The 115,343-nt window shown below is 47.6% G+C and carries 102 protein-coding genes, 2 tRNA genes and 2 pseudogenes (1 of these 106 running past the window's edge); 63 read left to right on the top strand and 43 right to left on the bottom strand.

Annotation, left to right across the window (positions count from 1 at the left end; translation table 11 throughout):
* Together JSU04_15985 and JSU04_15990 are read left to right on the top strand one after the other, a co-directional pair.
* The coding region (locus JSU04_15985; protein MBS1971813.1) for a hypothetical protein at positions 1–5,321 on the top strand (5,321 nt) is incomplete at its 5' end.
* A gap of 7 nt (positions 5,322–5,328) precedes the next feature.
* A complete protein-coding gene (locus JSU04_15990; protein ID MBS1971814.1) occupies positions 5,329–7,290 on the top strand; it encodes a hypothetical protein in 1,962 nt (653 codons plus the stop codon).
* Between the two features lie 88 nt (positions 7,291–7,378).
* On the opposite strand, the gene JSU04_15995 is transcribed toward JSU04_15990, so the two are convergent.
* Positions 7,379–9,322, bottom strand: coding sequence for a class I tRNA ligase family protein (locus JSU04_15995; protein ID MBS1971815.1), 1,944 nt, complete (start codon positions 9,320–9,322; stop codon positions 7,379–7,381).
* Between the two features lie 253 nt (positions 9,323–9,575).
* On the opposite strand from JSU04_15995, the gene JSU04_16000 reads away from it, so the two are divergent.
* Both JSU04_16000 and JSU04_16005 read left to right on the top strand, forming a co-directional pair.
* Positions 9,576–10,847, top strand: a complete 1,272-nt coding sequence (locus JSU04_16000; GenBank protein MBS1971816.1) for a hypothetical protein — start codon at positions 9,576–9,578, stop codon at positions 10,845–10,847.
* Between the two features lie 12 nt (positions 10,848–10,859).
* Complete coding sequence (locus JSU04_16005; protein ID MBS1971817.1) at positions 10,860–11,726, top strand: DMT family transporter; 867 nt, start codon at positions 10,860–10,862, stop codon at positions 11,724–11,726.
* A 1-nt stretch (position 11,727) separates the two neighbouring features.
* Here JSU04_16005 and JSU04_16010 read toward each other — a convergent pair whose 3' ends face one another.
* Both JSU04_16010 and JSU04_16015 read right to left on the bottom strand, forming a co-directional pair.
* A complete protein-coding gene (locus tag JSU04_16010) occupies positions 11,728–12,642 on the bottom strand; it encodes an NADP-dependent oxidoreductase (GenBank protein ID MBS1971818.1) in 915 nt (304 codons plus the stop codon).
* Positions 12,643–12,859: 217 nt separating this feature from the next.
* Positions 12,860–12,936: transfer RNA gene (locus JSU04_16015), tRNA-Met, on the bottom strand.
* Between the two features lie 160 nt (positions 12,937–13,096).
* On the opposite strand from JSU04_16015, the gene JSU04_16020 reads away from it, so the two are divergent.
* On the top strand, positions 13,097–14,074 hold the full coding sequence (locus JSU04_16020; GenBank protein MBS1971819.1) for a hypothetical protein: 978 nt from the start codon (positions 13,097–13,099) through the stop codon (positions 14,072–14,074).
* Here the strand turns inward: JSU04_16020 and JSU04_16025 are convergent.
* From JSU04_16025 to JSU04_16045, 5 genes are all read right to left on the bottom strand, one after another.
* A complete protein-coding gene (locus JSU04_16025; GenBank protein ID MBS1971820.1) occupies positions 14,037–16,049 on the bottom strand; it encodes a hypothetical protein in 2,013 nt (670 codons plus the stop codon). The genes JSU04_16020 and JSU04_16025 overlap by 38 nt on opposite strands.
* A 208-nt stretch (positions 16,050–16,257) precedes the next feature.
* A complete protein-coding gene (locus tag JSU04_16030; GenBank protein ID MBS1971821.1) occupies positions 16,258–18,477 on the bottom strand; it encodes a hypothetical protein in 2,220 nt (739 codons plus the stop codon).
* Positions 18,478–18,678: 201 nt separating this feature from the next.
* Complete coding sequence (locus JSU04_16035; protein ID MBS1971822.1) at positions 18,679–19,722, bottom strand: hypothetical protein; 1,044 nt, start codon at positions 19,720–19,722, stop codon at positions 18,679–18,681.
* A gap of 98 nt (positions 19,723–19,820) precedes the next feature.
* Positions 19,821–20,999 carry a hypothetical protein gene (locus tag JSU04_16040; GenBank protein ID MBS1971823.1) on the bottom strand — a complete coding sequence of 393 codons (1,179 nt, stop codon included), beginning with the start codon at positions 20,997–20,999 and terminating at the stop codon, positions 19,821–19,823.
* Between the two features lie 208 nt (positions 21,000–21,207).
* Entirely contained in the window at positions 21,208–21,696 is a 489-nt protein-coding gene (locus JSU04_16045; GenBank protein MBS1971824.1) for a hypothetical protein, read from the bottom strand.
* Between the two features lie 201 nt (positions 21,697–21,897).
* On the opposite strand from JSU04_16045, the gene JSU04_16050 reads away from it, so the two are divergent.
* From JSU04_16050 to JSU04_16105, 12 genes are all read left to right on the top strand, one after another.
* Entirely contained in the window at positions 21,898–23,502 is a 1,605-nt protein-coding gene (locus JSU04_16050) for a peptide chain release factor 3 (protein ID MBS1971825.1), read from the top strand.
* 2 nt (positions 23,503–23,504) lie between these two features.
* Positions 23,505–24,443: an ABC transporter ATP-binding protein gene (locus JSU04_16055; protein MBS1971826.1), complete on the top strand. Its 939-nt coding sequence runs from the start codon at positions 23,505–23,507 to the stop codon at positions 24,441–24,443.
* Entirely contained in the window at positions 24,443–25,219 is a 777-nt protein-coding gene (locus tag JSU04_16060; protein MBS1971827.1) for an ABC transporter permease, read from the top strand. The genes JSU04_16055 and JSU04_16060 overlap by 1 nt, the downstream gene beginning before the upstream one ends.
* A 43-nt stretch (positions 25,220–25,262) precedes the next feature.
* Positions 25,263–26,597, top strand: coding sequence for a signal recognition particle protein (gene ffh, locus JSU04_16065; GenBank protein MBS1971828.1), 1,335 nt, complete (start codon positions 25,263–25,265; stop codon positions 26,595–26,597).
* A 111-nt stretch (positions 26,598–26,708) separates the two neighbouring features.
* Positions 26,709–26,960: a 30S ribosomal protein S16 gene (gene rpsP, locus JSU04_16070; GenBank protein MBS1971829.1), complete on the top strand. Its 252-nt coding sequence runs from the start codon at positions 26,709–26,711 to the stop codon at positions 26,958–26,960.
* A 71-nt stretch (positions 26,961–27,031) separates the two neighbouring features.
* Positions 27,032–27,271, top strand: a complete 240-nt coding sequence (locus JSU04_16075; GenBank protein MBS1971830.1) for a KH domain-containing protein — start codon at positions 27,032–27,034, stop codon at positions 27,269–27,271.
* A gap of 149 nt (positions 27,272–27,420) precedes the next feature.
* The gene (gene rimM, locus JSU04_16080) at positions 27,421–27,936 is read left to right on the top strand and encodes a 16S rRNA processing protein RimM (GenBank protein ID MBS1971831.1); all 516 of its coding nucleotides are present in this window, start codon (positions 27,421–27,423) and stop codon (positions 27,934–27,936) included.
* Complete coding sequence (trmD, locus tag JSU04_16085; GenBank protein MBS1971832.1) at positions 27,936–28,730, top strand: tRNA (guanosine(37)-N1)-methyltransferase TrmD; 795 nt, start codon at positions 27,936–27,938, stop codon at positions 28,728–28,730. The genes rimM and trmD overlap by 1 nt, the downstream gene beginning before the upstream one ends.
* Positions 28,723–29,304: an RNA methyltransferase gene (locus JSU04_16090; protein ID MBS1971833.1), complete on the top strand. Its 582-nt coding sequence runs from the start codon at positions 28,723–28,725 to the stop codon at positions 29,302–29,304. The genes trmD and JSU04_16090 overlap by 8 nt, the downstream gene beginning before the upstream one ends.
* 35 nt (positions 29,305–29,339) lie before the next feature.
* Positions 29,340–29,756, top strand: coding sequence for a 50S ribosomal protein L19 (rplS, locus tag JSU04_16095; GenBank protein ID MBS1971834.1), 417 nt, complete (start codon positions 29,340–29,342; stop codon positions 29,754–29,756).
* Between the two features lie 3 nt (positions 29,757–29,759).
* The gene (locus JSU04_16100) at positions 29,760–30,383 is read left to right on the top strand and encodes a ribonuclease HII (protein MBS1971835.1); all 624 of its coding nucleotides are present in this window, start codon (positions 29,760–29,762) and stop codon (positions 30,381–30,383) included.
* Positions 30,384–30,417: 34 nt separating this feature from the next.
* On the top strand, positions 30,418–30,705 hold the full coding sequence (locus tag JSU04_16105; protein MBS1971836.1) for a YraN family protein: 288 nt from the start codon (positions 30,418–30,420) through the stop codon (positions 30,703–30,705).
* Here the strand turns inward: JSU04_16105 and JSU04_16110 are convergent.
* Positions 30,702–33,161: an LPS-assembly protein LptD gene (locus tag JSU04_16110; protein MBS1971837.1), complete on the bottom strand. Its 2,460-nt coding sequence runs from the start codon at positions 33,159–33,161 to the stop codon at positions 30,702–30,704. The two genes, JSU04_16105 and JSU04_16110, sit on opposite strands and share 4 nt — an antisense overlap.
* A gap of 197 nt (positions 33,162–33,358) precedes the next feature.
* On the opposite strand from JSU04_16110, the gene JSU04_16115 reads away from it, so the two are divergent.
* Positions 33,359–33,712: an STAS domain-containing protein gene (locus JSU04_16115; GenBank protein ID MBS1971838.1), complete on the top strand. Its 354-nt coding sequence runs from the start codon at positions 33,359–33,361 to the stop codon at positions 33,710–33,712.
* On the opposite strand, the gene JSU04_16120 is transcribed toward JSU04_16115, so the two are convergent.
* Positions 33,709–34,860 (bottom strand): hypothetical protein, encoded by a 1,152-nt coding sequence (locus tag JSU04_16120; GenBank protein MBS1971839.1) that lies wholly within the window; start codon positions 34,858–34,860, stop codon positions 33,709–33,711. The two genes, JSU04_16115 and JSU04_16120, sit on opposite strands and share 4 nt — an antisense overlap.
* Before the next feature lie 242 nt (positions 34,861–35,102).
* Here JSU04_16120 and JSU04_16125 point away from each other — a divergent pair.
* A pseudogene (locus tag JSU04_16125) lies at positions 35,103–35,600 on the top strand (hypothetical protein).
* A 43-nt stretch (positions 35,601–35,643) separates the two neighbouring features.
* Here JSU04_16125 and JSU04_16130 read toward each other — a convergent pair.
* A complete protein-coding gene (locus tag JSU04_16130) occupies positions 35,644–36,840 on the bottom strand; it encodes a thioredoxin domain-containing protein (protein MBS1971840.1) in 1,197 nt (398 codons plus the stop codon).
* Between the two features lie 160 nt (positions 36,841–37,000).
* Here JSU04_16130 and JSU04_16135 point away from each other — a divergent pair, with 160 nt between their 5' ends.
* Together JSU04_16135 and JSU04_16140 are read left to right on the top strand one after the other, a co-directional pair.
* Positions 37,001–38,566, top strand: a complete 1,566-nt coding sequence (locus tag JSU04_16135; protein ID MBS1971841.1) for a ChaN family lipoprotein — start codon at positions 37,001–37,003, stop codon at positions 38,564–38,566.
* Positions 38,563–38,985, top strand: coding sequence for a DUF4339 domain-containing protein (locus JSU04_16140; GenBank protein ID MBS1971842.1), 423 nt, complete (start codon positions 38,563–38,565; stop codon positions 38,983–38,985). The genes JSU04_16135 and JSU04_16140 overlap by 4 nt, the downstream gene beginning before the upstream one ends.
* Here the strand turns inward: JSU04_16140 and JSU04_16145 are convergent.
* Entirely contained in the window at positions 38,966–39,238 is a 273-nt protein-coding gene (locus JSU04_16145; protein MBS1971843.1) for an HU family DNA-binding protein, read from the bottom strand. The genes JSU04_16140 and JSU04_16145 overlap by 20 nt on opposite strands.
* Positions 39,239–39,321: 83 nt before the next feature.
* Here JSU04_16145 and argS point away from each other — a divergent pair, with 83 nt between their 5' ends.
* The 7 genes from argS (at position 39,322) to pyk (ending at position 47,770) form a co-directional block, all read left to right on the top strand.
* Positions 39,322–41,034: an arginine--tRNA ligase gene (gene argS, locus JSU04_16150; protein ID MBS1971844.1), complete on the top strand. Its 1,713-nt coding sequence runs from the start codon at positions 39,322–39,324 to the stop codon at positions 41,032–41,034.
* On the top strand, positions 41,034–41,738 hold the full coding sequence (locus JSU04_16155; GenBank protein MBS1971845.1) for a hypothetical protein: 705 nt from the start codon (positions 41,034–41,036) through the stop codon (positions 41,736–41,738). The genes argS and JSU04_16155 overlap by 1 nt, the downstream gene beginning before the upstream one ends.
* Positions 41,739–41,927: 189 nt before the next feature.
* On the top strand, positions 41,928–42,905 hold the full coding sequence (locus JSU04_16160; protein ID MBS1971846.1) for a hypothetical protein: 978 nt from the start codon (positions 41,928–41,930) through the stop codon (positions 42,903–42,905).
* A gap of 129 nt (positions 42,906–43,034) precedes the next feature.
* The gene (gene bamD / locus JSU04_16165; GenBank protein ID MBS1971847.1) at positions 43,035–43,727 is read left to right on the top strand and encodes an outer membrane protein assembly factor BamD; all 693 of its coding nucleotides are present in this window, start codon (positions 43,035–43,037) and stop codon (positions 43,725–43,727) included.
* Positions 43,727–44,473 carry a hypothetical protein gene (locus JSU04_16170; GenBank protein ID MBS1971848.1) on the top strand — a complete coding sequence of 249 codons (747 nt, stop codon included), beginning with the start codon at positions 43,727–43,729 and terminating at the stop codon, positions 44,471–44,473. Before bamD ends, JSU04_16170 begins: the two co-directional genes overlap by 1 nt.
* Before the next feature lie 127 nt (positions 44,474–44,600).
* Positions 44,601–46,277 carry a hypothetical protein gene (locus tag JSU04_16175; GenBank protein ID MBS1971849.1) on the top strand — a complete coding sequence of 559 codons (1,677 nt, stop codon included), beginning with the start codon at positions 44,601–44,603 and terminating at the stop codon, positions 46,275–46,277.
* 5 nt (positions 46,278–46,282) lie between these two features.
* Positions 46,283–47,770: a pyruvate kinase gene (gene pyk, locus JSU04_16180; protein ID MBS1971850.1), complete on the top strand. Its 1,488-nt coding sequence runs from the start codon at positions 46,283–46,285 to the stop codon at positions 47,768–47,770.
* Positions 47,771–47,823: 53 nt separating this feature from the next.
* On the opposite strand, the gene JSU04_16185 is transcribed toward pyk, so the two are convergent.
* Positions 47,824–48,804 (bottom strand): cyclic nucleotide-binding domain-containing protein, encoded by a 981-nt coding sequence (locus JSU04_16185; GenBank protein MBS1971851.1) that lies wholly within the window; start codon positions 48,802–48,804, stop codon positions 47,824–47,826.
* 199 nt (positions 48,805–49,003) lie between these two features.
* Here JSU04_16185 and JSU04_16190 point away from each other — a divergent pair, with 199 nt between their 5' ends.
* Both JSU04_16190 and JSU04_16195 read left to right on the top strand, forming a co-directional pair.
* A complete protein-coding gene (locus JSU04_16190) occupies positions 49,004–49,234 on the top strand; it encodes a hypothetical protein (GenBank protein MBS1971852.1) in 231 nt (76 codons plus the stop codon).
* Between the two features lie 54 nt (positions 49,235–49,288).
* Positions 49,289–49,852, top strand: coding sequence for a hypothetical protein (locus tag JSU04_16195; protein ID MBS1971853.1), 564 nt, complete (start codon positions 49,289–49,291; stop codon positions 49,850–49,852).
* Positions 49,853–49,993: 141 nt separating this feature from the next.
* On the opposite strand, the gene JSU04_16200 is transcribed toward JSU04_16195, so the two are convergent.
* Genes JSU04_16200 through JSU04_16210 form a run of 3 tightly spaced genes read right to left on the bottom strand, consistent with a single transcriptional unit; the run spans position 49,994 to position 52,534 of the window.
* A complete protein-coding gene (locus tag JSU04_16200) occupies positions 49,994–50,650 on the bottom strand; it encodes a CoA transferase subunit B (GenBank protein MBS1971854.1) in 657 nt (218 codons plus the stop codon).
* A gap of 3 nt (positions 50,651–50,653) precedes the next feature.
* Positions 50,654–51,355, bottom strand: coding sequence for a CoA transferase subunit A (locus JSU04_16205; GenBank protein MBS1971855.1), 702 nt, complete (start codon positions 51,353–51,355; stop codon positions 50,654–50,656).
* Between the two features lie 3 nt (positions 51,356–51,358).
* The gene (locus tag JSU04_16210; GenBank protein ID MBS1971856.1) at positions 51,359–52,534 is read right to left on the bottom strand and encodes a thiolase family protein; all 1,176 of its coding nucleotides are present in this window, start codon (positions 52,532–52,534) and stop codon (positions 51,359–51,361) included.
* Positions 52,535–52,638: 104 nt separating this feature from the next.
* On the opposite strand from JSU04_16210, the gene JSU04_16215 reads away from it, so the two are divergent.
* The 6 genes from JSU04_16215 (at position 52,639) to JSU04_16240 (ending at position 59,700) form a co-directional block, all read left to right on the top strand.
* The gene (locus tag JSU04_16215; protein MBS1971857.1) at positions 52,639–53,679 is read left to right on the top strand and encodes a hypothetical protein; all 1,041 of its coding nucleotides are present in this window, start codon (positions 52,639–52,641) and stop codon (positions 53,677–53,679) included.
* Between the two features lie 41 nt (positions 53,680–53,720).
* Positions 53,721–54,671 carry a hypothetical protein gene (locus JSU04_16220; GenBank protein MBS1971858.1) on the top strand — a complete coding sequence of 317 codons (951 nt, stop codon included), beginning with the start codon at positions 53,721–53,723 and terminating at the stop codon, positions 54,669–54,671.
* Between the two features lie 140 nt (positions 54,672–54,811).
* The gene (locus JSU04_16225) at positions 54,812–56,053 is read left to right on the top strand and encodes a TolC family protein (GenBank protein MBS1971859.1); all 1,242 of its coding nucleotides are present in this window, start codon (positions 54,812–54,814) and stop codon (positions 56,051–56,053) included.
* A complete protein-coding gene (locus JSU04_16230) occupies positions 56,050–57,048 on the top strand; it encodes an efflux RND transporter periplasmic adaptor subunit (protein MBS1971860.1) in 999 nt (332 codons plus the stop codon). The genes JSU04_16225 and JSU04_16230 overlap by 4 nt, the downstream gene beginning before the upstream one ends.
* A gap of 9 nt (positions 57,049–57,057) precedes the next feature.
* A complete protein-coding gene (locus tag JSU04_16235) occupies positions 57,058–59,007 on the top strand; it encodes an ABC transporter permease (GenBank protein ID MBS1971861.1) in 1,950 nt (649 codons plus the stop codon).
* Between the two features lie 183 nt (positions 59,008–59,190).
* Positions 59,191–59,700, top strand: coding sequence for a hypothetical protein (locus JSU04_16240; protein MBS1971862.1), 510 nt, complete (start codon positions 59,191–59,193; stop codon positions 59,698–59,700).
* 83 nt (positions 59,701–59,783) lie between these two features.
* Here JSU04_16240 and JSU04_16245 read toward each other — a convergent pair whose 3' ends face one another.
* The 3 genes from JSU04_16245 to JSU04_16255 form a co-directional block, all read right to left on the bottom strand.
* On the bottom strand, positions 59,784–60,059 hold the full coding sequence (locus JSU04_16245; GenBank protein ID MBS1971863.1) for a hypothetical protein: 276 nt from the start codon (positions 60,057–60,059) through the stop codon (positions 59,784–59,786).
* A gap of 102 nt (positions 60,060–60,161) precedes the next feature.
* Complete coding sequence (locus JSU04_16250; GenBank protein MBS1971864.1) at positions 60,162–60,662, bottom strand: hypothetical protein; 501 nt, start codon at positions 60,660–60,662, stop codon at positions 60,162–60,164.
* Between the two features lie 121 nt (positions 60,663–60,783).
* A complete protein-coding gene (locus JSU04_16255) occupies positions 60,784–61,359 on the bottom strand; it encodes a transposase (protein MBS1971865.1) in 576 nt (191 codons plus the stop codon).
* Between the two features lie 466 nt (positions 61,360–61,825).
* On the opposite strand from JSU04_16255, the gene map reads away from it, so the two are divergent.
* Positions 61,826–62,575 (top strand): type I methionyl aminopeptidase, encoded by a 750-nt coding sequence (map, locus tag JSU04_16260; GenBank protein ID MBS1971866.1) that lies wholly within the window; start codon positions 61,826–61,828, stop codon positions 62,573–62,575.
* A 24-nt stretch (positions 62,576–62,599) separates the two neighbouring features.
* Here map and JSU04_16265 read toward each other — a convergent pair whose 3' ends face one another.
* Both JSU04_16265 and JSU04_16270 read right to left on the bottom strand, forming a co-directional pair.
* The gene (locus tag JSU04_16265) at positions 62,600–63,076 is read right to left on the bottom strand and encodes a GNAT family N-acetyltransferase (protein ID MBS1971867.1); all 477 of its coding nucleotides are present in this window, start codon (positions 63,074–63,076) and stop codon (positions 62,600–62,602) included.
* Positions 63,077–63,108: 32 nt separating this feature from the next.
* Positions 63,109–63,735 (bottom strand): hypothetical protein, encoded by a 627-nt coding sequence (locus JSU04_16270; GenBank protein ID MBS1971868.1) that lies wholly within the window; start codon positions 63,733–63,735, stop codon positions 63,109–63,111.
* A gap of 82 nt (positions 63,736–63,817) precedes the next feature.
* Between JSU04_16270 and miaB the strand changes: the two genes are divergently transcribed.
* From miaB to JSU04_16325, 11 genes are all read left to right on the top strand, one after another.
* A complete protein-coding gene (miaB, locus tag JSU04_16275; GenBank protein ID MBS1971869.1) occupies positions 63,818–65,230 on the top strand; it encodes a tRNA (N6-isopentenyl adenosine(37)-C2)-methylthiotransferase MiaB in 1,413 nt (470 codons plus the stop codon).
* Positions 65,231–65,247: 17 nt separating this feature from the next.
* Positions 65,248–65,814, top strand: a complete 567-nt coding sequence (locus JSU04_16280; protein MBS1971870.1) for a bifunctional nuclease family protein — start codon at positions 65,248–65,250, stop codon at positions 65,812–65,814.
* A gap of 87 nt (positions 65,815–65,901) precedes the next feature.
* Positions 65,902–66,423, top strand: coding sequence for a gamma carbonic anhydrase family protein (locus JSU04_16285; GenBank protein ID MBS1971871.1), 522 nt, complete (start codon positions 65,902–65,904; stop codon positions 66,421–66,423).
* Between the two features lie 80 nt (positions 66,424–66,503).
* Positions 66,504–67,970, top strand: a complete 1,467-nt coding sequence (gene guaB, locus JSU04_16290; GenBank protein ID MBS1971872.1) for an IMP dehydrogenase — start codon at positions 66,504–66,506, stop codon at positions 67,968–67,970.
* A gap of 1 nt (position 67,971) precedes the next feature.
* Positions 67,972–69,498 (top strand): glutamine-hydrolyzing GMP synthase, encoded by a 1,527-nt coding sequence (gene guaA, locus JSU04_16295; protein ID MBS1971873.1) that lies wholly within the window; start codon positions 67,972–67,974, stop codon positions 69,496–69,498.
* 182 nt (positions 69,499–69,680) lie between these two features.
* Complete coding sequence (locus JSU04_16300) at positions 69,681–70,307, top strand: hypothetical protein (GenBank protein MBS1971874.1); 627 nt, start codon at positions 69,681–69,683, stop codon at positions 70,305–70,307.
* Between the two features lie 164 nt (positions 70,308–70,471).
* The gene (locus JSU04_16305; protein MBS1971875.1) at positions 70,472–71,926 is read left to right on the top strand and encodes a phospholipase D family protein; all 1,455 of its coding nucleotides are present in this window, start codon (positions 70,472–70,474) and stop codon (positions 71,924–71,926) included.
* A gap of 96 nt (positions 71,927–72,022) precedes the next feature.
* Positions 72,023–75,562: a DNA polymerase III subunit alpha gene (gene dnaE, locus JSU04_16310; protein ID MBS1971876.1), complete on the top strand. Its 3,540-nt coding sequence runs from the start codon at positions 72,023–72,025 to the stop codon at positions 75,560–75,562.
* A gap of 14 nt (positions 75,563–75,576) precedes the next feature.
* Positions 75,577–76,752, top strand: coding sequence for a hypothetical protein (locus JSU04_16315; protein ID MBS1971877.1), 1,176 nt, complete (start codon positions 75,577–75,579; stop codon positions 76,750–76,752).
* Positions 76,753–76,765: 13 nt separating this feature from the next.
* Complete coding sequence (locus tag JSU04_16320; GenBank protein ID MBS1971878.1) at positions 76,766–77,689, top strand: hypothetical protein; 924 nt, start codon at positions 76,766–76,768, stop codon at positions 77,687–77,689.
* A gap of 73 nt (positions 77,690–77,762) precedes the next feature.
* Positions 77,763–77,838, top strand: a tRNA-Val gene (locus JSU04_16325).
* Between the two features lie 136 nt (positions 77,839–77,974).
* Here JSU04_16325 and JSU04_16330 read toward each other — a convergent pair.
* The 3 genes from JSU04_16330 to JSU04_16340 all read right to left on the bottom strand — a co-directional run bounded on the left by JSU04_16330 (position 77,975) and on the right by JSU04_16340 (position 80,259).
* Positions 77,975–78,436 (bottom strand): hypothetical protein, encoded by a 462-nt coding sequence (locus JSU04_16330; GenBank protein MBS1971879.1) that lies wholly within the window; start codon positions 78,434–78,436, stop codon positions 77,975–77,977.
* Between the two features lie 163 nt (positions 78,437–78,599).
* Positions 78,600–79,316 carry a hypothetical protein gene (locus JSU04_16335; protein ID MBS1971880.1) on the bottom strand — a complete coding sequence of 239 codons (717 nt, stop codon included), beginning with the start codon at positions 79,314–79,316 and terminating at the stop codon, positions 78,600–78,602.
* Between the two features lie 124 nt (positions 79,317–79,440).
* Positions 79,441–80,259 (bottom strand): trypsin-like serine protease, encoded by an 819-nt coding sequence (locus JSU04_16340; GenBank protein MBS1971881.1) that lies wholly within the window; start codon positions 80,257–80,259, stop codon positions 79,441–79,443.
* Between the two features lie 227 nt (positions 80,260–80,486).
* Between JSU04_16340 and JSU04_16345 the strand changes: the two genes are divergently transcribed.
* Entirely contained in the window at positions 80,487–80,657 is a 171-nt protein-coding gene (locus tag JSU04_16345; protein MBS1971882.1) for a hypothetical protein, read from the top strand.
* Here JSU04_16345 and JSU04_16350 read toward each other — a convergent pair.
* Entirely contained in the window at positions 80,602–81,621 is a 1,020-nt protein-coding gene (locus JSU04_16350) for a gamma-glutamyl-gamma-aminobutyrate hydrolase family protein (GenBank protein ID MBS1971883.1), read from the bottom strand. The genes JSU04_16345 and JSU04_16350 overlap by 56 nt on opposite strands.
* Before the next feature lie 124 nt (positions 81,622–81,745).
* On the opposite strand from JSU04_16350, the gene JSU04_16355 reads away from it, so the two are divergent.
* Positions 81,746–82,351 (top strand): glutathione S-transferase N-terminal domain-containing protein, encoded by a 606-nt coding sequence (locus JSU04_16355; GenBank protein ID MBS1971884.1) that lies wholly within the window; start codon positions 81,746–81,748, stop codon positions 82,349–82,351.
* On the opposite strand, the gene JSU04_16360 is transcribed toward JSU04_16355, so the two are convergent.
* The gene (locus JSU04_16360; protein MBS1971885.1) at positions 82,348–83,043 is read right to left on the bottom strand and encodes a hypothetical protein; all 696 of its coding nucleotides are present in this window, start codon (positions 83,041–83,043) and stop codon (positions 82,348–82,350) included. The genes JSU04_16355 and JSU04_16360 overlap by 4 nt on opposite strands.
* A complete protein-coding gene (locus JSU04_16365) occupies positions 83,027–83,734 on the bottom strand; it encodes a 1-acyl-sn-glycerol-3-phosphate acyltransferase (protein MBS1971886.1) in 708 nt (235 codons plus the stop codon). The genes JSU04_16360 and JSU04_16365 overlap by 17 nt, the downstream gene beginning before the upstream one ends.
* A 122-nt stretch (positions 83,735–83,856) precedes the next feature.
* Between JSU04_16365 and JSU04_16370 the strand changes: the two genes are divergently transcribed.
* Together JSU04_16370 and JSU04_16375 are read left to right on the top strand one after the other, a co-directional pair.
* The gene (locus tag JSU04_16370) at positions 83,857–84,798 is read left to right on the top strand and encodes an arginase family protein (protein MBS1971887.1); all 942 of its coding nucleotides are present in this window, start codon (positions 83,857–83,859) and stop codon (positions 84,796–84,798) included.
* Positions 84,737–85,573 (top strand): GNAT family N-acetyltransferase, encoded by an 837-nt coding sequence (locus tag JSU04_16375; GenBank protein MBS1971888.1) that lies wholly within the window; start codon positions 84,737–84,739, stop codon positions 85,571–85,573. Before JSU04_16370 ends, JSU04_16375 begins: the two co-directional genes overlap by 62 nt.
* A gap of 295 nt (positions 85,574–85,868) precedes the next feature.
* Here the strand turns inward: JSU04_16375 and ttcA are convergent, their stop codons facing one another.
* Positions 85,869–86,645 carry a tRNA 2-thiocytidine(32) synthetase TtcA gene (gene ttcA / locus JSU04_16380; protein MBS1971889.1) on the bottom strand — a complete coding sequence of 259 codons (777 nt, stop codon included), beginning with the start codon at positions 86,643–86,645 and terminating at the stop codon, positions 85,869–85,871.
* Complete coding sequence (locus JSU04_16385) at positions 86,629–87,687, bottom strand: mechanosensitive ion channel family protein (protein MBS1971890.1); 1,059 nt, start codon at positions 87,685–87,687, stop codon at positions 86,629–86,631. The genes ttcA and JSU04_16385 overlap by 17 nt, the downstream gene beginning before the upstream one ends.
* A 104-nt stretch (positions 87,688–87,791) precedes the next feature.
* Between JSU04_16385 and JSU04_16390 the strand changes: the two genes are divergently transcribed.
* From JSU04_16390 to JSU04_16400, 3 genes are all read left to right on the top strand, one after another.
* On the top strand, positions 87,792–89,297 hold the full coding sequence (locus tag JSU04_16390; protein ID MBS1971891.1) for a hypothetical protein: 1,506 nt from the start codon (positions 87,792–87,794) through the stop codon (positions 89,295–89,297).
* A gap of 76 nt (positions 89,298–89,373) precedes the next feature.
* Entirely contained in the window at positions 89,374–90,111 is a 738-nt protein-coding gene (locus tag JSU04_16395; GenBank protein ID MBS1971892.1) for a hypothetical protein, read from the top strand.
* Positions 90,112–90,206: 95 nt separating this feature from the next.
* Positions 90,207–92,141 carry a hypothetical protein gene (locus JSU04_16400; protein MBS1971893.1) on the top strand — a complete coding sequence of 645 codons (1,935 nt, stop codon included), beginning with the start codon at positions 90,207–90,209 and terminating at the stop codon, positions 92,139–92,141.
* 78 nt (positions 92,142–92,219) lie between these two features.
* On the opposite strand, the gene JSU04_16405 is transcribed toward JSU04_16400, so the two are convergent.
* Positions 92,220–92,498, bottom strand: coding sequence for a hypothetical protein (locus tag JSU04_16405; protein MBS1971894.1), 279 nt, complete (start codon positions 92,496–92,498; stop codon positions 92,220–92,222).
* 233 nt (positions 92,499–92,731) lie between these two features.
* On the opposite strand from JSU04_16405, the gene JSU04_16410 reads away from it, so the two are divergent.
* Genes JSU04_16410 through JSU04_16420 form a run of 3 tightly spaced genes read left to right on the top strand, consistent with a single transcriptional unit; the run spans position 92,732 to position 95,098 of the window.
* The gene (locus JSU04_16410; GenBank protein MBS1971895.1) at positions 92,732–93,214 is read left to right on the top strand and encodes a hypothetical protein; all 483 of its coding nucleotides are present in this window, start codon (positions 92,732–92,734) and stop codon (positions 93,212–93,214) included.
* 49 nt (positions 93,215–93,263) lie between these two features.
* Positions 93,264–94,607 (top strand): polysaccharide deacetylase family protein, encoded by a 1,344-nt coding sequence (locus tag JSU04_16415; protein MBS1971896.1) that lies wholly within the window; start codon positions 93,264–93,266, stop codon positions 94,605–94,607.
* A gap of 2 nt (positions 94,608–94,609) precedes the next feature.
* Entirely contained in the window at positions 94,610–95,098 is a 489-nt protein-coding gene (locus JSU04_16420; protein ID MBS1971897.1) for a hypothetical protein, read from the top strand.
* Here the strand turns inward: JSU04_16420 and JSU04_16425 are convergent.
* Both JSU04_16425 and JSU04_16430 read right to left on the bottom strand, forming a co-directional pair.
* Complete coding sequence (locus tag JSU04_16425) at positions 95,095–96,711, bottom strand: DUF2339 domain-containing protein (protein ID MBS1971898.1); 1,617 nt, start codon at positions 96,709–96,711, stop codon at positions 95,095–95,097. The genes JSU04_16420 and JSU04_16425 overlap by 4 nt on opposite strands.
* A gap of 81 nt (positions 96,712–96,792) precedes the next feature.
* Entirely contained in the window at positions 96,793–97,947 is a 1,155-nt protein-coding gene (locus JSU04_16430) for a class I SAM-dependent RNA methyltransferase (protein ID MBS1971899.1), read from the bottom strand.
* Between the two features lie 29 nt (positions 97,948–97,976).
* On the opposite strand from JSU04_16430, the gene JSU04_16435 reads away from it, so the two are divergent.
* On the top strand, positions 97,977–98,402 hold the full coding sequence (locus JSU04_16435; protein ID MBS1971900.1) for a hypothetical protein: 426 nt from the start codon (positions 97,977–97,979) through the stop codon (positions 98,400–98,402).
* A gap of 1 nt (position 98,403) precedes the next feature.
* Here the strand turns inward: JSU04_16435 and JSU04_16440 are convergent, their stop codons facing one another.
* Positions 98,404–99,054, bottom strand: coding sequence for a 2'-5' RNA ligase family protein (locus tag JSU04_16440; GenBank protein ID MBS1971901.1), 651 nt, complete (start codon positions 99,052–99,054; stop codon positions 98,404–98,406).
* A gap of 58 nt (positions 99,055–99,112) precedes the next feature.
* Here JSU04_16440 and JSU04_16445 point away from each other — a divergent pair, with 58 nt between their 5' ends.
* Entirely contained in the window at positions 99,113–102,031 is a 2,919-nt protein-coding gene (locus JSU04_16445) for a M28 family peptidase (protein ID MBS1971902.1), read from the top strand.
* Positions 102,032–102,045: 14 nt separating this feature from the next.
* On the opposite strand, the gene JSU04_16450 is transcribed toward JSU04_16445, so the two are convergent.
* From JSU04_16450 to JSU04_16480, 7 genes are all read right to left on the bottom strand, one after another.
* Entirely contained in the window at positions 102,046–102,705 is a 660-nt protein-coding gene (locus JSU04_16450) for a DUF2259 domain-containing protein (GenBank protein MBS1971903.1), read from the bottom strand.
* On the bottom strand, positions 102,706–103,095 hold the full coding sequence (locus JSU04_16455; protein MBS1971904.1) for a hypothetical protein: 390 nt from the start codon (positions 103,093–103,095) through the stop codon (positions 102,706–102,708). It abuts the gene before it with no gap.
* A gap of 145 nt (positions 103,096–103,240) precedes the next feature.
* On the bottom strand, positions 103,241–103,906 hold the full coding sequence (locus tag JSU04_16460) for a DUF2259 domain-containing protein (GenBank protein MBS1971905.1): 666 nt from the start codon (positions 103,904–103,906) through the stop codon (positions 103,241–103,243).
* Positions 103,907–104,027: 121 nt separating this feature from the next.
* Positions 104,028–104,495, bottom strand: coding sequence for a hypothetical protein (locus JSU04_16465; protein ID MBS1971906.1), 468 nt, complete (start codon positions 104,493–104,495; stop codon positions 104,028–104,030).
* Between the two features lie 25 nt (positions 104,496–104,520).
* Positions 104,521–105,360, bottom strand: coding sequence for a hypothetical protein (locus JSU04_16470; protein MBS1971907.1), 840 nt, complete (start codon positions 105,358–105,360; stop codon positions 104,521–104,523).
* Positions 105,357–106,109: a TIGR02147 family protein gene (locus JSU04_16475; protein MBS1971908.1), complete on the bottom strand. Its 753-nt coding sequence runs from the start codon at positions 106,107–106,109 to the stop codon at positions 105,357–105,359. Before JSU04_16475 ends, JSU04_16470 begins: the two co-directional genes overlap by 4 nt.
* 117 nt (positions 106,110–106,226) lie before the next feature.
* On the bottom strand, positions 106,227–106,910 hold the full coding sequence (locus JSU04_16480) for a hypothetical protein (GenBank protein MBS1971909.1): 684 nt from the start codon (positions 106,908–106,910) through the stop codon (positions 106,227–106,229).
* Between the two features lie 148 nt (positions 106,911–107,058).
* Between JSU04_16480 and JSU04_16485 the strand changes: the two genes are divergently transcribed.
* The 3 genes from JSU04_16485 (at position 107,059) to JSU04_16495 (ending at position 113,122) form a co-directional block, all read left to right on the top strand.
* Positions 107,059–107,325 (top strand): hypothetical protein, encoded by a 267-nt coding sequence (locus tag JSU04_16485; GenBank protein MBS1971910.1) that lies wholly within the window; start codon positions 107,059–107,061, stop codon positions 107,323–107,325.
* A 13-nt stretch (positions 107,326–107,338) separates the two neighbouring features.
* Positions 107,339–111,820, top strand: a complete 4,482-nt coding sequence (locus JSU04_16490; GenBank protein MBS1971911.1) for a hypothetical protein — start codon at positions 107,339–107,341, stop codon at positions 111,818–111,820.
* Positions 111,821–112,105: 285 nt separating this feature from the next.
* Positions 112,106–113,122, top strand: coding sequence for a hypothetical protein (locus JSU04_16495; GenBank protein MBS1971912.1), 1,017 nt, complete (start codon positions 112,106–112,108; stop codon positions 113,120–113,122).
* Here the strand turns inward: JSU04_16495 and JSU04_16500 are convergent.
* From JSU04_16500 to JSU04_16510, 3 genes and pseudogenes are all read right to left on the bottom strand, one after another.
* Positions 113,123–113,371: pseudogene (locus JSU04_16500) on the bottom strand (hypothetical protein).
* Positions 113,372–113,557: 186 nt separating this feature from the next.
* Positions 113,558–114,688, bottom strand: coding sequence for a PQQ-binding-like beta-propeller repeat protein (locus JSU04_16505; protein MBS1971913.1), 1,131 nt, complete (start codon positions 114,686–114,688; stop codon positions 113,558–113,560).
* Between the two features lie 63 nt (positions 114,689–114,751).
* A protein-coding gene (locus JSU04_16510) for a tetratricopeptide repeat protein (GenBank protein ID MBS1971914.1) crosses the window boundary here: on the bottom strand, positions 114,752–115,343 show its 3' portion. 215 nt of this gene lie beyond the right edge of the window; only the last 592 of its 807 coding nucleotides appear in the window; the start codon falls outside the window, past its right edge — the gene reads right to left on this strand; its stop codon occupies positions 114,752–114,754.

The following is a 115,343-nucleotide window of genomic DNA, read 5'->3' on the forward strand; positions in this document are numbered from 1 at the left end:
AATCAGCAATGCTTCCAACTATTAGTGCTGGCCAAGTTTGGGTTGGTAATGCAACAAATGGTGCTCAAGCATTTACGTTATCTGATGACGTAGCATCTGTTTCTAACACAGGTGTTGTGACTTTAAGTTCTTCTGCGACGGGTTCTAATAAGTTACCACTTGCTGGTGGCACAATGAGTGGTGCTATCAATATGGGTGGAAATAATATTTCTAACGCAGGGGATGTGAGCCTTGCTGCTGGTAAGTTCTTAGGTCTTGGTGTTGGTTCAACTGCAGGAACTGTCACAGGTCAGATGTGGTATGACTCAGGAGTTATTAAATACTTCGACGGCACGACGACTCAGTCTTTAGGTGTTGCCGGTGCTGGGATCACGTCACTTAATGGCTTAACTTCTGGTACGCAGTCTTTTGTTAACGGCACTTCTGGTACAGCTCCTGCGTTTAGCTCTGCGGGCTCAGCTCACACGTTAAATATCCCAATGGCTTCTAGCGCGTCTGTCACTGCCGGTCTTATTAGTAATGCGGATTACGCTTCAATGATGGCTAAGCAATCAAACTCATTGGCTGCTGGCCAAGTATGGGTGGGTAATGCTTCAGGTGCTGCTCAGGCATTTAGTTTATCTGGAGACGTAGCATCTGTTTCTGATACCGGTCTAGTAACCGTTAATAAAACAATTTTAGGACTGTCTAATAAGCTTTTGCAGCTTGATAACACAGGTATTGCGAACACTTATGGGGTTAGTATTTATGGCGCGACAAGCGGCCAGATTTACCTCTCAGCAATGCCAACCACAACGGTCTATGGGTTGCGATTCCCAGCGACTGCGCCGGCCGATAATCAAATCCTAAAAGCAAACTCTTCTGGCGATCTTTCATGGGTCACTTACTTAGCAAATGTTTCTGATTCAGCACCACTTACTAACGGCAAAATGTGGATCGGTAATGCTTCTGGTATTGCTTCTGAAGTAACGATGTCAGGGGATGCAACGATCACGAATGCAGGTCTTCTTTCACTTAAAAATACAGGCACTGCTGGTACATATACTAAAGTTATTACAGATGCACAAGGTCGCGTAACTTCGGGTTCTGCCCTTGCCGCTTCAGATATCACAACTGCACTTACATATACTCCAGTAAATAAAGCTGGCGATACTATGTCTGGTAGCTTGATGCTGGTTGCTGGTCAGTATTTGGGGCTGGGCTCAGGGTCAACTGCGGGTACAGTAGCCGGTCAGGTTTGGTACGATTCAGGAACTATTAAGTACTTCGATGGTACTACTGCGAAATCTCTTGGTGTTGCTGGTGCTGGTATTACTAGTATTAACGGTGCGACAGTGAGTTCTCAAACATTCCCAGTTCCTGGCACTTCGGGCACAGCTCCTGCTTGGTCTATCAATACAGGTGCCGGCTCACATACTCTGAATATCCCAATGGCTTCTGCCGCTTCAGTGACTGCGGGTCTTATCAGCAATACGGACTACGCCGCATTTAATGCGAAAATGAGTAACTCATTAACTGGTGGTCAGATCTGGGTTGGTAACTCAGCTAACGTTGCTCAAGCAATGTCTTTGGGTGGTGACGTAGCCTCTGTATCTAACGCCGGTGTTGTAACTCTTAAATCAGTTGGCACAGTTGGTACTTACTGGAAAGTTGTGACGGATGCTCAAGGCCGTGTGACTTCCGGTGGCGCTCTTGCTTCTGGTGACGTAACGACGGCTCTTGGCTATACTCCAGCTTCGACAGGTTCATCTTATGTCAACGGCGGTAACTCATTTGCTGGTAACGCGACGATTGGTTTAAATGATGCTTACACATTAGGATTCAAAACTGGCGGAACAACGCGCATGACTTTGGATGCCTCTGGCAATCTCGGTATCGGGACATCAGCGCCTGGTGCGGTACTCGATGTACGCGGGCCTAGCGGTGGTGTGGGAGGAGATACCTTCCGGGTTTCTAATCCGTCTGGTCAGACTTATCTTTATGCCTTTTCGACAGCCGATACGTCGGCCTCGCTCGGAGCCTGGTCTTCATCAGGAAGCCAGAAACCTTTACTCATCAATGAAGGCGGCACCGCAAACGTCGGCATCGGTAACGTTGCCTCGCCTGGATCCCTTTTATCAGTGGCTGGCAACGTTGCTGTGGGGACTTATGCAAGCAGTGCTGCACCCACCAATGGATTGATCGTTTCTGGTAACGTCGGTATCGGGACGGCAAGCCCTGGCGTGGCTTTGGATGTAAGCTCTAAAACAGATGCGATCGGTTTACCAGTGGGTAATACTTCGCAACGTCCATCAAATGCTACAGGGTTACTTCGCTACAATACAACGACAGGTGGCGTAGAATATAATAGCGGTTCTGCTTGGAACACTGTTGGCACAGCGCTCGGCTACACTCCAGTCAATCGTGCTGGCGATACTATGTCTGGCAGTTTGATGCTTGCAGCTGGTCAGTATTTGGGTCTTGGCTCAGGATCCACTGCGGGAACAGTGGCCGGTCAAATGTGGTATGACTCAGGCGTCATTAAATATTTTGATGGAACTACGGTAAAATCACTCGGTGTTGCGGGTGCTGGTATTACAAGCTTGAATGGCTTAACAGCGAATGTTCAATCCTTTGTAGTGGGTTCTGCAGGTAACGCTCCTGCGATTACGTCTGCAAGCTCAGCTCACACACTTGATATCCCAATGGCTTCGGCTTCTGGCTCTGTGACTGCGGGTCTTATTAGCAATACTGATTATGCAGCTTTCAATGCAAAAATGAGCAGTACATTAAACAGCACTCAAGTGTGGGTTGGTAATGGATCAAATGCTGCCGAAGCACGTACTCTTTCTGGTGATATTTCAATTTCTAACGTAGGCCTTGTTACTGCTGATAAAACGACGATCGGCACTTCTTCAAAGCTCCAGCAATTGGATGCCTCAGGGGTCGCGAATGCTTTAGGTATTGGTTTAATCAATTCAGGCACTGTGCGCATTTTGCCAGCTACACCAACAACAGCTTCTTATGATTTGAGATTGCCTGCAGGATCTCCAGCGGCAAATCAGATCCTGCAATCAGATGCAACAGGGCAGATGTCCTGGGTCACTAACACAGCTTCAAGTGGTTATGTGAACGGTGGGAATACATTTGCTGGTAATGCGACCATCGGTTTGAATGATGCTTATACTCTGGGATTTAAAACGAACAACGCTACACGCATGACTCTTGATGCGAGTGGAAATTTTGGTATTGGTACAGCGACTCCAACGGCGGCGTTGGATGTTAACGGTGCCATTAATATTTCTGGAACAAATGGTATTAGTTATCCAAGCACGGACTCAACGGCAGGATCAAGTATCGCAATTGGCGCCTCAGCTCTTGTGCAGCAGTATTCACTGGCTTCGGCCGCGTATAGAAATACGGCGATCGGTTATCAGGCGATGAGCAACGCCGGTCTTACGACGGCAGCGACTAAAAATACGGCTGTGGGTTACAAGGCTGGGGCAAATAGTACAACGGGTTTTCAGAATACCTATATTGGTTACCAAGCGGGCTCAGCATCCGGCAGCGGTGCAACGCGCACTTCAACAGCTATTGGTGCTAATGCCACTGTGAATGCGGGCGGTTCCGGTTATGACGTGGTTCTTGTTGGTGCGAACTCTTCTTGCTGTACCGGTGGCACCGGTGGAGTTGTTGTCGGTGCTTCAGCAGCCGGAAGTGGTAATACAGGTATTGCTATAGGTAACTCAGCTTCTCAGGCGGGTGATAACTCTATCGCAATCGGTTATTCTTCTGCGACAGCTCAGGCGGGTGCGGTTGCTCTTGGTATTACTGCCAAAACTGCAAGTTACAACGGTGTCAGTATCGGTAGTGGTGCTGGTTCTACGAACGTCTCTGGGAATAACAACGTCCTCATTGGCGCCGGTGTTGGGAGTACAACTCTGACAACAGGCGCGCGCAATCTTTTAATTGGCGTGGATAGCTCAGTCGACTCAGTGGCGGCTTCGACAAGCAACTCTATGAATATTGGTAACGCAATCTACGCAACCAATATGAAGAATGCAACGAACACGAGCGGCGTTGCAAAAATCGGTATTAATAATAATTCTCCTGCATCTATCTTTGATATCACAGATACTAGTACGACGACGAGCGCGCTCATCGTTCCGCGTGCAGCGACGTTTACCGGCACAACGGTGAATGGTATGATTCGTTATAATACGACCTCCAGTCAGTTTGAGTTCTATCAAAATGGCGCGTGGGTGAATTACTCAACGGGCAGCGGTTCTAGCTTGGTGGTGGCTCCATCAACGGGTTCTCTCATTGGCGGCACCACGGCTGCGAGTTCTGTGACGACAGCGGGCTTAAATAACATCGCCTACGGTTACCAAACCTTGAATTCAAATACGACGGGAAGCGGAAATACAGCCATGGGGTATCAGGCGATCGCCTTAGATAATAGTGGCTATAACAACATCGCTATCGGTTATCAAGCAGCCTACAGTGGCGGCGGCAATGAAAATACGACGGTCGGCTCTATGGCTTATTACAACTCAGACTCAGGAAATCAAAACGTCGCCATCGGTGGCTATGCATTGAATAGATCTCAAGGAGCCTCCGGCAATACAGCCGTAGGTTATGATGCTGGTGACATGCTCACCAGCGGTGCTGGTAACGTGATACTCGGCTGGGAAGCTGGGAATAATCTCACAACCGGCAGTAATAACATCGTTATCGGTTACAACATCGGTGCGCCAAGTGCGACGGGTAGTAATCAAATGACAATCGGTAATATGATTTACGGTACGGGCATCAATGGCACAGGCACAACACCTTCAACCGGTAAGATCGGTATCGGGACAGCGTCGCCTTCTTACACCTTGTCAGTGAATGGGACTGCGAATGCAACCACATTCTTGATGAATGGTTCGTCGAGTGCGCCAGCCGCGAAAGTCACCAATGCGGCTGAACCAGTTGCAGTCAGTGCGACAGCTGCGACAGGAACAGTGAATTTCTACTTAGCAAGCGGCGCAGTTCAATATTACACTTCGAATGCATCAGCAAACTGGACTCTTAATTGGGCCTGGTCGTCGGGCACGAGCTTGAATACGGCTCTTTCGACAAATGACTCTGTCACGACAACATTCTTGGTCACTCAAGGTGCGACGGCGTACTATCCATCCGCGTTTACAATTGACGGAACAAGTGTGACGCCAAAATGGTTGGGTGGCTCTGCTCCAACGGCGGGAAATCCTTCCAGTATCGATGTCTATACATGCACTATTATTAAAACAGCGAGCGCAGTTTTCTCAGTGCTCTGCTCACAGGCACAATATAAGTGATGATCTTATGCTGCTAAACTGGAAATGTCTTTTCATCGCTGCAATTTTTGTGATCCCTTCGATCGCAATGCCGGGCAGTCTCGCAACCCGTGGCGCCTTTTCGGCTCAGGGTTTTTTAGTCGGCAGAGGGCAAGTCGTAGTGTATCTCACGAGCACAGGCACCACCACTTGGACTGTGCCGGCCAATTGGAATTCTTATAATAATAAAATCGAAGTGATTGGCGGCGGCGGTGGCGGAGGCGGCGGCAGCGGTGCGAATAACCAAGCTGGGGCCGGTGGTGGCGGAGCTTATGCTGTTGCGACCAACGTAACACTGACCCCCAATGCGACGGTCACAATTCAAGTGGGCACAGGAGGAGCCGGCGGAGCCCCCAATAATGGTGCCGGTGGAAATGGTGGCGACACTTGGTTTAATGGTGCGAGTTGTGCTTCCTCTTCAGTTTGTGCAAAAGGCGGAAAAGGTGCCATTCCCGCAACAGACTCCACAGGTGGTGCCGGTGGTTTAGCGAGCAGCTCAATCGGTGCGATAGCTTTTAACGGTGGCAACGGTGGTGGTGGAAGTAACATGTCCTACAGTGGTCTTGGTGGCGGCGGCAGCGGTGGTCCGTTGGGTCCCGGAGGAAATGGCGGCAGTGAAACCGTGGGCAGCCTCAGTCTGACAGGAGCCTCTGGTGGCGGAGCAAGCAGTGGTGGTGCTAATGCAGCAACGCTGACTTCGGTGACGACTCCAGGATTGGCTGGCGCGAATAATATCTCAGGCACGGGCGGCGGAGCTGGTGGCGCATCCGCGGGAGCTGCCGGAACCGCGGGAACTTTGGGCGGTGGTGGTGGCGGCGGCGGCGGTCGCACAAGCTCAACGGGAACTGCCGGAGTTGGCGGAGCTGGCAGTATGGGAAGTGATTGGGGATCTCTCTACGGAAGCGGTTCCGGTGGCGGAGGTGGTGGCGGCACCAATAGCGGTACTGCCAACGCAGCTGCCGGCGGCAATGGCGGGCTCTATGGTGGCGGCGGCGGAAGTGGCGGCTGCAGTGCCGGAGGAACCAATGGTGCCGGCGGAGCAGGAGCTCAAGGAATCATTGTCATAACTTATTACATACCTGTTGCCACAACTGTGGCGGTGGTTCTGACGAGTGGCACGTCGTGGACTGTTCCTGCAAACTGGAATAGCTCCAGCAACTCAATTGAATGTATTGGTGGGGGCGGTACTGGTGCGAGCGGCGGTGGCGGGAACTCTGGCACCGGAGGCGGCGGTGGTGCCTACGCGAAAATTACAAATCTTGCTTTAACGGGTGGAAACACAGTGACCTATCAGATTGGTGCGGGCGGAAGTTCGGGAACCTCTAATGCCACAGATTCTTGGTTTAACGGCACGTCATGTGCGGCCGCCTCGGTTTGTGCAAAAGGCGGAGTTTCCGGAGGCAATGGTGGCACTGGTGGCAGTTCTTCAAGTAGCGTTGGTGCGACAAAATATGCCGGAGGGGCGGGCGGTGTCGGTGGTGCTGGGACACAAGGTGGCGGCGGCGGCGGCGGTGCCGCTGGGCCCAATGGCATTGGTGGTGCCGGTGGCTCGGGAGCTTCCAGTACGAGTACCGGTGCTGGCGGCGGCGGCAGTGGCGGCGGATCCGCGGGCGGCGCTTCTTCTGGTTCAACAGCAGGTGCCGGCGGAAATAACAGCGCCGGCAGTGGCAGCGGGAGTGCTGGCGTCAACGGTAGCAATGGAATAAATGGTGGAGGCGGCGGTGGCGGCGGTTCGGGCAGTGTGACCGGTACCGGAGGTAACGGCAGTATGAGCAGCGATATGACTGCGGGTTCTCTCGCAGTAGGCCCAGGTGGTGGTGGCGGCGGCGGTACAGGGAATGTTGCTGGCGGAACCGGCGGCGCCTTTGGCGGCGGTGGCGGCGGCGGTGGCCCCAACGGCTCGGGAGGCAAAGGAAAATCAGGTCTTTGCGTGATTAGGTATTCTCCGTAAATAAAACCTTCGGCCTCTGCGAAGCCGAAGGTGTATCAATCTATGGAACCGAAGGTGTATCAATCTACGGAACCGAAGGTGTATCAATCTACGGAACCGAAGGTGTAGCTTCGGCAACAGCAGGGAAGTAAACGCCTTTAGGATGGATCGCATGTCCTGCAGGGATTCCTGTGCCGAGCTCTTCAGCGCGGAACACCGACTCTGGCAAGTTCAATGTCTTACGAAGTTCATTCATAGTCTCAGGCACAAATGGCGCGAGCATAATCATCAAATTCTTTAAAACATAGAAGCATGTGAACAAAGCGTCTTTACGTTCTGTTTCGTCACCACGATCGTCGTGCGGTTTATGCTGAGCAAAGAGCGAGTTGATTTGGCGCGCGTAATTTTCAACTTGGCCAAGCAAGATTGCGTAATCGCCTTTTTGCATCGAGCGCAAATACAATTGCACAAGCTTCAACGTCTCGGCCTCCGCTTTGCCGATGAGTTTTCCCTCTGGAACTTTGCCGCCGAATTTGGAATGACATGCAGAGATTGGCTTTTCAAGCGCAGCATTCATAGGACCTGCGAGGAATTTATTTCTTTCTGCGAAAGTCTCAAAATCAAAGTTCGACGCTTTTACTGGCAAGCTTAAAAGTGCCAAGAAATAACGAACCTGATCGGCAGAGTAGCCCATCTCAAGCAGTTGATCGCCGGTGTAGAAATTGCCTTTTGACTTACTCATCTTTTCGCCGTTCACCATCAAGTGATAGACGCTCAAAATTTCAGTCATTTGCAAATCACCTTTTTGTGGCAATTGCTGAGGATCAGCTTTGTGACCAAGCCACATTGAGCCCTGCATGATCACGTAGAAGAACACGTTATCTTGCCCAAGGAACTGCACAACGGTTGCCTCAGGATCACACCAAAATTCTTTGTACTGTTCACGGCTGCGGCCGGATTTTTCCAATGCCACTTGTGTGAATACGATTGGTGCGATCAAAGAATCAGGCCAAACGTAAAGCGTTTTGCCTTTCATATCCGGGTCCAATTCAGGTGGGACGGGAATTCCCCAAGACACGTCACGAGTGATCGGACGGTAGCCCCACTTATCCGTAATCACAGATGGAATACCGGCTGCTTCCAAAACCTGCTGACCTTTAGCAAGATCGGCTTTTGAATCAAACAAGCACTCAACCTTTTTGCCCGGAACGTAGCGGGATTTATGTTTCGGCAGAGTTTCTTTAATCTCTTTGTATTTTTCTTCGTGAACATTTTCAAAGCGGCAGCCAATGAGGACCGTGTTGGTCACTTCTTGAACAACAGCAGTACGCCACGCTTTTTGCTTGGTCTCGATCCAAGTTTTCAAAGGATCTGCGACCTTCCACATATTCAGCCACCAGTGAGCGGTGTCTTTCAGCTCTGGCTTTGCATCGCTGATCTCGCTGCGAGGATCTTTGAGCGTGCTCGGATCAAATTGAGTTCCGCAAGCATCGCACTCATCAGAGTAGGCGTCAGTACTGCCGCAGTTCGGGCAAGTGCCACGAACAAAGCGATCTTGCAGAAAGCGATTCATCTTCGGATCGAACCACTGTTTGGTGACTCGTTTTTCGAGCATGTCGTTTTTAAAGAGACGACGCAAGAAATCCTGGGAGTAAGCCTCATGGAGTGGATAAGTTTCAGGACGAGAAGTCCCGGTGAAGATATCGGTCTTGACGTTGAATTTTTTAAGAGTCTCTTTTTGTTTTTCGTGAATGGTGTCGATGAACTCACGAATCGTCTTTCCGGCTTTGACCGCCGCGACTTCACTTGTGGAGCCGTGGTCGTCATTCCCGTTCACAAAAAGCACGTTTTCAGAGCCAATCAGCATTCTCATCCAGCGCGCATAGATATCCGCAGGAACGTGGGCCCCCGCAAGGTGACCCAAATGAAGGGGACCATTTGCGTATGGCATTCCGGCCGTAACGACGACTTTCTTCGGTTTCTTGTACTGATTTAAAGCCGATTTAACATCTGTGGGAGGTGAGAACTTATTTTCTGGTTTTCCTGGCTGCATGATGACCCTCTAAAAGATCTAATTTTAGCCAATATACCTAGGGGATGTCATCGTAATGACGCGGCTATCCGTGAAGAAGTAGGCATATTTCCTCTCGAAATTTCAACGCCTAAAAGTAAAAAGTGTTTTACCGCTAAAGACGCCTGAGGAACGGCTTTTGCTTTTGTAGTGCTTGTGACCATTAACCAGCATTCATTGCCTCTTGAAGAGCCGAGAAGCGTCTCTTCAAGTCAGGAGAGGAGCGATTTTTGTTATGGGAAAAAGTTTAGTAAAAGCATTTTTATTCCTGTTATTGGCTTCAAACTCTTTTGCTCTGACAGATGGAGCAAAAAAGCTCATCCAGTATGAAACTCAATCGAATGCCGTTTCTCAGAGGGATTCGCGTCCTATTCAAATGCCTCATTTTGAGATTCCCTTAGACATGGTGGAACTGGATTTCGCCGACCGTTTTCCGCAGGCCCTCCGTGAGCATTTTATCTTTCAAAAAGACGGTAAGAAGTACGTCCGCTGGGTTTTAAACCCTGAAGATACGAAGTGGTTTGAGGAAGTTCAGCAGCACTTCCAAAATAAAGGCCTGAAGCTTGAGAAGAAGTACTACTTCACTGGCTATCAAACGGCCTCTCGTTCTTATATCGTTGAGGATCCGGGTAAAAAGATTCAGTTCTCAATCAAAAGCTCCACCAATAAGACCGGTGGCTGGTGGGCTGATAAAAAACAGCCTGTCGGAGAGGCCATTGACTCTCGCCTCAATGCCGATTTCTTGCACGACATCCAGGCGCGATTGCCGTTTAAGAACATCATCGTGATGGATGAACCTGCGATCTTTAAGCTTCCAGGCATCGATCAAGCGGTTGTGTTGCGGGATCTGGTCGATTTAAATACCAAGGCGGACCGTATCTATGTTCCAGGCTTCTCAGTTCTTCATGACGAAACAGGCCGTATGATCGCGGCGAAAAACGGTTCGAATGATCCTTACGAGTTTTGGACTGAACACTATATTAAAGCCACAGGCCGTGCCTTGGGTGAGCTCGCCGCTCGCACGGGCATGCAGTTTGATTCTCCGCACTCTCAGAACTTCCTTGTGGAGCTGGATGCGAATTTAAAACCCACGGGCCGAATTGTGATCCGTGACTTGGCCGATCTTTATATCGACAAGACTATTATGAAAGAGCTCCATCCGCAGCAAGAGAAGTACTTTAAAGAGTTCTCTCAAAGAGGAAACATTTTAGGCAGTATCGCTGCTGGCTTTGGCCCGCTTCATGGGAACGAAGCACCATCATGGGTGCGCGACTCTGGCTACTCTGCGTGGAAGAATGTGTTCTTTAAAGAGTTCGAAAGTACTTTTGAGAAGATCACTTCTTTGAAACCGAGCCAGTTTAAGAGCAGTGAAGGCCACATCAATGGCAAGTACTTCGGTAATACATACTCTGTTGCTAAAAATGAAGGTACAGAGGGCTTCTGGAAAAATATGAGTATCTATAAAAACCCAGCTGGAGTAATGCTTTGCTCTCAGACGTTTAAATAATAAGGAACTCATTTGGAAAAACGCCGGGCTATCCGCGATTTGATCATAGCAACTCTCCTCTGGGGTTTTGGTTTCGTCGCCACAGTATGGGCGCTACGAGCTTACTCTCCTGTGGAGATCTTGATCTATCGCTTTGGTCTGGCCGCCATCTTTGGAGTTCTGATTCTGTTTGTTTTGACAAAAGGCCGCGTGCCATGGTCCGGGAGTGAAATGCGCCTGGCAGCTCCTGCAGGATTTCTCTTGGCAGTGATGCAGCTGACGCAAGCTCAAGGTCTGCTCACGACCACAGCGACAAAGAGCGGTTTTATCACCAGCTTGTATGTCGTCCTCATTCCACTCATCGAGATTTTATTTCTAAAGAAGCGAAGCTCGTTGCAGATCTATTTCTTTTCATTCTTGGCGCTCGCAGGAACATTCTTGCTGGCGGGCGGGCATTACGAAGCCTTGGCTATCGGTGACTTATGGACTTTTGCCTGCGCAGTTCTTGCAGCGATTCATATTATTTATATCGGTAAAGTGGCGCCAGGAATCGCTGACGCCTTCAGATTCAATGTTCTTCAATCGATCGTGGCAGCAGTTGCATTGCTGCCATTTTTACTGACCCAACCGAAGATCGCTCTTCCAACTTCTGACTTGCTACCAAATCTAGGAATTTTAAGTCTGATCTTCGGTTCAAGCCTTCTCGCCTTCTTCCTGCAAGTGCGAGCACAGAGGCATTTGCCTAACAGCATGGCCTCTATGGTCTCGCTTTTGGAATCACCTTTCGCCGCAGGCTTCGGAATTCTTCTGCTAGCCGAGACGCTGGGTTCCGTGCAGATCTCTGGAGCCGTTCTCATTTTGCTCTCGTCCGCAAGCTCTATTGTTTTTGATAAAACATAATTTACATCATTCGCAGCAGAACTTTTCCGTGGGTGTGCCCCTTTTGGTTGAGATCCTGGGCTCTCTTCACGTCTGTTAGCGGGAGGATTTCACTCACGCGGGGCTTAAGAGTTTTATTAGCCACGAGGCTTGCCAGCTCTGCAAGATCCTTTGCGTTCGGAGTCATCACAAAGTTGACACCGTGGGCGCCGAACTTGCTCGCTTCAGAATCTTTGTAGCTGCCGACGGTCGATAGCGCAATTCCGCGTTTCTTCATCAGCTGATAGGAGCGCGAAAGTGTGTCGCCGCCGACGAGGTCGATAACGATGTCGATGTCCTTGGCGAACTCCTCGAAGCGTTTTGTTTTATAATCAATGATCTTTTTAACTCCCAATTTTTGTAAATACGGGATGTCGTCGGCCGCCGCCGTTGCAATGACATTGGCTTTCTTCCAGATGGCGATTTGGCAGGCGAAAGAGCCCACGCCACCAGCAGCACCATGAATGAGCACGTTCTGATCGGCTTTCACGTGGCCTTCTTGGATCAGGAGCTGCCATGCAGTCAGTCCCGCCGTAGGAATCGAGGCCGCCGTTTCATAGTCCAATGACTTTGGAATCAAGGCGATCTTTTCCGGTGTCGCTGTTGCAAACTCGGCGTAAGAGCCATGGGCAAAGCCAAAGACACGGTCGCCTTTTTTAAAGCCGCTGACTTTACCGCCGACGTCGATGACATCGCCTGAGAAGTCCTGGCCGAGAGTGAGTGGAAAGTGCGGAGTGGCCGGCTTCATGTAACCTTCGCGGATTTTCCAGTCGATGGGGTTGATACCGGCATCGTGAATTTTGACTAAGACTTCGTTCTTGCTGATTTGGGGTTGTTCTGAGTCCTCAATTTTAATTTCGTCAGAACCGCCATAAGAGTAAATGCGTGCGACTTTCATAGATGTCCTCCTAAGAAAAATTATTTCAAAGGCTAGCACCACCATCGAAGTTAGCAAGCAAGCAGCAGATGTAATTCAGCAGACGCGAGAACACCAAAACGAAAAACGTTTTTAAGCTTGAGTGAAGAGAATCGATGAATCTTAAACTTTAGAAAATACTTCAGCGAAGCGGAAGTGCAGAGAGCCAATTTTTTCAGCCAAAGGCTGATCAAAAAATTGGTTGCGGGGGCAGGATTTGAACCTACGACCTTCGGGTTATGAGCCCGACGAGCTACCAGACTGCTCCACCCCGCGACAAAAAGGATGCGTTCGAATGAGCGGTCACTATAGGCCCCGAAGTGGGGGACGTCAACCCCCAAACTCGGTTTATTTGTGCTATAAGTGCGCAAAAACTCCTCAAAATTTAAAATAATTGGTTCTAAGATGGAACTAATTCGTCGATTCGGGAGTTTTTATGAAGAAAGCGCTCAAGGTTATAGCAATTATTTTCGGAGTCCTCGTCATCGGTTTTGTGATTGTAGGCGTGTTAATAATCAAAAAACTTCCTTCACCTTGGGAAGTCAAACAGGCGATCTCACCTAAAAAAGCTCAGAGTCCGGAGTTTGTTCAACAAACACCAGCAAAGCCCGGCGAGAAATCTCCATCGCCAAATCAGGCCAAAGAAGAAGCGCCGAAAAATCACGAAGAGAAAATCGATGATAGCAAAGCGCGCACTTTGCAAGTTCTCAAAGATGATTTTATGAACGAGCAAAAGCCGCTTTCAACCGTATGTAATTACCTAAACAACGCAGAGAAAAGTCAGTTTCTGCGTAAAGACGACAGCGGATCTGCCAACGAGTTTATGAAAAGCCTAGAAAGTAATCAGAAGGATCCGGTGGTGGAATCGGCGGCCTCACTCTTTCGTTACATCTTTCGTGTTGATGGGATGCGCGAGCTTTTTGATATGATTGAGAAAGCCGATGCAGAACATGATCAAGGTCTTTTCAAAAAAGCCGAGTTCTATACGAAGCTCGGCATTGCAGGACAAAATATCCGTTCTAATAAAGCCAATATCGATCGCATCTTGATGAAGAGCTACAACTTGTACACGCTTTCACGTGTTGTCGGTCGTCATCCAGAACTTGCGCGCGATCCAGCAACTTTGAGTTTCTGCGAGCAGATCGAAAAGAACATCAATCTGAATTTAGATTTCAATCCTGACGAGCAGGCCGCTGAATTACAAAAGTTTTTAGATTATGCCAAAGTCGACCCCAAAGAGGTCGACTTTGACCCGAACTATCGATCCAACGTGGATTTCAACTTCAAGAATAACAGCTTGCAGTTAACTCACACGTGGATCGAAAAGCTCTTTGCGAAAGACATCGAGAAGGCGAAGCGGGAGATCAATAAGGAAGCTACCACTGCGGCTCCAGATTCGACGTCAAATTATTAAATGTTTCAATGCCGCCTAATCCTGGGTTCACAATCAAGCCCTGAATTTGCGAATGTCTCAGCCTTGGTTCAAAGGGATAAGATCCATTGCTGTTCGGGTTGTCCGTGAGTTCCCATTTATTCGCCGTGCGTGTGGTTCTCCAAGCTTTGTAGTACATGGAAATCTTAGCACCTTCGATCAAATAACTAATATCCGCACCGGGGCCTGCGAGTTCTAAGGCGGCTCTGAACGCAATGTGATTTTTGGTCATCGCTCTGCCAAAACGTCCATAGGCGGCGGCATAGGCTTTTGCGTCCTGATCCCGGAGGCTTGCCATCTCTTCGAGATAGTGATGCATATCCCGGAGCGCCTCGTGGCTTTCAGAGAGGAGATGGTCCCAACAGATCGGCGTGGCAGGGCCTAAGCAATAATTATAAGTATCTCCATGGGCGCGATAGTCGCTGTAGTAGCGGTCGCCGATGGTGAGGAAATAGTTTTCATTATTTTTTCGCGCGGCACTCATCAGTCTTTCCGTATTGTCGTCGTGCAGGGTGGTGTTAAACTCGATGCCGGCATACCCCAGGCGGTCTTCGTCGGGGATGGCTACGGCCAGGTCGTCGATACCCGTGTGTTGAATAAGGCTTGCCACAGATTTTTGGATGCGCCGAGGAGTTGCGCCCTCATTGCGGTAGGCATAGGTGTATCGGCCAAATGTCCCATCGTCGTTTCCTTCGGGCGAGTCGATAAAATACTTGGCACCATAAAACATCAAATCTGTTTCTCGGTGGCGAGTCCATAGATGCAGGTTCTTAGTTTCTGAGTAAATGCCATAGTGAACGCGGGCCGTTTTGTTGTTGATGTGAAAATCTGTGCTTGTGTAGGAGTTTATATTGCCCTTGCTGTAACCTGAGTTCCAGAGGATTGGCAGCCCCAGACTGACTGAGACGAAGCGTCCGGTGTTTAAGCTGGTGAAAGTTGAAACCTTCAGGATTGGCGCCAATTCAACCAAATTGTGCGGATGCTTTTTAGAAATTTGGTCGGAGGCGATGACGTTTCCATGGAGAATATCCTCATAGGCTTTTCGGCCGACTTCTGTATTCAGGTTGTAGAGATACGAAAACCCGTCATCAGAGTTTCTAAACGCCGTGGCAGAGACTTGCACAATGGCAGCTCCTGTCGACACCGAAAGACTCGAGAGTGTGCCTTTGGTGATTTTCACATACACACGCTCATTGTCGACTTTCTCGATATAGGTCTCCCATGTTCCATGGGCGATAGCGATAGTACCGACCCCGACAACACTGAGGCCGGTGCCGGCAGCGAAAATGACTCCGCCGGTTGACAGGTAAGTGACTGAGTCGCCTTGACTGAGGCTCATGGCTCCGCTGGCAGTTCCAGGGACGGATTTATATCCCGGCGAGTTCTGAGCCTCTTCGTAAGAGCGGTAGTATCTGACGGAATTCATTTGGCGGCCGATCAGCGGTGCGAGTCCTACATAGCCCCACCACTCTTTGGCGACACCACTGGCGTTATCATACCACCATTTTACGCGCGCACCGAGACCTCCTGAGAGGGCAATATAGCCGGTTTTTTGCACGCCGTCGCGGAAGTCATTGAGGACCATGCGGTCCTGAGCACTGTCCGGAGTGAGGGCTGCAGGGATGACTGGGTTGGCTTTATAGGGAGTGAGATTTGCTGTCCAGTTGCCCCAGTCAAAATTTAAGAAAAAGAAAGGCACGACTTTATGTTTGAGTTCTTTTTCTTCTTTTTCATTCTGTTGGGGAGTCGGAATCACATCCGTTGTCGGCGGAGTCACTTCAGGAGTGGGAGTAGGATCCGGCGGGGTCGGTTCAGGAGGGGGAGTCGGAGTTGGTTTTGGCGTAGGAGTCGGTGTCGAGGGAATTGGTGGCGGCGCTGGGTTCACCGATTTTGGTGCGGCAAGGCCGATGACCGAATAGAAATACAGCAAAGCAAAAATCCCTTTGGCAAGGTTCATTGAGAATCTCCTAAAACTTGAATTATAAAAATATATTGTTTAGGGGATGCTTCTCAAACCGCAGAGATAATTCAACCTGCTTTTTTCATGTTTCGGAAAAATCCAAACAGGAAGGGTCTGTTGTGAAGAGTTCTTCTCAACAGACCTTTGCTTTTTGAAAGATTTTGTTTAGATACAAAATCTTTCGATTTAGAAAACGGGCTTGTCACTAAGGCGTGGCAACATCTGTCGAAAAACTCCACTCAGGCTCTAGCGTCGTCAAATTACTAAACGTTTCAATTCCGCCGAGTCCTGGGTTTACGATAAGACCCTGAATTTGCGAGTGACGAAGTCGCGGCTCAAAGGGATAGGCACCTTCTTTTGCATTCGGATCATCGGTCAGATCCCATTGATTTGGCTGACGAGTCGTACGCCATGCTTTGTAATACATCGAGATCTTCGCGCCTTCGACAAGATAACTGATTTCGATGCCTGGACCTGCAATTTCAAGCGCGGCTCGATAGGTCATATGATTTTTCGTCATCGCTTCACCAAAGCGCCCGTAAGCCGCTGCATAGGCCTTCGGATCTTTAGCACGAAGGTCGATCATCGCGATCAGCTCTTTACGCATGTCCCGCATTGCCGCGTGGGTTTCATCCAAGATGTAATTCCAGCAGATCGGAGTCGCCGGGCCGAGGCAATTATTGTAGACGTCCCCTTTATGGCGATAGTCATTATAGTAACGGTCGGCGATGTTAATAAAGTAGCTGTCACCATATTTTTGCGCGGCTGCCATCAAACGTTTGGTATTGTCTTCACTGAGTGTGGTGTTGAACTCAACGCCGGCATAACCAAGTTTGTCGTCGTCAGGTACGTCGATCGACAGATCATCAATCCCTGTATGCTGAATAAGACCCGCAATGGATTTATTCAAGCGACGAGGAGTCGCATGTTCGTTGCGATAGGCGTAGCTGTAGCGTCCGAATGAACCATCTTCGTTTCCTTCAGGTGAATTGATGGTGTACTTCGCTCCATAGAACATCAAATCGGTTTCGCGGTGGCGATTCCAAAGTTGGAAATTCTTTGTCTCAGAGTAAATTCCATAGTGCACGCGAGCCGTCTTATTATTGATATGGAAGTCTGTCGTCGAATAGGAATTGATATTTCCTTTCGTGTAAGCTGAGTTCCATATAATTGGCAACCCCATGCTGACACCCAAGAAACGACCGGTATTTAAGTTTGTAAAGGTCGCAACTTTCAAGACCGGTGCCTTCTCTACGAGATTGCGAGGACGGGATTTTGAAATCTGATCTGAAGCAATCACATTTCCGCGAATCACATCTTCGTAAGCTTTGCGGCCCACCTCAGTTGAAAGATTATACAAGTATGAGAAGCCGTCATCGGAATTGCGGAAGGCCGTCTCGGACACTTGAACGATTGCAACCCCGGTTGAAACCGAGAAGCTCGTTAATTTTCCTTTCGTGAGTTTCACGTAGACATGCTCGTTGTCGACCTTTTCGATATAAGTTTCCCAAGTTCCTTGGGCGATGGCGGTTGCTCCGACACCGACAACATTAAGACCTGTGCCGGCCGAGAAGATGAGTCCTCCGGTTGAAAGATAAGTCACAGAGTCACCTTGTGACAGAACGCCGGCACTTTTTGCCGTGCTTGGAACCGATCTGTAACCAACGGCTTTGTCCGCTTCATCGTAGGTGCGATAATATCTGACGGAATTCATTTGACGGCCTATGAGGGGGGCAATGCCGACGTAGGCCCACCACTGCTTGGCAACGCCCGATGCATTGTCATACCACCAAGTCATCTTCGCTCCGAAGCCTCCAACTAGGAATCCGTAGCCGGTCTTTTGAACTCCATCGCGGAAGTTATTCACAACCATACGATCGCGGCCGTTTCCAAGAAGTGCTGCAGGCTCAACCGGAGCCGGTGGTAACGATTTATAAGGAGTCATATTCGCCATCCAGTTTCCCCAATCAAAATTGATGAAGAAATACGGCACAACTTTGTGTTTAAGCTCCTTGTCCTTTTTCTCGTCCTGCGGAGTGGGGGACGCATCTGGAGTCGGAGTCGGTGTTGGTGTTGGCGAACTCGTCGGCGTCGAAGTTGGAGTAGGGGTCGGAGTCGGACTATCTGTCACCGGCGGAGTTGGAGTTGGAGTTGGAGTAGGTGGCGGTGGAGTTGGAGTAGGTGGTGGTGGAGTTGGAGTAGGTGGTGGTGGAGTTGGAGTAGGTGGTGGTGGAGTTGGAGTAGGACGCGGGGTTGGCGTCGGCGGCGGAGTTGGTGTTAGACATGGAGTTGGTTTTGGGGGCGGAGTGTGATGCGGGGGCGGCGTTGGTTTCGGGGTGGGCTTGGGGGTATGATTTCCACCTCCGGCAAATGTAACGGACGAAGCAAGGTACAGCAGAGCAAAGGTCACTTTGGCAAGGTTCATCGTGAGTCTCCTACAGTTTCTAGTTGAATTGTCGATTGTTTGTAGGAGAAGCGTTGTTGAGTTTAATGGGGACATCAACAGTCAATTATGGACATACATGAAATATCTAAGGGACGCCGCTCGTTGCGAAGAGCTTTTCACAGCGAGCAGATGGGATTTTCTGAATCATGTTTTGGAGCATGTTCTGGAGCGAAACAGGGATCACTCAGTTTGGGAACGAGTTTGCGATTCGCCTTTGGCGTTGATCTCGACAACCTTGTTCTTAGAAACGCGAATGACAGGAAGCTCTTCGCGCGCAACACCTTTTGCACTCATCTTTTCTACTTCAAAAGGCACAATCTGTTTTGTGCCTTTTTTGCCCGGATGAAGTTCATACTGGTAGGCGCAGTTCTTAGAGCAAGTGTCTTGTCTAAATTTAATGTGTGAGCACTCTTCGCAGATCAGCTCTGTGCTGTCGCAACGAGCGCAAGTGATTTTGACTTCACTCGGCTGACCACAGTGCGGGCAAAGACCATACTTAGTGCTTGGTTGCAGGTTTTGATCTAAAGCCACGCGATGATCGAAGACAAAGCATTCACCTTCAAACTGGTCATTGGGTTGTTCTTTGATGTAATTTAAAATTCCACCCTCAAGTTGGTAAACATTGTCATAGCCCTGCTTTTGCAACTCAAGAATTCCTTTTTCACAGCGGATACCGCCGGTGCAGAAGATCAGCATCTTCTTATCTTTAGGAATGCCCTGAGCTTCAATATACTGAGGAAACTCCGTGAACTTTTCGATGTCCGGATTCAGAGCCCCTTTGAAAGTTCCAATTTTGTACTCATACCAATTGCGGGTATCGATCATGACGAAGTCAGATTCCTCTTTTAAAACCTTGTTCCACTCTTCAGGAGTCAGATGGTGGTTCTTTCCCTCCGGAGGCATCATCTCAGGAATGCCGGTCGTCACGATCTCTTCACGGATCTTAACTTTGAAACGGCGGAAGGGGGCTTTTGCAGAAACAGAATCCTTAAAAAATAGCTCAGGACTTTTGAAGTACTCGCGAATAAACTGTTTCCAAGCTTCAAAACTTTCAGCCGTGCTGGCCGCGCACGTGGAGTTAAACCCTTCGCGGCCAAGAATGACGAGGCCTTTGATGTTGAGCTCCTCAGCCTTGGCTTCGAGATCTTTTTGAACTTGTTCAGGGTTTTCTAAAACGAGGAATTTGTAAAACGCAGCAACAAAGTAGCTTTGGGCTTCTGACATGATAGGGGTACCTCAATTGTCCATCCTGGGCTCCAAACCCAGAGGAGTTGAAATTTATGAAGCTTTTATAGGCGAGTCCACGGCCCGCCGTCAACTCGTCATTCCTTTTGCTTGTACATTTTCCAGCCAAACTTAAACAAGACAACGAGGCTTAGATCCTCATTAAAACCTTCGCGCTTCTGGAGTTCAACGAGACCCTCATTACAAATCTTCAGAGCCTCATCCATGGCTTCCACAGGCCGATAGCGAGCACGGCCATTACTGAGCCCCGCGAGCACAATGTTCGCAAGGTAATTTAGTTCTAAGAGCCGCTGAGCATGCGCCGCCGGATCTTTCACCAAGAGCTCCCGCAGCCACTGCCGGATCGGAAGACCTGAAGCTCCCGAACCTAAAAGCTTCGGTGCTTGGTCCTTGACGACCCCTTGAGCTTTCAGCAGGGCCAGAAGCTCTTGATTGCCGGTGCTCACGGGTTTCAGCGGAGTTCCTTTAAAACTCCGGAAGTACATCTTAGTGATATGGTCGGGCTCTTCGGTAAGGAGCTTATCCAGCGGCGTCTGTTCAATCAAACGGAGGAAGGCTTTTGCTGAAGAAGGCGCGACATACCCTTCTTGCTCGCGGCGCTCTTCACGATCACCGGAAGCATCACTCTCAAGCATGTCGCCTTCACTCAGAACTGTCATGAGGCCGCCATTGTCATTAATCAAATCCATCGAAGCGTAGTAGCAGCGTTTGAGGATTCTCTCGAGGACAGCCGGGTGAAGATCATCCAGCGCTGTCAGTAAACTCATGACCGCGTCCCAGCCCTTGTTGCGGCGAGCGACAATCAAGTAAGAGTTCAGTTCTTGCGAAAGAGTCCCATCGAGAATCTTTTCGAAAATTCCCAAAGAGTCCTCGTCTTCATGCCGGCGGGCTTCGTCGGCGATTTCATCATTATCAAGAACGAAAATAAGTTTTGAAAGGCCGAGTGAAACGAAGTCTTCATCCATTTCGGCCATTTTCTGTGCGGCGAACTTTGAGCCGACTTCCATCAGGACCTCAAGCCAGACTGAAAAACGTTCGTCGTTAAATTTCTCCTCCTCACCGGGGGCGAGGTTCTTCCAAAGATCTTCATCGAAGACCTCTTGCAGCTGAGTGGTGCTTGCAAGACTTACGAGATCGGCGGAATCTTCAAGACCCACGTGTTGAATAATTTTACGAAAGGTTTTTCCGTCGAGAGTTTGCACCGCTTCGACTAAGTTTGGCTTTTCCAAAATCTGCACAAGAATTTTGTATTTCATCCTCACCCCTTTGATGTTTTGCCATTGTGAGGTGGGAGTAGCTTCGGCACCTAACACTTTTTTGAAAGTGAAAAATAAAGTGCCGAAAAATCGGGTTTTTTTTGACATTTCCAGAGAGAAAAGTTAGGGTATTGATATAGGCCGCAAGACACCCCGAAAACTCGCGATTTTCTTCTCAAAAAAACTTTCCAGTCAGCTTTAAAAATTCTCAGCGCTTTTCGCCGCGATGACCAGGGTGTTTGTGTGCAGGACGCTTGTGAGCCCGTGGCATATGATGGTGCAGAGCCAAATCCTGGTCTGTTTTCATTTCCACTTCTTCAATGCCACCCGGAGTGTTGCGGAAGGCCGCCCCCAGTTCACTGCGCGGACTGTCTTCATAACCCTGATTTTGCAATCCGCGGATCGAGGCATCCATGGCATCCGCAGCGCGGTCCATTTGCTCTTTCACATCGATTTCGCCTTCAAGGAAATCATTGGGTTCATCATCTTCGAGCATATCTAATGATTCTGATTTGGCACCCATGTTTTCATCATCAGCCTGACTCAGTTTTTCGGTCAGATCCTGGTCGGCCAAGATGTCGGCTTCATCACTTTCATTCTCGGAAGCACCGCCAGCGACAGGTGCGGTAAAGCCGGGCACAGTGACGCGTCCGCCTTCTTGCTCGGGGGCCAGTTTTAAGAATGGAATAAACAACATAAAACCTCCTCGGGAATAGAAAATCACTCTTCATTAACCCGCCAAGGAGAGGAGGAAGCCAGATGTATTTCACCATATAAGATCTGAGATTTTATGCGCCACAACATTGAGTCGAAAAACCCCTCTGCAGGGTAATTCGCTTGTCCCAATAATTCCGATCATTTATAACGGCTTTTTCGCTTTAAAATTTTAAGGATAAACATGCTCGCAACTCCCGTTGTTCAAAAAGAAATCCAAAGACGTCGCACTTTTGCGATCATCTCGCATCCCGATGCCGGAAAAACCACGCTGACTGAGAAGCTTCTCTATCACGGTGGCGTGATCCATGAAACGGGCGAGGTGAAAGGCAAGCAGGGCTCCAAAGCCGTGACGTCCGACTGGATGGAACTTGAAAGACAAAAAGGGATCTCGATCACATCATCTGTGATGACGTTTGATTACAATCAACTGCGCGTAAACCTTCTCGATACTCCGGGGCATAAAGATTTCTCTGAAGATACTTACCGCGTTTTGATGGCCGTTGAGTCTGCCTGCATGCTGATTGACGTTGCCAAGGGCGTTGAGGAGCGAACTAAAAAACTTTACGAAGTTTGCCGCCTTCGCCATATTCCGATTTTCACGTTCGTGAACAAACTTGATCGCGAGGGGAAAGATCCGCTCACGCTGATTGATGAAGTTGAAAAAACCCTCAACATGCAATGCTACCCAGTGACTTGGCCACTCGGCATCGGTCAGCGCTTCCGTGGTATCTACAATCGCTTGACCAAAGAAATCTGGGTCTACGATCAGCGCCGTGAAGAAGTGGAAGATTACAAAATCATTCCTTTTGAGCCAGGTAAAGACGATGCGATCTTGTACGACTACCTCGATAAAGAATCCGCGGACCAAGTGATCGGAGAGCTCGAGCTTATCGAAGGGGCTCTTCCGCCGTTTGACGTTCAGGCCTTCCTGAGCGGCGAAATTTCGCCGGTGACGTTTGGGTCTGCAAAACAGAACTTCGGCGTGGATACGTTCCTTAATTTCTTTACTCAATACGCGCCGGGCCCGCAGCCGCGCAAAACCAAAGACGACAAAATGATGGATCCTTGCGATGCGAACTTCACAGGTTTCGTATTTAAGATCCAAGCCAACATGGACCGTCGTCACCGTGACCGTATTGCCTTTATCCGCATTTGCTCAGGAAAATTCGACCGCGGCATGAAAGTGCAGCACTCGCGTTTAGAACGTGAACTGCGTTTGTCTTACGCGAGCCAATTCGTTGCTGCTGACAAAGAAACCATCGAAGATGCCTACGCCGGGGATATCGTCGGCGTTGGTGATACCGGCAATTTCGCCATCGGCGACTGCGTTTCAGCCAGTGGCAAGGTCCGCTTCGAAGACATTCCAAAATTCGCACCGGAGCTTTTCGGTAAGCTTTCCGTGCGCGACGCTTTAAAACGCCAGAAGATGCAAGAGGCCCTCAAACACTTGTCAGAAGAAGGTGCGATCCAGCTCTTCTACGATCCGGTGTTCGGTCCGCAGGATCCTATCGTGGGTGCGGTCGGTGAACTCCAGTTTGAAGTTCTGATCCATCGCCTGCAAGACGAATACAACCTTGAAGTGAAATTGAACCGCTTGCCGTTCACGGTGGCTCGTTGGCCGCGTGTCGACGGAAAGTCCGTGGATCAACTGAATGGTGGATTTACAATCTATCGCGACATGATCGAGCAACCGGTGATTTTGCTGAATCAAGAGTGGGATCTAAACTGGGCTCAACGTGAAAATCCAAAAGTAGAATTTGCAACCTCTATCAGCCGAGCACGCTAATTATGTCAAACCCACTGGAAATACAAAACCTCAAGAAATCCTATGGAACCGGAAGTTTCGCAGTGGAAGCTGTCCGCGACGTCAGCTTCGAAGTTCGGCCCTCAGAAATTTTCGGATTGCTCGGTCCCAATGGCGCCGGCAAGACGACGATTATTTCAATTGTCACAACACTCGAGAAACCGACTTCGGGATCTGCCAAGGTCTTCGGTGAAGACGTTGGTGAAAATCCGATGTTCACAAAACGCCAAATCGGTGTTGTTCATCAAGAAGTGATCAATTCCGGATACTTTGATGTTGAAGAGATTCTCGAATTTCAATCGGGTTACTACGGCTTTCATAAAAACACCGAGCGTATTCATTTCTTATTGCACAAATTAAATCTCTTTGAACATCGCCGTAAAAAAGTAAAGCAACTCTCAGGCGGTATGAAGCGCCGATTGATGATTGCAAAGGCCCTTGTGCATAATCCAAAATTATTACTTTTGGACGAACCGACGGCCGGCGTAGATATCAGCCTCCGTGAAACATTGTGGGATTTTGTTCGTGAACTTAAAAAAGAAGGAATGAGCATTTTACTCACGACTCACTATCTAGAAGAAGCTGAAATGCTTTGCGATCGCGTGGGTATTATCAACCGTGGTAAAGTCGAAACGATGGGACCAACGAAAGGAATCATCAAAGACTTCACTCAGCGTGAAATGATCCTGACTCTCAATCGCGACATCACTGTGCCAAAAGAAATGCTCCTTGAGAAAAATGAGAACACTTACAGACTTTTGGTGCCGTCAGGGTCGAACGTCGGCAAAGTGCTCACGGACCTCCATGTGGAAAGCTCTATGATCAGCGATATCGAAATCAAAGAGGGCAGTCTTGAGCAGGCCTTCCTGCGTGTTCTTAAAACGCCGGAAAAAAGTGTTAAGCCCAAGGAGGTTCACTCATGATGGCCACAGGTTTTATCACTCTTTTCACGCGCGAAATTAAGCGCTTTATGAAAGTCGTCGTACAAACGGTTGTGACTCCTTTTGTGAGCTCCTTCTTGTACTTGCTTGTGTTTGGCGTGTCCTTGGGGTCTCAGGTTCAGGTTCATGGCGGTGTTCCGTATCTGGCGTTTTTGATTCCAGGTCTTATGATGATGGGTCTGATGAACAATGCTTTTCAAAATTCGTCGTCATCAATCGTCTCCTCAAAATTCTCAGGCGATCTTGAGGATATTCGCGTAGCTCCGATCACCAACCAACAAATCATCTGGGCGATGAGTCTGGGTGGGGTTGTTCGTGGCGGTCTCGTGGCGCTTGTGACGTATTTGGTGGGAGCGGTGTTTTACTACTTCCAGCAGCATGAGGTTCTCACTATTCTTCATCCGTTGGCGTTGATTTATTTCGTCATCATAGGTGGCTTGATTTTTGGAATGATTGGGATCGCCGTGGCTTTCTGGGCCAACAGCTTTGACCAATTAAGTGCATTCAGTGCTTTTGTGCTTTTACCATTAACCTATTTGGGTGGGGTTTTTATCTCTGTCGAGAGCCTCCATCCATTTTGGCAAGTGGTTGCGAAACTCAATCCGCTTTTATACCTCATTAACGGCCTTCGTTACGGCGTTCTTGGGGTGAGTGACGTGGATATCACCCTCTCGGTGATATTGAGTCTCATTGGCTTTGTGGTGTTTTACGGAGTTTCTTTATTGGCACTTCGTAAAGGCTCCTTCCAAAGATGGTAATATAAATTTGATGAATAGGGATGAGTCCTAACTAGAGGAAAAAATGTTCGAGAATCTGTCAGATAAAATTATGACGAGCCTGAAAAAGGTCCGCGGCCAAAATAAAATCTCCGAGAGCAACATCGAAGAGGCGATCAAAGAAATCCGCCTGAGCTTGCTTGAGGCCGACGTGAACTTCAAAGTGGTGAAGTCCTTTATTGATAAAGTAAAAGCCAAAGCCCTCGGCCAGGAGGTTCTCACAAATGTGAATCCTGGACAGCAGTTTGTTAAAATTGTTCACGACGAACTCGTCAATGTTCTTGGCGGTGGCGCCGTGGACGTGAATGTCCGTGAAAATCCAAGTGTGATCTTCCTCGTCGGTCTTCAAGGGGCCGGTAAAACGACGACCTCTGCAAAATTAAGCCTCTACGTGCGCCAGAAGCTCGGCAAAAAGCCGGGTCTTGTGCCAGCGGACATCTATCGTCCGGCGGCGATTGAGCAATTGCAGACGCTCGCGAAAGCGAACAATATTCCCTGTTTCCCGACTCAGGCTGGTCAAAAGCCGGAAGAAATTCTCGAGCAGTCTAAAAAATGGGCGCGCGATAATATGGTCGACGTGGTGATTGTGGATACGGCCGGTCGTTTGCAAATCGACGATCAATTAATGACGGAGTTGCAGAACTTAAAAAGCATCTGGTCTCCGCAAGAAGTCTTGCTCGTGGCCGATGCGATGCTCGGGCAACAGTCAGTCAATGTGGCCGAAGGTTTCCATCAACGCTTGGGGCTGACAGGTCTTGTTCTCACGAAAGTGGACGGGGATGCCCGTGGGGGGGCGGCTCTCAGTATTCGTGAAGTCACCGGGATTCCGATTAAATTCCTCGGTGTGGGTGAAAAAGTGGCAGCACTCGAAGTGTTCCATCCAGATCGTTTGGCTTCGAGAATTTTGGACATGGGTGACGTTTTGTCCCTGGTCGAAAAAGCACAGGAAGTGATCGATGAAAAGTCCGCGCGTGAAAGCGCTCGCAAAATGGCGAAGAACGAATTCGATCTCGAAGATTTCCTCGCGCAGATTCAGCAATTGAAAAAGCTCGGTGGTATGGAGAGCTTGCTGAAATTTTTACCGGGCATGGGCGAGCTTTCGAAGCAGCTTAAGAACATGACTCCACCAGATCAGGAAATTAAAAAACTTGAGGCCATCATTCGTTCGATGACCCCTCAAGAGCGAAAAAACCACAAGATATTAAATGCTTCGCGTCGCCAACGAATTGCGAGCGGTAGCGGAACGCAAGTTCAAGACGTCAATAAGCTGATTAAGCAGTTTGAAGACGCAAAGAAAATGATGAGCGGGCTCATGAAAATGGGAATGGGTCGAGGCGGAGGAATGAAGTTCCCATTTTAAGGCTTGATCTCTTTTTATAAAAAAGGTAGACCAGTCGACTTGTTAATTGTTTTTTTTATAAATGTTTGCTAAATATTTAGCTGTTTAAAAAAAGTTGATAAAGAGGATTACATGGCAGTTGTTATTCGTTTGGCTCGTACTGGTGCAAAACACACCCCTAAATACCGTATCACAGTGGCAGATTCTCGCCGTTATGTGACTGGTAAGCACCTCGAAGTTATCGGTACTTACATCCCAACACCACAAGGTGCTGACCAAAAAGTCAAAATCGACATGGAAAAGTACAATGAGTGGGTTAAAAAAGGCGCTCAGCCTTCAGACCGCGTAAAACACGTGGTTAAGCTTGCTCAAACAGCAAAGTAATTTAAAAAAATAACCAGGTCCTATTATGGGGCCTTGGAATGTTATTGCGGACACATGATGTGGAGGAACTCATGGAAAATCTTAAAGACCTCGTTGAATTTATGGCGAAATCTTTGGTTGATAAACCAGAGCACGTAGAAGTCGACGAGATCCCTGGACAACAAACAACTTTATTGGCTTTGAAAGTTGATAAAGAAGATCTGGGTAAAGTTATCGGTAAGCAAGGTAAGACTGCAGCTGCAATGAGAACAATCATTCGCGCAGCGGGCACTAAGCTGAACAAACGTTACCACCTTGATATCGTTGAGTAGCATCTAGTTTCTGCAACAAGGTTTCAAAGTTAAAAAGGGGCTTAAGGCCCCTTTTTTATTTTAAAAAGATTTCGAAAATTGTGCTCACAGATTGCGAGCACACCGGCTACGTGGCATACGCTCTTTATACATTGGATTCGCTTATGGAAATGAAATTAGTTGGAAAAGTAAAAGATGCGCATGGACTCAGAGGTGAACTCTACGTCCTTATTTTCTCTGGCGAAGTGCCTTGGGCAAAAAAGCTTAAGACCTTCGAACTGCGTTCACCAAAAACCGGTGAGGCTGTCACTTTCGATGTTGAGAAAATGAAGCCATTTAAGCAAGGCCTCATTCTAAAGCCGGCAACGATGGCCGATAGAAATGCGGCTGAAGCTGTCAAGGGACACGAGTTCTATATCCCAGCTGATATTTTCGTCTCTAAACCGGGCGAGACGATCTTCCTCAATGAGATCATGGATTTCATGGTGAAAAACGTGGCTCAGGAAAACATCGGCCCTATCAAAGGCTTCTCTTCAAACGGCGCTCAGGATTTGCTTGTAGTTGAAACTGCAAAAGGTAAGGCCGAGGTTCCATTTGTAGAAGCGTTCATTAAAAAAATTGATTTCAAACATAAAACCGTGGTGATGGATTTGCCTGAAGGCCTTTTAGATATCGAGAACATCTAATGGCTTTTCGGTTTCAGGTCATCACAGTCTTTCCCGAAATGATCTCCGCTGCGATGTCAGTGGGGGTTTTCTCGCAAGCAGTGAAGACCTCGTTGCTCTCTCTCTCATGTATCAATCCACGTGATTTTACCACGGACCTTCATCGCACCGTGGACGATCGTCCTTTCGGTGGCGGCGACGGCATGATTATGCTGCCAGAGCCTCTGGAAAAGTCTATTGCTGCCGCCAAAGCTCAGCAGCCTGAAGCGAAGGTCGTCTACTTATCGCCTCAAGGAAAGCCTCTGACACACGATAAGGCTCAAGAGCTTTCACAGGGCCAGGGATTGATCCTTCTCTGTGGCCGCTATGGCGGTATTGATCAACGTGTGATTAATAAATTCGTCGACGAAGAAATCTCAACCGGTGATTATGTCATTTCCGGCGGAGAGCTGGCTGCATGTGTGCTGATGGACGCGGTTTCGCGTTTTGTACCAGGGGTGCTTGGTCACAAAGATTCAGCCGACAAGGACAGCTTTGCTGAAGGTCTTTTAGAACATCCAAATTTCACCCGTCCCCGCGAGTATCAAGGGCAAGGCGTGCCGGAGGTTCTTGTTGGCGGAAATCATAAGAAAATCAATGAGTGGAAAGAGCTGGTTTCCTTTTTGGTGACTTTGCAAAAACGCCCGGATCTGATTGATAAAGCTGAAGATCAAAAGCAGCTCACGGCGGCCTTTCGCCTTTGGAACTCCATGAGTGTGGAAGAGCGCGAGCTATTAGGGCTCCATAAGCTGAGCGAAGGGGATTTCCATGGCTGAGAAACCATATGTGCCGAGGCTGGCAATTGGCCTTGTTCACTATCCAATTGAAGATAAAGAAAAGAAAATCGTTGCGACCAATATCACAAATTTTGATATTCATGACATTGCGCGTGCTGCGCGTATGTATCAGGTAGAAAATTATTACCTGATACATCCGATGCAGGAACAGCTGATGTTTGTCGAGCGGGTGTTAGATCACTGGAGAACCGGTCAGGGAGCGAAGTTCAACCCATCTCGCAAGCGTGCCTTGGAGCGAGTAAAAACTGCCGAAAGCTTCGAAAAAGCCTTCCTCGATTGGGGGGTTCCTGAGGCCATGACTGTGGCCACCCACGCGCGCCCTATTGAGGGGGTTGAGACCTTGAGTTTCCGGGGGATACGCGAGCGGATGCATGACGAAAAAAGGCCGTGTTTTCTGCTATTTGGGACCGGTTATGGGCTCACCGAAGAGTTCATGAAAGGCTGCTCGGCGATCCTCGAGCCGATCAAAGGGGCTCCGCCGGATGATTTTCGTCACTTATCAGTTCGATCTGCCGTAAGTATCTGTCTTGACCGCATCATGGGGTCATGGTAACAACTTCCTTTACTTTTATATCCATGGGGAAAAAAATGGCTAAAGCTGCAAAAAAAACCACTGCTAAAAAAGACGTTAAAGAGACGAACCTCGTTCGCCGCGTAACTCAACGTGCTGCTAACAAAAACATCAACACGTTCAAATCTGGCGATACAGTTAACGTGTATGTAAAAGTAAAAGAAGGGGAAAAAGAACGCGTTCAGCTCTACAAAGGCATCGTTACTAAAATTCAAGGTAACGGCGTTGCTAAATCATTCACAGTTCGCAAAATTTCTGCGGGTGTGGGCGTTGAGAGAACTTTCCCGTTCGTTAGCCCTGCTATCGATCGCGTTGAGACTGTTGCTCACGGTCAAGTACGTCGCTCTAAGTTGTACTACCTCCGTGACCTTGACGGTAAAGCGGCTAAGATCACTTCTGAAATTGCAACTAAAGAGTCAGTTGCTGCTGAGTAGTTGATGAAATCATTCGAGCCAATTGATTGGCGAAGCTTCTGTACGGACGACTCCGATTTCAAAATCATCGGAGTCGATGAAGTCGGCAGAGGTTGTTTGGCGGGCCCGGTTTACGCGTCCGCCGTTTCTTTTAATTCAGATTATCTTTCTGATTTAGTGACTGATTCGAAACTCTTGTCCGAAAAACGTCGGACAGAACTCTCTATCGAAATTCAAAAGCATCACCATGTCGGTATCGGCTTTGCAACGGTTGAGGAAATTGATGAGCTCAATATTCTTCAAGCTTCGTTGCTGGCGATGAAGCGGGCTGTGGAAGCGCTTGGCTTTGCGAAGGGACATCTCTTGATTGATGGCAATCAAAAGATCCCGAATATGGCGAAAGCGTTTCAGCAAACAACCGTCGTGAAAGGCGATTTGCGTGTGGCGCTGATTTCAGCGGCTTCCATCGTTGCGAAAGTGACGCGGGATGAATTGATGAAGAACTTGGGCACAACATTCCCACAATATGGATTTGAAGCGCACAAAGGCTATTCAACGGCCGTTCACAAAAAATCAATCGCCGAGCACGGTCCCTGCAAATGGCACCGCAAATCCTTCTCAGGCGTTAAAGAGCACCTCTCTTTGTAAAGCTCACGCGCGCGGTCTTCGGGCGGAAGAGCGCGTGATTCAGTTTCTTCGAAGTAAAAATCTAAAAATTTTGAAAACTCGCTGGCGCACGACCTATGCGGAAATTGATATTCTTGCTGAAAGCCCGCGCGGAGAAGTTTGGATCTTTGAAGTTAAAAGCCTCAGTCATTTTGATTTTCTCGACGTGCGTGTTTCGCGCCGGCAGAAAGAGCGCCTTAAGCGGGCATTCTTGTTTGTCCAAAGTAAAACCAGAAAACCCGTGCAAATCGCGCTGGCATTCGTCGATAAAACCGGTGAAGTTTTAATAATTGAAAACTTCTAGAAGCCGTATCTGTCGAGTTCTTCCGGAGGAAGAGCTGGTTTCGGAGTTCCGTCGAAGTTGAAGGCAAAGTCGACGTAAAGTTTCGTATTGCCATCAGTTGGTAAGTATTGGGTGAAGTTAATGGACCAACAATCACCTGGTGGCTTTAACTGTGCGACATAGGCCCATGCGGTGATTTTCTTTTCATTCGCAGTATTGGCCCAGTTAGCATTGTAAACAATTTTTCCCATCAAGTTTAAGTACCCCGATTGGAAGCCAGCGCCGAAAGTATAATCTTCGACACGGGATTTTTCGAGATCGACCACTTGGCCCTGTTGCGGGCGCTGGTAGGTTTTAATCCACTGAACTTGGAAGAACTGGCCGAATTCATTCGTCAGGCGCACACGCGAGTTGATGTTCGTAACAGAAAGATCTTGCAGGTAAGTGAGTGTTGTATACGTTTGGAACTGTTTAAAACGCATATCCAAAATTGCATTCAGATCAGACCACGGAGTGCGAGTGGGATTTCTTAAATTTGCCTGATAGGTATCGTACGATTGATAAATTTTTAAATTGGCGAGCTGCAAATATTGAGGTGAATCGCCAAACCAAGTTTTCTGTACGAGTTTATTACTCAGTGCAAACGTCACAAGCCCACGATCATAAACGCGGTCATTATAGTCGAATTGCACTCCGTGAGTGCCACTCACGTCATTGTCAGAAAGATAGTCCGTGTAATAGTAAGTTGGATCTGGATCCGAATCTGTTCCGAAGAAAGGGTGGCTTGGATGGTAGAGCCAAGGAATGGCCGTAGCTACCACCTCAGGAATAATTTCGTGTTTGTATTTGTCGGACTTGGGTCCTTCACCTGTTGTAAAGACGCGGTTGATGGAGGTCTTTACTCCTAAACTTGCGCGAACATAGCGGCGCACGTTGCTGCGATCCTCGCCGGCGTTAAATTGATAATCGGTCTCGCGATAAGAAAGTGAAGGTAAGACATCCAAGTAGTCGCCAATCAAGATGGGGCGGCTAATCGTGCCCGTTAAATCCCAACGCTGGCCCGTACGCAAAAGATCTGTTGCCGGATCAAATGCACCGTCGGCAATAGGGTTACAGGCCGGGTCCGTGTCATAGCGTTTTGGATCGTTGCAAGTATTTGTCGCATAGCGGACTCCGTTGTTCAGAGTCATATTGTCGAAGCCCTGTCCAGCGCGTGCAAAATTCGTGTAGTCGATATTATAAGAATACAAAAACTGTGAGTTTGCGATTTTTTGCTGTGTTTGAGCAAAACGGATTTCAGGCATGCGATGAACGGCATTGGCGTTTGAGGCCAGCGGATCTGATTGCAGCATGTTTACGTAATATGAAGCATCAACGCTGAGATGGTTCGCAAATGTGTTTTTTGTGAGCGATACCCGGTTGTCCATCGCGGGGTTGCCAAACGTCGCCGTGCTTTGCTCAGGAAAGTCTTTACCTGGAAAACCAAAATCGCCGGTTTCCTCGGGAAAGTCTTTTGGATACTGCAGGTCACTGGCGAGATTGATTTGCGCGCGCTGAATATATCCGCCCGGCATGTCGTAATAGTGTTCGTACTTTGTATACCAGCGCGGAATGTCTTTACCTTTAGAGCCTTCAGGTTCGAAGGCTAAAACGCGTGGATCATTTCTAAAAACGCGATCGACGAGGCCCGCCAGCTTAAGCTGACCATAGGAGTTTTCGTTCAGCATGTAGCGATACTCTCCGGCGACTTGGAGTCCGCGTTTTTCGTAGTTCGTCAGAGCAAGTGTAGCGTCTCTATCGCGCGACAGAGCCCAGAAATAGCTTTCTGAGAAAGCGAAACCGCCGGCATCGTCCTTTAAGAAACGGGGAGTAAGAAGACCCGACTGACGGTCACTTTTCAGTGGCACGATCAGGTACGGGAGCCACAGTACTGGGACGGAATAGATTTTCAGAATCGAGTTTTTAATATAGGCGTAGCCGCCAAGTTCTGCGCGGATGTTGCTGCCGGAAAAACCCCAGGTCGGTGGGCAGTTCGTACATGTGGTGTAGTCTGCGTTTGAAACATAATACTCGTCTTCGTTGACCTTCTGCAAAATGGAGCCTGAGAAAACCACGGGGCCTGATTGTACGAAGCCGTCGTAAACGATGCCGGTGTTGTTTTCGTAATCGAGAGTGGCCGCACTTCCGCCGACAGTTGTTTTGGTCGATGCAATCTCAACATGACCATTGAGCTGCGCTTGGCGCGTGCGAAAATTTACTTTGGCTTTGTCGGCCTTGATGTGTTGATTTTGGAAAACGATTTGCACATTGCCTTCGAGCTCCATGGTTTCGTTTTCGCTGTCACGAAACATGCTTTCGGCATTCAAAAGCACGCCCTGAACTTTTGCGGAGGCCTGTGCACGCACGACGCCCGGGACAAGAATCCCTAAGAGCAAAAGAAGCCCGAAATACCATTGTGCCGTCGTCGTTGTTCGCACTTTGTTGTCTGCCAAATCCGTTTTAGCTAGCTGTTTATTTCTAAGGACGTGTCCTGGAGTCCTGCCAGGCTCTAAGTCCAAGCCAAATGATAGGGGGCAAAAGGACGCTTGTCGAGGTTATTTCTAGTCTATCGCCCTCTATAACAAATGCGAAAATGCGCCGAAAAATAAGCACATTGCTCTCGAAGGGATCTTTCATGGAAGCGAAGTTCTATCAAGAAGGCGACGTCACCGTCGTTGCACTCAGTGGTCGTTTGAATATCGAAAAAACACCTGCATTCAGAACTGCATGTTTACAAAGTCTAAAAGGTAAAAAAGTGGTTTTCTGTATGAGGGATTTGAATTTCGTTGGCTCGACGGGGATTCAAAGTTTTTTTCAAGTCATCCGTGAATTCAATCAGAGCAAGCATTTCACGGCGAAGGTTTCAGATTTGAAGCCGGATTTTCATCGCCTTCTGTCGTTTGGCGGAGTGAATGATTTGGATATCTGTGAAAATATGGCAGGAGCTCTACTGAGCTTTCAAGCTCCTGCGTCTTTAACTATTGCCTAAGAATTGTTCTGCTGAGATCTCAGCTCATTAACTTTCTGACTCAAATCAACATTCAGTCTCTCAAGGGACTGAATGGCTGTTTTGAGTTTTTCTGTTTCTTCAACTTTTGCATTCCACATATAGCGCAGGCTGTCCAATTGCTCGGTCAGATCTTGCTTTTCTTTTTGCAAAGTCTTGATTTGCGTCTCGTTGCTCAAGGCCAGTTCTTGCAGGTCGCCGTGCTCAATTTCTAGGCGCTTATTGCTGCGATGAAGTTCGTTAGACTTATCTTGCAGGCGAAGCACTTCTTGCTCAAGACGTGCTTTCATTTCTTCTTTAGAGCGCAGGAGCTCAACGACCTGGTTTTCAAGCTCATCTTGCTTCTCAAGGGCTTTATTGAGCTTTACAGCTTTGATTTCAAGCTCTTGGTTCATGAGTTCCAAGTTTTGAAGTTCATTTTTCTGGCTTTCGATTTGAGCCTCGTAGAAATGAACCATCTCTTGGGATTTTTTCTCGTGGATCTCGATTTGTTGACGAGACATCTTTGTCACTTCCATGATCTGAAAGCGCAAATCGCTCAATTGAGCCTCTTGGCGGGTGCGCTCTTGAGAAAGAGATTGGTTCTTATTCTCGAGATCGCGAGAGTATTCCTTCAGCTGATGAATGTAAGGTTTCACCTGAGTTTTGATGCGGTCGTGATACTTGTGATAGCGGTCGCACTCGGCAGAAAGTTTCTCCACGCGAGCGTGAAGCGCAAGGGCCTTCTCGGTTTGCACTTCTTTTTGTTTTTCGGCCTGTTGAAGTTTTTGCTTCCACATGTTGTCTTTTTCTTTATAGATCAACACTTGGTCGGCCACCGCTGTTTGGGACAGGCGGGCGCGCTGAGCCTCATCGCTCAGTTTCTGGTTTTCATTTTCAAGCAAAGCTAAGCGGCGTAGAGCCACCTTGAGGCGAGTCGCAAGATCTTCATTCTGCGAGATCAGGCTTTCAACACTGGAAGATTTGAGGATTTCCTTGGGTAAGTGAGCGTAGTTGAAAGTGGCCGGCATTTCATCGGGGAGTGGGATATTTTCCACGCCACGCTGAACGGCAACTGGTTTTGAATTTACGGCCTCTTCCTCGAAACCTAAATTCTGTAACTTAATATTTTGAAAAGACTCAAAGTCCATAGAAACTCCTCCATGAGATCCAGGCGGTCCTTAGTTTAGTTTCTCAAAATCGCGAAGAAACTGTCAAAACTTTAGGCTGGTCGCAGGCTTTAACTGGACTCAGATCTAGCAATTCTCAGGACTTTAGAAGGGGTGCTTAAGGTCTTGAAAAACCTGCCGAAAAGTAGGACATGGCAATTGTACTGCACGAAGATAAGCAAAAAGAAGAAGCAAAGCTGTTTAGTGATACGGGGATTGGTAGCACCGATTTAGGTGAGCCCGATTCGCTTCGCTATCGTGTGCTGACAATGGTTCTGGATGAGCGATACGATGGCGCGATCGAAGAGCTTAAAGAGTTCATTGATCAACCCTCAGACTACCCCGACTTCCGAAGTCGTATTCAGAGATTCGTAAATCATAGCGTCGACTTGATCTATGCTATTAAAGCAAAACGCAGTTTTCCGGGGATCTCTTCTTTAACTCGAGCAAAGCAGCAAGAGCTTCGTGAAAAGTTTAAAGAACACTTAAGAGAACTGCAGTATTCGCTTAAAAAGATTGAGAAAAATCAAACAGACCTTCGCGTAGCTGACGCGCGCTCAACAATCTATGTTGTCCGAGCGACATGGTATGCAGTCGTTTCGGTGGCTGCTTTGGGTTTCTTTTTGGAAATCTCAAATGGACTTGCGAAAACAAGCTTCATCGTTATCGACGATGCGGTCACGAAAGCAACGGAGTGGTTGCTTCATTTTGTAAACCTTTAAAGCTCCGCTTAAAGTGCTGAGCCTTAAAGGTTTTATTTAAGAATTACTTTTCAATAGTTCTGTAAGTGTTCTCAAGAACTGCTGGAAATTGTCCGCCAGGCAAGTTTTTGCCATTGAGGAAAATCGAAGGTGTTCCGCTAATCTGAGCTTTTTCGCCCTCAGATGCCATCTTTTTCACGGCTTCATGAACTTCTTCAGAATTCATGCAGGTCTTAACCTGTTCGCAGTCAGCCCCCGTCGCTTTGCAGATATCTGCGGTCACGTCAGCCATTGGCTTTGAGAAAATACTTTCTTGATTATCAAAGATATAGTGATGAGCATCCCAACCCTTGTTGTTGAGCTTTTCAATGCAGAGAGTCGCGTAGGCCAATTCGCAACGTTTGCCGTCGCCTTTGTGTTGAACGGCCGTGTTGCAGACGCCATCAAGGGGGAAGTTTTTAAATACCAACTTCACATCTGGATGTGTTTTGGTGAAGTTATGCAAAGCCGGGTAAGCCGCTTTACAGTGAGAGCACAAGAAATCTGCAAACTCGACGATGGTTACTTTTGCGTTGTCGTTGCCAATTTGGAAAGTAAGACCGTTTTGATCAAAGCTTTGCTCAGGAGCGCTTTGCCATGTTGTTAAGCTGGACTCGCTGACACGCTTAATCTCTTGGTAGCCATAGCTGTCCAATGTCATGTTATTTACAATCAAAGATAGAACTGGAACCGCAATCGCAAGACCCAAGACCCATTTTTCAGTTGTGAATAAATCGCGCACATCATCCGGAAGGCGGCTCATGTCGGGGCGATATGCCACAAAGAGGACAATCCAGTTCAAAATTGAAAGTACATAGGTTGCTATACAGAATGGGCAGCCTACGTGAACGATAAAGAATGAAATCCCGCCCATGATAACAGAAACAAGAAAAATAAAGCTCGAGATATAGAAAGTGTAACGTTCTGTGCGGTCTGAGTTCGAGGTGAGGTTGTAGCGGCTCAAAAGAATAAAGATCAGCAGGAGGCCATTTGTAAATGCTCCGAGCATTGCCATCGGGATTCCGAAAAGTTCAGCAAAGGGACTTGAGGCGGCAGCATCACAGTTGAGTTTTTCATTCACATTACAAACGCTGTCAGCGCTAGCGATCCCGAGTTTGAGGTCAATGTGGTGCTTATTCAGATAAAGGTGAACACCGATAGCGGTGACTGTAAAGAGAAGTGCAAGAAGAACCAGAATCTTTTTTTGAGCTGTATTTTTCATGTTTTCGATTAGACCCCACAATCCTGCTTGAAATCAATGGCTTTTATGCAAAAATAAACTCACGCGTTGGAGAGTCATGTTGACAGGGACGTCAGTAGGGTTGCGAAAAAAAGTAGATTTGCAAAAATGGATACACATCCGCAAGGAGCTGTATCGTCAAATGGAGGCGCAGGTTCAAATCCGCCTCGGCGGCGAAGACAAAGAGCTCACCAACTATCGTAAAGACTACAATAAAGAATTTAACCGTCAATGGCGAAGTTCTACCCGGGATGAACTGTATCGCCGGCTTCAGCTTTCTCGTTTGGTTCTCATGGGCGACTTCCACGCTCTTTCTCAATCGCAAAAAACCCATTGGCGCGTGCTCAAGAATTTTTTGACCGCGCGGCCGATCGTTCTTTGTCTGGAGTGTTTTGAAGCGGAGGATCAGCCTCTGATCGATAAATATATGGCCGGGAAAATGTCGGAACGAGAATTCCTGAAGGCCATCGAGTGGGCAAAGAAATGGGGCTTTCCCTGGGATCATTATCGCTCCATGATTCGCTGGGCGCAGGTGAAGAAGATCCCGGTGTACGGCCTGAATCGCAGCGTGAAAAAGCGAACAGCGGCGAGCCTGAAATCGCGCGATGTCTTTGCGGCTCAAAAACTTCATGGCATTTTAAAAAAACATCCGGAAGCCATCGTCTTTGCGATTTATGGCGATTTGCATCTTGCGAAAGATCATTTGCCGAAAGAAGTTTTGAAACTCGAAGGCCCGGCTTTTAAGAAAAAAATCTTCCGCTTGTTCCAGAACGCGGAAAAAATCTATTTCCAAATTCTCGAGAAGGAGCTTGAAAGCAGTGTCGATATTGTCGAGCTTTCGCACGATGCTTTTTGCCTTCTCAATGTTCCCCCGTGGGTGAAGTGGCAGAACTATCTGATGTACCTGGAACACACTTACGATCCGGGGCTTGAAGATGAAGAAGAGAGTGTTGATTACACGGACCATGTCGGCAATTACGTAAAAATTATTTCCGAGGAGCTCGGTGAAGAAGTTTCGTGTGATGATCTGTCGGTCTATACCGCTCAGGATCATCAGCTTTGGGACCGGTTGCAAGAAAAGTTCGGGCCGCGAGATCTTAAATGGATTGAAACTTTGATCGAAGATGGAAATTCATTTTACCTTCCGGGCTTGGGTGTCGGTTACCTTGCGCGTCCGACGGTGAATCACGCAGCCACTCTTGCCGCGAAATATGTTCATGCGAAGATCAGTCATACGAGCGAAAGCTTTTTTGAAATGCCGAAGGATTTTTTAAGGCTTATTTGGATTGAGGGGCTTGCATACTTTGGCTCTAAAATCATCAATCATAAGCGCAAAACGGATACGGTGATGGATCTAAGAACGGCCGTTGCTTCGCGAAGCGCCACGGGAACCGAAAAAGAGCCGTTGATGCTGGCCCTGTCGCAAAAGATGCATGAGCTGATGGTGATTTCTGGAAGACCTCAGGCACGGAGTGTGGTGCAGCCGAAGAAAAAACGCAGTTATCAAGTGGCGGCGAGTCTTTTGGGCGGCATGATCGGCGAGCGACTTTATGGAGCGTATCGCAAGGGCTTGTTGTCGAGGCAGACAGTTATGGCGTTTTTGAAAAAGTCGATGAAACAAGAGAACTTTAATGTGGCCTACTATGAGATGATGGAAATCGTGGAATCCTTGCCGGCCCCGTTCCGCAGCAAAAAGGAGAAGATGTGAGTTCTTGGTATTACAATAAAAATCTCAAGCCACAGGGTCCGCTCAATTTTGAAGAGATGAAGAAGAAAATCATGCGTGGGGAGATCGGCCCTGGGGATTTGATTTGCAAAGATGGTGAGATGCAATGGCAGATGGCTGTCGAGTGGCGTGATTTTCCGCGGGATCTTTTTCCGGCGTTTCAAAAGAACTATTTCAAATCGGCGAATCCTGAAGAAAAAGAGTGGATTCTATTGATGTTCAACCAAGAAAATCCTGACGGAATTCAGCAGGGACCTTACTCCATTGTTCAGGTGAATGAGATGCTGCAAGCGGGAACTGTCAGTATCGAGGACTACGTTTGGCGCAGCGGTCTTTCAGGCTGGGTGCACATTAAAGACCGCGCGGAGTTTGCAGCGAAACCTACTTCACTTGATCTTTAAATTCTTTACCTGGCTTGAAGCGTGGCACGCGGCCGCCGGGAATTTGCACGGAAGCGCCGGTCTTTGGATTACGTCCTGAACGGGCTTTGCGAGTCGTGCGTGAAAAGCTGCCAAAACCAACGAGTTTCACCTCGTCACCTTTTGAAACCGCTTTTTGGATTACTTCCAGTGTGGCATCGAGAATCTGCTCAGATTGCTGTTTGGTGGTGTGGGTCAGTTCCGCTACTTTTTCTACGAGTTGTGCCTTATTCATAGGGGCTCATAGATACTCAAAATACCGATTCATGTCACCGGATTTACATTGGAATTGACGCGGAATTTTGGTAGTTTTTTGGCATGATTCAAACCGCTAAAACCCAGATCGCAAACCTATTAAGCCCCTTGACGCAACTTCCGGTGGAAGACCTGCAAAAAACACTTGAAAAGCCGAAGCAATTTGAGCACGGCCATATTGCTTTTCCTGTATTTGCACTGGCGAAAACACTTCGTGTCGCGCCTCCACAGATCGCAAATGATTTAGCGGCGAAAATTCAAGAGAAGATTCAAGGTGGAAATGTTCCTTTTTTGGAAAAAGTCCAGGCGGTGGGCGGTTTCCTCAATTTTACTTTTAAAAATTCTTATTTGCAGGAAGTTCTTTTTACAAGCCTTTCGCAGACTCACGTTGGCTATTCGGACAACGGCAAAAACAAAACCGTGGTCATCGACTATGCTTCGCCGAATGTGGCAAAGCCAATGCATGTGGGGCACTTGCGTGCCGCGATGGTTGGGCAAGCGATTCGCAATCTCGCTGAATCACAAGGCTACAAAGTCATCGGTGTCAATCACTTGGGCGATTGGGGCAGTCAGTTTGGAAAGCTCGCGTGGGCTTACCAAAAATGGGGCAAAGAATACACCTTCGCAAATCCCATGGACGACATGGTGAAAATGTACGTGCGTTTCCACGATGAGGCTGAGAAGAATCCAGGCCTGGAGGCGGAAGCGGCGGCGACCTTTAAGCGTCTTGAGGGCGGCGATGCCGAAATTAAAAAGATTTGGCAGATGATCGTAGAGTTTTCACTCAAAGATTATGATCGTCTTTTAAATGGCATGCTGAAGGTGAAGCATGATGCTGTCTTGGGTGAGTCCTTCTACACTGACAAGATGGATAATGTGGTCCATCTTCTAAAACAAAAAGGCCTATTGAAAGAAAGTGAAGGCGCGCAGGTTGTATTCTTTGATGAAAAAGAGAACATGCCTCCTTGTATTATTAAAAAGAGCGACGGGGCTTCTATTTATGCCACCCGTGATCTTGCAACGGCGATTTACCGTCATGATGTGCAGAAGGCTGATGAGTTGCTTTATGTTGTGGGTCAGGATCAGACGCTGCACTTCCGCCAAGTTTTCAAAGTGCTTGAGATGATGGGGTTTGAATGGGCGAAGACTTGTCACCATATCTCTTTCGGTCTTTATCGTTTTAAAGAAGGTAAGATGTCGACTCGAGCGGGCCGCGTGGTGCTTTTTGAAGACGTTATCACACAGGCTATTGAACTTGTGCAAAAAATGATCGAAGAGAAGAATCCGACTTTAGAAAATAAAGAGACCGTCGCGAGACAAGTGGCTTTGGGTGCTGTGATCTTTAATGACTTAGTGAATGACCGCGTGAAAAACGTTGAATTCGACTGGGATCGTATTTTGAGTGTTGAAGGTGATAGCGGTCCTTACGTGCAGTATACGGTGGTTCGTTGTAAGAGTATTTTGCGCAAATACGGAAAAGCGGCGCCAAAAGTATCAAGCATGGAGCTAGCTCAAGAAGAAGAGCGCAAGCTCGTGTTCCAGCTTTTGCAGTTTGAAGATATTCTTACGGGCGCTTACAAACAGTATCGACCGAATATTCTTGCGCAGTATTTGCTGGAAGTGTGCGGTAGCTTCAGTCACTTCTATCACAAGTGCCGTATCATCGGTGAGGCGCCGGAAGTGGAGTCCTCACGTATTGCTTTGGTTGCGGCGACGGAAAGAATTTTAATTCAAGGTTTGAAGATTTTAAATATCGAAGCGCCAGAGGCGATGTAATGAAGTTTTTAGCCCTGCTTATGACATTTGTCGTTTGTGTGAGCTTTGCGCGTGCAGAAACCGTCACTGGTGAGGGCTATGAACAGAAAACCAACTTTGGGAAAAAGCTGTTTGATCTTGATATTAAAGTCGATAGGGCCGAGGGTCTGACTAAAACCACGGCCATTTATAAAGACCTGAAAGGTCAGCCGACGGTTGAAGAAAAAGGTGTCGTCAAAGGGGATGAGCTGATTTCATTTGATGTTGATCAAAGGCAGATCAGGGAAAAGGGGCATATCGAAGTTCAGGGCGACAGGGTGTTTTTTACCTATGAAAAAGACGGCAAGAAAAAGACTGCCGAAGAAAAATTAAAGAAACCTTTTTTGACTCCGGCAAATTTCAATCTTTACGTTTCAAATCATTGGGCTGATTTTGCCGGTGGTAAAGAGGTTGAAGTGCGCTTTGCCGTTTGGTTTCGTCTTGAGACCGTGGGTTTTAAAATCTTTAAAGTGGGCGAAACTCTGAAGGGCTCACAGAAGCTGATTCAGCTTCGTATGAAGCCAAGCAGTTTTGTTATCGCGGCTTTGGTGGATCCGTTAAATCTTTGGTACACCGAAGACGGGCAGAAGCTGATGGAGCTTTCAGGACGTGTATCGACGATGCTTCCTCAAGGGGATGATTTCAAAGATCTCGACGCCGACGTCCGCTATATTCATCATAATTAAACAGAAACAGCTATTCTCAGGCTGAGACGTGTTCAGGGCATTTGTCCTCGTCTCTCGTTGTCTCAACTCTCGTAGATGTCATAGACGTGTTCAAAGATATAGACAGCTGCATCAGCCTTAACCATGTGAAAACACGTTCTACAGAGGTGGACCCGCATTTGCATTGATATGCAAGTATCGGGGGACGTCATGTTGAAAAGATCATCTTTATTGTTCGTTGGTGCTTGTTTGATCGTCATGTTTCAAAACTGCGCACAAAACGTAGCTTTCAAACCAGAAGATACATTAAGCATGAGTTCTAGTAACGGGGACCCAAGTGCGGTGAGCCCGGATTCTACATCCAGTGGCAACGATGCGTCTCAGCCGGGTGCGCCTGTGGTTTCTGATAAAGAAAACAATGAGACTTTTAAAGTGATGTTTAACAGCGAAGCGGCTCCGCTGGATATGATCTGGGTGATTGATAACTCAGGCTCAATGAATGAAGAAGCGGCACTCGTTCGTAAGAACTTTGATGCCTTCCTGACTGCGCTTAATAAAAGCACGAATTTCCGTTTGTTATTAGTAAGCCAGCAAGGCAACTCAGGGACTTCCGTTTCTATTCCTAGTAGTTTTGATTCTGCAACTCACAAGCAGATCAATCAGCGCGTAGAATCTAAAGACGGACCTCAGGTTTTGCTTAACCAGTTAAAAGTTCTTCCGGCGGGTTTCTTGCGTGATGATTCTAAAAAGATCGTCGTATTTGTGACTGACGACAATTCAAGTTTGGCATCATCTTCATTCATGAGCTCTTTAGTGGCTCAGCAGAAATGGTCAGCGAAGGACGTGAGTGTTTCTTCGTTCATTGGTCTTGATAAAGCAAGTAGTCCTTGTATGGATAAAGAAGGTGTCGTCTATAAAGAGCTGGCGACAGCGACCGGTGGCCGCAACTACAATATCTGCCTGCAGGACTGGAGCGGACATTTTAGTGATTTAATCAATGCGTCTGTGTCTAAAGCGATTCGTCGTTTTACCTTGGGAGTGGATGCTGTGAAATCCATTTCTGCTGTTAAGGTCAACGGCATGGCTTTGGATAAGAGCGCTTACTCGGTTTCCGGTAAAGTGGTGACTTTGGCTGATGGAGTGAATCTGCCTGAGAACTCGATGGTGTCCGTCGATTATAAGTATTAATGAGGTTTTAATAACTAGGCTTAGTTTGGAGAAATCCTTGCGCCCCAATCTATGGTCTAGGTTTTTTTAAGAGACAGTCTCAAGTTGAGACTGTCTCAATTTTTTCGAGGGATTGCCGATAAGCACCCTATGAAAAGAGTCTCAAATTCTTTATTTGTCATAGTTTGTTTAAGCATCACGGTGGGCCTGTTATGGGGCTACAACGAGTTTACAAACTACTTCAATCAAGGGAAAGAGTATCAAGTTCAAGTTCATCAACTGCGTAAGCAAGTTGAAAGGGAAGAATTTAAGAATGCTCTTTTGCAAAATCAGCTGACAGATTTCAAACAGAGTGTTGCTGCGGTTTTGCCGCCGAATTCCGAAATCAAAAACGACATTGCTAGCTATGAAATGAAGAACTTTGCAAGCGCCCTGCGGGTGCCTGCGAGCGAGGCGCAGATCGATCTTTCCGGTGTGATCTTTGAAAAGGGTAAAAAGCTTTTCAAGGAGCAGAAGTATGAAAAAGCCATCAAAGAATTCCGTAAAGTCTTGGACGAGTATCCGCTCTCTCGCTACAAAGTAGAGAGTCACTTTTTCATGGCTGAAGGTTACTTTTTGCAAAAGGACTACAAGAACAGCTTGGATTTGATTGACCAGATGCTACAGCAGTATCCGGACAATGATCTCACGGGATTTGTGATGCTTCGTATGGGGCAAATCAGTGAGCTCAATAACCGTCTCGAAGAAGCTTCTGAAGTTTATAAAACCGTTCAGACACACTTTAAAAATGATCAATTGCGTGCTCAGGCTCGCAAGCTGTCTGAAGGTATTCAGGTCGAGTAATGAAGAAATTTGCGCACGTTTTACTTTTTATTGCCGCTTTTCAAATGGAAGTCCGCGTGCGCGCTTCTGAGCCGGCAATGACATATCCTGAAAATTGCTTGGGTCGAGCTGTTCCTTGTTCTTTCAAGGTGACGGAAGGCAAATGGTCTTTTGAGTCTGGCAATGTGAAGCTGAGTGCCGGTAGCAATACCATTCTGACGGCTGAGGATCTTAAATCTAAAGACTGGAAACTTGTTTCTGGAACTCTTTGGGTGCAAAACGGTCCTTCCGTGAAAATTAGAACAGTTTCTGCGCAGGCCGAAGGCAGCAGCGGTCAATACTGGATTTTTGCGCAAAAAGACGGGCGTATCGTTTTCCGTAACATTACTTCAAAACTCATTGTCACTTTTAAAGATCAAACCAAATTGGAAATCCCACGCGGGTTTGAAGTTTGGGTGGGTAATGTGAACTCTCAAGCGAAAACTGAACACGGAATGATTGAACCAATCAACCTCAAGGAACACTTAAAGGCCTGGTACGAGCTCTATCCAGGAAAGCGTGAACAATTTGTGTCTGAGGTTCAGGATTTAAAAGACCAATGGTCCGACCTTGTCGAGCAAAGCGGTGATATCTACAAAAAAGTGGCCGAGCGCGAGCTCGCGGCATTGGATGATAAGAAGCGCGCGCAGCTTGAAATTCAGCGTAAAAAAGAGGAAGAACGCCTTCGCATTCGTGCCGAGTTTCATAAGCGCGTTTTTGATCAATAAATCCCGACCTTTTGCGAGTTACCAAAGTCCTGTTTTCCCCTTTAAAAAGAGCCCTTAGTCCTCTCAAAATCCGCTTTGTGATAGTCTAAAAGCAGGATTTTGTAGATATTTTCCGAGGAGGACAAGGATGTCCAGTATCAGCTCTTCAGAACGTAAACGTCAGGATGATCGCGTTCGTCAAACCCGTGAGGATTACGAAGCTCGCGAAACCGAGAATCAAAAACGTCAAAAAGCGGAAATGGAAAGCCTTAATCAAAAGCACTACGCAGAAATCAATCGTCTGAACGAAGAGTTCGGTAAAGAGATGGAGGCGTTAAAGAATCACTATCGCGAAAATCTGAGCGAGCGCGATCAGGAAAACATGCGTAAAGTGGACGAAGTCCGCAATCTATACAAAGGCCAGCTTCGGAAGAAAAGCGAAGAGAACGAATCAGATCGCCGTCAGATGAGAAATGCCTCGGAAGGCGCTCTGAGTAAGCAAAAATCGATCACCAAATTGCAGCAGGACAATCTTATCGAGCGTCACCGTGACGAGATGGCTGAGCAAAGTGACAAGTTTGAGGAAATGAGCCGTCGTAATCAGACAGAAATGAAAGAAACTCTGAATAGTCACGATGAGAAACTGAAGGGCGCTCATGAGAAGGAAATGAATGCAACGGTGAAAGACCGTGATTTGCAGCTTGCAAACAAAGACCGCGATAACAAAGAAATGCGTAAGGCTTACGAGGGAAAACTCAATGCGGAGCGCCGCCAGCGCGAATCCGAGGTTTCTCGTTGGAACCAGAAATACCGCGATACCGTTGATAACTACGAAGAGCAGAATGCCGATAATATGAAGACCCAAGGCATGGTTCTTCGTGGGGAGTTGAATGAGCTCAATCGTAAGTATAATAACGCCATTGATAAAAAATACCAGCAACTCGATGATTCGAACCAAGAGCTGCGTGATTCGGTCAATGACCGTTTGAATGGTCAAGTACGCTCAAAGCAAAGCCAAGTGGATCGTCTGAGTAGTAAATTGAATCATGAAATGATTAACAACGAGCGTTTGCGAAATATTGAGCGTCGTGATCTTGAGAATAGATTTGCCGAGCAAACAAAGATACTAGAGAACCAAAAAGAAGGTGCTCTGGAAAATATGAAGGATGTTAATAAAAAACGTATCGGTCAAATGGTGGATCAGACCAGTAAAACTTTGCGCGAATCGAATCGTGAACATCGTGGTGAAATGGATATGCTCACCCAGAGAAATCGTCAGGATCGCGAATTTCTTATGCAGCAGCACAAAGACAGTGTGAACCTGATCACTGACAATGCAGAGGATCGTGTAAAGAAAATCACGAAAGTGGCAAGAGACAATCAAGAGGCCTATAGCAACTATTTCGATAACTCTCTGGATCAGATGAAGGATAATTTTGCAGGCCGTCTCGAGGGGCAAAGAGAGAAGAATACCGATGACATGGTTCGCTTAAATAAAGCCATGGGTGATCGCTTCCGTGGAATGGAGAGAGGTTTTAACCAGAAAATGGAAACCCTGACTTCGAACTATGAGAATAAAATCAACCAGATGAAAGAAAACCATGAGAAAGAACTCAAACGTATTGAGAACTACTATGCTCAGCGTTTAGACAATAAAGAAAAAGAACAGAAGCAATCTGTGAGCTCTATCGAGATGAAGTATGAAGCAAAATTGGCGCAAAACAATGAAGCTCACCAGGAACAACTCGATAGAATGAATAGACGCCATCAGGAAGATATGCAAAACTTGTCTACGAGAATGAGTAACTACAGCAAGAAGGCATAAGTTTCATGTTAGCAGATCGCAGAGCCAAGATCGTCGCAACTATCGGCCCATCCACTCGTGATGAGGCTTCCCTTGAAAAAGCAATCAAAGCCGGGCTCAATGTTGCCCGGCTTAATTTTAGCCATGGCAATCATGAGGATCACCTGAAAGTGATCCACACTGTTCGCAAACTTTCCCGCGAACTCCGTGCGCCCGTAACAATTCTTCAAGACTTGCAAGGTCCAAAAATTCGGGTCGGTAAGTTTGAGAAGGGCTCTATTCCTCTTAAAAAGGGCGATAAGCTTGTAGTTACGACAGATAATGTTGTGGGGCGTGAGGGACTTATTCCAAGTGATTTTAAAGAGCTCCCTCAGTCTGTACAGCCAGGCACGAAAATTCTTTTGGATGACGGATTGCTTGAGTTGAAGGTTTTGCAAGTCCGCGGCAATGAAGTGGATGTGGAAGTGGTCTTTGGCGGTATTTTGAAAGACCGCAAAGGGATGAATCTTCCGGGGGCGAACCTTCCGGTGGATTGCATGACGACAAAAGATTTGGAAGATCTCGAGTTCGGTCTTGCGAACGGTGTTGACTACGTTGCTTTGAGTTTTGTTCGTCATCCGCGTGATATTCGCAAGCTGCGTGAAATTATTGAAAGTAAGAAATCTCCGGCAAGAATTTGCGCGAAGATTGAAATGGTTGAAGCCCTCGATAATCTTGAAGAGATTGCTCGTCTCAGTGATGCGATTATGGTTGCGCGTGGAGATTTGGCTGTTGAAGTTGGTCAAACCCTGTTGCCGGGTATTCAAAAGAAGATCATTACTCTTTGTAATCAGCTCAGAAAGCCTGTTATTACGGCGACTCAAATGCTCGATAGCATGGTTGAAAATCCTCGTCCGACGAGAGCTGAGATCACAGACGTTGCGAATGCTGTCCTTGATGGCTCGGACGCTTTGATGCTTTCTGCAGAGTCGGCAAGTGGTAAGCATCCTTTCCTTGCGATCCGCACTATGCATGACATTATCGTTGAGGTCGAGCGGACCGAAGAGAAGTACTATAAGATCTCTCTTGAAAACGAATTCTTAAGTCCTCCGGCGGCGATCGCAGCGAGCGCGAGTTTGTCTGCGTTGAAGCTGAATGCGCAAGCGATTGTGTGTCTGACAACGACAGGGAAGACGGCAAATATTATTGCCAGCTATCGCCCTAAGGCACGCATTATCGCAGTCACAGACCGTATGGATGTGTTGAATACTCTGGAGCTGACTTGGGGTATTCAAACGCTGACGTTGAAGCCTTACAAGACAATGGAAGACATCCTTGATCAGGTGGATAACCTTCTTGTCAGAAATGGTTTGGCGAAGACAGGAGATCGCGTGATCTTTACTCTCGGTCAGCCGATTTCAGACGGCGCAAAGACGAATGCGCTCTTCTTGCATATCGTGGGCGCTGAAAACCAAGTGCGCGCGAAGGATGACGAGCTTCCGCTGCGATGTCAGGCAGATCCTAATATTCAATAAAAAAAGCCACCGCAAGGTGGCTTTTTTGTTTCTGTCAGGTCAGGTGCTAAATCCTAGCGAAGATGTTTTTTCAGATTATTAATGAGGCCCCAGTTTTTCACCATTTTTGAAACTTCCGCCGGGTTCACGCTAATAAAAATGCCGGACTCTTCCATGATTTTTTCTGATACGAGTTTCTTTTCGATGGCCGGATTGAGTTCTTCAACACGGATCAAGCGGCCAAGATCCTTCATGGATTCATTTTGAATATCGTTTACATTCACTTTGTGAAAGCCTTTGGCATCCGGCTGAACTTTTGCGGCAAAGTGAAGGATGCCATCCATGATTTTGCACTCGTCATCTCTGAGGGAAATCTTCTCTTTGTCAGAGCTAAAGAGCCATTCTGTGTACCAGTCAACGAACTCAAACAAGTAATCCGGCTGAAGATTGATCATCTTCTGGCGGCCTTCGCCGAGATCTTCAATCGTCATATAGCCGAGAGTTTTCAAAGCCGCTGTCATGCTGTTCATTTTGTTCGTAGCTTCTTGGAAAACCTGAATCGTATATCGGCGCAACACACCCGCTGGAACCGAAACGCCGCCTTCTTCGGGTTTGCCATATTTGTGTCCAACAAGATTGATCAGAGACAAAAGCTTCGTCACTGTGTGAGGCGGGAAGCGGTCTTCTTCTTGGCCCGCGGGGTTCTCAAGCATTTTGATTTTCTTATTGGCCTCGCGCAGGTTTTCGTTCATGGTTCTCATGATCGCTTTGACCCAAACTGGCAGTGAATCCATTTGGGAGTTGAGGCCTTCGTAAGGAAGAGAAATAACTTCAGAGTCCTTCATCGCTTTGACATTCGCGCTGCGAGGTTTTTTGTCAAAGATCGCCATTTCTCCAACCATGGAGCCCGGGCCGATTTCGGCAAGAACGACTTCAGAGGTTCCCTTGGTTTTTGTGACGGCTAACATCCCGGATTTTACGATATACATCGCATCCGGCGCATCTCCTTCGCGGAATAAGTAAGTATCTTTTGCGACTTTTTTGCCGTCAGCCACGATCTTCCCCTCGCTAAAACTCTTTCCATAAGTATGACTTTAATCAGAGCGGGCGGCAAATAGACCTCGACCGAGGGCGAGCTGTTTCGAACGCTAACGAAAGCAAGAGCAACAGTAAAATACTCTTGTGCTTAATTTTGCAATACTCCGTCATAGACCGCGCAACAACCTTTACTATGTTGAGTTGCGGAGGCTTCCCATGAAAACATTTATGGCTATTTCGTTACTCTCGATCCTAGGTCTTTGGAGTTTTGTTGCCGGGGCAGAACAGCATCCGATGGTAGCTCCTGCGGCAGGGGTTGCAATTGTTGCCGACAATGCCGGCCAGTGTCCTTATGGCTATAAAGAGGTGCCGACTTATAAGTGGAGTAAGTCAGAGCATCGCTGGGTGTACGTCGGTTACACTTGCTATCCATCGGGCGGTTACTAGACCGCTGGCATCCTTGTTGCTTCATTGGTCCTTGTCTTTAAAAAGGGGGACACAATGAAACCACTTCTAATGATCGCTCTCATTTTATCAGCGACGACTGCTTTTGCGGATTCTTTTAAATTAACTCGCGACGGCCAGGAGTATCTTTGTACGGCGACGGCGCCGACAACACCTGGAGGTGCTGTCGATTGCGTGAATAAGGCTTATTCGGGCCCATTTAGTAGGGATGAGTCCATGAGACTTTGCTCAGGGGCGAGATCAACAGCTCCTGCAGAGTGTGCCATGAAAGCCTACGCAGGTCCTCTTTCTAAAGAAGAGTCTATTAATCTTTGCATTCATGCTCGCTCAACCGGTCCTGTGGACTGTGTTTCAAAAGCTTATGCCGGTCCATTTTCAAAGGCGGAGTCCTTGGATCTTTGCAGTGGCGATACAAGCGTTGCAACGGCGGATTGCGCGATTAAAGCCTATGCAGGTCCCTACTCAAAAGCCGAATCGATTCGCCTCTGTAAAGGCGAACCTCAGTTGATGATGCGTTCTCTGAAACTCATGGAAAAATCTCAAGAGATCCAGCAAAAAGTGATGCAGATGAAAGTCACTTATCCGGTATTGCGGCAGTAGTTTTGGTTAAATTTCTGCAAGGGTCTTATTCAACTTTTCGGTGATTATCGCTTCCAGGCTGGAAATGTTCCCAGGTGATGTAGACAATAAAAAAACCCGCTTTATCAGCGGGTTTGAAATTCCTACTTTGTAAATTCAGAATTAGAACTTCATCGGTTTGCAGTCCGGAGCGACTGTCATCTTGCCTTCAGTGGCAGCGACAACTTTCTCTGGAGTCAAATCCGGTGCGTACTCACGAAGAACGAAACCGTTCGGAGTGACATCAATCACGCCGAAATCAGAAACGATTTTCTTAATACAGTTCACACCCGTCAGAGGTAATGTGCACTTCGTGCGAAGTTTTGAATTACCTTCTTTGTCCGTGTGTTGCATTGCCACAATCACGTTTTTAGCACCGGCGACGAGATCCATCGCGCCGCCCATGCCTTTGATCATTTTACCTGGAACCATCCAGTTGGCGATGCTGCCGTTTTGATCCACTTCCATCGCCCCCAAAACAGTGAGATCGACATGGCCTCCGCGAATCATCGCAAAGCTATCCGCAGAACTAAAGAAGCTTGCGCCCTTCAGTGCTGTCACAGTTTGTTTGCCGGCGTTGATAAGATCTGGATCGATGTCTTTCTCGAGCGGGAAGGGACCCATGCCGAGAAGACCGTTTTCGCTCTGTAACATAACGGATTTTGTTGGCGGAATAAAGTTCGCTACCAATGTCGGGATGCCGATACCCAAATTGACGGTATAGCCGTCTTCAACTTCTTGTGCGATTCGCTGAGCGATTTGATCACGATTTAAAGGCATGACTTAACCCTTTCTCACAGTCTTTTGTTCTATGCGTTTTTCATAACCTTTTCCTTGGAAAATGCGCTGAACGTAAACGCCTGGAGTGTGAACTTGATCTGGATCGAGTTCACCCACTTCAACAAGTTCTTCAACTTCAGCGACTGTGATTTTGCCTGCGGTCGCCGCCATCGGGTTAAAGTTACGAGCGGTTTTTCTGAAAACTAAGTTTCCGAATTTATCACCCTTCCAGGCTTTGACTAGAGCAAAGTCGCCCACGATTCCGCGCTCAAGCACATAATCGCGGCCATCAAAGTTTTTAATCTCTTTGCCTTCAGCAACCAAAGTGCCCACTCCCGTTGGAGTGTAGAAGCCGGCAATACCGGCGCCACCGGCGCGCATGCGCTCAGCCAGTGTGCCTTGGGGGCAGAATTCAAGTTCCAACTCGCCGTTCATGAATTGTTTTTCAAACGTCGCGTTTTCACCGACGTAAGAAGAAATCATTTTCTTGATTTGGTGAGAGTGAAGCAAGATGCCCAAACCGAAATCATCCACACCGGCGTTGTTAGAAACGCAAGTGAGGCCTTTAACTCCAAGCTCTTTTAAGGCTTGGATGCTGTTCTCAGGAATACCGCAAAGACCAAAACCCCCAACGATGAGGGTCATGCCGTCTTTGATGCCTTCAAGGGCTGACTTGGCGTCAGCGTAAACTTTACTCTTAGACATGATTTACACTTTCTCAACGATCACAGCGACTGCTTCACCGCCGCCGATGCACAAAGTAGCAAGACCGTAGCGTTTGTTTTTAGAGTGAAGAGCGTGAATCAACGTTGTCATGATACGAGCGCCGCTGGCGCCGATCGGGTGACCGATGGCAACTGCGCCACCGTAAACGTTGACCTTCTCAGCTGGGATTTCAAGTTCTTTCATTGCAACTTGCGTAACCACAGCGAATGCTTCGTTGATCTCCCAAAGATCGATGTCCGCGATTTTCAAGTTTGCATTTTGCAATGCTTTTTTGATCGCGCCGACAGGGGCTGTTGTGAAGTACTTAGGATCTTGAGCGAAAGTCGCTTGGGCAACGATTTTTGCCAAAGGTTTTGCGCCACGGGCTTTTGCTGTGCTTTCAGTCATCAAAACCATTGCGGCAGCACCGTCGTTGATTTTAGACGCGTTCGCCGCTGTGATCGTACCGTCTTTTTCAAAAGCCGGGCGAAGACCAGGGATTTTGTCGAAATTCGTGTTAAACGGTTCTTCGTCTTTATCAACAGTGACAGCACCTTTTTTAGATTCGATCGTTACTGGCGCGATTTCGTTTTTGAAAGCACCAGAGTTGATTGCCGCTTGGGCTTTTTTGTAAGAATCAATTGCAAAAGCATCTTGTTGCTCACGGGTGAAGTGATTTTCTTTTACGCAGATTTCAGCTGCAGAGCCCATATGGAAGTTGTTGTATGGATCCCAGAGACCATCTTTGATCATAGAATCAACAATCGTTGCTGGACCCATGCGGTAGCCTGCACGAGAATTTTCAAGCAAGTGCGGAGCCATCGACATGTTTTCTTGGCCGCCGGCAACCGCAATTTTTGTGTGACCGAGTTGCAAAGAGTCCGCTGCAAGCATCAGAGCTTTAAGGCCAGAGCCGCAAACTTTATTGATTGTCATGCAGGGAGTAGAATTTTTAAGACCTGCAAATAGAGCTGCTTGGCGAGCCGGAGCTTGACCAACACCTGCAGTCAGAACTTCACCCATGATGCACTCATCGATTTCGTCTGGAGAAACTTGAGCGCGGTTCAATGCTTCCTTGATGGCAGTTGCGCCCAATTTTGGGGCAGGTAGAGAGCTCAAAGCTCCTTGAAAAGAGGCCACCGGTGTACGCACGGCGCTAACAATCACAACGTTTTCCATAAATTCTCCTTTAATTGAAAGAAACTCTAGCTAGAACCCGACCAATCTTTTATATTTTCAGGAGAGAGTCAAATAGACGCTTTTAGATTAAACGGAGTGACACAATGAAGTGTAACGACACGCAATTCAGTAAACCTGCGAGATGGAATTTTTCTGCCCTAGGTTTTGCTTTATTTTCCCTGCTAGTTTTTGCTCGTGGCGAGCAAGCGCAAGCCGCCCTGGCTTTTGAAGTCGCTCCACAAGATGTTGATCGTATCATTGTTGTTGGTTTAGAGGCCCATGTTCAGTTAAACGCGCAACCGAACGCTCCGAAACTGCGTGTTTCCGGCATCGACGAAACCAGTGATCCAGGTAATTTTGCTCTCGAGAAAAAAGACCGCATCCTGTTTATCAAAATGCAGGAATACTCCGACAAAAAGGAATGGAAAGAAGCTCTGACTCGCGCGCCGAAGCGTAAGACGTTGGAGTTCACGGGGGCGTCAGTTCCAGTGGAAATTCAGCTCCGTGAAGGTCAAGTGACCAGCCAAAAGTGGACGAAAGAACTTAAAGTATCACTTGTAAAAGGACGTGTGACTGCCTCGGGTGGTTCGGCTTCTTTGACGATCCAAATTCAAAACGGGGATGCGACGGTTCAAGATCAGAGCTCGAAAGTGGCTGCGGATGTTTATAAAGGCAATCTGACTGTCCGCAACCTGCAAGGGGACCTTGAGGGCAGTGTTTACGCAGGCACGATGACGGTGGAAAAATCCAAAGGTGTTTTGACTCTGAATACGACTCAGTCCACAGCTAAAATCTTGCAAAGCTCCGGCACGTTGCAGTTTGAAAACGTGAAGGGAAGCATTGTCACTCAGCAGTTTGCCGGTCGTGTGGACGGGCAGACGGGAGAAGGGGCGGTGAGTCTCGGAATTCTTCCTGACACAGACGTCCATGTGAAGGCGACCTCTGGCCGCGTCTCTGTGCAGACGGTGGCGGGCAGTGGAGCGTTCCTAAATTTGCTCAGCACGGACGGGGAGATCACGGTCCCTGGCGAACTTAAGGTCAATCGTTCGGCGACGGAAAAGACCGTGCGCGGACGCCTCAAGGGTGGTGAACAAAAAGGCAGTATCGTAGTTCGCTCTCAAGAGGGAAATATTGTTGTTAAATAATCAGTTGACAGGGCCTTTGTAATCATTCAAGGCTCTTTTCTATGGCAAAGACAAAAAAGAAACCAGTTCCCGCAAAGAGTGCTCCTAAAAAAACAGTCGCGGCAAAAACCACCGCAAAACCAGCAGCTAAACATGCTGCGGCAAAAAAGCCCGTAGCGAAGCCTGCGGCTAAACCTGCCGCAAGTGATGCGAAGCACAAAAAGCCTGTTGCTGGCAAAGCGGCGAAAGCTCCGGAAAAACCGGCTGCTAAAAAAGCAGCGGCAGCTCCGCCAGCAAAAGCCAAGGCGGCCGCTCCGGCTCCTGTGAAGAAAGCCGCAGCAGCGACTCCTGCAAAGCCTGAAAAAAAGGCTGCAGAAAAAGAAACGAAAAAGGTCACTCCGGAACCAGCAGCAGCAAAAGCAGCGGCTCCGAAAAAGGGTGTGGCTCCGAAAAAAGCGGGGAAGCCTAAAAAAGAAGAAGCAGATGCGGACGATGATTTCGTCAGCGATGATGACTTTGCCGGCGCCGATGAAATCGGCGAATACGAAGAGGAACTCAAAGCCGTTGAAGAATTGGACGAAGAATCCGTTGACGACGAAGCTTGGGCTGCTGAGAGCAAAGATAAAGGCGACGAAGAAGTCATCCTCACGGATGCTGAAGGACGTCGTTATTGCCGTTCTCGTGATTGCGACCAAATCGGGATTGTTGATGGCTATTGCCGTTACCACTACTTGCTCTTCTGGAAGAAAATCCAAGTTCGTAAGAAAATTTTGGCCGATGGAAAACTCGAGAGATATGTTGAGGAGCTCACTGCGAGATATCCTGACAAGTTCCTTGAGATGATCCGTCGCGACCTTCGTACGGAGAAAGACTTCTTGGCAGCCATTCAAGAACTCGAAATTGACGAGAGTGCTGGTGAGAATGAGTTTGAAGAGGATACGAACGCCTACATCGAAGAAGTTCGTGGCATGGGCGAAGGTGGCTCTACCGGAGTTGACGAAGAAGAGTTCTAAAGGGCCCTTCGTTGGATTATGGAGGCAGCTCCATATTTACGAGTCAAAAGTTAATAGAATGGGACCCAAAAGGTCCCATTTTTCTTTTTTGCTTCCGCGCTTCCACACTTCCTCTTACAATTTCATGAGAGGATGTTTTTATGATCACGTATTTTGGCACCCCTCTCTTAGTCTTGAGTCTTTTTGCATCTTCAGTTTTTGGCGCTGACAAGAGCCTCTCTTGGTCTGAGCTCGTCACCAAAACCAAAGAAAACAATGAAGAGCTGCTCTCTTCGCAGAGAAGTTTGCAATCGTCTGAGTATTCTGTGAAGGGTTCTTACTATAATTACATGCCACAAGTGAGTGCTTCGGCTTCTGCAAGCCGAGGTAGCACTGCCGATGATTACGGTGTTGCACTGACAGCAACACAAAACGTATTCTCGGGATTTTCTGATGCCGGTAAAGTGGCTCAGAATAAGGCGAACTATGATCTTGCCAGAGCGTCGCTGCAGACGACCCAAGCAAAGGTCAGCTATGACCTTAAATCGGCCGTTGCCGACCTCGTCTATGCGCAAAACTATGTGAAACTCGCAAAAGGCATTATTGATCGCCGCGAACTGAATCTCAAAATGGTACAGCTTCGTTTCGACGGCGGACGGGAAAACAAAGGCTCATTGCTTCTTTCAAAAGCCTATTTGGAAGACGCGCGCTTGGATTATCTGCAAGCCACTCAGGATCTTTCCGTGGCGCAGTCTCGGATTGCGAAGATTCTCGGCGAAGAGGACATGAACAATTATATTCTTAATGGCAAGGTGCCGGTGACAGTGCCGCCTGAGACAAATCCTGATTTTCAAAAGCTTGTTTTGGACACGCCAGTGTATAAATCCGCGATGGCTCAAGAGGATATTTCAAAGGCCAGCGTGACTCAGTCAGAGGCCGGCTTTTATCCTTCTTTGAACTTGTCGGCGACGACGGGTAAGTCGGGGACAAGCTGGTATCCGGATCAAGATCGTTGGTCAGTGGGAGCGTCTATCAGTATGCCGATCTTTAACGGCGGCCGAGATTATTTTTCGACCCGGAGTTCGCTCGAGTCTTTAAAGGCCAGCACGCTGACAAGAAGTAGCACTCTCAAAGATCAGCTCGTGAAGTTGAAAGACACGTATGTGTCATATGTTCAGGCTGTGCAAAAGCTCAAAGTAGATGGAGCCTACGTTGAAGCTGCGGAAGCACGCGAAAAAATTTCGCGTCAGAAGTACAATAACGGTCTTTCTACTTTTGATGACTGGGATTTGATCGAGAGCGATCTGATTAAGCGCCAGAAGAGCTTGCTGCAGAGCGAGCGCGATCGCATAGTTTCTGAAGCCGCATGGGAGCAAGTTCAGGGTAAGGGAGTTTTGCAATGAGCACCGTGACTAATACTGCGAAAAAATCTAAAAAGAAACTCCTCTGGGGAATTTTGATTCTCGTGTTGGCTGGCGGCGGCTGGGGCTACTACGCTTACAACAAAAAGAAGAACGAAGCTGTGACTTACAAGTATTTACCGGTGAAGCGCGGCGACTTAGAAGTCACCATTCTTGCAACAGGAACCGTTCAACCGGAAAACCGTCTTGAAATTAAGGCTCCGGTTGCTGGCCGCATGGATAATATTTATGTCCGTGAAGGCGAGAAGGTTCGTAAGGGTCAGATCATTGCTTCGATGAGCTCAACAGAGCGTGCGGCGATGCTGGATGCCGCTCGTGCCAAAGGGGCTGAAGAATATAAAACTTGGTCTGAGCTTTATTTACCGACGCCGATCATGGCACCGATCTCGGGCACCATCATCCTTCGCAACGTCGAGCCCGGTCAGACATTCACAACAACGGATGCGATTTTCACGATGTCCGACCGCCTGACTGTGAAAGCGCAGGTCGATGAAACGGATATTTCAAAAGTGAAATTGAAACAAGAAGCACAAATCGTACTTGATGCTTATCCTGATAAGAAAATCAAAGCACAAGCTGATCAGATTGCGTTTGACTCAAAAACTGTGAATAGTGTGACAACTTATATCGTCGATGTGTTGCCGTCTGAAACTCCGGAATATATGCGCAGCGGGATGACGGCCAATGTAACCTTCTTTGTAGAGTCGAAGAAGAACATCCTGTTGGTTCCCAATGAAGCTCTTAAGGTCGAGCGTGGACAAACCGTGGTGATGGTGAAGAGTCCTGAGGGGCAGCCCCAAACCCGCGATGTGCAAATTGGCACCTCCGATGGAAAGCATAGCGAAGTCCTGGATGGTCTTGATGAAGGCGATGTCGCGATGGTTCCTGAGGTGAAACTCAGCCGCGAGAAAAAAGGCACTAATCCGTTTTCGCCGATGGGTGGAGCTCGTCCTCCGGGATCGCGCGGGGGTCGATAGGAAAATCGTATGATTGAAATCCGCAATGTCACTAAGTCATACCAAATGGGTGAGACCCGTGTAGACGCCTTAAAAGGCGTCAGTCTCACGATTGAAGATGGTGATTTTGTGGCGATCATGGGGCCTTCGGGTTCCGGTAAATCAACCCTCATGCATATTCTCGGTCTTTTAGACGTGCCGAGCGAAGGCAGTTATCAGCTGCATGGTCGTGAGGTTTCAAAACTCACAGAAGATGAACTGGCGATTCTTCGTCGTGATGAAATTGGTTTTATCTTTCAGCAGTTTAACTTATTGCCAAGAATGCCGGCGTGGCAAAACGTTTCGTTGCCATTATTGTATTCGGAAAAAAGTTTTAATTTTGAAAAAGCTCAGGTCTTACTTGAAAAAGTGGGCTTAGGAACTCGTAGCGATCACAAGCCGAACGAGCTTTCCGGCGGTCAACAACAGCGTGTCGCTATCGCCAGATCTCTCATTAATGCGCCCAAAATTATTTTTGCCGATGAACCGACCGGGAATCTTGATTCAAAAAGCGAAAAAGAGATCATGGAGATTTTGAAAGCACTGAACGCGCAGGGAATCACCGTGGTTGTCGTGACCCACGAAGAAGAAATCGGTGAGCAAGCAAAACGCCTCATTCGTATGCGCGATGGCGTTGTGCAATCGGATGAACGTAAAGAACCACTTCCGCAAAGCGGGCTGAAGCATGAGTCGAAACAAATTCTTTCAACGCGTCTTCGCTTAGGCGAAATTGTTGAGCATTTCCATCAAGGTTATAAAACCTTGGCCGCCAACAAAATCCGTTCAGGCTTATCCATGCTGGGGATTTTGATTGGTGTTGCAGCGGTTGTGACGATGCTGGCTCTCGGGCATGGAGCCCAGCAGGCGATTGAAAACCAACTTGCCTCAATGGGATCGAACTTGCTGATTCTCCGTGCAGGGAATGTGCGTGTCGCCGGTGTTGCGCAAGAATCGGGTGTTCGGATTCGCATCACCACTGACGACGTCGCCGCCCTTAAAAACGAAGTCTCGGGCATCAAAGATGTTGTGCCGACGGTGCAGGGGCGTGGCCAGGTTACTTACTTGAATAAAAACTGGAATACGACACTGATGGGTGTTTCAAACTCCTTTGAGCATGTGCGCTCATCGACTCCGGTGGTGGGACGTTTCTTTTCCGAGTCTGAAAATCAAAGACGTGCCCTTGTTGCCTTGATTGGGCAAACTGTCGCGCGGGAACTTTTTGGCGAAAAGTCCCCCGTGGGCGAGACGATTAAAATTAATAAAATCAATTTCAATATTATTGGTTTGCTTCCTGAAAAGGGGGCAGCAGGTCCGCAGGATCAGGATGATCGCATTGTGATTCCTGTACAGACGGCGATGTACCGTATGTTTGGCCGCGACTATGTAGACTCTGTGGATATTGAAGTGACCGGAGCAGATCAGTTGGATGAAGCTCAAGACTCGATTAAAGAAGTTCTGAATAAACGCCATCGCGTGCCGATCTCGGCTCAAGACGACGCTTTTCAAATTTTCAATATGGCGGATCTTCAGGCAGCATTGTCTGCAAGCAGTAAGACCATGGCGATGTTGCTATCTTCGATTGCGGCGATTTCACTCCTTGTCGGCGGTATCGGAATCATGAATATCATGCTTGTGTCAGTGACCGAACGGACCCGGGAAATCGGCCTGCGTAAAGCGATTGGCGGGCGCAAGATTGATATTCTGATGCAATTCCTGGCGGAATCAGTGGTTGTCAGCGCCATTGGCGGTGGCATCGGGATTTTGCTTGCATGGGGAGTCACTGTTGCGCTGACTCACACGATTGGCTGGACGATGAGCATTTCTCTTGATTCCATCCTTCTTTCATTCTTTTTCTCTGCATTCATTGGCATTGTCTTCGGTCTGTATCCAGCGAAGAAAGCCTCTGAGTTGCATCCTATCGAAGCTCTTCGCTACGAATAGTCTCGGTCTCACTCTGAGACGATCCACAAACAGTACATATTGGCACGACTGTTAGCGATAAACGGCACTGTCTCACTCTGGAGCGTGCCAGATGTTACCTATTCGTTACGACTGTGCCAAGGGCGGCGTGGTTCTTGTAATAACTCAAAGTATAGAGATTTTAAAATTAACAAAGAGGTTAATATGAAGAACAAAATATTCACACTTATGCTGATCGTATGCTCTTCGTTATTCTTAGTGAACTGTGCGAAAAACAATAGCAGTGGAACGAACAACAACGGAGTCACTGCCTACGGAACTTGTTCAACGGCAGGTTACGTATATACGTCTCAAGGTTGTTTGCCGCAGGGGTCGTGCCCGGTCAATTATGGCTATATTAATGGTCAATGTCTTCCGGCAACAACAACAACTGGAGTTTACGGCAGCTCTTGCCAAGCTGGTTATGTCATGACTCAATACGGTTGTGGTCAGCAAACGACGATGTGTGGTGCTAACTATATGTCTTACGGCTATGTAAATGGCCAGTGCTACCCAGTTACATACACAGGCACAACAGGTCAGACTTGCCAAGCAGGTTATGTAGGAACAGTGATGGGTTGTTTGCCACAGGGTTCTTGCCCATCTGGCTACGGTTACTACTACGGTACATACAACGGTCAAACGGGCGGTTGGTGTTACCAACGTACTTACTAAGAGTGAAGTACGAACGGTCACGGGATGTGACTGATTAAGAGGAAATTAAAAAGGCCCAGCTTTATCAGCTGGGCCTTTCGTTTTTATTGAACGCCTTGGGATTCTGGAGGTCGGGGAGGACGGCCGCCGAAATCTTGGGGAGGGGTGAGCCCTTTGGATTTCAAGCACGCGTCCAATTTGCTTTTCATAGTCTCGTCAGGCCGTTGTGGTTTTTGGCCTGCTTCGGGTTTGGGTAAACCGACCTGATCGGCACACTCCTTAAATATCTTGCGTCGTTCCTCTTGGGTTGTTTCTGCATGTGCTGACAAAGCCGAGGCTTGAATGAACACGAGCAGGATCAGAGACATTGTGAGTTTCATGGAATTCTCCTTCGTAAGGTTGCATTGGTTACGCTTCCTTATTTTAGGAAAACTCTATGGAGTTACGATGGACGGCGTCCCACTTCGGGACGCGCTCTAGTTTTATGGTGTTCCCGCCGTGAAACTTTCAAGCACGGAATCCACAGTCACTCCATCAGTGCGGTTCAAGAGCCACTTCGAATATCCGAATGGGACTTTCGAAACCCAGACAGTCCCGGAGCCCTGACTATTGGTGATGGGAACAGCACAAGCGGGGAAGGTGCCTGCGGGCGCATTCACAGTTTCAGATTTCCCGCCGCGGGCGGCGCAGTTGGCGATGACGCTGTCGATGGTGGCATCATCGAGGAGGTCCGAGGTTGCGACGGTGTCTGTTTGAGTTTGTTTTTGGCCGTTGAAGTCGGTGGTGGATGTTTGAACCCAAGAGTCGGTACTCTTGTCGTAGCTAGTAAGTTCGAAGATCACTTTGCCATTGAGGGACTGATTACCTTTAGATAGTTTGACACTGAAGACCGATCGATCTCCGAGAGCGGGTGTGGCTTCTGCAAAGACCGCTGCGAGCGTCACCGACAAAATAACAAGACAACTTTTGGCTAGAAAGTTCATACATCCCTCCATTTTGGATATGAAACAAAATTCTTTGGGAGATCGCAGATCGGGTCAATTCGCTTTCGGTGCCGAGAGTTGGAAGATTTAGTCGCACGAAGTGCGGAGGATGCCGATGAAGTTATCTGGGAGCTTGTCGAAGATTTAGGATCCACTCATTAAACTTCGCAAGATATTCTTCTCTCGCGCGCTCACCTTTGGCGGCTTGGATGCGATTCGCTTTGAAGTAGCCACGGAGCTGGAGTTCTTCGAGTTTCGTCTGAATTACGCGGGTGAAGGCGAGACCTTGCCAGAACTTACCGGCAGCATGCCCACGTCGGGCGTTGGTGATCTTTCTTGCGATGAGTGCTGTTACGGATCTTAGGAAGTTCTGAAAGCCCTCGCGGTATTTAAATTTAAGCTTGATGTGAAGGTGATTCCCGACGTTGATGACTTCTGCGATCTGTACGCCCCATTTTTTTGATTTGGATTTGAGGATTTCGCGGATGATTTGTTGGTTTTTGGGAGTGAGGAAGCTCCATGGGCCTTTTGCTTTAGAAGATTTTAGGGTGAGATGGATCCATTTCTTTTCTGAAAGTGGACGGTATTCTTTACGGCGACCTTTTGATTCTATTCCCCCATGAGTGGTTCTTCCGTACTTACGTTTTGTAGCACCAGAGTCATGATAATCAAAAAGTGGGGAAGTGGATTTCTTCATTCTTGGGCAATATAATAATTTGTTGATATGAGGTCAATGGATTTAGTGCTAAGTAAATGATTTATAAGAAGATTTAAGATTTCTGCCTCTCTCTCTTCTTTCTTCTCTCTACATAACTATTTGAATTCATAAACTCTTTAAGAGACCTGGTGAGAGTTTCAGTTTTTCCGTGATGTGCGATGAGAATTACGCGCTCGCCCAGTCGCTTACTTCGCGTGGGCCATCCGTCCGTGAGAACGGGGCTGTCCGACCATCGTGGTCGGCCAGGCGAGGTATGTGGGGGGCGATTTAGACATTTTTTGGAGGGGAGAGAATCAGGTTATTGAAAAGGTACCAGGTCGCTTTTCCGGATCAGATCTTATTGGTTTGATGTGAGGTTGGGTAGGAATTATACTGATGGCCTAGGTGGAGGAGTCCTGTTTTGTGTTGGTGGCTGGGGCATGGTATACCAATAGGAGAGGTGTCTATGTCGATTCAGACTGAGAAGGATTTTGAAGCTTTGAAAATTGTTGGCCGTGTTGTGGCGAACTGTCTTCAGTATATGGGTTCTAAGCTTGAGCCCGGCATCACGACGCGTGAACTTGATGAACTCGGTGCTGCCTTTCTTGAACTTCATGGCGCGCGTTCGGCTCCTCAATTGGTTTATAACTTTCCCGGTGCTACTTGCATCAGTGTGAATGAAGAAGCGGCTCACGGTATTCCTGGCGATCGCGTGATTCAAGCTGGTGATCTTGTGAATATCGATGTGTCTGCGGAGCTTGGTGGATACTTTGCTGATACTGGTGGTTCTTTTGTCGTCCCGCCTGAGACTCAGTTGCAGAAGAACCTATGTGCCGCTACTAAGCGTGCGCTTCAAAATGCGATGAATGTTGCTAAAGCGGGTGCGCGTATTAATCAGATCGGTCGCGCGATCGAGACTGAGGCTCAACGTAGCGGCTTTTCGATTATTGAGAATCTTGGTAGTCATGGTGTTGGTCGTGGTCTACATGAAGAGCCCGAATTTATTGCTGGCTATTATGATTCACGCGATAAACGTCTTCTTCAAGAGAATCAAGTCATCACGATTGAGCCGTTTCTTTCAACGGGTGCTTCCGAAGTCATCGATAAAGGTGATGGCTGGACTCTTGTTACAGATAAGAAATTTATGTCTGCTCAGTACGAACACACGATGGTGATCACCAAATCAAAACCGATTATTCTGACTTTGCCCGCTTAAATAGCTGGGATTGAGAAAGCGTATTTAAATGCGCTTTTCGAAAATCTTCTCAAAAATCCAAGAGTCGTAGGTTTTGCCTTCGAAGTGGGTTTCGCCGATGATCTTGTAGCCGCGGCGCTGGTAGCGCTCCACGAGATGCGTGGCAGGCTTTGCAGTGTCGAGCTGGATCGACTCGTAACCCTCAGCGGCGGCGATGTCTTCTGCGTAGTTCATCAAAAGATGACCCAGGCCTGTGCCCTTTAAATCTGGGCGTACTGCGAATTTTCCTAAGTAGAAAGATCTAAGGCCGCTGAACCAGTTTTCGTCGCGGCCGTTGATGGTGCCGATGAGATCGTCACCTTGAAGTAAAACGAATACACGGTAATTTAGAATTTGCTCGAGAGTGTCTGCTTCGTCTTGGTAAGTGGCGGTGTAGTTCAGTCCTAGATCCGCGAGCTCTTTGTAAGCGGCGTTGAGTAACAGGCGCAGCTTCGGAGCGTCGCTCGGGACTGCAGACCTCAAATGATATCTGTGAGCCCCGTGCCGAATCTCCATTAGTGCATGTCGCCTTTTTTCTTTTTGCCGCCGCCGAACATGCGAGGGCCTGAATCGTCCTCATCCTCTTCGTCGTCTTCCTCAGTTTCATCTTCTGGGAAGTCTTCTTCGTCTTGATCGTGCGAAAGAGTTTCGTCGACTTCAGAGCGATCGAGAGCGTCTTCGTTCTCTTGCTCTTCGAGCACGAGAGAATCGTCGTCTTCACCAAGAAGTGCATTTGCTTGAGCTTCGAGGTCGGTGTTTTCGGTGGTGAATTGCAGGTAAACTTTCACGCCGTTAAACGGGAATTCCTGCCACGTGCGCGGGAACTCAGACTCGCCGTCGGATTCAAAGTAGTCCATCATCATCGAAGCCGTGGCATCGATGCAGTTATGGATGCGGTCGACAGCGTCCTTTTTTTGAGGATCGTAATCCATCGATGCTTCAAAGTTGGCTTGGCTAATACGGCCTGGTTGCGCAAGGCCGACGCGGAGCATTACTTCAGCCGGGTAAATGCGGCCTTCAATCACAAGCTTGTTGGAACCTAGCAGATCAGAAAAATTTTCTTGGAAAACGGACTCGATTTGCTCGGTGTATTCCTTAGGAAATGCCGTCCATTTTTTTGAGGTTTTAAGACGTGGTTGCATTGCTTTTCTCCTGGCGATCCTCTATAACTCAAAAGCTTTTGTGACACAATGTGAAATTGGACCCGAGTAAAGGACCCTCCGAATGGAACATACTTCAACACAAGCAACAGGCGCTGACACAGGCGTTGTTGCGAATTCTATTTCTCAAGACCAAAACCAGGATATCGGCCAGGGGCGCGGAGTCTACATCTCCACTTATGGCTGCCAGATGAACGTGAACGACACTGAGCGTATGTACAGCTTGCTCGAGATGTCGAACTTCACGCCGGTTGAAAAGCCGGAAGATGCCTCGGTCATCATCATCAACGCTTGCAGTATCCGTGAAAAGCCAGTGCACAAGGTTTATTCTGAAGTCGGTACTTACCGCAAAATGAAAGAGAAAAACCCTGATCTTCGTATCGGCGTTGGCGGTTGCGTAGGTCAGCAAGAAAAAGAAAATCTTATCAAAAAACAGCCGATGATTGATTTCGTTTTCGGCACGGACACCATCGACAATTTGCCAAACCTCGTGGCGCAAGTTTACGAGCAGGAAAAGCCTCGCGTGGTGAACGCGAAAGTGGAGCACAGAGCTCCTTATCACGTTGAGACTCTGGTCCGAAATCCGGGCGTTTCGACCTTCGTGAATATCGCAAAAGGTTGCGATAACTTCTGCAGCTTCTGTATCGTTCCGTTTACTCGCGGCCGCGAGAAGAGTCGCCCATTGCAACACGTGCTTGCGGATATCCGCGGCCTGGTAAAGCGGGGAGTGAAAGAGGTAACGCTTTTGGGGCAAAACGTGAACTCGTATCACAGTGACTGTGGTGCGGATTTCGCAGACTTGCTTGAGAAAGTGGCTAAAGAAACAGATATCGAGCGCGTTCGTTATACGACATCGCATCCGAAGGATTTCAATCAGAAACTCGTCGATGTGATGTACGCGAATCAGCCGAAAGTTTGCGAATACATTCACCTGCCGTTTCAGAGCGGAAATAGCCGCATTCTTGAGCGCATGAACCGTGGTTACACGCGTGAGGAGTATCTTGAAAAAATCAAGATGATCAAGAAAGCCATTCCAAATGTCGTGCTATCTACTGATATTATCGTGGGCTTCCCAGGGGAAACTGAGGAGGACTTCCAGGATACGATCAGTATGGTTCAGGAAGTTGGTTTTGAAACTATTTTTGCCTTCAAATATTCGCCGCGTCCATTTACGAAGGCCGCGAAGTTTGAAGATCAGGTCCCAGAGGACGTTAAAACCGAGCGCTTGAACCGTTTATTTGATGCTCACGATAAAATGGCGTTTGACCTTGCCAAACGTTACGACGGACTCACATTACAGGTATTGGTCGAGAAAGCAGAGTCGACTGAAGGCAAAGTCTCAGGCCGTTCACCGGAAAACAAACTGGTGCACTTCTTGGGATCCGCGGATCTGATCGGTAAAACAGTGCCTGTGAAGATCACGAAAGCCTACCCAGCGGTTCTGCGTGGGGAACTCGTAGAGGTTCTTCCTAACTAAAGGAGACGGTGAAGTTGATGAAGCAAACGCAATTGCTCAATGCAGAAAAAGCGGACTCTCAGATTGTTTTTTCAAACTCTATGGAAGAGGAGAAAAACTTTAAGGAAAAAGATCTCGTGCGCCTGAAACCATTTGGTCTTTCAGTCAGTACGGATTTCGCTCGCCCTTTCTTGCTCCTCAAAGATGAGGAACATAAATACACTTTGCCGGTGGCGGTGAATCCGCTCGAGGCCGGTGTAGCGCTCAGCCAAGCCAACAAGGCAGTTGCGCCGACAACTCCGCACAGATTTACGGAGCTATTGTTAGAGACTTTGCATATCGAGATCGAAAGATGTGTGTTTGTTGAGTTGAAAGGGCACTTTCAATTCGTTCGCCTATTTTTGAAAAACCATCCAACTCAGGATTCAATTAAGATCCGCGCGGATGAAGTCATGTCGCTTTGTTTGCACTTGGATATTCCGATTTATGCTTCAAAAGAGTATATCGCAAAGAGCCGGGTGATGAATGCGGAGATGGACGGGGTGAGTGCCAATATCCAAGCTCATCCGAGCATTATTCAGAAAAATCATCCTTACATTATGTAAGAAACGAAAACCGGAAGTGGAAACGACCGGTTTTTTTTTATTATAAAATAAATGTATCATAATACTTTTCCGGTTTTCGAGGTTGCCATGAAAAATTCTATCTCTGTCCGAGGGTTTACGCCAGAAGTTGCAAGTGATGTGTTCGTCGCTGACAACGCACGAATCATTGGTGATGTGAAGATTGGGAGGGGCTCTTCGATTTGGTACAACGTGACAATTCGTGGGGATGTGATGCCAATTCGAATTGGCAATGAAGCCAACGTTCAAGACGGGTCGGTTCTGCATGGCACTTACGGAAAATACGGCTGTACCATTCACGATCGCGTTACGATCGGTCATCAAGTGACTCTTCATGGGTGCACCATCGGCCGGGAATCGCTGATTGGGATGGGAAGTATCGTGATGGATGGAGCTGTGGTGGGCGAGCAGTGCATCGTGGGGGCGGGCTCCCTGGTCACGGAAGGGGCGAACTTTCCACCGCGCAGTCTGATTATCGGGCGCCCTGCGAAAGTAAAGCGCGAACTCACGGCGGAAGAGATCAAGGCGCTCAGTCTTTCGGCAGACAATTACCTGCTTTATAAGACTTGGTACGAGAAAGAAAATCTTTAAAGAAAAGCGTTGCTGTCTTTTCATCGTCCGTGACAGAATAGGCCATCCCAAAATTCAATATCCAACAGCGGAGGCCTCTCATGGATCAAACTATTCCATACGCACTGACCTACGATGATATTCTGTTGATTCCTCAGTACTCTGAAATTATTCCGTCTGAAGTGACACCGCGAGCTCTGTTTGCGCGTGATGTTTACCTCAATACGCCGATCATTTCTGCAGCGATGGACACAGTGACTGAGAATCGTGTGGCTCGAATCATGGCTCAGATGGGTGGTCTCGGGATCATCCACAAGAACATGGATATCGAGAGACAAGCGCTTGAAGTGGAAAAAGTAAAAAAATACGAAAGCGGTATGATCCAAGATCCCATCACTCTCGGGCCGGATCAAATGGTGCAAGAAGCTCTCGACATTATGGCGAAGTACTCTATTAGCGGGGTGCCAATCACGGTGAACAAAGTTCTCGTCGGGATTCTTACCAATCGCGATTTGCGCTTTGAAACCAACGTCAATCAGCCGATTAAAAATCTGATGACCCACAAGGATAAGCTCGTAACGGCAGAAGTCGGCACGACGCTGGAGCAGGCGAAGAAGATCCTACAAAAACACCGTATCGAAAAACTTCCCGTTGTAGATAAAGATTTTAAGCTCAAAGGGCTCATTACTATTAAAGATATCGAAAAGGCCCAGGCGTATCCGCAAGCAACAAAAGATAGTCACGGACGTCTTTTGGCGGGCGCTGCAGTTGGAGTGAGTGCCGATTCTAAGGATCGTGTGGATGCCTTGGTGGCGGCGAAAGTTGACGTACTTTGTGTTGATACGGCCCATGGGCATTCTCGCAACGTGATCGAAATGGTGAAGTACATTTCTCAGAAATACAAAGACGTGATTATCGTTTCTGGTAACGTCGTCACCGAAGAGGGGACGCTGGCTTTGATTAATGCCGGAGCCGACGTGGTGAAAATCGGAGTCGGGCCGGGCAGTATTTGTACGACACGGGTTGTGGCGGGTGTGGGGATGCCGCAGATCACGGCTGTGGTCGAGTGCGCGAAAGCAGCGACGAAGAAAAGTAAAACGATTATCGCCGACGGCGGTATTAAATTCTCAGGTGATATCACAAAGGCCCTCGCACTCGGTGCGAACTCTGTGATGATCGGCAATCTTCTTGCCGGGGCTGAAGAGTCGCCGGGCGAGACGATCTTGTATCAAGGTCGTACTTACAAAGTTTACCGCGGCATGGGAAGTCTCGGAGCGATGGCGAAAGGGTCGAAGGACCGTTATGCCCAGTACGACATCACCGATGAAGACAAGCTCGTTCCAGAGGGAATTGAAGGAAAAGTGCCTTACAAGGGTTCTGCGACAGGCATCATTCATCAGTTGGTGGGGGGTGTGAAGTCGGGGATGGGTTACTTGGGCGCTCGCAACGTTGAAGAGTTGCAGAAAAAAGCCCGCTTTGTTCAGATCAGTGCGCAGGGGCTCCGCGAGTCTCATGTGCATGATGTGAGTATTACCAAAGAAGCACCTAATTACAGACTGGAAAATTAAAATGACCGAACGTGGGTTTTTGATTTTAGATTTTGGCTCGCAATTTACTCAGTTGATTGCGCGCCGGTTGCGCGAAATTGGCTTTTACTCAGAAATCCACGCCTATAATTATCCGATTGAAAAAATCCAAAGTGCGAAGCCGTTTGGGATTATCCTGAGCGGTGGTCCAAATTCGGTTTACGAGCCACAATCTCCGCGCAGAGACGTCAAAGAGCTTCTTGAAGTGGCTCCAGTTCTGGGAATCTGCTACGGGATGCAGCTTTTGACTCACCAACTGGGCGGCGAAGTCACACGCAGTGATAAACGCGAATATGGACTAAACCGCGTTGCGTGGCGCGAGACCTTTGGGGCAATTCCCTCAGATCAACAAGTTTGGATGAGTCACGGGGATTCGGTGAAAAAGGCTCCTCCGGGTTTCCAGGTCGTCGGAGTGTCTGACTCTGGCCATCCGGCAGCGATGAAGGGGCCGCGCGCGTGGGGTCTGCAGTTTCATCCTGAAGTCAGTCACACATTTAAAGGGACTGAAATTTTGCGCGCGTTCGCGCACACTCTTTGTGGAGCCGTACCAACTTGGAATGCGCCTCATATCACGGAAGTTCTCATTAAAGACATTAAAGCACGCGTCGCTGCGGATGAGCATGTTCTTTGTGGTTTAAGTGGTGGAGTGGATTCTTCGGTTGTTGCAGCCCTTTTGACCAGAGCTCTTGGTCATGATCGCGTTCACTGCGTATTTGTCGATAATGGACTGCTTCGCAAAAATGAATTTGAAAAAGTTCTTGCGGCCTATAAAGCCATTGGTCTTAACGTGAAGGGTGTGGATGCCTCTCAAGAGTTCTTAGAAGCTTTGAAGGGAAAAACGGACCCGGAAGATAAGCGTAAAACCATTGGCCGGGTTTTTATCGAAGTTTTTGATAAATCTTATGATCATAGTATCAATATTAAATATCTCGCGCAGGGAACGCTCTATCCGGATGTGATCGAGAGCGTGTCGTCTGTTGGTGGCAGTGTCACAATCAAATCGCATCACAATGTCGGTGGATTGCCGGAAAAGATGAAGCTTAAGCTGATCGAGCCGGTGCGTGAATTATTTAAAGACGAGGTTCGCAAAATCGGCGCGGAGCTGGGGCTGCCGAAAGATATGCTGGGACGTCATCCGTTTCCGGGGCCGGGGCTTTCGATTCGCTGCCTGGGAGAAGTCACTGAAGATAAATTAAAAATCCTCAAAGAGGCTGACGATGTTTTCATTTCATTCCTTCGTGAAAAGGGGATTTATGATGAAATCTGGCAAGCCTTCTGCGTACTGCTCCCGGTGAAAACGGTGGGCGTTCAGGGCGACGGTAGAACTTACGATCACGTGCTCGCGCTGAGAGCAGTGACGTCGATGGACGGGATGACGGCAGATTGGTATCCGTTCGATTTTGCGCTGATGCGCGAGATCTCAAATCGTATCACCAACCAAGTGCGCGGAGTAAATCGCGTTGTCTATGATGTGACAAGCAAGCCACCGGGAACGATTGAGTGGGAATGAGACGTTGAGAGTGTTCATAGGAAAAACACGCACTTGATGCAGCTATGCATGTGTCTAAAATATAGACGCTCAAGATATCGCCATTTTGAGCTTAAATTCACTGGTTAAAAAATTATAAATCTCCACCGGAGGCCCTCTATTGATTGATATACTTGTCGATAAGGAACTCTGTGGGGGAGAATATGAGAATCTTCTTGTACATCATGGTGCTAGCCCTTTCTGCAGTTGCTCATGCAGAATCAGCTCTCGAGACTGACGACGGCTTTTTTAAAGACGCGCGGTCTCCGTATGAAGACGATGATTTGGATCGTGCTTATAAGAAAAACGAACTTTCGAAAACCATCGAAAGACAGCAAAAAACTGAAAATAAAGTAAAGGACGAGTTCTCGACGACGACTCCGGATATCATGCCGGCTTACGAGGCTCAGGCGATGGACAATAAAATCGTGGCTGAAAACAAACGCCGTCAACAAGCGATCTTGTCACGCATTCAATCAAGTGCCGGTTTGGTTCATAGTTGTGTCGCTAAAAATCCTCGTCAATTTCAGGGTACTCATGCCACGGTGATTTGGATGATCGGTGCTGATGGTCGCATCATGGATACTGCAATCAAGTCGACAGATATTGACGACAGTCAGATTCAAAAGTGTATTCAAGAAGTCGCCGCGAAGCTTGATTTTAGCAGGGCGCGCACGGATCTTCTTAAGAAAACTCAGGCAGAATACACTTATAAATTTAAAAAGCGCGTCCTAACGAAGACAGCTCACAAGCAAGTAAAACGTCCAGTTCGAAAAACGGCGAGTCAGTAGATCCTGCTTCCTTTGGTTCCGGATTTACCAGAAGAACGGTGTTCGCTAGCGTCCTTCGGCCCCTGTCTAAAAAATAGACGATCAAAAGCTCTAAAAACAAGCATAAACAGTTGCTTGCCGGGCACTTCTTTTGCTCCAAATGAGGAAAACTCAAGGAGCTTTTTATGCTATCGCAGATGATGGGCGCAGTCTTGATTTCTAGTCTTATGGTTCAGGCGGCTTCAGCGGCTGAGTCTTACGTCTTTAAAACCAAAGAACCACAGCAAATGGCCATCATCAATACGGGCAGCTTGTCTTTGCAAAAACGTCTTCAGATGATTGAAAGCGCGAAGCGAACGATTGAAGTAGAGTTTTTCATTTATAATATCGATGAGGCCGGTCGCTTATTCACTCAGGCTCTTGTTAAGAAAGCCCGTGAAGGCGTGCAGGTCCGCGTTTTGATCGACTACGGCTGGCCGATTGCAAAGCTCGATACTTTCTACGCAACACTGCTTGAGCAGAACGGCGTTCAAGTTCGCTATTACAATCCAAATGTTTCCTTCGAACTTCTTAAAGGTCAGTTCCGCTCCCATCGTAAAGCTCTCATCGTTGACGACAACGAGGGGATGACGGGCGGTCGAAATATCGCTGACGAATATTTCGATTTATCGCCGGAGTATAATTTCATCGACCGCGACGTTTATGTTCGTGGAAGTGTCGCGCGTGCCATGCGTGAAAGCTTTGAGCGTTTCTGGAGTTCGGAGCTCACGAAAAAGCCGGATCTCGAGAAAGCGCCGGTGGCCTCGCAATACGGCGTTGATGTTTATGGTCCTCAGGCAAATAGCCGCTATCAATCTGTGAAGGCCCGCTTTGATGCAGGCATGAAGAAAGCAAATGATTATCTCTTGCAAAACGATAAAGACCGCCAGGTTTTGGAGTCTCTCAAGGGACTCGCGGCGCTGGAAGACGGCAGTGTTCGTATGCACACTTGCAATGATACGATGTTCGCTGCGGATATTCCGGGAATTGGTTCGAAGAGCCGCGTTCTTTTTCAAGAAATTACAGCTCAATTGAATGATGTCCGTAAGAGTATTTATGTTGAATCACCCTACTTCGTGACAACGAAAAACGGTATGAGCTTCTTAAAGAACTACTTGCAAAAAGGTCTGGATATCAACGTTTACACAAACAGCTTGAATTCAACGGACGCCGTTTACACCACGGCGACTTTCTATCCACGCGTGGGAGAACTCATCCAGGACGGAATGAAGGTGTTTATTTATAAGGGAGCAAGTCTGACGGGTCAGGATTTTATCAGCCCTGAGGTTCAGCAAGCACGCTGGGGTATTCATGCGAAGTCCGCTGTTCTGGATGAAAAAACGATTATGGTTGGGACATTCAATGTCGATCCGCGCTCTCGAAATATCAATGCGGAGATGGCTGTGATTTGTCGTGACAATCCGCAACTTGCTGCTGAAGTTTTAACCAATATGAAAGAGCATCAAGCGCAGAGCGTTCAGCTCAATGGTGCTGGCAAGCCGGTGGATGGTTCCAGCGCTTTTGCGAATGTTTCAGTTCCTAAACGCATTATGTATTATCTGTCGGCTCCGCTCTCAAACGTATTTGATTTCTTGTTGTAGCCAGCTCTGCTGACGCGAGCGGCTATTTGAGTGTTTATTAGAGTGAAAATGGCCATAAAAATTGAACTTGAAGGTTGTCCAAGTTATGAATAAATCATGTCTTTTGTACACCTTCATGTTCACTCCGAGTATTCCCTTCTTGAGGCCGCGTGCCGAGTAAAATCCATTGCTAAAAAGGCGGCCGAGTATGGCATGCCAGCGGTGGCTTTGACTGACAACGGAAACATGTTTGCGGCGGCGGAATTTTATTTTGCCTGCAAAGACAATAACGTGAAACCTTTGATTGGTCTCGACGCCTACATGGCTCCGGGCTCACGCTTAGAGAAAAAACAAGACCGCGATCAGATCGCGCAGTTCCCGCGTCGTTTGGTTTTCCTGGCGCAAAACATCGAAGGTTATCGGACGCTCAATAAGCTCTCGACAATCGGTTACCAAGAGGGTTTCTATTGGAAACCTCGGATCGATTACGAAGTTCTTGAAAAACACAATAACGACATTATCTGCCTCACCGGCGGCTTGAGAGGCGAAGTCGCTGATGTGTTCCTGAACGAAGGCCCTGAGGCCGCTCTTGAGCGCGTCCGCCGCTTGCATAAGATCTTTGGTGATAGATTCTATCTCGAGATGTGTCGCACGGGTTTGCCTGAGTGGCAGAAGATCAATCCGTTCTTGCTAGAGGCCTCTAAAATCACGGGCGTGCCGGTGGTGGCGTCGAATGACGTGCATTACATGACTCCGGATGATCAGACCGCGCAAGAGGTTTTGATTTGTATCGGCACGAATAAAACTTTAGCCGACGAACACAGATTTAAACTGGGTTCGAGTGAATTCTATTTTAAAAAACCTGAACAGATGCAGAAGCTTTTCGAAGACGTGCCTGAGGCGATCTCGCGCACTCTTGAAATTGCTGAGCGCTGTGATGTGAAGTTTAAGCTCAAAGACGACGCCGGGAAGCCGATCTATCACTTGCCGACCTTCCCGACGGAAGACGGCGCCTCTCTAAAAGAAGAAATCGCACGGAAGTCATTAGCGGGCCTTGAAGAGCGCTTCGTTGAAGCTGCCGGCCGCGGCGAGGCCGTGGCTGAAGAGAAAAAACCTGAATACTATAAGCGCCTCGACTACGAACTTAGCGTTATTGATCGCATGGGTTTCAACGGTTACTTCTTGATCGTCCAAGACTTCATTAACTGGGCAAAGGATCATGATATTCCAGTGGGACCGGGTCGTGGATCCGGTGCCGGTTCCTTAGTCGCTTACAGTTTGAAAATTACGGATCTCGATCCGCTTCCAAATTTCCTTCTCTTTGAACGTTTCTTAAATCCTGAACGTATTTCCATGCCGGACTTCGATATCGACTTCTGTCAGGATCGTCGTCAGGAAGTGATTCAGTACGTCACTCAGAAATACGGACAAGAATCGGTCTCTCAGATCATCACCTACGGTAAACTCCAAGCCCGTGCCGCGATCAAAGACGTCGGTCGCGTGCTGGGTCTCACATTCCCGGAAGTTGATGCGGTTACAAAACTCATCCCGGAAAAACTCGGGATTACTTTGAAAGATGCTCTTGAGACAGAGCCGCGTATCCGCGAAATGATGGATATGAATCCAACCGTGAATACGCTGATGGACCTCGCCCAACGTGTGGAGGGGATGGTTCGTCATGCGGGGATTCACGCTGCCGGCGTTATTATCGCTGACGGGCAGCTCGTTCGCCATGCGCCCCTCTACAAGGGTGCTGATGGTGAGCAGGTTGTTCAGTACGATATGAAGCATGCTGAGAAGATCGGTCTGATTAAGTTCGACTTCTTGGGTTTGAAGACGCTGACTCACATCAATCACGCGATTAAGCTGATAGAAAAAAATCGCGGCGTAAAAGTTCTAACAAAACAAATGCCACTCAATGACAATGGCGTCTTTGAGATGATGTCACGCGGGGATACGGCGGGGATCTTCCAGTTCGAAGGTGAGGGCATCACCGATGCCACCCGTAAAATCCGTCCTTCCAGTTTCGGTGATATCACGGCGATTACGTCGCTCTATCGCCCGGGTCCGATGGCGAATATTCCTGAATTTACCGATCGTAAGCACGGGAAAGCGCCGGTGGAGTATTTGATCGAAGATACCAAAGAGGTCTTGTCTGAGACCTACGGGATCATGGTTTACCAAGAGCAGGTAATGGGGATCGCTTCTCGTATCGCCGGATACTCTCTCGGTGAAGCCGATATGCTTCGTCGTGCGATGGGTAAGAAGATCAAAGAGGAGATGGATCGTCAACGCATCCGTTTCATGGACGGGGCGAAAGCCAAAGGCTATGAAGAAAAAGCTTCGAATGATCTCTTCGACTTGATGTATAAGTTCGCGGACTACGGTTTCAATAAATCCCATGCCGCCGCGTACTCTGTGATCACCATGCAAACAGCGTGGTTAAAGTGCTACTATCCAACCGAGTTTTTTGCGGCCCTTCTCAGTACCGAATTGTCTGATACGGATAAGATCGTCAAATACTCGAAAGATGCGGCAAAGCGTGGTTTGAACGTGCGCCCGCCGCACGTGAATTTCTCTGAATACTTCTTCGGTGCCCATGGCGATGAAATTTATTTCGGTCTTGGCGCAATCAAAGGCGTTGGTGAAAATGCCGTGGTCGCGATCGTTGAAGCTCGTGATCAATTGCCGGAAAAGAAATTCACAAGCCTCGATGAGTTCTTTAATACGATTGATTTACGCCGTGTAAATAAAAAAGTTATTGAATGCTTGATCAAAGCCGGAGCCCTTGATGGCTTCGGCGGCCATCGTGCGCAGCTGATGGCGGGCTATCAAAAATATCTCGATCGCGCTGAAGGTAAACGTAAAGACCGCGAAATGGGTCAGACGTCGCTCTTTGACCTTGGTCCAAGCGACGAGAGTGAAGTGAAGCTTGAAAACACCAAACCGTGGACTCGCTCGGCGTCTTTGTCGTACGAGAAAGAGGTCTTGGGTTTCTATCTCAGTGATCATCCGCTCAAAGGCTTTGAAAACCTCGCAGAGATCTGGGTCAGCTGTAAAATTGCTGATCTCGCGCAATTTGCGAAGAGTTTGGATGCAGCTCCTCAGCAGCCGGTCCAAAAGACCAAGGAAAACCGCTGGGGCCGCGATGCCAACAAGAAAAAGGTGGTCGTAGCTGGTCTTATTTCGGATTTGCGTGAGCTGATTACGAAGAAAGGCACGCGCATGGCCTTTGCGAAGGTCGAAGATCTCTCGGGCTCTTGCGAGCTTGTGATCTTCCCGGACGCGTTTGCGCGCAATGAGACCCAGTGCCGGGATGAAAAGCCAGTTCTGATTGCTGGATCTTTAGAGGCCGATGAGGGCAGTGTTAAAATCATGGTGGATACGGTGTCTCCGATGGAAGATATCCTCAAAAAGACCAAACGCATGGTCTTGCACTTGGAGCGTGTACCAGCCACGGATTACGAGCGTCTGCAGGAGGTTCTGAAGGGACATCCGGGCGCAACGAATGTCAGTTTTGAAATTGATCTCAAGGAAGTGAATCGCAAAGTTCAATTGGAAGTCGAAGAGCAATACGCTGTCAGCATCAGCAATGAGTTCTTTGAAAGCATCCACTCGGCCTTTGGTAGAACCGACTTCATTGAGTTAAGAACATAGGGACAAGGAAAGTTATGAAGAAAGTATTGGTGCTTTTTGCGGGTCTCATGATGAGTGCGCAAATGGTTTTCGCTCAGAGTAGTGCAGATCTCATTGAAAAAAGCTACAGCGGGACATCGAATGAGAAAACCCCGCAAGCAGCTCGTCGTGACATCCAAGAGCAGGCTTCAAAGAAAATCTCTGAGGAGCTGATCAAAGAACTCATTGGTGAAGAGCGATACACTAAAAACAAAACTTTGATTCAAAATAAGATCGAAAAGATTTCAAACCGCTATATCCCGTTTGCGAAACCAAGCGAGCTTGTTCAAGACCCAACGGGGTCTTACAAAATGACGATGGCGTTAAAAGTGTCTGTGAAGGACTTAAAAACACTTTTGCAAGAATACTCGTTGCTTGCTGAAAATGACACGGTTCCGTTAGTGCTGCCGCTGATTAGCTTTACGGACAAAGTGGATTTAAAAGCATTTCGCTGGTGGAAACCGGAAGAGGGGAATAGTAAGTCGTTCTTGATTTCTCAGAACCGCCAGTTTGAAAATGCGCTTCGCTCGGCATTCCAGAAGAACAATTTCTATCTGATTAAGACTCCGGGAATCGCTCTGCAGATCCCGCGGACTTACCAAAACGAACGCTTAAGCCTTGATGATATGCAGTTCATGAGTCAGTACTTCGGTGCGCCTCTCATGATCGAAGGTCAGGTGCAGTACTCAAAAAGCCCGGATTCCTCAAATCGCTACCGCATTGAAGTGAAGCTCCTCGCTTTGCAAGTCAGCAATGGCCGTCCAATCGCCGACGTTTCAAGGAAGTTTGAAACTGAGATGGGTGTTTTCGAATCTGCGGTTGATAAGAAAGTCCGTGAAACCGTGGATGCGACGGCTCAGGATTTGGCTTCTCAGGTTTACGAAGCTTGGCAACGTGGTGCTCTTGGTACGACGATCCTTCGTCTGACGTTCCGTGGAAAGATTCCGTTTAACCAACAAGAGGCTTTCAAAGATAAACTCAAGAACCAAGTGCGCGAGATTCGCAATATTCGCGAGCGTCTTGTGACTTCGGATTCTTTGGCTTTTGAAGTCGATACGAATCTGAGTTCGAAGGATTTTGCTGCAAAATTGAATGGTCTTGAGATCGACGGTAAGCGCTGGAACTCTGTAGGTTTCAACGACGCTGAAATTAACATGCAAATGCAACGCTAGGAGATTCTTAACTATGAGACATCTTTTATTTGCTTTTGTTTTTATCTTTGCTGCCTGTCAAACCATCGACCGCACCTCGCAGGTTGCGCGTCGTGAAGTCAAAGACACTTCTTACACCGGTAAAACTGACAACGGTCAGCCGCGAAAGCGTGTGATCGTATTGCCGTTCTTGGATGCCTCGGACACGCGCCCAGAGAGTCTGCGTGAAAAAGCTCGTAAGGCCTTCATTCAAGAGATGAATAAATCCGGCGAAGTCATCGCGGTGGACAGCCGTGATGTGAAGTCTGAAGCCTTAAAGCCTGCGGAAAAAGGCGAGTACGACCTTAAAGAAATCGCAAAACAAGGCCAGGCCTTGGGTGCAAATGCCGTGCTCGAAGGTAAAATCCTCGAGATCCGCGTGTCCCGCAAAGCTGACAATGTCGGTTTGATTCGCCAAATGAAGAGCGAATTTGATGCTGTCGTCCGCGTTCGCGTCGTCAACACCCGCAGTGGCCAAGAGATCTTTAACACTGTGAAGACCGTGAATCTCGAAGAGCCCAACGTTCGCGTGGCAGAGCGAGTTGAAACGGATAAATACCTTCAGAACAACCCGGAATTGATCGAAGCGATCGTCCGGGATGCGTTCTTGGACTTCGTTCCTCAGGTGGTAGGCTCTTTGTCGAAAGTCAGCTGGGAAGGCCGTATAGCGGCCCTCAACGGCGATCGCATCTACCTCAATGTGGGACGCGTTTCCGGTATTCAGGTTGGGGATTTGCTCAAGGTTCTTGAGCAAGGCGATGACGTTTACGATCCAGAATCGGGCAGCCATATCGGTACGGTTCAGGGGCGCCTTAAAGGAACTTTGGAAGTCATTAGCTACTTCGGTAATGATGGCTCGATCGCTGTGATTCATTCGGGCTCTGGTTTTAAAGAAAACGACCGCGTCGAACTCTATTGATACGCATCGTCAACGAAGGAGGCCGTTGTGTCGACGGCCTTCCTTGGGTATAACGATATCACTTTTCTATCGTGATCTGTTGGCGCAGTTGGTAGCGCGTTTCCTTGACATGGAAAAGGTCACAGGTTCAAGTCCTGTACAGATCACCAATTTCATTTACATGTTCAGCGGTTCCTAAGTTATTTAGTAAGTGTGTTCTGCCCACTGGTCTTTTTCGCCATCGGGTCCGCCGGGTTGAAACGTTTTTGTCGTAAAAAAAGCCTGAGTTTCCTCGGGCCTTTCGGGCTACTTTGCTGTTGATTCATTCGCTATGCAATTGTAGCGAGAGCTGATGATTCTCACACTGTCTTTGACGACGAAAGCGACAGTTAGAACGCCCAGGGCGGTCTTAGAATTTTTAACGGATTCAAGTTCAAATTTAATTTGCGGGTTTTCAGAGCGAAGACTTGCTGTTGGAGCGTTATTGTATTCAATCAAGCTATCACCGTAAGAAGAAGCTAAAGGCAATTTCACAGTGCTGCTCGCAGCTTTATCACCAGTGCCTGAAGTTCCCATCATCTCGAGCTGAACTCCGTAGCCACCCACTCCTGCATCGCCGAGCTTTACAGTGAATGACGAGATACGATTCAAACCAGTTTGCGAATCATAATAGTTAATGTTTCCAGATTGAGTTGGGACACAAGAAATCGACTGCGCTGCGAAAGATGAAGAGGCCATTAAAAGTGCTAAGATAAAAATCATTTTCATTTTTTAGTCCTTTCCTTAAAGGCCCATTTATAAGTGATGGTTTTATCAATTTCTATTGAAAATAGAATTCACCATAGAGAAAGTGATTTCAATTTGTCGACTCCAAGGCGGTCGTGATTTATTCAGACATCGTCGTTGTCTTTTGTTGTCTTACGTAAAATATTTACCAGGCAATTCCGATTTTGCCGCCGATGGCGTTTTGATAAGCCTTATCCGCGCGATCCCAATTGATGTTAATCATACTGTATTCGATCGCAGCTTTAAAGCCTTTACCTGAGGTCGTAAGACCTATTGAGAAGTAATCATGCACGCCGTGATCATCGTACGGACCAAAGTTGATCGCGCTATTGGTGACAGTCGTTTTCACGTCATGGGTTTCATGAACGTAAGAGACATACGGAACAACGCCGCTGCTGGTTTTGTAGCCGATACTCGCGCCGACCTGCGTGCTTTTTACTTCAGATTTTGCCGAAGCAGTCACCGTATTGTTGGCATCGCTTTCGCTTGAAGTTTTATCTTTTGTCCCATAAGCACCTTGAATCGCAGCGACCCAGGCATCACCTTGAGCACCATGATTTAAGAATTGCCAGCGAGCTCCAAGGAGAGAACTCTCGAAGTAAAGCTCGAGACTTTTGACGACACTCAAACTCGCATCAAAGCCGACATTATTCACCATGAGCACATCGCCGGCATCGACGTCTTTGTTCACTTGAACGCTTGTGCGGAGTGGGGGATTTGAAGTGTAGTTATTCACCACGGTTACATTGGTCGTTGAAGTTCCGGCTGCGGCGACGTGGCCACTCCATGGATCGTCACCAACGATGGGGACTGCGAAGTGATTTGCGCGGAAGTTGATTGTGTGGCTGCATGCTGAGAGCATCATCAAAGCTGAAATCAAAAATATGTTTCTCATATTTTTGATCTTCTGTTGTGTCGCTAGCCAATGGCAAATGCAAAAGGGGCCCAGTCTAGGCCCCTTAAGATTACATTGTAAAAAGAAAGTCTTAACGGAGTTTATCGAGACTTTGCTGAACCCAGTCCGCAAAGAAAGGCATATACATCGCCATGCTGAGACCGTGACACGCCTGACTTTCATCTTTGTTCATCACCGTCGAATTTACCGCGATGATTTTGTACTCGCCACCGACTTGGACGTAGACAGGACCGCCAGAGTCTCCGCTGCAAACGCCGCCTCCGGTTCTTTGATCAAAGCCGATGTTTTGATCGCGGATCGCGGTTTCAGTTTTAAAACTTTTAGTAGTCTTTCTTAAATGCATGGAATCGTGAATGCTCTCACTTGTAACACCATAGCCGATCATTAAAACCTGATCGTTGCTCAGTGGAGCCTTTCCATCATAAATCGACTGCGGGAGGTAAGAGCTCGGAATCGGAGATTCGAGTTTTAACATGGCTAAGTCGAACTTGGCCTGATTGTCACCTTTGTAGTCCTTATGAATGAGGATATCGACGGAAGGAATAGAGTTCGCCATTGCAGAACAGCTGATGTCCGAATTGAAGACAACATCAACATCCCCTTTTTTAACATCTTTGAGGCAGTGGCCTGCTGTTAAGATCACGCGATCTGAAATCGGAGTGCCTGTGCAAGAAGTGACGATTTTACCGCGGTGGATGATGAGCAAAACGGCGCGTTTTGAGTCTGGATCTTGTGCAGTTACTGAGGTGCCATTCACAATACCGCTGGAGCCTGAATCACAGCTCGTAATAGCGTTGGCGATTTCAGATTCATCATTCGAAACATTTTCGCGAGAACTACAGGCAGTAAGAACTAAGGCTGTCATCCCAATGTACAGAAATAATTTCACGTTCAGATTCCTTCCCCAAACCCCTCTATCGGAGCCGATGAGACCTTGTTTGCAACCCTAGGGCCAGCATTCAAATCGGCAATAGACGAAATAGAGCCTTGACTCGGCTTTTATGGCACCTGAGGTGTGTGCAGGACTTGGGCGCTTCTGAACTAATTACTAAAGCTTCTTAGCGCCGTCTGACTTGGGTCATAAATTTTCAATCTAATAATCAAAAGGGGGAATCTATGAAATCGTTGTTGCTCGTGCTCTTGCAGAGTTTTGTTTTGACTGTGTTCATTACTCTGATGTCGCAAGCTTACATGCGCAAGACCACCACGGCGAATTGTCATGGGGGCGTGTTTAATATGAAAAAGTGCGCGAGCAGCGCAGAGGCAATGAGCGGTTCTTTGCGCTAACGGCTTTTCTAACGATCTCAAAACCCAATTCATTTCCCATCAACTCCGGATGAAATTGCAGTAATAGACCGCGGCCATTTTTAAATTCCGTGGCCTCTGTGATGCCGTCTTCGGAGCGTGCCGCAATCTCAAGCGGGCCACCTTCTTTGAAGATGACGGCTTGGTGGTGATAGCTATTCACCAAAAGCGATTCTGCGGCTGGGAGAACTGATTTTAAAATTCCATTCGTTGTTGGTGTGAGTTTCACATCATGCCAATCATCGCCGTGATGAACGCTCATACCCACCTCTGCAGGAATGTCCTGCACCATTTTGTAACCTAAGGCCACAGAGCTGAGTTGTGAACCACGACAGACACCCAGCAAAAAACCCTTCGCCGATGTAACATAATCTTTGATAAGATTGATTTCAAAGCGATCGCGAACCGTGTTGAGGTTTCGCGAATAGGCGTTCTGAGTTTTGTAGAAACGAGGGTCGACATCGTCTCCGCCAAGGGCCACCAGCATTGGAAACTTTTCTGTGATTTCGGTATTCAGCTCAGTGCTTTCTTGTTTTGTGAGCCCCAAGTTTGCAACAACCGGAAGAATAAAGGACTTCTGATTCATTTTATCGAAGTACTTTTTGAAGTTTGCTACGCGTGGAGAGTTTTGCGTATAGTCTGGAGCTCTATTCGCGATCATCATAATGCGTGTATCATAATCATTGTTGCCAATTTCTTGGAATTTGATCGTCTTCATCTCGGGAACTCGGCCTGCGAAAAGCTCTAAGAGTTCAGAGTTTTGGCTAAGAGCCTTCAAGTAGCGCTCGGAGGCTTCCTCGGGTGTTTCGCCATCACGAACAGGTAGAACCAGAGGCGCTATAGTATTGGCCGTATGCCATTCTACAAGGCGAATTTTAGCCAAAGCCGGGAGGGTCAGGAGGAGGCTTAAAACGAAAATAAAGGTCTTCTGTAATAGATGAATCATAGTGCTTTTTTACTACAAATTGGATGCCGGGTTCGGGGACCTGTGTCGGCGCACTGAAGTGTCAAATGTTTAGACAAGGCCCAAAAAGGATAGCTAGAATGGGGGCTCTTCGAAGGAGAACCTCATGCTCGATTTTTACACGGCAAAGACCCCTAATGGTTTCAAAGTTTGGATCATGCTTGAAGAATTAGGAATGAACTATGAACTTCATATGCTGGATCTTAAAACCAATCAGCAGAAAGACCCTGCATATTTGAAAATCAACCCGAATGGTAGAATTCCTGCGATTGTGGATCGTGATGGAGATTTTGGCCGCCAGATTCCAGTATGGGAATCCGGCGCGATCTTACAATACCTTGGCGAGAAAACACATCACTTCGTTGGCACTAATGAGTATGAAAAAGCGCAAGTGAACGGTTGGCTGATGTTCCAGATGTCCGCGATTGGTCCTAACTTTGGGAACTATCACTACGCAAAAAACAATAACATCCCGCAAATGATGAACCGCTTTGAGCTCGAGTCAAAACGCATTTTGAGTGTGATGAACACACAGCTTGCGCAGAACTTGTATCTTGCGGGGAACTTCTATTCGATCGCGGATATCGCTTCTTACCCTTGGATTGCAGCTTACATGAAATCAAAACCAGACTGGTTCGATGCAAACCCCCACGTCAAACGCTGGGCTGAGCTGATCGGTGCTAGACCGGCGGTTAAGAAAGTAATGGCTTAATAGTTATCGAGGAAAAAATCTAAGTTTTGGCGGCGGAGGGACTCAAACACGCCGCCTTTGCTTTTTTCGCCGTAGATTTTAGTCTTCCACGATTTGAAGTGCCCACTATGATGAAAGTCGCTGCTCGCAATCAGCGGTAGTCCTGAGGTCATCACGGCTTCGCTAATATTTTTGCGATAATTGACTTCCCAGGCGTCGATAATGTCTTTGAGCTCTTCACGGCGCGACCAGAGGTAGAATGTTTGAAATTCGAAATCACCGGTATGAAACGGGTGGGCTGCGATCGTAAAGCCGCCTTTGATCTTCGCGATCATTAAGATTTCTTCCACTGGCAGATCTGGATCGATGTATTCTTCGACTCCCAAAATGAGCACATGCGCTGAGCGGTTATTGACGAACGAGTTTTTAGTGATCTCAAAGCCGGGGATCAGCAGCATTTCATATTCACGCCAGGCGCGCTCTGCTTCGGTGCGGATTTCTTTCATATAGGTTTCAAAATTTTCTTTTGAAAGGCTATAGTTAAGGCGGTGGGTGACCCGGCCGATCAAGTTATTGCGTTCACACAGATGATCGGTGATCGCGATGGCGCCGAAGCCTCGCTGTCCGTAAAGATCAACGATCTCGGGGATCGACAGCTTCCCATCGCTATGGTGACTATGAATGTGGAGGTCACACTTAATTCCTGCTGCCATCGAGGATCTCCTTGGACCAGTGATGCCAATATTCACAGTCTTTGACTGCGTCTTTAATTTTAACCGGTTCGTGGAACTCAATTTTCGCTTCGATCTTTTTGAGACCGAAAAGACCATAGAGATGAAACGGAAAAAAATCCTGATCTATATAGGCAACTGCTCTGAGTGGAAAATAAGAAAGTCTGAAAGGTTGCACGTAGATGTCGTTATCTTGGGCGATTTCAAATCCGCCACGGCGCCAAGAGGTTTTCTCGGAAATACAAGTTGTGCCCGAAGGAAAAATCGCCACACGTTTGCCGTCGTTAAGAGCTGCATGAATAGCTTTTCTTGCAGACTTTCTGGAATCGCCGTCTTCGCGCTTGACGAAAACGGTTTCAATTTTCTTAGCACCCTCTCCGAAGATAGGCCAGCTGCTAATCTCGTGCTTTGCAACGAAAGAGATCTTATTCACTGTCGCCATGAGCAGGGGAATATCAAGGTAACTAATATGATTTCCCATATAGAGCATGGATTTCTCATTCGATATTTCGCCTTTGACTTCAAGCTCGACTCCTAAGCGAGCCAGTGTGCTTTGTGCCCATTCGATTTTTAATTGGTCGACACTGATTTCGGGGTGATTGGATTTCTGCAGATACCGATATGTTTCTGTAAAGATGCCTAAGGAGTTCGTTAAAGGAGAGAGTACTTTCATGAATTCACTCTAAGATAAAACCCACCGCATGAATTGTTTTGATTCCGTCAAGATCGGCGTCCTAACAGAACCATAACACGACAACCGCATTTTTTGCTTTCAACCTAAATGCAATGAAGGAAATGAATTTTTTAGGTCTAGGCTTTGAAGTCGGCCAAGAAAAAACCGGCGTCGCTAGATCTCACCATTACTTCCGCAGATATTTTCCATTCTTAAGCAGACATGGAATTCGCGTCGCTGACCAAGGCGAAGTCTGCACGACTCAAGAAGGCAGTCAAAAAATCTATTCAACTTCTAATATTCCTTCGATCGACTGGCGCCCGTATATCGAAGCCTATCACAAAATCAAAAATCTCTATAAAAGTTCACGCATGCTTTTAAATTGGGGCGGGGATCATAGTGTCGCTCTTTCCACAGTTGGAGCTTTCTGTTCGCAGTATCCCGAGGGATGTGTGGTATGGATAGATGCTCATACAGATATTAATCTGCCGGAGCATTCACTCAGCGGTAATTTGCACGGCATGCCACTTTCGATTTTACTGAATGTCCAAGATATCGGAAAAGCACATTTCCCTTGGCTTACGCAAAGACTTTCGCCTGAGAAGCTCATTTACGTCGGAGTTCGCGACTTAGATCCTTTTGAAAAACAAATCGTGCGTGAACTCGGTATTAAAGCTTACACCGCTTCTGAGGTTCGCAGGCGTGGAATGCCAGTGATCGCGCATGAAATTATGTCAGCTGTGAAGAATTATCCGCTTCATGTCAGTTTTGATATTGATAGCTTGAGTCCCGAGCATGCACCAGCGACAGGAGTGCACGCGGCGGAAGGGCTTGATATCGGCGATCTGCGCTGCTTGGGCGGAGTGCTCTCAAAGCATAGAAACTTGCGTTCTGTGGATATCGTGGAAATCAACCCGATGCTTGGAACCGCAGGTGAGGTTTCGCAAACGTATTTAGCAGCTTTGATATTTTTAATGTCCATATTTAACCAGGGGGAAATTTATGATGGCATTGGTTGGTCAGATCAAACAGTCCACTCAGCTCAGATGGAATCGCGTCCATAAATTTAAAGCTAAAATCAATCTCGGCATTGACGTCGGCGCCTATACGATTAAAACGGCGGAAACTCCGGAAGAACTCATTGAGAGCTTCAAGCTTCGTCATGAAGTTTTCAATCAAGAGTTCCGCGGCATTAAAGGATCGGGTCTTGATTTCGATAAATTCGACTACCACTTTGACCATTTGATTATTGTTCACCGTGAATTGCAGAAAATTATCGGCACCTACCGTGTGAATTGCTCGAAATTCTCAGAGGAATCATACACAGCTTTAGAGTTTGAGTTGCAAGCTTTGTTCAACGAGCAAGGCCCGTTCTTAGAGCTCGGCCGTGCGTGTATTCATAAAGACTATCGTAAGGGCTCGATTATTTCTCTGCTCTGGCGTGGGATTGCCGAGTATATGAATCTCAGTGGTGCAAATATTTTGTTTGGTTGTTCAAGTTTGAAAATCAATAACGCTCGCGAGGCAGCTCTCGTGCATAAGCATTTGATGGATCAAGGTTTGGTTTCAAGTAAGTATGCTTGTAAGCCAACAAAGAAATTCACGATGCCGGATTTCAAAACTTGGAACGCGTATTTTGCAAAAGGTCTAACGGACGAGCAGTTGAAGGAAACGGAAGACTTAATTCCTTCACTGCTCAAATCTTACTTAAAGTTGGGGGCCGTGGTCGCCTGTGAGCCGGCATTTGACGAAGAGTTCGATTGCATCGATTTGCTGACAGTGTTGCGCAAAGAAGATCTCGCGCAAAGTCTGGCGGCACGTTTTCAAGTCGCTCGATAATTTAAATATAGAGGAGGGCTCAAAAGAAAAACATACGCAGATATAACGGAGTAAGTAGATATGTCTCTGTCAGGCTTACCCTCTGATTATGGTAAACCTATAGGTTGACCTTAATCGGAGGGGGGGGGGATTGTTTCCGTTCTCACGCGCTAAGACTTAGCGTACACGCCCAGTCGCGTATCGCACGCCGGCCATCCGTCCATGAGACCCGAAGGGCAGCGCAGCTCTAGGTCCTCGATTCCCATGGATGGAGGAAGAAGTGCGGAGCCAGCAGGTCCCCACGCCCGCGCAGAGGTTAGAAATTCTTGTAGTTCCAGAGTTCTTGGTCGAGGAGCTGACTTGGGTTGACGTTCCCCAATGCAGTGATGATCGAAGAGCCGATGTTTGGAATATCCTTTTCAAGATCCTGCACAAGCTTCTTCATTTTCTTGCGTTTTAGAGTCTCCTGGGAGCCGCACAGATTGCATGGTATGATCGGGAAGCCCCAGTCCTTTGCAAGCTGCGTAAGGTCCTTCTCAGCGACGTAGGCAAGCGGTCTGACCACGATGTTGCGGCCGTCGTCGGATTTCAACTTCGGTGGCATCGTGCCGAGCTGGCCAATGTAGAACATGTTCAGCAAAGTTGTTTCGATAAGGTCATCGCGATGATGACCTAAAGCCATTTTCGTAAAGCTGTTATCATGGGCAAAATCGTAAAGAATTGCGCGGCGGAATTTCGCGCACAACGTGCAGTACACGGCGCCTTCCGGAGTTTTTTCTTTTACGATGCTGTAAGTATCGCGTTCCAAGATGTGCAGTTTTATGCCCAAAGATTCAATCCACGCGCGAAAAGCCGTGGCATCAAATCCCGGCTGCTTTTGATCAAGGATCATGGCTTCGATAGTGAATTTGCGCTCCGAGCGTTTACGGATCTCGTTAAGGAGCGCCACGAGGATGCTAGAATCTTTACCGCCAGAAACCGCCACGGCGATCTTATCGCCATCGGCAATCATGTCGAAATCGTTCAACGCCTGAACGATTTGTTTGCGGATCTTAACGGCTAGGGGATTTTCAAAATCAACGGGTGCGCTCATTCTCTAAACTCTTTGGCTGATACTCAATCACTGTACGTGCGAGTTCTATACCATGAGCCCGGAGAGCATCAATCCCTTTTCGCATCACTTTATCGCCAATCGTGAATTGACCCCCGAAATTGTCGATAAAGTAAATCACCTTCACCGCGACCCAGCTTTCTGTGGTCTCTTGGATGTAGGCAAAAGGTGCTGGAAGGCCGCGAATATCTGAAATTTCTACAACCGCACGTTCAAGAAGCTCCTTGGCTTTTTCGAGGTCGCAGTTAAATGGCAGACGGAAGACCTGGCTGCGGACGATCGGGTGGCCATCCGGAGAGAAGTTTGAGATCTGAGCGTTCGCCATCGTGCGGTTCGGAATGGTGATTTCCTCGTCCGAGAAGCCCACCAGGATCGTCGACCGCCAGCTGATTTCCTTCACCTGACCGACGGCGCGTTGAATCCCCTGAACCACTTCGAGCCAGTCGCCGATTTCGTAGGACTTATCGATCTGCAAAGAGATCCCGGCAAAAAGATTGCCGAGCGTATCCTGAAGGGCAAGACCGAGGATGATCGAGAACGCCGCAGAAGTGGCGACCAGCGGACCGAGATCAAGGCCAAACACATGCGCAAGAGCCCATACCGTCAGAACGATCGATAAAATCAAAGAGAAAATATTCACCAGCAAAAGCGGCACGCCTGCACGCATTGATCCCAAGAAGAGATACTGCAAAACAAGAAGGCGGCACGTTTTCACAAAGACAATCGAGCCCCAAATAAAGGTCATCAATGCGATGTAGGGAGTGATTCGGGCCACGTTGGCAAAGTCGCCGCCGGTCAGCGAGTGAAGCGACATGAAGGCAATAAAGCTCAACGTGAAAATAATAAAATGGCGTGCAAGAGCTGCGAACTGAGCGCGAATGCTGGCGTGCCTTTCGGGGGAAACGGCCGACAGAAAAAACTTATAAAAGATCCAGGTGATGGCCAGCAAACAGCCGAGGAGAACAAAGGGTTCCCAATCAATGATGGAATAAAGCGCCTGAGTTTTTATAAATTTTTCGTTCATGCACCTCAGTAAAGGGCTAATGACAGGCTTAAGTCAAGCCGACTCGAGGCCAGTTTTATACTTCTGGATCAGAAGAAATCCTCAGGAATGCCGAAAATAAAGGCATGAGAAAACATAGTGCCTTCACCTTAGTACTCGCTTCTAGCGTCCTTTTGCTTTCAGCCTGTGCGCCAAAGAATTTCCAAGCTTTGGATGAAATCGCCGGCGACACGACAAGTGCTGTTGGCTGCAGTGATTTTGAAAGTAAATCTTGGGATGCTGTAAATAAATACCTTATCGAGCAGCAGTCTATGCCGACTGCAGAAGAGTTAAAAGATCACTTGAGGGTTTCTTTGAAAAGCATCAAAGCTCCTGCGGAGTCTGTGACGCCAGAGAAGCTTGAAGGTCTCGCAAAAGAAATCGATGCTCTCTACGAGATCATGTTGACGGACGCCCCGAAGATGGAAAAGGTGCAGGACGCTCAGACCCTTTTAGAAGTCTTGTCCGCAATGGAAATCGGTGACCGCACAACCGAAAGTAAAGTAGAGCTTCAAGAAAAAGTAACCACGCAGTTTGCAAAAATCAAAGCACGGGCTGCGGCAATGGGTGTTCAGTGTGGAGCTCCGCCTGCACCGGCTCCCGGCTCATCGGATCAGCCGACGGAGGTAGATCCGGGAGTTGAAAAGATCACGACCAATTTGGCGCTGCCGGTTTATGGTGCGCGTTTTGCCATGGCTACGGCTTACCAGACATGTCAAGCTCTCAGCGAGCCGGCGATGTCTGCAAGCACCCCTGACATCGAAGATGCAGCGATCAAGGTCACAGGCAAGCACTCCGATGGTGTCGGCAGCAAGCGCGAGATTGCAAGTGTGACGGCTCTTCTTCGCAGTCATCCGTACTACAAAAACGTCAACAGTTATGGTGCTTCTTGCTTGAATGGTCGCGCCTATCCAATGATTTACGATTACGGTGGCAAGCCAGCGGTCACGACGGGCCTGACTTCGTATTTGAATTTCTTTAAAAATGCCGGTAATGGGACGTCCGTTCTTGGAACGGATTGTTCAGGCCTGATTTACACGGCGCTTGCGACGGCGGGTCTGCGTATTGCTCCTGGTAAGACCATGAAAGCCACAGGTGTGAGCGGTGTGAGTTCAACAATGTACGTTGAGCCTCAGAAAAATGGTCTCAGTTGCTTGGCAAAAATCACGGTGACACCAAAATCCGATTTAAAGGCGGGTGATATCGTGGCAGTTCCCGGTCACGTTCTCATGGTCGACACGGTAGGCGCTGATCCGTTTGGTTTGAATGGTGTCAAAACGGCCGATGGTTGTTCGAATGTCTCAGCGAAAGATTTTGATTTCGTGATCATTCAAAGCAGTCCAAGTAAAAATGCCGTCGGCATCAATCGTTTTCAGGCAAGAGACTATTTGCCAACGAGTGATAAGATGCGTGCAACGCTTGAAAAGTATGCTTATTATTCGTGTTTAGCTCGAGTAAATAACAAGAGCTACACTCCAAATTTAGGCACGGGATCAGTGATTCGTCATAGCCTCACATCGACTTGCATGGGATCACGTATTAAGATGACCCAAGAGGCATGCGTAGAGAGCTGCCCTCAGCTTGTGAAGTAATCGACCATAGTCTAGGCGGACTTAAGGCGCTTCCTTTTGTCCCCAAGGTCAATTACCATGTGTTTGCGGGGGGATTATGACTCAAGACACTCAGACTCAGGATTTAAAACAACCAATCGGTATCTATATTTTAGCGTTGCTTTTCATGCTTGCTCCACTCGGAAATATCATTGTGAGCTTTGCTGGCAGCGGCGTTGCGAACTGGTACCATCCTGCAGAGTTTGCTGAGCTTGTAAAAACGATTCCTGTTGCTGACTGGCTCTGGCTTGCCGGCATTTTCATTGCGGGTCTTGCGCTCCTGATGAGGCACAAATCGGCATGGTTGATTGCTGTAATGGCATTGCTCATCGTGCTTGCGATGAATACCTACAGAGCCTTCACGATCGACGACACTGTTCTGAATCCTGAGTTCGTCCGCGTTCAAATCCTGATTTCAATCCTCGTCACGTTCTCTGTTTTGATCATCGCATTCTATGCAAGATATCCCTACTTGGATCGCCGTCAGCAATGGATGTTCCCTACGGCTCATCGTTACGATGTGAAGTCTCCAGTCATCGTTCACACCGGTGGCGAACTTGCCGGTTTGACAGAGTCTGTATCCACAGCAGGTATCCGCATTCGTCTGGCCAAAGCGACCGACAGCCTCAAAGGTAAAACAGAGGTTGAGTTTACATTCTCTGAACTCCCAGGCTTGAATAAAGTGAAAGCAGAAGTGATTGAGTTCTCAGGCGACGTTCTTCGCCTTAAGTACAAACACTTCGGTTGGGGTGCTCGCGGCGTCCTTGAGGCTTGGCTTAAGTCCAAAAAAGGCTAGAAAGTCTTACAAAACCAGGACTTTAGTTAGAGTGAACCCTCAAGTTTTGTTGTTCGAATCCGATACGGGAAGCGTAGTGGAAAAGAGGTTCTGGTATGAAGTTATTTAAATTTTCCGCGGCATTCACAGCTGCGTTCACCATGGCGATCGGCCCATTAGCGCAAGGAGCAGAGGCAAAGGCTACTGCACAAACTTACGCTGAAGCAAAGGCTCGCGCCCAAGCTACCAAGGTTGATTACAACGTTGATAAGAAAGCTGTTCAGGAGTTCCTGAAATACACAGGCCTTGCAACGAAGAAAAAAATGACGGTGGGTGAGTTCCACGCAAAAATGCGTCCTTTCTATCCTCGCACGCTCCGCGCGCAAATGGATGAATGGGCTCGCATGAACCGTAACGAACTCATGCCAGAATTCCAAGCCACCACTTACAAAGACAGTGAAGGTAAAGAGCGCGTTCGTTTGATGATGACGAAAGACGGTCAAACGGTTACCGCGTCATACAATCCTGATGACAACGCAAAATTCGTAAAAGTGAACAACGTCTTTTTGACGAAAGACGATATCAAGTATCACGAGCAAGCCATTCGTAAGATTGTTCATGGCAATAAGCCGATCAAAGATCAAATGAACAAAACAAAGCCAAAGAATCAGTTCAAACAATCGATTCTTTTGAGTTATGAAGAGTACAGCCGCCTGACTGCAAAAGAGCGTGCGGGTTACTTGTTGAAAGTTCGTTACGTTCTTGAAAACTCTGAACGCGTCATGGCTGCTTACTATGGTAAGACAGCAATGAATGAAATGAAGAAGGAATTCTTCGTTCAGTGGTTGATGATGGAAGAAGCTAACGCGGCCGGCACCAAGCAAATCCGTGGTGCGAAACCGGGCGATCCTTGTATCGTCGCGGGCTATTTGGCGTCTTACGGTAATGACTATTCTTGCGGTGGTACAGGCCCAGGCCGTGCGAAGTTGATCCAAGAGATGGAGCAATGGGGCGGTGGTCGTTGCACCAACGGAACTGTTTCATGTAATCCACTGGTGTACGGTTTCAACTCAAATGGTTCTGCAATCTGCGTAAAAAACGCGGGTAAAAACTCTGAAATCTACAACTCGACTTCTCAAGCCTGCCCGAATGCATCTCCTCTGCGCAAAGGCTCAAAGGACGAACAAGCTGATAAAAAACGTATCATTGAATCGTACTTGGCTCAGAAAGATCCAGAGACGCTTAAAAAACTCGGCGTTGATGGTTTGACTTTCAAAGACGGTAAAGTTCCAAAAGAACAATACGACTTGATCGCTAAATATCTTGGCGACCTGAATACGTACATCGATAAAGCAACGACCGCATGTTCTGTGGCTCCGCTCAGTGATATTCAAAAGGTTCGTAACGAGCAGCAATCTGCCTGCCAAGCTTTGGCGCTTCGTAAGATTGACCTCGAGTCTTTCCCTGTAGCTCCGCTTCCTCCTCCTGTGCCGCCAGATACAGGTCTTGAGTGCGGTGCTGATGAAACTCCGCGCAACTCTGAGCCGGTCAACGGCAAGTGCGTGTGTCGAGCGGGGGATGAACTTGGTACGATCACGGAGGACGGTAAAGAAGTCCCTGCTTGTATCGCGATTGCTCCAATTATTGATAAAGGCAACGACGGTAAAGACGAGTGTAATAAGGATCAACAGCCAAATCCAAATGCGAAAGAGGGCGATGATTCTTGTAAGAAAGCCGCTGGCGCTTGTACTTGGTGTAAATGGTTGATCGGCGGTCTCGTGTTTGCGGGGGTTGCTGGACTTATCTGGTGGTTGACTCGTGATAAAGATAAAGATCACAAGACAACGACAGATCCAGATCCATGTCCTCCAGCTCCATTGATCTGCTCTCCGGTGACGAATCCGACAGCGACACCGACTCCAACGGCGACGCCTCCACCGATCCAGACACCGCCAGTGGTAGATCCGGATCCGATCCCGACCCCTGCAGTGACTCCGTTTGTTGAGTCCACGACAGGAACATCGACGTCGACCTCCGGTGGCGTCAGATAGAAAATGGAAATAGATAGTTGAAAATAAAAAAACCCGAGCTCATCACTCGGGTTTTTTGTTTTTTATTTCAAAAATGAATTACTTTTTCTTTTTTGCCGGAGCTTCTTCTTTAGCTTCGATATCTGTCGCTACCATTTTGTATTTGATAGTTACTTTCGCGCCTTTTTTGAGTTCGCCATGAACAACGGAAGCAGCGTCTTTAGACACCTCCCATTTTTCACCTTTCTTATCAACTACGATCGTTGAATCTGTCACTTCGAGAATAGGACCAGTGACTTGATATGTTTTTTCTGCCGCAGCAAAAACAGAGCCGCTGATGAATAATGCAATAAGGGTCGTTGATACAAGACGTAACATAATGTCTCCTTTGTAGATTATGTTTCACGCTAGACTAAATACCGTCCTGACGAATGTCCATATTTGACTCGCCATTGCTCTCTGCAGGAGCGACGAGGAAAGAAAGTGATAAGATACATAAAAGGGAAGGGGGAAGTATGAATATCGAGCGTATAAAACCTGAAAATACCCCCATCATTCCTGAGATCCCCGAAGAGAAAACCCCCTCAGTTCCGGTGAGTTATCCGGAATCGCTGAAGAAGATATTTAGAAATCGTCAAAACCTCGAATGGGAAATTGGTACGGGCTTTCACAGCGGTCCGACGGGACGTCGTAAGGGGTACCAGCTGACGATGTGGTCTTTGGTGGCGTCGATGATTGATGCGCTTTTGCTTGTCGGGATGAGCTGTGTCTTTCTGATGGTGTTTATTAAGATCATCAAAGTGCCTCTTACTAAGGGGCTGCTGCAGGATTTTGCGATGATTTACGTGATTGGCTCATGGCTTTATATGATCACGACGAGATTTTTTATCGGCTCATCCATTGGTGAGGCGGCCTGCGATATTCGTTTAGGTAAACCACAAGAGCGGCTGTCGAGCTGGTATTTTCTAAAAGTTGTTGTCCGTGCAACTCTGGTTATGGCAACGGGAATTATTGTATTACCGATCATTTCCCTCATTTTTGGCCGAGACATTCCCGGGATGATTTCTGGCCTCAAACTTTTTTCTTTAAAATAGCGTTTTTCAGCGACTCCCTATAAACTGATTTTATAGAGGAGTTTTTGCTATGGCTTTTTCCCGTGCTGTTTTGATATTAGCTGCGGCCTTTGTGCTTTCTTGCAATCACACAGAGACAAAAAAAGAAGAAGTTCGCGAGCCGTCGAGCGTTACTGGCGCCGCCGCAATCCCGTTAAAACAACTTGAAGAAACTGACATTGCGCCATTGAAAGCCGTAGCAGACAATCAAGACTCACAGCGTGTGAAGGAGCTTCTCAGTGGGATCCGCATCGCGCAAATTCTTGTCTCTTCTTTTGATGCCCGTCTTGCGAAGGTTTCAGCGGCAAGCGACGCAGATCAGTTGATGAGTTCTCAGCTCTATTGCCGTTTGCAGGAAGTGCGTCCCTTACAAGAAGCCATCGAGGATAAATTGCGCGTGATTCTTGCCTCGGCAATGCAAAATGGCCCTGCGGGTAAGGAGTGGTTCTATGGTCAACTCCGTGATTTTGCAAAGGTCGACACCTTAAATGAAATTGCAACAATGCAAATAGTGCGTGTGCTGGCAGAGGATGAAGTTCTTAATTGCGGCGCGAAGAATTGCTTTGCCGCGGAAGCTGTGAAATTCCCTGAGTTTCACGTAAATCCTTTTGATGACGAAGCCATGGTGACCTACGTTGGCACTCGCATGGTGCAATATTCGAAAGTAACACCGGCAGATTTAAAGCCAGGGACTTGCTTTAGCGAGACCCGTGAGCCGAATCAAGCGGGGGTTTATGACTGGGCTCATCGCAATTGGATCGGCTCATCACTGCCGTCAGGGCAGTTTGTATTTACTTATGATGATGGCCCCCATCCCAGCTTCACGAAAGAAATTCGTGATACGTGGGCGCGTGCGGGAATGGCAAAGCCGGCCTTTTTCTGGCTTTCGAAAAATGTCGATCGTCTCAAATCCGTTGTGAATGAAACCAACTCTCAAGGGTATGTCATCGGCTCGCACTCTGTGGATCATAAAAACCTTGGAGCTCTTGCAAAAGCGGGAAATACAAAAGCCCTGGATTACGAGATCAACGGTGCGGTGGCAACTCTCAGTAAGGCGCTCGGCCGTCCCGTGCGCTATTTCCGTTTGCCTTACGGCTCTGGAGTGAAGAGTGCCCTGATTGGCGCACGTTTTCAGGCATTGAATCTTGAACACTTCTTCTGGCGTGTGGATTCTTTAGATTGGCAGGATAAGAATCCGGCTTCAATCCGTAATCGTGTGGTGGCGCAAATGAAAGCGGTGGGCAGTGGAATTATTCTTTTCCATGACATTCATCCTCAATCGGCAAAAGCCGCGCAACTGATGGTGGATTACATCAAGGCAAATCCGAAATACAAAGCGGTCAATATTTTAGATATCCCTGGGCTGCCGAAATAGTTATGAAAATCCTCGCAGGGGTCTTCAGTGTATTTTTGTTAGGAATCTCCGTTCATGCGGCGGTTCCTTACGGGCAATTAGAAGGCTTGCGCCGCCAGAGTGTTGTAACAAGGGTCGCTCTCGATAACCCTGAAGATGCAATGATAAAGTCCTGCGGTCTTAAGCCGGATGTAACGGCTATGCTCGGCTCAAAACTTGAATCTGCTCTCGATGAGGCCGCGGAGCAGTGGCGGAAGAAGTCTCTGACCTCAGAAGAGATCATATCGTTAAAGGCTAAAATCTCTGTATGTAAAAATCGCGGTAGTTGTCAGGTCTATGAGAAATTTCTGTCTTCGGTGAAAGTTCCTGAGAGTGAAAAAACGCAATTCACGGAAATACAAAAAGCATTGTCGGCGACCTTGGAAAAAATCGACGCTGGCAACTACAAAAAAGCCCTGACAACCGTGCCGGAGCCTTGCAAGGTTTTAAAATCTTTAGACGATAAAAATTAAATCTTTCTGAACATCCAGCCGGAAATATAAAGCAATATCCCCGTGACAAGAAGGCATGCAACCCTGGCACCGGTGTTTGCGCCTGATAAGTCATAGAAAAACGCCTTCAGTGAAGATAAAATCAGAATCACCAGCGACGAGCGGGCGAAGGTTTTATCTTTGTTCTTATAGCCATAACCCAACACCCCTAAGGCGTATAGAGCCCACGCGAAAGACACCGCGAAGGAACCGAAGGGTTTTAAGATCGCATAAAGACTCGCCGCCATAAGCACGTGAGGCGTATAGAGCATGGCCGGAATGTCCTCTTGCTGCTTTTTGAAAATGCCTGAGAATTTAAAGACTCCTAAAAGACCCACGGACATTAAAAAGCCCGAAGCGGTCCAGACGTTTTCATCTTTCGTGAGCAGGGAGAATAAAATCATCGCGTAGTTCCAAGCAGCAAGCCCAAAACCGATGGCTTTAAGTATTTTACGGAAAAGCTCCCAGTTTTTTGGCCAAGTGGCGTTGTGATAAAAATAAAGCGCAATCCCCGCAAGAGCTATGAATAGCAATGGCTGATAAATATCCGGCGTCAGAACAAAATAAACTGCGTGAGTTAGAATCAAAGTCGCAGACGATAAAAGAATATCTTCGCTCGGGAGGACTGTGTCTTTCGGGAGCCGGCGTTTGAGCGCGGCATAGATCACGAGAAGGACGACGGCAAATCCCACAGCCGCAAACGGAGCTGCTTCAGGGTAAAGGCGATCGATGAAAGAGTACTCAAGACCATAGAAAAATAGAATCAAAGGGAAATAAGCCAAGGACTGCTCGGTCCTTAGTGGCTGCTTGAGGCTCAAGGTGTGATAGAGAGTGCCGCCGATAAAGATAATCGCCTGCAATCCCAGATAAGTCGCTCCGGCTGAGAGTTCTCCGGGAGCAGAAAAACCGATGATCGCAGTCGTGAAAAGCGCGAAATAAGCGGCGATCACGTTGATAGGACGCGACTCTAAAATCACGGCAATCACCGTGTAAGTGACTGAGACCACCAGGAAATAGTTTTGAATGAGATCTGCTTGAATGGCCCCAGAAAAGAAAAAAGGAATTAAATAAGCGCCGATATTTGAAAGTAAGAGATATGGAAAAAGTAAAAGGCGATCGTAAATGAGAATGCAGCCAATCGAAATCAGCCCGCAAAAAAGCAAAGACACGAGCGGATCATAGAGTTTATGAACCAGGCATCCGCCAAGGGCCGTTAGAAATAAAATAATACATCCAGCAGCCGGTAAATAACTTAAATATTCGCGATCCTGAGTCTTGATTTTAAACGCTGCCACGATAAGTGAAAATCCCAGGGCGGTTGCCAGCACCACCTGACGGAACGGAGTCAGCCATCCTGAATCGACGGCCAGTTTTACCAAATACAATGCTGCCATAACGACGAAAGCAATCCCTGCAAGTCCAAGCCAACTCATGCCATTTTGGGAAAGATTTTTTTCACGAACTGTGAGAGGTTCCGTTTCCTTGGCGATCGTTGGGGCCGGTCCATTTACAGGAATGTCTTTTGCGACCCCGAGCATTTTTTCTAAGTGCAAAATGCGGTTTTCCAAGTGATCGACTTTTGCCTGTAAATCCATCGTACATCTCCCGTTGTTAAATCACGGATGCAGCTTACTAAAGTAAGGATGTTTAGATGATGTTGTTCAGCAAACAGAAAGTCAACTGAGCTGCCAAAGACTCAAAACTTCATAGTGAGTTGTCTGTGGGAATTGATCGACGATGGTGAGTTTTTTAAGTTCGTATCCAGCGGCCACAAGCTTGACAGCGTCAGCGACGAAGCTCTCGGGGAAGCAAGACATGTATAAAAAATTCTTCGGCTTGCGGGACTCATCAATCAGCGGAGCCAAGAAATCCTTCAACCCGGATCTCGGTGGATTCACCAACACTGTATCATAATTTTTGAAATCCTGAGGGTTTCGGTTTTGGAAGTCGCCTTGTTGAACGGTGACTCGCTCTGCGATATCGGAAAAACCCGGTTGTTGAGAAAGAACCTCCAGGCTTTTTTTAAATCCCGTAAGCGCTTCGCTGTCGATCTCACAGGCGACAAGGCTGCGGTGATTTCCCAAGGCCGGAAAACTCAGATTACCGATGCCTGAGCCGAATTCCAAAACCCGCTCAGAACCCACTTCGGTGAGCCATGTATCAATGACTTTTGTTAGAGCCGCATTTGCCTTAAGGCCCGGTTGCGTGAAGGTGCCGATCGAGCAAAATAGATCCACGGCTTGATCGTCGATGAAACTTTGAAACCAAACCTGCGGTACGGGATCTTTTAGTTTAAGAACTCCGTCCACCAAAGTTAGAACTTTGTGGCGCTGACCGATTTCAACCGTCGCGCGGCTCATGAGATCTAAAAGCAAAGTCTTCTCATCCAAAAGGGCTTTGACATCCACATTGGCGAAATCAAGCCAGATCCCACGCTGACCCTGGGGGCCTACGCGCAGACGCAAAGAGCCTTTTTTAATCGGCCACTGGACTTTGCGGATTTCGGTAAGCCATGCCTGTAATGGCTGTGACATCTGCTGACACTGTTCCAGATCAAGAACGCGCTTCTGTTGTCCCGGTGAATATTTTTCGTAAAGTCCTAGGGAGCCGGCCTCCCAAACGAGGTCAGCGCGGTCGCGAAGGCCAGACGGGGCGGGGCTGATAACCTCTAAGCGGCCATTAAATGGGATTTGGGCGCTATGAAGCAGGCCGGAAAGCTCTTTAGCTTTGCGTTGATGTTGCTCTTCAAGGGGGATCTCCAAGTATTGGCAACCAGAGCACTTATCTTTGTATTTACATTCGACCTGCATCTTTGATAGGTATACTCTCAAACGCCCCCTAAAATAAAAGGAATTCAACTATGAAATCCGCATTTCTTGCTTTTGCCGCGACGATGATCCTGGGCTTTGCAGCCTCTGCTGAAACTCCCTATTCCCGTGAGTGCCGTATCGCCGGCGGGATCCACTGGGATGTCAGTATTCAAACGGAATTCGACACACCTCTTTGCTTGTTTGGTTCGGCTGCCATCGGTGCCGCGGATTTTGCTCAGTACAAATGGGGAAACGGTCTTTCTTATTCTTTAAACACATTTGAGAGCCAAACAACTCCCCGCGATCCTTCAGGAGTGTGCGACGCTTTTGGTGCTGCTTACTGGACGGCGACTGATACTAACGGCACTCAGTGGGAACTTTGCAAATTCTTAGATGATTCTGTGATTGAGCTTAAAACTCTAGCGGGCGGCGTGAACGATCCTGCGAATGCGAAACTCGTCCACGCTTTGCAGTAAGTTATTTCGGAGCCGCTTGCGGCTGGAACTGATGAATACAAGAAGCCCTGTTTTTAGAAACGCCGTCCTCGATATGTAAATCGCGGGCGGTGTAACCTAAAGTCACGTGGGGCATGAACTTCTCTGGGACAAATTCTTGCGGTCTTCCGCCGTTTTTCACGTAAATCTCTTCAATCTTGCCGCGAAGATCGATCAAATCTGAACTATCAACCACCACATAATAGACCTTTTCTGGTTTGCCATTGAGTTCTTTTTCGCCGCGGCCAATACAAACCGGTGTGAACTTGAGGTCCTGGATTTTCGCCTCTTCGGCGATTTTTGTGATTTCAGCGATGCTGATGTGTTTCTTTAAAACTTTATCATACTCTACCGGAGTTACGACTGTGATATGGGCTTCGCCGCGGGTGTTGAGCTGAATTTTCTCGGCATCCTGAATTTGCTCATAAAGGGATTTGTAAGGGGCATAGGGAAGATTCATCGCGAGGTAGGCCTTCATCGGCTTTTCTTCGGTGTGGGGAATGAACTCCGCTTTCTCTATTGTAGATGGCGCGTTAAACACTTGTGTACCTCGCTCAAAGGTGTCAGTGGATTGGGTCGTCGTTGTTGCACAAGCGGTGAGCATCACTAAGCTTGCAAAAAGAATTCTTTTCAAGGGGAGCTCCTTCATGTTCTTGACCCCATGCTACCCCCTGAAATAGCCTCTAGCAACTATGAATCATACACTTAAACTTGTTTCGATCTCGTGCGTTTTCGTATTGGCCGCTTTCTTTGTTCAAGCAAAAGATGAAGTTCCAGCCCCGGCTGAAAAAGTCTTTGTGGACACTCCGAACACGCTTACGACAAATGCCCGTCAAATCACTTTTGAAGGCCCAAAGTCCGGCGAAGGTTATTTCAGTGCGGACGGCAAAAAAATGATTTTCCAAAGCGAGCGTTATCCGGGAAATCCGTTTTATCAAATGTATGTGATGGATTTGGAAACGGGAAAGACGGATTTGATTTCCAGCGGAAAAGGCAAAACGACCTGCGGCTGGATTCATCCCAGCATGAAGAAGCTTTTGTTCTCTTCCACGCATCAAGATCCACAGTGGAAAAAGAAACAGGACGAAGAGATTGAGTCGCGCAAAAAGCCTGTGAAAGGCCGTTACTCTTGGAGCTTTGATGATCAGTACGATATTTATTCGTCGGATTTGAAAGGTAAAAACCTCAAGCGTTTGACGAAGTCTTTGGGCTACGATGCGGAAGGTTCTTATTCTCCGGATGGCAAATGGATTGTGTTTGCATCGAATCGCGCGGCTTACACCGAGAAGCTTAGCCCTGAAGATCAGAAGATGTTCCAGCAGGACCCGTCTTACATGATGGATATTTACATTATGAAAGAAGACGGCACGGGTGTAAAACGTCTGACCGATGCCAAGGGTTATGACGGCGGTCCGTTCTTTAGTGCCGACGGCAAGCATATCACATGGCGCCGGTTTGCTCCAAACGGGGCGACGGCAGAGATCTACACCATGAATGTGGATGGCAGCGACCAGAAGGCTGTGACTCATATGAAGTCGATGTCTTGGGCGCCTTATTATCATCCATCAGGAGATTACATTATTTTCGCGTCCAGTGTTTTGGGGTACTCGAACTTTGAACTTTTTATTGTCGATAGTCAGGGGACGAAACCACCGGTGCGTGTTACTTTCAATGATGGTTTTGATGGCCTCGCGAGTTTCTCTCCGGATGGGACGAAGATGACTTGGTCTCGCCGCAATGAAAAAGGTGAAAGCCAGATCTTTATTGCTGACTGGGATGACGCTCAAGCACGCCGTCTTTTGGGGCTTCCAGAAAAAGAACTCATGGCTTCAGATTTAAAACCTGAGATCTCGGCCGCTGACGCCAAGAAAGTTGTGGAATATCTGGCTTCAGAAAAACTCGCTGGCCGTAAGGTGGGGAGTGATGAAGAGAAGGTCTACACCCAAAAGCTTGCTGATATTTTTAAATCTTTTGGTTTAATCGGCGGCGCTAACGATGGATCATTCTTTGATAAATTTGAATTCACTTCAGGTGTGAAGTTGGGCACTGACAACAAAATGGAGTTTGTCGGAAACTTTAAAAAGGCTCTGCAGATTGAAAAAGATTACAGCGTTTTGTCATTCTCTAAGACCGGCAAAGTGAGTGAGTCGCCGCTGGTATTTGCCGGCTATGGAATCAAAGCGCCTGCAACAGAAAAGTTCCCGGCGTATGATTCTTATAAAGACGTGAAAGTCGAACGTAAGTGGGTGGTCGTGTTTAAAGACATCCCCCAGGATGTGTCACCGGAGCTTCGTCATCACCTGAATACCTATGCACGCCTTCAGCACAAAGTGACTGTGGCGAAAAATGCCGGTGCGGTGGGGATTATCTTTGTCGATCCATCGGATGAAAACGAAGATTTCAAGAAGCTAAAATTTGAAGGAACTCTGTCGGACTCAAGTCTTGCAGTTCTTAAAATTCAGCAAGCTCTCTTAAAGGAACTTCTGAAGTCTGCAGGCCAAGATATGAAAGGCCTTCTGAAGAAGCTTGATCAAGGCGAAGCGGTTGAGCCGATTGCCATTCCGATGACGTATCTGACAGCGACTGTGAACCTGGACTTTGAAAAGGCTCAAGGGATTAACGTTGTTGCAAAACTTCCGGTGAAGGGCGCTAAGAACGGCGTCTTGATCGGTGCCCATGGTGATCACTTGGGTCGCGGGGATATTGGGAACTCACTGGCTAAAGGCAACGAGCGTGGGCAAATCCACTACGGAGCTGACGATAATGCTTCGGGTGTTTCCGGCGTTGTGGAGCTGGCTCATTACTTTGCGGATCAATACAAAAAGAAGCCTTCAAGTTTGAAGAAGGATCTCTATTTCGCAGTTTGGTCGGGGGAAGAGTCCGGCGTTTTGGGCTCGACAGCTTTTGTTAAGGGCTGGGATAAAGCACACAAACAAAAACTGGCAGATTACTTCTCTGCGAGTATTAATATGGACATGATTGGCCGTCTTCAAGAGAAGCTTTATGTTCAAGGCGTTGGTTCAGGCGATCACTGGCCACAGCTTTCAGAAGAGATTTCTATTCGCCAAGGCATGCCGATGGTCCTGCAAAATGATCCGTATTTGCCAACGGACTCTATGGCGCTTTATGTGGGCGGTATTCCATCGATCAACTTCTTCACGGGTTCCCATGCTGAGTATCATTCCCCACGCGATATTCCAAGCACGTTGAATTACCCGGGCCTTGAGCGCGTGATTAAAACTGTTTCAGATTATACGCGGTTGCTTGCAGATAGTTCCGTCAAGATGGTGAGCTATGTGAAGGTCGGCGGGAATCCTAATAAACAGCTTGAAGGCCGTAGCTTCCGCACGTACCTCGGTACGATCCCTGATTACACACAAGAAGGTGTGAAAGGCGTTCGTATTTCAGGGGCCTCGAAAGACAGTCCCGCAGCTCAAGCAGGGCTTCTAGAAAACGATGTGATTACTGAATTTGACGGCGTTAAAATCGAAAATATTTACGACTACGTTTATACTTTGCAGTCCGTAAAGCCTAACGTCGAGACGACGATGAAAATCAATCGTGCGGGGCAAACTAAAGAAGTAAAGATCACTCCCAAACTGAAGGAGTGATCTTTAACCCAAAATTACGGAAGAGTTCCTGTCACAACCATATGGTTTGTGTCGGGTCCTTCAAATCCAAAAGTCTGGTAGGAAAGAACAACGACCAGGCTTTTCCCGTTCACGAGCGCACGATCAATACGGTAGTCATAACTGCATTCACGAGACTTCGGCTGGCGCTGATCCTTTTGCAAAGTGATCTTCTGAGAAGAGCTTTCGAGGGATACCTCGATCATCTGGTCTTCTAGATCTTCAATACAATTTGGATTGAGCGTCCCGGCAGGAAGCTGCTTTAGCTCGATTGTGTAATCCCGGCCGTTCGCGGTCAGAGGTAAACGCAGTGGCGACTGCTCAGAGGCCGGTGTGGCGACGCCCAGATTTTGGCCCGCAATAATGCCGTTCTTAGTGAGGTCCGCTTTTGCGATCGCTTTTTGAAGAGCCTCGTTCTCATCAAACGATGAATCGTCTTCAATCATCACTCTGGTATGTTTTGTGATCGTGTTCTTTGCTGTATTCACCACGTAAACATCGGCGAGCGGAAAACCAGACCCGTCCTGAACGACAGAGTCTGCAAAGGCGAAGTATTTTTGATTTTTAGAAAATCCAAGGTTATGGAAATTCTTAGTGTCCATCGCGTGAGTTAAGGAGCTCGCTAAGAGCCCCAGTGTAAGAATGGTTTTTTTCATTTAGTAGTTCTCGTCGCTAAATTTTGTTTTAAGGTGGTTTGAAGAGCAACCGCCAACGCCCCCATTGGCAAATCTGCTGATCTTGTTATCTCTCACTTCGTAGGGATAGAGGTTGTTGCTCATGCCATCAGAACCCTGGTTATTAAGAGTCAGCGTTTGAAGAACTTGGCCTTTGCTATTGACCAGTTCAAATGCGCCAGGACCTTTGATTTGAAAAGAGACGTTCTGAATAACGCTCTTACCTGTAGATGCATCATCATAAGTCAGAGTTGATTGAGTCGTACTGTACGTCGTTGTGATGAAAGGCTCAGTGAAGTTACACTTGATGATATCTGCGTGGCTGATTGAAGACAGAAGTAAAACTGCTGTTGTAGCGAAAAGTTTGTTCATGGAAATCTCCTTACGTATTTGTTGTTTTAACTGATGGGCCAGTTTTAACACGACGCTTTCGGAGATCTCCAGAAACTCTGCCACAATCTGCGGCAAAAATACCGCAGCGGCTTTTCCCGTCTAGTGAGTTTACGAAAATGACAAACTAGGGCAGTCGTCCCGTCACAACCATGTATTTTGTATCGGGCCCCTCAAAGCCCGGGCTCTGATAAGACAACACCACCACCAGGTTGTTTTTGTTTGTGATGACTTTATCAATCTTGAAATCATAGCTGCAGTAACGACCAAAGGGTGGATATCTCTCGCTATAGAGGATCACCTCTTGCTGGGTGCTGGAGTCTTTCAAATTGACGGTTATGATTTTACTGCCTTTATCGGGATCCGCACAGGCTACGGCGTTGTCATCTTGGTCCTCTGAAAGGATCACAGAATAGTCTTTAGAATTCGTCCTGAACGAGGCCTGCTTATCATCTTTTTTCATCAAGCCCAGGTCGTTGCCGAGGTTTTCCCCGGGGGTGATTTGATAGGACTCGAGGTTTGCCGCTGGCAGAACTCTACGAAGGGCGGCACTTTCTTCATAAGCAGAATCGTCTTTGATCGTAAGACTCTTCGTGCGAACAACGATGTTATTAGGAACATTCACAACACTCACAGTGGCGTGTGGAAATCCCGTGCCGTCTTGAACGACCGTGTTGGCGTAGGCAAAAAAGAGCCCGTCGGTAGAAAAACCTAAGTTTCGAAAGTTGTATAAGTCCGCCGCGCGGGCTGGGATCAAAGCGAATAGACAATAAGCGAACAACAGGTTTTTCATTCAGGGCTCCTTACTTTGTGTGAGGTGCCTAACTTCAACTAAAATGCTCCCGGAAGAAACTCATCCGATAGAAATGTCAGTGACGTTTTCGGGATACGCCTGTCTGGTTTTCCATTAGTTCTTAAACATCAAGGCTGATGCTGCAAACGACATCAGTAAACTGACTTTGCTGGTCTGGACCAAATCCTGGGCCACGCCATACGCGCATCTCGTTACCGTTTTGTTTTTTGCGGTTCGGATCGCGGAGAACTTTGATTAAATCACCTTCATAGTTTTCGCCAACATACTTAATCCAAATAGGATTATTCAAATTCTGGTACGCCGCGAGTCCCACGATCGCCTTATGACTGTCATCGCTTTCAAAGAATTGTACGATCTCTTCGTGTTTTAATTCATAAGCAGAGACTTGGCCGTCCGTTTCCATCATCGTCACTTCGCCACGGTTCGGTGCTGCCATTGTGCCGGTTGTTTCAACCGTCACAGTTACAACTTTACCGCCGAAGGTCTCGCCGGCGCATGTAACATAAGCCAGCGCTGGTTTTGCGGCAAAAAGTGCGAGTGTTAAAGCGATGTGTTTTAAGTTTCTCATAAGTACTCCAGATTCAAATTTAAAATTAAGGTCTCAACCAGAAGATGAACTCAACGCCACCGACCAGTAATTTTCCAGAAGACGTGCAAGCACCGGTTTGTGGTCCTAAGCAGCGCCCCCATTCAGGTTCATAAGTCAGATTACCAATAGTTTTGCCGTCTTTATCCAGCACGCCGATTTGAAAGCGATGGAAAGTTCCCCGTGCGTTTGATGAGGGCGGCGCCGTCAGAGAGCTCTTTGCCACAACTACTTTGCGATACTCATCACCGCAGTCGCCAGTTGTTTCAGTCATCAAGACCTCTTCTGTTTTATTCAAATCAAAAGTAAGGCCGTCCATCTTGCAAGAACCACTGGAGTAGATAAGATTCATCGTAATGTAATTCACTGGATTAAGTGGATTCCACCACTGAGAGGGATTGTAGTTCTTCAAATCAAGAAGTGCCACGATGGGGCCAGAAACTTTGTACTGTTCATCATCAATACGCATAATGCCCAGGTACTCATGCAATACAAAGGTATAACGATGAATCGTTTCAGTGTCCGCGCGGCGCGTGCGCCAGATGCTGCGATTCACGACGATCAATTGCTGGTCCGGATCGTTGACAGCTTCAACTTCGCGCCCGTCTTTATAGATTACCTGATCTTCACTGCGAACGGTGGTGGTTTCAATAGCTCCAATGAGGAGCGCCAGGTTCACCTGCTTTAACTCCGTGGATGGCAGAGTCTTTAAATGCACAACGAGATCTTTCGCTGTCATGATAAATTCAGCGGCATACGAGTCCCCGGCATTACCGTGGTCCCAGCCGACAGCGGCGAAAGTCTGGCACGAGAGGAGGGCGGTGAAGAGTACTAAAAACTTTTTCACTTAGGATTCTCCTGGGTTAGAGGGAAAAGCTGAACATTCAAACGATACACGGAATCACACGTTCCAGTTTCAAGAAACGTCGAGAGTCTGCGGCGGAAGTCCTGGATAAGATGTTTAGCTTCATTAATTTTATTCGAGTTGATGGCCATCGTAATACCGGTGATGTCGCGAATCTCAACAGCATCGTGATCCAGCGATTCCAGTGCGCGCTCAATATGCTGGCGATGCGACTGACGAAGGCGCGAGTTTGGAATATTCGACGGGGTGGCCATGTTTTTACCGGTGAGTTTCCAGTAAGTATTTTCTTTGGCAATAATCCCGAGCTTTTCCATACGATAGAGAGCTTCCATCGCAACTCCCATCGGGATGTTCAGACGTTTCGCAATGGCTTTGGTGTCCCCTTTAAAGCGCGGAAGTTCTAGTGTCGCTAAAATAGCAAAATGTTCCCACGAGCTAATAACTTCGGCCGTTGCCATATCAAATTCATTATAGGGCACATGCTGCGCGTTTGCGCCGCCGCCTCCAGCGAGGCTCCCCATTAAGAGCATTTGGACTTGAAGGGGGTCTTGAATATCCAGGCGGTCAATGATCTTCATCGCCATTTTAGAAGTCATAGGACGCTTACGGCGAAGCAAAGCTGACAACGTAGATGAGTCAATATCCAAGGAGCTTGCGAAGGCTCTCAGAGAGTATTTAGCGTTTTTACGGCTCCTCTCGGCGAAGAGCTTTTGCAGGTAATCAATCAACATAAGGGCCCGGGTTTAGCACCGGGCCAGGGGTGTGGCTATGGAATTTGCCGCAAACCGCGGCAAAACTGCCGCAGTTGTAATTTCTCTCTGCTAAGAATCAGAGGAAATTTCGTAAAACTATAGCTTTAGCTTAGGACAGCTGGTTTGCAGGAAGGTTTTTAACTGAGCATCGTTGTATTTAAAGATCACATCGGAGTCGACAGTGTATCTGAAAACCTGTGAGTTCTTCACCTGACATGTGTTTCCTTTAGTGTCTTTGAAAGTGATCTTACGGCCTGGGTTTTGGCTCGGGCTTTGACCCAACGTGAAGCCAAGATCCAAAAAGAAGTTATTAGTTTTTGTAATTTCAATACCGCCGTTATTTCCTTTTACGACATTGAAATCCTGTGTGAACGTCGTATCGGTGATACTCACCAAAATCGCTTTCTCAGTATTGAAAGTGAAAACCTTTCCGCTCGGAGTTGTCACCGCAAGGCGTTTGTTAGCGCCATCATAATCGTAAGATAGAGGTTTCACGCCTCGTGGGAAAAGATAAAATTCGCGGGCGCCCGTAGTCTCGGATTCTGGCCCTTGTCCTAAAGAATTAAAAATCATAAACAGACCATCATCATCGAAAAGAAAATCGCGATACGTGAGATCGTAGATATTACGAGGGGTCACCGTGATAAAGCAGTTGGTCGTTCCTGGGACAGCCTGGACGGTTGTATTGTCGAAGACCTCATATTTGTCAGCACAGTTTGGTGCTGCGACAACCTGAGACGCACCTAAAAGAAGCAGAGTCAAAGTCGTGAAAAGTTTCATGTATTCCCCCTGTTGTCTCAATTTTAGATGAGTCGTCCCGGGAGGGGTCAATGCTCGATTTATTTACCCCACCAAAGCGCGACTTAATTCGAGTCGTAACAGTCCTGAAACACTGTAGATTTTCATCAATACTTCCGAAAAGTACACTATGAGTTTCAGCTTCAAATGGTCGATTCTATTATTGATTCTCCTAGGCGCTGTGGGTTGCACTGATGGCAATCCACAAGTCGACTTTCTCACCATGCCGACAATTCAAAAAGTCGTGAAGCCCGGAACTCCAAGCTCGGTGAATCTTTCGCCAACAACAACGGTGACGGGGGGAAGTTATCAGCTAAAGGGCCGCGTGAGTTATATCACCACGCAAACGGCAATCAGTGGCGGGAACTATAAAATCAAAGGAAAGATTTCATTCTAACCAAGGACCAAGGATGAGTAAATTCAGCACGTTTATTCTTAGTCTTATGTTTTTATCAAGCACAGCGCACGCTGCTCCGAATACATTCGTCTACGAAGGTGTGCTGGAAGACACGAACGGCCCGATTACCAGCGCTTCGTCATTAACTTTGAAAATCTATGATTCCACACTCAGCTGTCTTTTGTACGAAGAAACGCAGTCGGTGACTCCAGGGTCCGACGGCTCGTTCAGTGTTCTTGTGGGTTCTGCCGTTGCGGATGCAAAACGTACCGCAAATGATCCACAGCTGGCGATGTCGACGGTGTTTATTTCAAGTGGAACGGTTCGTACAGCTGGAAGTGCCAACTGTACGACGGGCTACGCGGCGGCGAGTTCCGACAGTCGTCGTCTTGTGATTAACGTGAATGGTACAGACCTTTCTCCAGCGGTGGAAATTTCTTCGGCTCCTTTTGCTGTTGCAGCTGGCACGGCTGACAAGATTGGTACTTATGATACTTCAAAACTTTTGCGGAGCGACGGTACAGCAGCGGTGACAGCCTTGACTGATGCCAAAGTCACTTTGCTGATGAATCTTTTAAATGGCACGGTGGTGACTCCGACCTCAAGCGGGGATGTAGCCAATAAAGGTTACGTTGACGGAGTGACTGCGAATTACTTACCGACATCAACCGTGTTTTCGGGGGATGTCAGTGGTACGTCGAGTAGCTTAAGCGTTGATAAAATCAAAGGGACCCCTGTCGATACAACGGGTCTCGTTGCCAATAAAATCTTAAAATACGATGGAACGAAATGGATTGCGGGCGATGACAATAGCGGCTCGGCGCTGAGTCTCACCAGCGGCAAAATTTGGATCGGTAACGCGAGCAATGGTCCGAGTGAAGTATCTCTTTCTGGAGATGCGACAGTGGCGACGAGCGGCTTGATCACATTAAAGAGCGTTGGCACTGTTGGTACTTACGCAAAAGTCGTAACGGATGCTCAAGGCCGTGTGATTTCGGGGACGGGGCTTACCAGCGGCGATGTTACCGGTGCGCTGGGCTTTTCACCGACGTCAGCTACTTCCGGTTTTATGAATGGCGGCAACTCGTTTGGGGCTGCAGCTTCGCTTGGAACAAATGACTCTCAGTCTTTGAGTTTCAAAACAAACAGTACGACAAAAATGACGATCACGTCGGCGGGTAATGTCGGTATCGGCACGACCACTCCGGCAAATCCATTGGATATCGTTGGTTCTGTGAATGGCATGCTGGCCTCGACGGTGACTAATAATAACTCCTCGGGAACGACATGGTACCGAGTCACGAATGATGCGAGTCACTCCCTGCAATTTGGTGTTGCTGGTACGACTTTTAGCTCGAGCGGTGTTTACGCCCCCAATACAGCAACGATTTATTCCGATGTGAACTTAGCAGGTTTGAATCTCGGAACTGAGGGCGCTCAACCAATGGGTTTCTTCACTAATAATGCACTTAAAATGACTTTGGATTCCTCTGGAAAACTAGGAATCGGCACAGCATCTCCTTCTGCAAATTTAACCGTGGGTGATGGCGCTGCGAATGACGGTATGATCATGGCCCTGGGCTATGGAACCGTTGGTACAAGCGGATCCTCGCTTTCAGTATCAGGCGCCGGAACGCGCATGATGTGGTATCCGAAAAAAGCGGCCTTCCGTGCGGGGGCGGTGTCAGGAACTCAGTGGGATGATACGAGCATCGGAACTTACTCGGTCGCGGCTGGCTTAAGCCCCATCGCTTCTGGGTCTAACTCCGTAGCCCTAGGTAATGGAGCGACAGCCTCTGCGGCTAACGCATTCGCATTAGGGCAAAGTGCCACAGCGACGTCGGCGGCTTCATACGCCATCGGCTCATCAGCAACAGCTCAGGGAACTTCTTCCGTTGCGATAGGATCTTCTGCCAATGCATCGGCAACGAATGCAATTGCCATTGGTTTATCGACTTCTTCGAGCGCCACACACGCAGTTGCTCTCGGTTCCAATGCGACAGCGAGTTCGACAAATCAAATTACTGTCGGTCCTTTTAATTTACCACTTGGAACTGAAAACGCGTCGACATGGGTTGCCACGGACCCTCTCTTTGTGATCGGTAACGGCGCCAGCTCCGCAGCTAAATCAAACGCCATGATGGTACTTAAAAATGGCAATATCGGTATCGGCACAACAGGCGCACCAACAAGCGGTGCGCGCTTAGAGATCGCCGGCAGCGGAGCTTCTGCAAGCTCGATTATTATTCCGCGCGACACCACTGCAAATCGCCCGACCGGCGTGAACGGGATGATTCGTTACGCGACAGATACAAATAAATTCGAAGCCTATGAAAACGGTGCCTGGACAAACATGATCGGCACTGGCGGCGGTTCAGGCACCGTAACTTCAGTGGCGGCTGGCAGTGGATTGACTGGCGGCACGATCACGTCCTCAGGGACTCTGGCGGTGGATTCAACCACGTCTGGTGTTGCTAGTAAAATTTTAGCATTAGATGCTTCAAGTGTGGCGACAGTTTCGGGATTAACTATTAAAGGAAACACTACAGGAACAGCCACTTTGCGCGCGCCTGCTAGTTTCACAAGTTACTCTCTGACTTTCCCGACATCATCAGGCACCAATGGCCAGGTGATGACATCAGACGGGGCGGGGAATCTAAGTTGGACAACTCCGAGTACACTTCCCTCTGGAACGACCGCTGATAATTATTTAAAATGGACTGGTACGAACTGGGCAGAGGCTTCGGTGAACGTAACGACCATCAAAGGAAATCTCGGTACGCAACAGTTCCCAACAAACTGCAAGGTGAGCCAGACCATGGTTTGGAATTCGCCGACGGACTCTTTCATGTGCGCAGATACAAATGCCGCGACAGTATCGACGATGGATAAAACAATCTACGTCAATGCCTCCGGCAGTGATACCGCTTGTAATGGGACGGCCGCTGCAAGTGCTTCAACTCCACCGAATTGCGCCTTCCAGACTTTGCAAAAAGCAGTTGATAGCACGCCAGATTTCATCCGCCATAAAATCACCATCGAAGTCGGTTCAAATCTGACATCTCAAGGGAACGATACGGCGGTGGCAGTTATTAATAAAAATATAGCCGCGCAAAGTATCACGAACGGTCCCTTCTTAATTATTAAAGGATCTACAGGTTCTGAAATTATCAGCCAAGGCGCATTTTCAAATGGGACCGGTATTGTTGTTGGACCAGCCGCCAGCGGGGTTTATATCAAAGAAATCGGTATCAGTGATTTCCAAGATACAGGTATTCGTATTGATGGTGGTTTAGCCGTTATTGATAATGTCATCTTTAATAACAATCGCCGCGGTCTTTCTGTTTCAAGCGCAGGCCGCGCGATGTTAGGTGCAAATATCAATATTAACTTATCAAATTCTTCGGGCACTGATGGTTCTCGCGGGATTGAGGTTTATCAGGGTTCAGTTAGTTCCGAAGCGGCGTTGAATATCAATCTTGGGGCCGCACAAAACAATCGTGGTATTGGTATCGAGTACGGAGATTTGAGTATCGAAGAGCAAGCGACAATTAGCGGTACGGGATCTCAATATCAGACGGGTGTTGAGGTCGGCAATGGTGGCTCTTTGAGAGTTGAAAATAACTACACCTTGCGTGTGAACATGGGCAACAACTATAGCTCAACCGCCGTTCGTGTCAGTAACGGTGGTCACCTCAGTGTTAATGGAACTTTGCAGCCAGAATCTGTTTCAAATACGGCATTAGTCTGTGAAAACAATGCGGTCTGTGATTTCTATGGAGCTTTTTATATTCCGAATACAAGTTCGAGCACGAATGGATATGTCATTGTTAGAAATGGATCTATTTTAAATGCCCAGTTGAGCTTTAAACTTGAAGCCAACACCATCGGAACCGGTGCGGCGGCGATTCAAGTATCCGAAAATTCGATCTTCAAGTTTAACCCAGTGGTGTCTGGCGGCATCTTAAGAGTTTATGGCAATAGCGGTGCGGTTGGGATTCGGGTGACAAATAATAGCCAATTTAAAGTCGAAACATCTATGAGCCACAACTTGGACTTTGTCGGTTTAAACAACATGGCAGAAGTTTCTAATATGAGTTCAGCGACCTTTGCTTCCAACGTGATTGGTGGTAACTCGCTTGCGATGAGTATGGATGATTCTAGTAAAATCACCGCACCAGCGGGCTATGGTTACGCAATACCATACAAAATCTGCCCAGGGGGCATGACTCCTGTTGGAAGTGGCAATGCTGGATTCTGTATGGACACCTCAAACACAACCCAGGCGACTTACTATAACGCCCTCAATACCTGCTCAGGCCGCGGTTTAAAACTCTGTACAAAACAGCAATACGCTATGTATTGCGCTCAAGGAAACACCATCAGTCCAGCAGTCTGGACGGCAAACATCGAAGATCTCACATGCGGTCCATCTAGTTTAAGCGCAGCCGGAGATGTGATTAATATGAATTACTATTTCCGTTGCTGTCAGTAATCAGCATTTAACTTCAGAAAGTAAATATCGGGGAGTCCAAACTCCCCATTTTTTGCCCAAAAAAGCTGGAGTTCGTATCCAACTTTTCTTTTTTAGCTAAAATTACAAATCTTGCGTTAGTAGAAAGCCAACATGGGCAACATAAAACCGGAGGTTATTTCAGTAGATATTGGGCTCTACAAATACTTCTGATAAGTTATATTATGTAACATTACGTATGTAGTAGACTTTATGGGCTAAGTATATGAACCTTCTGATGATTATCCTATATCAGGAGGCTCTTTTATGCGTCTTTTAATGGTGTTTCTAGGCCTTTTTATCCTGTCTACCCAGACCTGGGCTCAGTATCCCATCTTTAAAGTTCCGGGGCTCAAACCCGCTGAAAAAATCCCAGCTTTAAATGCGGATCCAAATTCCATAACAGTTTCAGGTTTGTCTTCAGGTGCTTTTATGGCGGTTCAATTAGGCGTTGCTTATTCGAAGCAAATCAAAGGCGTGGCTGCAATTGCCGGCGGAATTTATAACTGCGCCGAAGGCAATGTTGATACCGCAACAAATGTTTGCATGAAAAATCCCGCAAATATAAAGCCTGAAACCTATATGGATCTGGCGAAATCAAGCTTCAAAAAGTCTCTGATTGATGATCCCGCGAACCTAACCCAACAGCGGGTGTTTATTTTAAACGGAACCGAGGATAAAACCGTGGCTCCCATTGCGGGCCACAAACTCGAAGAATTCTACAAGAGTTTTGGTGCAAATCCGCGCACGGAATACAGTTTAAAAATGGGCCATGCCTTCCCGTCCAATAAAGGAAAAAACGAGTGCTCAGTTAGTCAGTTTCCATGGCTGAATAACTGTAAATATGATGGCGCAAAAGCCATTCTTGAGACGCTCTATGGACCTTTAAATCAGGTTTCAAAAAAGCAAACCACTAGCGGCGAACTATTAACCATCGATCAAACGGAGTTTGCAAAAGCCGATGCAAAGATGCTGGATGCCGGAAACCTCTATATTCCGTCTGTATGCCGCGATAAAAAAACGCAATGTCGAATCCACGTGGCGCTTCACGGATGCCTCCAGGGGCCTAATATCGTGCAAAAAGCCTTTATCGAAGATGCGGGATACAATGAATGGGCTGATAAGAACAAAATCATCGTTCTCTACCCAGCCGTCGGTATGGGTTCTGGAAATCCGAATGGTTGCTGGGATTGGTTCGGCTATACCGGAGAAAATTACGCCGTCAAAAGCGCTCCGCAAATGACGGCGATTATGAACATGGTCCAAAGGCTTACAGAAAACTAATTAGTTATCGTAAGTCCACTCTTTGAAGCCCAGTTTGACTGCGGCTTCGAGATTGCTGCGATCGATTTCATAAACGTTGGAATTACCCGTTGGCGATCCGCAAACTTGAATGCGCATCATCCCGTCATTTTTATTAAAGCTCGAATAAACTTTGATATCTTTTAGCTCTTTTTGCATGTCAGGGATAGGAATCGCTTTGCCTTGACCACATTGCAAAGAACCGTCTGGTTTATAGACTTTAACACGGTCCAATTTAGATTCCGGTTTCATGGTTGTACCTCCAGAAGTCGCTGCCGCAGCCGCTGCAGGTGTCGCATTTGCAGAATTGTGTGCATTCACGCACTTACCTGTTGCGCAACCCAAAAGCACCGCGCTCAAAACACCTGCATAAATCCATTTAGCCATGAAGTCCTCCTTAATTCTGGAAAGCACACTCTATTGAAGGTATGGAATCCATTGCGGATAAGTCCACTTGGCTTCCATTGCATAGACATTGGCTTCGCCTGAGATGAAATAAATGTGGTTGGCTTTGTCATCAATTGATGGAGTCGACATAATTCCGCGGCCTGGGTCAAAAGATGAAACGACTTTTCCGGTATTTGCATCCAAGAATCGCAAACGCCCTTGAGATTCACCGAAAACGGCGAGGCCTTTATAGACTTTCACTTGAGTTGGAATGCCTTCTTTCACAGAGTAAGTCCAAGCCTTTTGCCCATTACCTTTTTGGAGCGCCCAAACCTCACCAGAGGTTGTGGAGTAATAGATCTTATCGCCGGCAATCGTAACAGGGTAGTACCCTCCCCCATCGATTTTCCACTGGACGTCCCCTTTTTGCGCATTCACGCAATAGAGTTTGTCGTCATAACCTGAAATATAGATCTGATCGCCATCAATAATCGGCGAAGCATCGATATCGCGGAATTTTTTATTTTTATTCAGTGGCAATTCCCACTGCAAATTGCCGGTTTTAGCATTTAAACTCACCAGAGTTCCGTCACTGAAGCCCACAAACAGATTGCCATCTTTCAACGCCGGCTTCGAACCGCCACGAATTGAAAAGTTTGAATTGTCCTGACGTGAATACAACCAAACTTGGCGGCCGGATTCTGCATCCAAAGCATACACCACGTTGGCGCCGCTTAAGAAATAAACCACACCGGTGGCTGTATCTAACAAAGGCTCGGCGATGTTTTCAGAATGAGTCGGAAACGTCCAAAGAATTTTGCCGGTTTTAGCATTCACGGAATAGAATAAGCCATCGCTCGCACCAAAGAACAGGCGATCATTCACTAGAGCCGCGCCCGCCTCGACCCCGTTCAGGATCGGAAGGCGCCACAGTTGGCGGCCGGAATCACGGTCGTATGCCGTCATTCCGTCAATCGCATTACCTTGAATCAGAATATTTCCCAAAATCACCGGCGTCATGCGGTTGATTTTGCGAAAAGCGAGATTGTCCTTTTCGGGAGCTTGGCGGACCCATACATCGCGAACTGCAAACACTCTTTTTTCTGCCGTACGGCTCATAAGAGACTCAAAGCTGGAACAGCCTGAGAGTAAAACCAACATTGCAACTACAGAGAAAAAAGCGCTGATTTTCAAAGTACAGTCCTTTGTTTAAAACGACCGAGATTAGCCGGCGTTCTTTTTAAGTTTCAGCAAACGAAGATATTTCTCAGCATCTTTGCCAAGACCTGTCTCGCCTGCTTCTGGATTTTTAGTATCCTGAGAGTTTTGGCTGACTTTCTTGTAAAGCTCTTCCGCTTTCGCAAGATCATTCATTTTCTCATAGCAAAACGCAGATTTTAAACGAAGAGTGTCGTGCATGAACACGGCCTGAGATTGACCCAAAACTTTGCCCCATTGTTCAACCGCACCTTTGCAATCGTCTTTATCAGAAAGAATATTGCCGTATTGAGTGAGTACGATCGCAGAGATCAAGTCTTTACCAGAGCTTTTTGCCGCCACTTTTTCAAGAGACTGAGCCGCATCGTCGAATTTTTTGTAGTTCACATAGATTTCGCTCAAGTTCAAAGCCGCCATTTGTGCTGCTTTTGAATCCGGATGCTTTTCAATCACAGATTTAAAGCCAGCCACTTCAGGACCGTAATCTTTTTCAAGATCTCCAGAAGCTTTCACTTTTGGTGTTTCTTTTTCTTTACCCATTGGCGGACGAAGAGCTGATCTTTCAGCTTCATCAAAACCACGTTTTTTATCGAGGTAG

It is taken from the genome of Bdellovibrionales bacterium, assembly GCA_018266295.1.
Taxonomy (GTDB): Bacteria; Bdellovibrionota; Bdellovibrionia; order Bdellovibrionales; family Bdellovibrionaceae; genus JACMRP01.

Excerpts from the sequence above, each read along its gene's own strand:
- JSU04_15990 (MBS1971814.1), top strand. The coding sequence starts at position 5,329 with ATGCTGCTAAACTGGAAATGTCTTTTCATCGCTGCAATTTTTGTGATC.
- JSU04_15995 (MBS1971815.1), bottom strand. The coding sequence starts at position 9,322 with ATGCAGCCAGGAAAACCAGAAAATAAGTTCTCACCTCCCACAGATGTT.
- JSU04_16000 (MBS1971816.1), top strand. The coding sequence starts at position 9,576 with ATGGGAAAAAGTTTAGTAAAAGCATTTTTATTCCTGTTATTGGCTTCA.
- JSU04_16010 (MBS1971818.1), bottom strand. The coding sequence starts at position 12,642 with ATGAAAGTCGCACGCATTTACTCTTATGGCGGTTCTGACGAAATTAAA.
- JSU04_16020 (MBS1971819.1), top strand. The coding sequence starts at position 13,097 with ATGAAGAAAGCGCTCAAGGTTATAGCAATTATTTTCGGAGTCCTCGTC.
- JSU04_16025 (MBS1971820.1), bottom strand. The coding sequence starts at position 16,049 with ATGAACCTTGCCAAAGGGATTTTTGCTTTGCTGTATTTCTATTCGGTC.
- JSU04_16030 (MBS1971821.1), bottom strand. The coding sequence starts at position 18,477 with ATGAACCTTGCCAAAGTGACCTTTGCTCTGCTGTACCTTGCTTCGTCC.
- JSU04_16035 (MBS1971822.1), bottom strand. The coding sequence starts at position 19,722 with ATGTCAGAAGCCCAAAGCTACTTTGTTGCTGCGTTTTACAAATTCCTC.
- JSU04_16040 (MBS1971823.1), bottom strand. The coding sequence starts at position 20,999 with ATGAAATACAAAATTCTTGTGCAGATTTTGGAAAAGCCAAACTTAGTC.
- JSU04_16045 (MBS1971824.1), bottom strand. The coding sequence starts at position 21,696 with ATGTTGTTTATTCCATTCTTAAAACTGGCCCCCGAGCAAGAAGGCGGA.
- JSU04_16050 (MBS1971825.1), top strand. The coding sequence starts at position 21,898 with ATGCTCGCAACTCCCGTTGTTCAAAAAGAAATCCAAAGACGTCGCACT.
- JSU04_16055 (MBS1971826.1), top strand. The coding sequence starts at position 23,505 with ATGTCAAACCCACTGGAAATACAAAACCTCAAGAAATCCTATGGAACC.
- JSU04_16060 (MBS1971827.1), top strand. The coding sequence starts at position 24,443 with ATGGCCACAGGTTTTATCACTCTTTTCACGCGCGAAATTAAGCGCTTT.
- ffh (MBS1971828.1), top strand. The coding sequence starts at position 25,263 with ATGTTCGAGAATCTGTCAGATAAAATTATGACGAGCCTGAAAAAGGTC.
- rpsP (MBS1971829.1), top strand. The coding sequence starts at position 26,709 with ATGGCAGTTGTTATTCGTTTGGCTCGTACTGGTGCAAAACACACCCCT.
- JSU04_16075 (MBS1971830.1), top strand. The coding sequence starts at position 27,032 with ATGGAAAATCTTAAAGACCTCGTTGAATTTATGGCGAAATCTTTGGTT.
- rimM (MBS1971831.1), top strand. The coding sequence starts at position 27,421 with ATGAAATTAGTTGGAAAAGTAAAAGATGCGCATGGACTCAGAGGTGAA.
- trmD (MBS1971832.1), top strand. The coding sequence starts at position 27,936 with ATGGCTTTTCGGTTTCAGGTCATCACAGTCTTTCCCGAAATGATCTCC.
- JSU04_16090 (MBS1971833.1), top strand. The coding sequence starts at position 28,723 with ATGGCTGAGAAACCATATGTGCCGAGGCTGGCAATTGGCCTTGTTCAC.
- rplS (MBS1971834.1), top strand. The coding sequence starts at position 29,340 with ATGGCTAAAGCTGCAAAAAAAACCACTGCTAAAAAAGACGTTAAAGAG.
- JSU04_16100 (MBS1971835.1), top strand. The coding sequence starts at position 29,760 with ATGAAATCATTCGAGCCAATTGATTGGCGAAGCTTCTGTACGGACGAC.
- JSU04_16115 (MBS1971838.1), top strand. The coding sequence starts at position 33,359 with ATGGAAGCGAAGTTCTATCAAGAAGGCGACGTCACCGTCGTTGCACTC.
- JSU04_16120 (MBS1971839.1), bottom strand. The coding sequence starts at position 34,860 with ATGGACTTTGAGTCTTTTCAAAATATTAAGTTACAGAATTTAGGTTTC.
- JSU04_16130 (MBS1971840.1), bottom strand. The coding sequence starts at position 36,840 with ATGAAAAATACAGCTCAAAAAAAGATTCTGGTTCTTCTTGCACTTCTC.
- JSU04_16135 (MBS1971841.1), top strand. The coding sequence starts at position 37,001 with ATGGAGGCGCAGGTTCAAATCCGCCTCGGCGGCGAAGACAAAGAGCTC.
- JSU04_16145 (MBS1971843.1), bottom strand. The coding sequence starts at position 39,238 with ATGAATAAGGCACAACTCGTAGAAAAAGTAGCGGAACTGACCCACACC.
- argS (MBS1971844.1), top strand. The coding sequence starts at position 39,322 with ATGATTCAAACCGCTAAAACCCAGATCGCAAACCTATTAAGCCCCTTG.
- JSU04_16155 (MBS1971845.1), top strand. The coding sequence starts at position 41,034 with ATGAAGTTTTTAGCCCTGCTTATGACATTTGTCGTTTGTGTGAGCTTT.
- JSU04_16160 (MBS1971846.1), top strand. The coding sequence starts at position 41,928 with ATGTTGAAAAGATCATCTTTATTGTTCGTTGGTGCTTGTTTGATCGTC.
- bamD (MBS1971847.1), top strand. The coding sequence starts at position 43,035 with ATGAAAAGAGTCTCAAATTCTTTATTTGTCATAGTTTGTTTAAGCATC.
- JSU04_16170 (MBS1971848.1), top strand. The coding sequence starts at position 43,727 with ATGAAGAAATTTGCGCACGTTTTACTTTTTATTGCCGCTTTTCAAATG.
- JSU04_16175 (MBS1971849.1), top strand. The coding sequence starts at position 44,601 with ATGTCCAGTATCAGCTCTTCAGAACGTAAACGTCAGGATGATCGCGTT.
- pyk (MBS1971850.1), top strand. The coding sequence starts at position 46,283 with ATGTTAGCAGATCGCAGAGCCAAGATCGTCGCAACTATCGGCCCATCC.
- JSU04_16190 (MBS1971852.1), top strand. The coding sequence starts at position 49,004 with ATGAAAACATTTATGGCTATTTCGTTACTCTCGATCCTAGGTCTTTGG.
- JSU04_16195 (MBS1971853.1), top strand. The coding sequence starts at position 49,289 with ATGAAACCACTTCTAATGATCGCTCTCATTTTATCAGCGACGACTGCT.
- JSU04_16200 (MBS1971854.1), bottom strand. The coding sequence starts at position 50,650 with ATGCCTTTAAATCGTGATCAAATCGCTCAGCGAATCGCACAAGAAGTT.
- JSU04_16205 (MBS1971855.1), bottom strand. The coding sequence starts at position 51,355 with ATGTCTAAGAGTAAAGTTTACGCTGACGCCAAGTCAGCCCTTGAAGGC.
- JSU04_16210 (MBS1971856.1), bottom strand. The coding sequence starts at position 52,534 with ATGGAAAACGTTGTGATTGTTAGCGCCGTGCGTACACCGGTGGCCTCT.
- JSU04_16215 (MBS1971857.1), top strand. The coding sequence starts at position 52,639 with ATGAAGTGTAACGACACGCAATTCAGTAAACCTGCGAGATGGAATTTT.
- JSU04_16220 (MBS1971858.1), top strand. The coding sequence starts at position 53,721 with ATGGCAAAGACAAAAAAGAAACCAGTTCCCGCAAAGAGTGCTCCTAAA.
- JSU04_16225 (MBS1971859.1), top strand. The coding sequence starts at position 54,812 with ATGATCACGTATTTTGGCACCCCTCTCTTAGTCTTGAGTCTTTTTGCA.
- JSU04_16230 (MBS1971860.1), top strand. The coding sequence starts at position 56,050 with ATGAGCACCGTGACTAATACTGCGAAAAAATCTAAAAAGAAACTCCTC.
- JSU04_16235 (MBS1971861.1), top strand. The coding sequence starts at position 57,058 with ATGATTGAAATCCGCAATGTCACTAAGTCATACCAAATGGGTGAGACC.
- JSU04_16240 (MBS1971862.1), top strand. The coding sequence starts at position 59,191 with ATGAAGAACAAAATATTCACACTTATGCTGATCGTATGCTCTTCGTTA.
- JSU04_16245 (MBS1971863.1), bottom strand. The coding sequence starts at position 60,059 with ATGAAACTCACAATGTCTCTGATCCTGCTCGTGTTCATTCAAGCCTCG.
- JSU04_16250 (MBS1971864.1), bottom strand. The coding sequence starts at position 60,662 with ATGAACTTTCTAGCCAAAAGTTGTCTTGTTATTTTGTCGGTGACGCTC.
- JSU04_16255 (MBS1971865.1), bottom strand. The coding sequence starts at position 61,359 with ATGAAGAAATCCACTTCCCCACTTTTTGATTATCATGACTCTGGTGCT.
- map (MBS1971866.1), top strand. The coding sequence starts at position 61,826 with ATGTCGATTCAGACTGAGAAGGATTTTGAAGCTTTGAAAATTGTTGGC.
- JSU04_16270 (MBS1971868.1), bottom strand. The coding sequence starts at position 63,735 with ATGCAACCACGTCTTAAAACCTCAAAAAAATGGACGGCATTTCCTAAG.
- miaB (MBS1971869.1), top strand. The coding sequence starts at position 63,818 with ATGGAACATACTTCAACACAAGCAACAGGCGCTGACACAGGCGTTGTT.
- JSU04_16280 (MBS1971870.1), top strand. The coding sequence starts at position 65,248 with ATGAAGCAAACGCAATTGCTCAATGCAGAAAAAGCGGACTCTCAGATT.
- JSU04_16285 (MBS1971871.1), top strand. The coding sequence starts at position 65,902 with ATGAAAAATTCTATCTCTGTCCGAGGGTTTACGCCAGAAGTTGCAAGT.
- guaB (MBS1971872.1), top strand. The coding sequence starts at position 66,504 with ATGGATCAAACTATTCCATACGCACTGACCTACGATGATATTCTGTTG.
- guaA (MBS1971873.1), top strand. The coding sequence starts at position 67,972 with ATGACCGAACGTGGGTTTTTGATTTTAGATTTTGGCTCGCAATTTACT.
- JSU04_16300 (MBS1971874.1), top strand. The coding sequence starts at position 69,681 with ATGAGAATCTTCTTGTACATCATGGTGCTAGCCCTTTCTGCAGTTGCT.
- JSU04_16305 (MBS1971875.1), top strand. The coding sequence starts at position 70,472 with ATGCTATCGCAGATGATGGGCGCAGTCTTGATTTCTAGTCTTATGGTT.
- dnaE (MBS1971876.1), top strand. The coding sequence starts at position 72,023 with ATGTCTTTTGTACACCTTCATGTTCACTCCGAGTATTCCCTTCTTGAG.
- JSU04_16315 (MBS1971877.1), top strand. The coding sequence starts at position 75,577 with ATGAAGAAAGTATTGGTGCTTTTTGCGGGTCTCATGATGAGTGCGCAA.
- JSU04_16320 (MBS1971878.1), top strand. The coding sequence starts at position 76,766 with ATGAGACATCTTTTATTTGCTTTTGTTTTTATCTTTGCTGCCTGTCAA.
- JSU04_16330 (MBS1971879.1), bottom strand. The coding sequence starts at position 78,436 with ATGAAAATGATTTTTATCTTAGCACTTTTAATGGCCTCTTCATCTTTC.
- JSU04_16335 (MBS1971880.1), bottom strand. The coding sequence starts at position 79,316 with ATGCTCTCAGCATGCAGCCACACAATCAACTTCCGCGCAAATCACTTC.
- JSU04_16345 (MBS1971882.1), top strand. The coding sequence starts at position 80,487 with ATGAAATCGTTGTTGCTCGTGCTCTTGCAGAGTTTTGTTTTGACTGTG.
- JSU04_16350 (MBS1971883.1), bottom strand. The coding sequence starts at position 81,621 with ATGATTCATCTATTACAGAAGACCTTTATTTTCGTTTTAAGCCTCCTC.
- JSU04_16355 (MBS1971884.1), top strand. The coding sequence starts at position 81,746 with ATGCTCGATTTTTACACGGCAAAGACCCCTAATGGTTTCAAAGTTTGG.
- JSU04_16360 (MBS1971885.1), bottom strand. The coding sequence starts at position 83,043 with ATGGCAGCAGGAATTAAGTGTGACCTCCACATTCATAGTCACCATAGC.
- JSU04_16365 (MBS1971886.1), bottom strand. The coding sequence starts at position 83,734 with ATGAAAGTACTCTCTCCTTTAACGAACTCCTTAGGCATCTTTACAGAA.
- JSU04_16370 (MBS1971887.1), top strand. The coding sequence starts at position 83,857 with ATGAATTTTTTAGGTCTAGGCTTTGAAGTCGGCCAAGAAAAAACCGGC.
- JSU04_16375 (MBS1971888.1), top strand. The coding sequence starts at position 84,737 with ATGATGGCATTGGTTGGTCAGATCAAACAGTCCACTCAGCTCAGATGG.
- ttcA (MBS1971889.1), bottom strand. The coding sequence starts at position 86,645 with ATGAGCGCACCCGTTGATTTTGAAAATCCCCTAGCCGTTAAGATCCGC.
- JSU04_16385 (MBS1971890.1), bottom strand. The coding sequence starts at position 87,687 with ATGAACGAAAAATTTATAAAAACTCAGGCGCTTTATTCCATCATTGAT.
- JSU04_16390 (MBS1971891.1), top strand. The coding sequence starts at position 87,792 with ATGAGAAAACATAGTGCCTTCACCTTAGTACTCGCTTCTAGCGTCCTT.
- JSU04_16395 (MBS1971892.1), top strand. The coding sequence starts at position 89,374 with ATGACTCAAGACACTCAGACTCAGGATTTAAAACAACCAATCGGTATC.
- JSU04_16400 (MBS1971893.1), top strand. The coding sequence starts at position 90,207 with ATGAAGTTATTTAAATTTTCCGCGGCATTCACAGCTGCGTTCACCATG.
- JSU04_16405 (MBS1971894.1), bottom strand. The coding sequence starts at position 92,498 with ATGTTACGTCTTGTATCAACGACCCTTATTGCATTATTCATCAGCGGC.
- JSU04_16415 (MBS1971896.1), top strand. The coding sequence starts at position 93,264 with ATGGCTTTTTCCCGTGCTGTTTTGATATTAGCTGCGGCCTTTGTGCTT.
- JSU04_16420 (MBS1971897.1), top strand. The coding sequence starts at position 94,610 with ATGAAAATCCTCGCAGGGGTCTTCAGTGTATTTTTGTTAGGAATCTCC.
- JSU04_16425 (MBS1971898.1), bottom strand. The coding sequence starts at position 96,711 with ATGGATTTACAGGCAAAAGTCGATCACTTGGAAAACCGCATTTTGCAC.
- JSU04_16435 (MBS1971900.1), top strand. The coding sequence starts at position 97,977 with ATGAAATCCGCATTTCTTGCTTTTGCCGCGACGATGATCCTGGGCTTT.
- JSU04_16445 (MBS1971902.1), top strand. The coding sequence starts at position 99,113 with ATGAATCATACACTTAAACTTGTTTCGATCTCGTGCGTTTTCGTATTG.
- JSU04_16450 (MBS1971903.1), bottom strand. The coding sequence starts at position 102,705 with ATGAAAAAAACCATTCTTACACTGGGGCTCTTAGCGAGCTCCTTAACT.
- JSU04_16455 (MBS1971904.1), bottom strand. The coding sequence starts at position 103,095 with ATGAACAAACTTTTCGCTACAACAGCAGTTTTACTTCTGTCTTCAATC.
- JSU04_16460 (MBS1971905.1), bottom strand. The coding sequence starts at position 103,906 with ATGAAAAACCTGTTGTTCGCTTATTGTCTATTCGCTTTGATCCCAGCC.
- JSU04_16465 (MBS1971906.1), bottom strand. The coding sequence starts at position 104,495 with ATGAGAAACTTAAAACACATCGCTTTAACACTCGCACTTTTTGCCGCA.
- JSU04_16475 (MBS1971908.1), bottom strand. The coding sequence starts at position 106,109 with ATGTTGATTGATTACCTGCAAAAGCTCTTCGCCGAGAGGAGCCGTAAA.
- JSU04_16480 (MBS1971909.1), bottom strand. The coding sequence starts at position 106,910 with ATGAAACTTTTCACGACTTTGACTCTGCTTCTTTTAGGTGCGTCTCAG.
- JSU04_16485 (MBS1971910.1), top strand. The coding sequence starts at position 107,059 with ATGAGTTTCAGCTTCAAATGGTCGATTCTATTATTGATTCTCCTAGGC.
- JSU04_16490 (MBS1971911.1), top strand. The coding sequence starts at position 107,339 with ATGAGTAAATTCAGCACGTTTATTCTTAGTCTTATGTTTTTATCAAGC.
- JSU04_16495 (MBS1971912.1), top strand. The coding sequence starts at position 112,106 with ATGCGTCTTTTAATGGTGTTTCTAGGCCTTTTTATCCTGTCTACCCAG.
- JSU04_16505 (MBS1971913.1), bottom strand. The coding sequence starts at position 114,688 with ATGTTGGTTTTACTCTCAGGCTGTTCCAGCTTTGAGTCTCTTATGAGC.